Source organism: Streptomyces sp. Y2F8-2 (assembly GCF_014905555.1).
GTDB classification, from domain to species: Bacteria; Actinomycetota; Actinomycetes; order Streptomycetales; family Streptomycetaceae; genus Streptomyces; species Streptomyces cynarae.
The window spans coordinates 113,885-228,508 of sequence record NZ_BNGS01000004.1; the positions used below are offsets into that span (position 1 = coordinate 113,885).

97 protein-coding genes and 4 pseudogenes (2 of these 101 only partly in view) are annotated in these 114,624 nt (G+C 71.6%); 51 read left to right on the top strand and 50 right to left on the bottom strand.

Annotated elements, in window-relative coordinates; translation table 11 throughout:
- The 9 genes and pseudogenes from SY2F82_RS14905 to SY2F82_RS14945 all read right to left on the bottom strand — a co-directional run.
- Positions 1–182, bottom strand: the 5' portion of a protein-coding gene (locus SY2F82_RS14905; RefSeq protein WP_200419548.1) for an alpha/beta fold hydrolase. 643 nt of this gene lie to the left of the window's left edge; only the first 182 of its 825 coding nucleotides appear in the window; its start codon is at positions 180–182; its stop codon lies beyond the left edge, outside the window.
- A 281-nt stretch (positions 183–463) separates the two neighbouring features.
- Positions 464–927: pseudogene (locus SY2F82_RS14910) on the bottom strand (alpha/beta fold hydrolase); the annotation flags it as partial.
- Positions 928–1,054: 127 nt separating this feature from the next.
- Complete coding sequence (locus tag SY2F82_RS14915) at positions 1,055–2,038, bottom strand: cyclase family protein (protein ID WP_200419549.1); 984 nt, start codon at positions 2,036–2,038, stop codon at positions 1,055–1,057.
- A 235-nt stretch (positions 2,039–2,273) separates the two neighbouring features.
- Entirely contained in the window at positions 2,274–5,288 is a 3,015-nt protein-coding gene (locus tag SY2F82_RS14920; protein WP_200419550.1) for a hypothetical protein, read from the bottom strand.
- 382 nt (positions 5,289–5,670) lie between these two features.
- The gene (locus SY2F82_RS14925; RefSeq protein WP_200419551.1) at positions 5,671–5,940 is read right to left on the bottom strand and encodes a hypothetical protein; all 270 of its coding nucleotides are present in this window, start codon (positions 5,938–5,940) and stop codon (positions 5,671–5,673) included.
- A gap of 104 nt (positions 5,941–6,044) precedes the next feature.
- Positions 6,045–6,341, bottom strand: a complete 297-nt coding sequence (locus tag SY2F82_RS14930) for a hypothetical protein (protein WP_200419552.1) — start codon at positions 6,339–6,341, stop codon at positions 6,045–6,047.
- Positions 6,342–6,350: 9 nt separating this feature from the next.
- Positions 6,351–7,394: an ABC transporter permease gene (locus SY2F82_RS14935; protein WP_200419553.1), complete on the bottom strand. Its 1,044-nt coding sequence runs from the start codon at positions 7,392–7,394 to the stop codon at positions 6,351–6,353.
- A 2-nt stretch (positions 7,395–7,396) separates the two neighbouring features.
- Entirely contained in the window at positions 7,397–8,992 is a 1,596-nt protein-coding gene (locus tag SY2F82_RS14940; protein ID WP_200419554.1) for a sugar ABC transporter ATP-binding protein, read from the bottom strand.
- A 131-nt stretch (positions 8,993–9,123) separates the two neighbouring features.
- The gene (locus SY2F82_RS14945; protein WP_200419555.1) at positions 9,124–10,176 is read right to left on the bottom strand and encodes a sugar ABC transporter substrate-binding protein; all 1,053 of its coding nucleotides are present in this window, start codon (positions 10,174–10,176) and stop codon (positions 9,124–9,126) included.
- A gap of 869 nt (positions 10,177–11,045) precedes the next feature.
- Here SY2F82_RS14945 and SY2F82_RS14950 point away from each other — a divergent pair.
- The 4 genes from SY2F82_RS14950 to SY2F82_RS14965 are packed head-to-tail and all read left to right on the top strand — an operon-like array spanning position 11,046 to position 15,023.
- Entirely contained in the window at positions 11,046–11,897 is an 852-nt protein-coding gene (locus tag SY2F82_RS14950) for a fumarylacetoacetate hydrolase family protein (RefSeq protein ID WP_200419556.1), read from the top strand.
- An 11-nt stretch (positions 11,898–11,908) separates the two neighbouring features.
- Positions 11,909–13,246, top strand: a complete 1,338-nt coding sequence (locus SY2F82_RS14955) for an L-fuconate dehydratase (protein ID WP_200419557.1) — start codon at positions 11,909–11,911, stop codon at positions 13,244–13,246.
- Complete coding sequence (locus tag SY2F82_RS14960) at positions 13,243–14,016, top strand: SDR family NAD(P)-dependent oxidoreductase (RefSeq protein WP_200419558.1); 774 nt, start codon at positions 13,243–13,245, stop codon at positions 14,014–14,016. The genes SY2F82_RS14955 and SY2F82_RS14960 overlap by 4 nt, the downstream gene beginning before the upstream one ends.
- The gene (locus SY2F82_RS14965) at positions 14,013–15,023 is read left to right on the top strand and encodes an aldo/keto reductase (RefSeq protein ID WP_200419559.1); all 1,011 of its coding nucleotides are present in this window, start codon (positions 14,013–14,015) and stop codon (positions 15,021–15,023) included. Before SY2F82_RS14960 ends, SY2F82_RS14965 begins: the two co-directional genes overlap by 4 nt.
- Before the next feature lie 65 nt (positions 15,024–15,088).
- Here SY2F82_RS14965 and SY2F82_RS14970 read toward each other — a convergent pair.
- The 5 genes and pseudogenes from SY2F82_RS14970 to SY2F82_RS14990 form a co-directional block, all read right to left on the bottom strand.
- Positions 15,089–15,669 (bottom strand): annotated as a pseudogene (locus tag SY2F82_RS14970) (B3/4 domain-containing protein); the annotation flags it as partial.
- Between the two features lie 86 nt (positions 15,670–15,755).
- Positions 15,756–16,754 carry a Gfo/Idh/MocA family protein gene (locus tag SY2F82_RS14975; RefSeq protein ID WP_200419560.1) on the bottom strand — a complete coding sequence of 333 codons (999 nt, stop codon included), beginning with the start codon at positions 16,752–16,754 and terminating at the stop codon, positions 15,756–15,758.
- A gap of 3 nt (positions 16,755–16,757) precedes the next feature.
- On the bottom strand, positions 16,758–17,777 hold the full coding sequence (locus SY2F82_RS14980) for a Gfo/Idh/MocA family oxidoreductase (protein ID WP_200419561.1): 1,020 nt from the start codon (positions 17,775–17,777) through the stop codon (positions 16,758–16,760).
- Positions 17,778–17,839: 62 nt separating this feature from the next.
- Positions 17,840–18,598 (bottom strand): SDR family oxidoreductase, encoded by a 759-nt coding sequence (locus tag SY2F82_RS14985; protein WP_200419562.1) that lies wholly within the window; start codon positions 18,596–18,598, stop codon positions 17,840–17,842.
- A gap of 11 nt (positions 18,599–18,609) precedes the next feature.
- Positions 18,610–19,773, bottom strand: coding sequence for a phytanoyl-CoA dioxygenase family protein (locus SY2F82_RS14990; protein WP_200419563.1), 1,164 nt, complete (start codon positions 19,771–19,773; stop codon positions 18,610–18,612).
- A gap of 131 nt (positions 19,774–19,904) precedes the next feature.
- Here SY2F82_RS14990 and SY2F82_RS14995 point away from each other — a divergent pair, with 131 nt between their 5' ends.
- Together SY2F82_RS14995 and SY2F82_RS15000 are read left to right on the top strand one after the other, a co-directional pair.
- Positions 19,905–20,942 carry a LacI family DNA-binding transcriptional regulator gene (locus SY2F82_RS14995; protein WP_200419564.1) on the top strand — a complete coding sequence of 346 codons (1,038 nt, stop codon included), beginning with the start codon at positions 19,905–19,907 and terminating at the stop codon, positions 20,940–20,942.
- A 162-nt stretch (positions 20,943–21,104) separates the two neighbouring features.
- On the top strand, positions 21,105–21,533 hold the full coding sequence (locus SY2F82_RS15000) for a hypothetical protein (RefSeq protein WP_200419565.1): 429 nt from the start codon (positions 21,105–21,107) through the stop codon (positions 21,531–21,533).
- A 111-nt stretch (positions 21,534–21,644) separates the two neighbouring features.
- Here SY2F82_RS15000 and SY2F82_RS15005 read toward each other — a convergent pair whose 3' ends face one another.
- Positions 21,645–24,110 (bottom strand): XRE family transcriptional regulator, encoded by a 2,466-nt coding sequence (locus SY2F82_RS15005; RefSeq protein WP_236041469.1) that lies wholly within the window; start codon positions 24,108–24,110, stop codon positions 21,645–21,647.
- Between the two features lie 181 nt (positions 24,111–24,291).
- Between SY2F82_RS15005 and SY2F82_RS15010 the strand changes: the two genes are divergently transcribed.
- From SY2F82_RS15010 to SY2F82_RS15040, 7 genes are all read left to right on the top strand, one after another.
- Positions 24,292–24,747: a carboxymuconolactone decarboxylase family protein gene (locus tag SY2F82_RS15010; protein ID WP_200419567.1), complete on the top strand. Its 456-nt coding sequence runs from the start codon at positions 24,292–24,294 to the stop codon at positions 24,745–24,747.
- Between the two features lie 176 nt (positions 24,748–24,923).
- The gene (locus tag SY2F82_RS15015; RefSeq protein ID WP_236041565.1) at positions 24,924–25,319 is read left to right on the top strand and encodes an iron chaperone; all 396 of its coding nucleotides are present in this window, start codon (positions 24,924–24,926) and stop codon (positions 25,317–25,319) included.
- Between the two features lie 61 nt (positions 25,320–25,380).
- Positions 25,381–26,268, top strand: coding sequence for an oxygenase MpaB family protein (locus tag SY2F82_RS15020; RefSeq protein WP_200419568.1), 888 nt, complete (start codon positions 25,381–25,383; stop codon positions 26,266–26,268).
- A 58-nt stretch (positions 26,269–26,326) separates the two neighbouring features.
- Positions 26,327–27,937 (top strand): NAD(P)/FAD-dependent oxidoreductase, encoded by a 1,611-nt coding sequence (locus SY2F82_RS15025; RefSeq protein ID WP_200419569.1) that lies wholly within the window; start codon positions 26,327–26,329, stop codon positions 27,935–27,937.
- A gap of 162 nt (positions 27,938–28,099) precedes the next feature.
- Positions 28,100–29,209, top strand: a complete 1,110-nt coding sequence (locus tag SY2F82_RS15030) for a nitronate monooxygenase (protein ID WP_200419570.1) — start codon at positions 28,100–28,102, stop codon at positions 29,207–29,209.
- Positions 29,206–30,756: an acyl-CoA synthetase gene (locus SY2F82_RS15035; RefSeq protein WP_200419571.1), complete on the top strand. Its 1,551-nt coding sequence runs from the start codon at positions 29,206–29,208 to the stop codon at positions 30,754–30,756. Before SY2F82_RS15030 ends, SY2F82_RS15035 begins: the two co-directional genes overlap by 4 nt.
- A gap of 67 nt (positions 30,757–30,823) precedes the next feature.
- Positions 30,824–32,320, top strand: a complete 1,497-nt coding sequence (locus SY2F82_RS15040) for an acyl-CoA synthetase (RefSeq protein ID WP_200419572.1) — start codon at positions 30,824–30,826, stop codon at positions 32,318–32,320.
- Between the two features lie 6 nt (positions 32,321–32,326).
- Here SY2F82_RS15040 and paaK read toward each other — a convergent pair whose 3' ends face one another.
- Entirely contained in the window at positions 32,327–33,622 is a 1,296-nt protein-coding gene (gene paaK, locus SY2F82_RS15045) for a phenylacetate--CoA ligase PaaK (RefSeq protein ID WP_200419573.1), read from the bottom strand.
- A 158-nt stretch (positions 33,623–33,780) separates the two neighbouring features.
- Between paaK and SY2F82_RS15050 the strand changes: the two genes are divergently transcribed.
- Entirely contained in the window at positions 33,781–34,617 is an 837-nt protein-coding gene (locus tag SY2F82_RS15050; RefSeq protein ID WP_200419574.1) for an alpha/beta fold hydrolase, read from the top strand.
- A 36-nt stretch (positions 34,618–34,653) separates the two neighbouring features.
- Here SY2F82_RS15050 and SY2F82_RS15055 read toward each other — a convergent pair whose 3' ends face one another.
- From SY2F82_RS15055 to SY2F82_RS15085, 7 genes are all read right to left on the bottom strand, one after another.
- Positions 34,654–35,247: an ATP/GTP-binding protein gene (locus SY2F82_RS15055; protein WP_200419575.1), complete on the bottom strand. Its 594-nt coding sequence runs from the start codon at positions 35,245–35,247 to the stop codon at positions 34,654–34,656.
- A complete protein-coding gene (locus SY2F82_RS15060) occupies positions 35,228–35,602 on the bottom strand; it encodes a DUF742 domain-containing protein (RefSeq protein ID WP_200419576.1) in 375 nt (124 codons plus the stop codon). The genes SY2F82_RS15055 and SY2F82_RS15060 overlap by 20 nt, the downstream gene beginning before the upstream one ends.
- Positions 35,595–36,026, bottom strand: coding sequence for a roadblock/LC7 domain-containing protein (locus tag SY2F82_RS15065; RefSeq protein WP_200419577.1), 432 nt, complete (start codon positions 36,024–36,026; stop codon positions 35,595–35,597). Before SY2F82_RS15065 ends, SY2F82_RS15060 begins: the two co-directional genes overlap by 8 nt.
- Before the next feature lie 14 nt (positions 36,027–36,040).
- On the bottom strand, positions 36,041–38,863 hold the full coding sequence (locus SY2F82_RS15070; RefSeq protein ID WP_200419578.1) for a nitrate- and nitrite sensing domain-containing protein: 2,823 nt from the start codon (positions 38,861–38,863) through the stop codon (positions 36,041–36,043).
- A gap of 239 nt (positions 38,864–39,102) precedes the next feature.
- Positions 39,103–40,287 carry an NAD(P)/FAD-dependent oxidoreductase gene (locus SY2F82_RS15075; RefSeq protein ID WP_200419579.1) on the bottom strand — a complete coding sequence of 395 codons (1,185 nt, stop codon included), beginning with the start codon at positions 40,285–40,287 and terminating at the stop codon, positions 39,103–39,105.
- A 67-nt stretch (positions 40,288–40,354) separates the two neighbouring features.
- Positions 40,355–41,893: an amino acid adenylation domain-containing protein gene (locus SY2F82_RS15080; RefSeq protein ID WP_200419580.1), complete on the bottom strand. Its 1,539-nt coding sequence runs from the start codon at positions 41,891–41,893 to the stop codon at positions 40,355–40,357.
- Complete coding sequence (locus SY2F82_RS15085; protein ID WP_200419581.1) at positions 41,890–43,863, bottom strand: beta-ketoacyl synthase N-terminal-like domain-containing protein; 1,974 nt, start codon at positions 43,861–43,863, stop codon at positions 41,890–41,892. Before SY2F82_RS15085 ends, SY2F82_RS15080 begins: the two co-directional genes overlap by 4 nt.
- An 844-nt stretch (positions 43,864–44,707) precedes the next feature.
- Here SY2F82_RS15085 and SY2F82_RS15090 point away from each other — a divergent pair.
- Positions 44,708–45,736, top strand: a complete 1,029-nt coding sequence (locus SY2F82_RS15090) for a GAF domain-containing protein (RefSeq protein WP_200419582.1) — start codon at positions 44,708–44,710, stop codon at positions 45,734–45,736.
- Positions 45,737–45,874: 138 nt separating this feature from the next.
- Here the strand turns inward: SY2F82_RS15090 and SY2F82_RS15095 are convergent, their stop codons facing one another.
- Positions 45,875–47,506: an acyl-CoA synthetase gene (locus tag SY2F82_RS15095; RefSeq protein ID WP_200419583.1), complete on the bottom strand. Its 1,632-nt coding sequence runs from the start codon at positions 47,504–47,506 to the stop codon at positions 45,875–45,877.
- 186 nt (positions 47,507–47,692) lie between these two features.
- Between SY2F82_RS15095 and SY2F82_RS15100 the strand changes: the two genes are divergently transcribed.
- The 8 genes from SY2F82_RS15100 (at position 47,693) to SY2F82_RS15135 (ending at position 54,143) form a co-directional block, all read left to right on the top strand.
- Positions 47,693–48,493, top strand: coding sequence for a crotonase/enoyl-CoA hydratase family protein (locus tag SY2F82_RS15100; protein ID WP_200419584.1), 801 nt, complete (start codon positions 47,693–47,695; stop codon positions 48,491–48,493).
- A 22-nt stretch (positions 48,494–48,515) separates the two neighbouring features.
- Positions 48,516–49,457 (top strand): Zn-ribbon domain-containing OB-fold protein, encoded by a 942-nt coding sequence (locus tag SY2F82_RS15105; protein WP_200419585.1) that lies wholly within the window; start codon positions 48,516–48,518, stop codon positions 49,455–49,457.
- On the top strand, positions 49,454–50,503 hold the full coding sequence (locus SY2F82_RS15110) for a thiolase domain-containing protein (protein WP_200419586.1): 1,050 nt from the start codon (positions 49,454–49,456) through the stop codon (positions 50,501–50,503). The genes SY2F82_RS15105 and SY2F82_RS15110 overlap by 4 nt, the downstream gene beginning before the upstream one ends.
- Positions 50,500–51,666 (top strand): thiolase domain-containing protein, encoded by a 1,167-nt coding sequence (locus tag SY2F82_RS15115; RefSeq protein ID WP_200419587.1) that lies wholly within the window; start codon positions 50,500–50,502, stop codon positions 51,664–51,666. Before SY2F82_RS15110 ends, SY2F82_RS15115 begins: the two co-directional genes overlap by 4 nt.
- 118 nt (positions 51,667–51,784) lie before the next feature.
- The gene (locus tag SY2F82_RS15120; protein ID WP_200419588.1) at positions 51,785–52,027 is read left to right on the top strand and encodes a DUF397 domain-containing protein; all 243 of its coding nucleotides are present in this window, start codon (positions 51,785–51,787) and stop codon (positions 52,025–52,027) included.
- Positions 52,028–52,163: 136 nt separating this feature from the next.
- The gene (locus SY2F82_RS15125) at positions 52,164–53,072 is read left to right on the top strand and encodes a universal stress protein (RefSeq protein WP_200419589.1); all 909 of its coding nucleotides are present in this window, start codon (positions 52,164–52,166) and stop codon (positions 53,070–53,072) included.
- A gap of 63 nt (positions 53,073–53,135) precedes the next feature.
- Positions 53,136–53,540 (top strand): nuclear transport factor 2 family protein, encoded by a 405-nt coding sequence (locus SY2F82_RS15130; protein ID WP_200419590.1) that lies wholly within the window; start codon positions 53,136–53,138, stop codon positions 53,538–53,540.
- A 105-nt stretch (positions 53,541–53,645) separates the two neighbouring features.
- Positions 53,646–54,143 carry a hypothetical protein gene (locus SY2F82_RS15135; RefSeq protein WP_200419591.1) on the top strand — a complete coding sequence of 166 codons (498 nt, stop codon included), beginning with the start codon at positions 53,646–53,648 and terminating at the stop codon, positions 54,141–54,143.
- A 62-nt stretch (positions 54,144–54,205) separates the two neighbouring features.
- Here SY2F82_RS15135 and SY2F82_RS15140 read toward each other — a convergent pair whose 3' ends face one another.
- Together SY2F82_RS15140 and SY2F82_RS15145 are read right to left on the bottom strand one after the other, a co-directional pair.
- Positions 54,206–56,182 (bottom strand): N-acetylmuramoyl-L-alanine amidase, encoded by a 1,977-nt coding sequence (locus SY2F82_RS15140; RefSeq protein WP_200419592.1) that lies wholly within the window; start codon positions 56,180–56,182, stop codon positions 54,206–54,208.
- 285 nt (positions 56,183–56,467) lie between these two features.
- Positions 56,468–57,607, bottom strand: a complete 1,140-nt coding sequence (locus SY2F82_RS15145) for an aminoglycoside phosphotransferase family protein (RefSeq protein WP_200419593.1) — start codon at positions 57,605–57,607, stop codon at positions 56,468–56,470.
- Positions 57,608–57,841: 234 nt separating this feature from the next.
- Between SY2F82_RS15145 and SY2F82_RS15150 the strand changes: the two genes are divergently transcribed.
- Entirely contained in the window at positions 57,842–59,341 is a 1,500-nt protein-coding gene (locus tag SY2F82_RS15150; protein ID WP_200419594.1) for a hypothetical protein, read from the top strand.
- 60 nt (positions 59,342–59,401) lie between these two features.
- Here the strand turns inward: SY2F82_RS15150 and SY2F82_RS15155 are convergent, their stop codons facing one another.
- From SY2F82_RS15155 to SY2F82_RS15165, 3 genes are all read right to left on the bottom strand, one after another.
- Positions 59,402–60,796 carry a PP2C family protein-serine/threonine phosphatase gene (locus SY2F82_RS15155; protein ID WP_200419595.1) on the bottom strand — a complete coding sequence of 465 codons (1,395 nt, stop codon included), beginning with the start codon at positions 60,794–60,796 and terminating at the stop codon, positions 59,402–59,404.
- A 278-nt stretch (positions 60,797–61,074) separates the two neighbouring features.
- Complete coding sequence (locus tag SY2F82_RS15160) at positions 61,075–62,100, bottom strand: Gfo/Idh/MocA family protein (RefSeq protein ID WP_200419596.1); 1,026 nt, start codon at positions 62,098–62,100, stop codon at positions 61,075–61,077.
- 90 nt (positions 62,101–62,190) lie between these two features.
- On the bottom strand, positions 62,191–63,288 hold the full coding sequence (locus tag SY2F82_RS15165; protein ID WP_200419597.1) for a chemotaxis protein: 1,098 nt from the start codon (positions 63,286–63,288) through the stop codon (positions 62,191–62,193).
- 397 nt (positions 63,289–63,685) lie between these two features.
- On the opposite strand from SY2F82_RS15165, the gene asnB reads away from it, so the two are divergent.
- The 4 genes from asnB (at position 63,686) to SY2F82_RS15185 (ending at position 68,579) form a co-directional block, all read left to right on the top strand.
- Positions 63,686–65,527: an asparagine synthase (glutamine-hydrolyzing) gene (asnB, locus tag SY2F82_RS15170; RefSeq protein ID WP_200419598.1), complete on the top strand. Its 1,842-nt coding sequence runs from the start codon at positions 63,686–63,688 to the stop codon at positions 65,525–65,527.
- A gap of 216 nt (positions 65,528–65,743) precedes the next feature.
- A complete protein-coding gene (locus SY2F82_RS15175; RefSeq protein ID WP_200419599.1) occupies positions 65,744–66,376 on the top strand; it encodes a chaplin in 633 nt (210 codons plus the stop codon).
- A gap of 465 nt (positions 66,377–66,841) precedes the next feature.
- Positions 66,842–67,696 (top strand): GNAT family N-acetyltransferase, encoded by an 855-nt coding sequence (locus SY2F82_RS15180; protein WP_200419600.1) that lies wholly within the window; start codon positions 66,842–66,844, stop codon positions 67,694–67,696.
- 106 nt (positions 67,697–67,802) lie between these two features.
- Positions 67,803–68,579 carry a GNAT family N-acetyltransferase gene (locus SY2F82_RS15185; protein WP_200419601.1) on the top strand — a complete coding sequence of 259 codons (777 nt, stop codon included), beginning with the start codon at positions 67,803–67,805 and terminating at the stop codon, positions 68,577–68,579.
- Between the two features lie 703 nt (positions 68,580–69,282).
- Here SY2F82_RS15185 and SY2F82_RS15190 read toward each other — a convergent pair.
- Positions 69,283–69,549 (bottom strand): GlsB/YeaQ/YmgE family stress response membrane protein, encoded by a 267-nt coding sequence (locus SY2F82_RS15190; RefSeq protein ID WP_200419602.1) that lies wholly within the window; start codon positions 69,547–69,549, stop codon positions 69,283–69,285.
- Positions 69,550–69,830: 281 nt separating this feature from the next.
- Here SY2F82_RS15190 and SY2F82_RS15195 point away from each other — a divergent pair, with 281 nt between their 5' ends.
- Positions 69,831–71,291: a hydrolase gene (locus SY2F82_RS15195; protein WP_200419603.1), complete on the top strand. Its 1,461-nt coding sequence runs from the start codon at positions 69,831–69,833 to the stop codon at positions 71,289–71,291.
- A 76-nt stretch (positions 71,292–71,367) separates the two neighbouring features.
- Here the strand turns inward: SY2F82_RS15195 and SY2F82_RS15200 are convergent.
- A pseudogene (locus tag SY2F82_RS15200) lies at positions 71,368–72,057 on the bottom strand (ROK family protein); the annotation flags it as partial.
- Here SY2F82_RS15200 and SY2F82_RS15205 point away from each other — a divergent pair.
- A pseudogene (locus SY2F82_RS15205) lies at positions 72,052–72,354 on the top strand (amino acid permease); the annotation flags it as partial. The pseudogenes SY2F82_RS15200 and SY2F82_RS15205 sit on opposite strands and share 6 nt — an antisense overlap.
- A gap of 132 nt (positions 72,355–72,486) precedes the next feature.
- Here the strand turns inward: SY2F82_RS15205 and SY2F82_RS15210 are convergent.
- The 5 genes from SY2F82_RS15210 to SY2F82_RS15230 form a co-directional block, all read right to left on the bottom strand.
- A complete protein-coding gene (locus SY2F82_RS15210; RefSeq protein WP_200419604.1) occupies positions 72,487–73,017 on the bottom strand; it encodes a hypothetical protein in 531 nt (176 codons plus the stop codon).
- A 6-nt stretch (positions 73,018–73,023) separates the two neighbouring features.
- A complete protein-coding gene (locus SY2F82_RS15215; RefSeq protein ID WP_200419605.1) occupies positions 73,024–74,244 on the bottom strand; it encodes an aminoglycoside phosphotransferase family protein in 1,221 nt (406 codons plus the stop codon).
- Positions 74,245–74,340: 96 nt separating this feature from the next.
- The gene (locus tag SY2F82_RS15220; protein WP_200419606.1) at positions 74,341–74,781 is read right to left on the bottom strand and encodes an SPW repeat protein; all 441 of its coding nucleotides are present in this window, start codon (positions 74,779–74,781) and stop codon (positions 74,341–74,343) included.
- A gap of 125 nt (positions 74,782–74,906) precedes the next feature.
- A complete protein-coding gene (locus SY2F82_RS15225) occupies positions 74,907–76,283 on the bottom strand; it encodes a deoxyribodipyrimidine photo-lyase (RefSeq protein WP_200419607.1) in 1,377 nt (458 codons plus the stop codon).
- A 58-nt stretch (positions 76,284–76,341) separates the two neighbouring features.
- Positions 76,342–77,871, bottom strand: coding sequence for an SDR family oxidoreductase (locus tag SY2F82_RS15230; protein WP_200419608.1), 1,530 nt, complete (start codon positions 77,869–77,871; stop codon positions 76,342–76,344).
- Between the two features lie 150 nt (positions 77,872–78,021).
- On the opposite strand from SY2F82_RS15230, the gene SY2F82_RS15235 reads away from it, so the two are divergent.
- Positions 78,022–78,222, top strand: a complete 201-nt coding sequence (locus tag SY2F82_RS15235; RefSeq protein WP_200420057.1) for a hypothetical protein — start codon at positions 78,022–78,024, stop codon at positions 78,220–78,222.
- Between the two features lie 9 nt (positions 78,223–78,231).
- Here the strand turns inward: SY2F82_RS15235 and SY2F82_RS15240 are convergent, their stop codons facing one another.
- Positions 78,232–79,242 carry a LysR family transcriptional regulator gene (locus tag SY2F82_RS15240; protein ID WP_200419609.1) on the bottom strand — a complete coding sequence of 337 codons (1,011 nt, stop codon included), beginning with the start codon at positions 79,240–79,242 and terminating at the stop codon, positions 78,232–78,234.
- 143 nt (positions 79,243–79,385) lie between these two features.
- Between SY2F82_RS15240 and SY2F82_RS39875 the strand changes: the two genes are divergently transcribed.
- The 6 genes from SY2F82_RS39875 to SY2F82_RS15265 all read left to right on the top strand — a co-directional run bounded on the left by SY2F82_RS39875 (position 79,386) and on the right by SY2F82_RS15265 (position 85,010).
- The gene (locus tag SY2F82_RS39875; RefSeq protein ID WP_353962852.1) at positions 79,386–79,463 is read left to right on the top strand and encodes a putative leader peptide; all 78 of its coding nucleotides are present in this window, start codon (positions 79,386–79,388) and stop codon (positions 79,461–79,463) included.
- A 180-nt stretch (positions 79,464–79,643) separates the two neighbouring features.
- Positions 79,644–80,765, top strand: a complete 1,122-nt coding sequence (gene sfnG / locus SY2F82_RS15245; RefSeq protein WP_200419610.1) for a dimethylsulfone monooxygenase SfnG — start codon at positions 79,644–79,646, stop codon at positions 80,763–80,765.
- A 48-nt stretch (positions 80,766–80,813) separates the two neighbouring features.
- Complete coding sequence (locus SY2F82_RS15250) at positions 80,814–82,031, top strand: acyl-CoA dehydrogenase family protein (protein ID WP_200419611.1); 1,218 nt, start codon at positions 80,814–80,816, stop codon at positions 82,029–82,031.
- A gap of 71 nt (positions 82,032–82,102) precedes the next feature.
- Positions 82,103–82,657: an NADPH-dependent FMN reductase gene (gene ssuE / locus SY2F82_RS15255; RefSeq protein ID WP_200419612.1), complete on the top strand. Its 555-nt coding sequence runs from the start codon at positions 82,103–82,105 to the stop codon at positions 82,655–82,657.
- Entirely contained in the window at positions 82,654–83,841 is a 1,188-nt protein-coding gene (locus SY2F82_RS15260; RefSeq protein WP_200419613.1) for an SfnB family sulfur acquisition oxidoreductase, read from the top strand. The genes ssuE and SY2F82_RS15260 overlap by 4 nt, the downstream gene beginning before the upstream one ends.
- A gap of 26 nt (positions 83,842–83,867) precedes the next feature.
- Positions 83,868–85,010: an LLM class flavin-dependent oxidoreductase gene (locus SY2F82_RS15265; protein ID WP_200419614.1), complete on the top strand. Its 1,143-nt coding sequence runs from the start codon at positions 83,868–83,870 to the stop codon at positions 85,008–85,010.
- Here the strand turns inward: SY2F82_RS15265 and SY2F82_RS15270 are convergent.
- Positions 84,987–86,045, bottom strand: a complete 1,059-nt coding sequence (locus SY2F82_RS15270; protein ID WP_200419615.1) for an acyl-CoA dehydrogenase family protein — start codon at positions 86,043–86,045, stop codon at positions 84,987–84,989. The genes SY2F82_RS15265 and SY2F82_RS15270 overlap by 24 nt on opposite strands.
- 179 nt (positions 86,046–86,224) lie before the next feature.
- Here SY2F82_RS15270 and SY2F82_RS15275 point away from each other — a divergent pair, with 179 nt between their 5' ends.
- Positions 86,225–87,589, top strand: coding sequence for an RICIN domain-containing protein (locus SY2F82_RS15275; protein ID WP_200419616.1), 1,365 nt, complete (start codon positions 86,225–86,227; stop codon positions 87,587–87,589).
- Between the two features lie 42 nt (positions 87,590–87,631).
- Entirely contained in the window at positions 87,632–88,537 is a 906-nt protein-coding gene (locus SY2F82_RS15280; RefSeq protein ID WP_200419617.1) for an oxidoreductase, read from the top strand.
- Positions 88,538–88,585: 48 nt separating this feature from the next.
- Here SY2F82_RS15280 and SY2F82_RS15285 read toward each other — a convergent pair whose 3' ends face one another.
- Positions 88,586–89,266 (bottom strand): phosphatase PAP2 family protein, encoded by a 681-nt coding sequence (locus SY2F82_RS15285; RefSeq protein ID WP_200419618.1) that lies wholly within the window; start codon positions 89,264–89,266, stop codon positions 88,586–88,588.
- Between the two features lie 176 nt (positions 89,267–89,442).
- Between SY2F82_RS15285 and SY2F82_RS15290 the strand changes: the two genes are divergently transcribed.
- The 4 genes from SY2F82_RS15290 to SY2F82_RS15305 all read left to right on the top strand — a co-directional run bounded on the left by SY2F82_RS15290 (position 89,443) and on the right by SY2F82_RS15305 (position 92,419).
- The gene (locus tag SY2F82_RS15290) at positions 89,443–89,814 is read left to right on the top strand and encodes a BlaI/MecI/CopY family transcriptional regulator (protein WP_200419619.1); all 372 of its coding nucleotides are present in this window, start codon (positions 89,443–89,445) and stop codon (positions 89,812–89,814) included.
- Complete coding sequence (locus SY2F82_RS15295) at positions 89,811–90,740, top strand: M48 family metalloprotease (protein ID WP_236041472.1); 930 nt, start codon at positions 89,811–89,813, stop codon at positions 90,738–90,740. Before SY2F82_RS15290 ends, SY2F82_RS15295 begins: the two co-directional genes overlap by 4 nt.
- Before the next feature lie 142 nt (positions 90,741–90,882).
- Complete coding sequence (locus tag SY2F82_RS15300; RefSeq protein ID WP_200419620.1) at positions 90,883–91,275, top strand: VOC family protein; 393 nt, start codon at positions 90,883–90,885, stop codon at positions 91,273–91,275.
- A 73-nt stretch (positions 91,276–91,348) separates the two neighbouring features.
- On the top strand, positions 91,349–92,419 hold the full coding sequence (locus tag SY2F82_RS15305; protein ID WP_200419621.1) for an adenosine deaminase: 1,071 nt from the start codon (positions 91,349–91,351) through the stop codon (positions 92,417–92,419).
- On the opposite strand, the gene SY2F82_RS15310 is transcribed toward SY2F82_RS15305, so the two are convergent.
- Complete coding sequence (locus SY2F82_RS15310) at positions 92,401–92,916, bottom strand: DUF664 domain-containing protein (protein ID WP_200419622.1); 516 nt, start codon at positions 92,914–92,916, stop codon at positions 92,401–92,403. The genes SY2F82_RS15305 and SY2F82_RS15310 overlap by 19 nt on opposite strands.
- 58 nt (positions 92,917–92,974) lie before the next feature.
- The gene (locus SY2F82_RS15315) at positions 92,975–93,874 is read right to left on the bottom strand and encodes a LysR family transcriptional regulator (RefSeq protein WP_200419623.1); all 900 of its coding nucleotides are present in this window, start codon (positions 93,872–93,874) and stop codon (positions 92,975–92,977) included.
- Between the two features lie 126 nt (positions 93,875–94,000).
- On the opposite strand from SY2F82_RS15315, the gene mgrA reads away from it, so the two are divergent.
- Positions 94,001–94,990, top strand: coding sequence for an L-glyceraldehyde 3-phosphate reductase (gene mgrA, locus SY2F82_RS15320; RefSeq protein ID WP_200419624.1), 990 nt, complete (start codon positions 94,001–94,003; stop codon positions 94,988–94,990).
- A 459-nt stretch (positions 94,991–95,449) separates the two neighbouring features.
- Positions 95,450–97,981: an ATP-dependent Clp protease ATP-binding subunit gene (locus tag SY2F82_RS15325; RefSeq protein ID WP_374707163.1), complete on the top strand. Its 2,532-nt coding sequence runs from the start codon at positions 95,450–95,452 to the stop codon at positions 97,979–97,981.
- 10 nt (positions 97,982–97,991) lie between these two features.
- Here the strand turns inward: SY2F82_RS15325 and SY2F82_RS15330 are convergent, their stop codons facing one another.
- The gene (locus SY2F82_RS15330) at positions 97,992–98,381 is read right to left on the bottom strand and encodes a nuclear transport factor 2 family protein (RefSeq protein ID WP_200419625.1); all 390 of its coding nucleotides are present in this window, start codon (positions 98,379–98,381) and stop codon (positions 97,992–97,994) included.
- Positions 98,382–98,751: 370 nt separating this feature from the next.
- On the opposite strand from SY2F82_RS15330, the gene SY2F82_RS15335 reads away from it, so the two are divergent.
- Entirely contained in the window at positions 98,752–99,162 is a 411-nt protein-coding gene (locus tag SY2F82_RS15335; protein WP_200419626.1) for a hypothetical protein, read from the top strand.
- 19 nt (positions 99,163–99,181) lie between these two features.
- Here the strand turns inward: SY2F82_RS15335 and SY2F82_RS15340 are convergent, their stop codons facing one another.
- Positions 99,182–100,468 carry a streptophobe family protein gene (locus SY2F82_RS15340; protein WP_200419627.1) on the bottom strand — a complete coding sequence of 429 codons (1,287 nt, stop codon included), beginning with the start codon at positions 100,466–100,468 and terminating at the stop codon, positions 99,182–99,184.
- A gap of 221 nt (positions 100,469–100,689) precedes the next feature.
- Between SY2F82_RS15340 and SY2F82_RS15345 the strand changes: the two genes are divergently transcribed.
- Positions 100,690–101,121: a helix-turn-helix domain-containing protein gene (locus SY2F82_RS15345; RefSeq protein WP_200419628.1), complete on the top strand. Its 432-nt coding sequence runs from the start codon at positions 100,690–100,692 to the stop codon at positions 101,119–101,121.
- A 64-nt stretch (positions 101,122–101,185) separates the two neighbouring features.
- On the opposite strand, the gene SY2F82_RS15350 is transcribed toward SY2F82_RS15345, so the two are convergent.
- From SY2F82_RS15350 to SY2F82_RS15360, 3 genes are all read right to left on the bottom strand, one after another.
- A complete protein-coding gene (locus tag SY2F82_RS15350) occupies positions 101,186–101,788 on the bottom strand; it encodes a ClpP family protease (protein WP_200419629.1) in 603 nt (200 codons plus the stop codon).
- A gap of 1 nt (position 101,789) precedes the next feature.
- On the bottom strand, positions 101,790–102,428 hold the full coding sequence (locus SY2F82_RS15355) for an ATP-dependent Clp protease proteolytic subunit (RefSeq protein WP_200419630.1): 639 nt from the start codon (positions 102,426–102,428) through the stop codon (positions 101,790–101,792).
- A gap of 112 nt (positions 102,429–102,540) precedes the next feature.
- Entirely contained in the window at positions 102,541–103,740 is a 1,200-nt protein-coding gene (locus tag SY2F82_RS15360) for an epoxide hydrolase family protein (protein WP_200419631.1), read from the bottom strand.
- Between the two features lie 121 nt (positions 103,741–103,861).
- Here SY2F82_RS15360 and SY2F82_RS15365 point away from each other — a divergent pair, with 121 nt between their 5' ends.
- Entirely contained in the window at positions 103,862–104,344 is a 483-nt protein-coding gene (locus SY2F82_RS15365) for a VOC family protein (RefSeq protein ID WP_200419632.1), read from the top strand.
- Positions 104,345–104,436: 92 nt separating this feature from the next.
- Positions 104,437–104,967, top strand: a complete 531-nt coding sequence (locus SY2F82_RS15370) for an SRPBCC family protein (RefSeq protein WP_200419633.1) — start codon at positions 104,437–104,439, stop codon at positions 104,965–104,967.
- A gap of 4 nt (positions 104,968–104,971) precedes the next feature.
- On the opposite strand, the gene SY2F82_RS15375 is transcribed toward SY2F82_RS15370, so the two are convergent.
- The 4 genes from SY2F82_RS15375 to SY2F82_RS15390 form a co-directional block, all read right to left on the bottom strand.
- On the bottom strand, positions 104,972–107,788 hold the full coding sequence (locus SY2F82_RS15375; RefSeq protein ID WP_200419634.1) for an NHLP bacteriocin export ABC transporter permease/ATPase subunit: 2,817 nt from the start codon (positions 107,786–107,788) through the stop codon (positions 104,972–104,974).
- Positions 107,789–107,790: 2 nt separating this feature from the next.
- Positions 107,791–110,025: an NHLP family bacteriocin export ABC transporter peptidase/permease/ATPase subunit gene (locus SY2F82_RS15380; RefSeq protein WP_200419635.1), complete on the bottom strand. Its 2,235-nt coding sequence runs from the start codon at positions 110,023–110,025 to the stop codon at positions 107,791–107,793.
- Positions 110,022–110,828: an HlyD family efflux transporter periplasmic adaptor subunit gene (locus SY2F82_RS15385; RefSeq protein ID WP_200419636.1), complete on the bottom strand. Its 807-nt coding sequence runs from the start codon at positions 110,826–110,828 to the stop codon at positions 110,022–110,024. The genes SY2F82_RS15380 and SY2F82_RS15385 overlap by 4 nt, the downstream gene beginning before the upstream one ends.
- Before the next feature lie 92 nt (positions 110,829–110,920).
- Entirely contained in the window at positions 110,921–111,136 is a 216-nt protein-coding gene (locus tag SY2F82_RS15390; RefSeq protein ID WP_200419637.1) for a type A2 lantipeptide, read from the bottom strand.
- Between the two features lie 663 nt (positions 111,137–111,799).
- Here SY2F82_RS15390 and SY2F82_RS15395 point away from each other — a divergent pair.
- The gene (locus SY2F82_RS15395) at positions 111,800–113,230 is read left to right on the top strand and encodes a S1 family peptidase (protein WP_200419638.1); all 1,431 of its coding nucleotides are present in this window, start codon (positions 111,800–111,802) and stop codon (positions 113,228–113,230) included.
- A gap of 277 nt (positions 113,231–113,507) precedes the next feature.
- Positions 113,508–114,624, top strand: the 5' portion of a protein-coding gene (locus SY2F82_RS15400; protein WP_200419639.1) for a SpoIIE family protein phosphatase. 1,337 nt of this gene lie beyond the right edge of the window; 1,117 of the gene's 2,454 nt are visible here — the first part of the coding sequence; its start codon is at positions 113,508–113,510; its stop codon lies beyond the right edge, outside the window.

Genomic DNA, 114,624 nt, shown 5'->3' on the forward strand with positions numbered 1-114,624 from the left:
TGCTGGAGCCGCTGCACGACCCCGTTCCAGCTGGAGGCGTCGGCGAAGGCGCCGTGGACGAGCACGATGGTGGGCTTCGCCCGGCCTGGATCACCGCTCGGAGGACCGGCCTGCGCCGTTTCGACTGTCAGTGCGGAGGTGATACCCGATACGGCCAGAAGAGCCGCAGCCCATCGGGCCATGTGTATGGTACGGAGTGACTCGCGGGATATTCGCATGCCGGTCCTTCGGTGCGGGGACGCCGGACGACGCCCGGGATTCCATATTCGATGGCACCTGACGGTTTGTCCCGGTGCAGGGGCCATTCGAGTGAACTCAGAATCTCGTGGCATCACTGCCGCGGACTGTGGCGGACAAGGATTATTCGCCGAATTCCCGGGATGTCGTCGGCGTCAAGGCCGCTTCATCCCGGTGGTTTCAATTTCCCGGTCTGGCCAACGGAGATGAAGTCGAGTGGAATATTGTCCGCGGTCAGGGCCGCCGCGATCTGCTCGAAAACTTCCTGGGGCACGCCCTGGCGTGTTTCCGGGGTCTTGAGGAGGTACGGCGTCGCTCCGGAGATGATCGCGGCCCGTCGCACCGGCCGGACCCGAAGGTGCCCAGATAGCGGGCGACTTCGCCGGAGCCCATGGAGTGTCCGGCAAGATCGACGTCCCACAGGTCCAGGGCGGTCAGAAGCTTGTCCAGGTCGGCGCCGAAGGTGTCGTAGTCGCAGCCGGTGGCGGGCCGGCTCGAGCGGCCGAAACCACGCCGGTCGTAGGTGACGACCCGGCGCCCGGCCGCCAGCAGGGCGCGTTCCTGGCGCTCCCAGGCCCGGCCGCTGAGCGGGAAGCCGTGGATCAGTACGACGGGCCTGCCCGACCCGTGGTCTTCGTAATACAGCTCGATCGGTGCAGAGTCTCCTGGCCCGACGGTCACGAAAGGCATGAACGCACCTCGAAATCGCTGTGGTGAATTAATTCTTCGTCTGCCGGATAACCCGTGCCCGAAATTGTGACTGGGCGACCTGACCCTGATGACGCCGACCCGGAAGGCCGGAAGGTGCGGCCGCCCATCACAGCACCGCCACCGGGTTGACCGGCGAGCCGGTGCCGCCCGGGACGTTCAGGGGCGCCACGACGGTCATGAACGTGTAGCGGCCAGCTGCGGCGCAGGCCGCGGAGAGCGCCTCCAAATCGAGGTTGTCCAGCAGCGGCACGCCCATGGCCGTGATGGCGAGTGCGTGGACGGGGGAGGACACGCCCTCGACGGGAGAGGGACGCACGTCGCTGTCCCCGTCACCGCCCAACACTGCGATGCCGCGCTCGGCGAGCAACGGCATGGCGTCCACGTGGAACCCGGCGCTGGCGTCGTCGGGATTCCAGGCGCCGAGTTCCCGGCGGCGACGGAAGTGACCGGAGCGCAGGAGGACGGCGTCGCCCCCGCCGATGGTCACGCCCAGGGCCTGCTCGGCCGCCAGGACGTCGTCGGCGTGCACGGCCGTGCCGGGCTCCAGCCAGTCGCGGCCCAGCACGGCGGGCATGTCGATCAGGACACCCCTGGTCACCAGTGGGCCGAGGGCGTCGACCGCACCGAACCGGGCCCCCTTGGAATCGACGCACTCGCGCGCGTCGTGCCCGTCGTAGAGCTGCCGGCGGTAGGCGATGTGGGACAGCGCGTCCAGGTGACTGATGCCCTTGCCGTGGTAGTCGGCGGCGATGAAGTCCTTGTGGCAGGTGGGCTCCGGTGGCTCGACGTCGCCCAGGTCGGTCATGTGGTGGAGGGCGGGCTTGCCGTTGTCGGGGCCGGGGACCGTGTTCCACGGCAGGGCCATCGGGACGACGGTCCCGGTGCGGACCAGGGCGGACGCCTGCCGCACGTGGTCCGGGGTGACCCGGTTCCAGGCGCCGCGATCGGCCGGGGTCCAGCGGCCCCAGGTGCGCAGCCGGTCGAAGAGGGCGTCGAACTCCGTACGGCTCACGGCGGGGCCGTTGTCGGGGCGGGGAGACGTACTTCCTGCGCTGCCTGAGGACGGGGGGCCAGGCGGGATGGTGCTCATGGGCAGATCAGCGCTCCAGGGATCGGACCGGCGCGGGCGAACAGGGGCGCGCTACGTCGGGAGGCCGTAGCGCCGGCGACGGGGGCGGCCACGGCGTTGTGGCCGCAGAACAAGAGAGTGCCCTGTCACCGAGGCGATGTTCGCGCGGGAGCCGAAAGGGCACCGCAGCGGCGGCGGGCCGTCCGTGCCGGTGGCCGGCACGGACGGCCCGGTGCGGCCGGTGGCCGCCGCTTGGTCACCGCACGCCGAACCGGTCGATCACCAGATAGGTGCCTCCCGTCTTGGTCAGGGTGAGGGTGTGCCGTCCGAGCGGCAGGCCGCTGACGGAGTACACGGTCTGCTGGGCCTGGCGGCTCGTGGAGGACGCGTTGACGCTGCTCTGGGAGGCTCCGTCGAGGGAGACCGCGATGGTGCCCTCGTCGGAGTTGGTCTCGGTGACGAGGCTGATCCCGGTGCCGGTGAAGGTGACGGTGACCGAGTCGCCGTTGGCCGTGGTGGCGTGGACGTCGTCCTGGTAGTCGCCGAAGCCGCGGTTGGCGTAGTAGCGCCAGGAGGCACCGGTGTAGGTGATGGAGGAGTTGGTGTCGTTGTGGACGCCGGTGACCTCGAAGCCGTCCAGGGTGGCCCAGCTGCCGCTGCGCTTGACGAACTGGATCGTGTGGCTGCCCGCGCTCAGTCCGCTGGTGCTGTAGATGACCGCCTGGGCCTGGCGGGTGGTGGCGCTGGTGTCGAACAGGCCTTTGGAGGTGCCGTCGACGAAGATCTCGACCTGTCCCTGGTCGGTGTTCTTCTCGCCGATGACCGAGACACCAGTGCCGGTGAACGTCAGCGAGGCGGTGTCGCCGTTGGTCTGCGTGGCGTGTACGGCGTCCTCGTAGTCGCCCACTCCGCGGTTGCCGTTCGCCGTCCAGCTGCCGGTGTAGGAGATCGCGGTGTCGTCGTCGTCGCTCCAGCCGGTCAGCGGCTCATGGGCGGCGTCGGGGCCGGCGGCGGCGATGATGTCCTGGGCCGCGGAGGGCCAGGCGCCGCCGGAGACGATCGTGGCCTGGTTGAAGGTGATGTTGGTGCCGCTGTTCTTGTAGTTGGTGCTGTCGGAGTAGTTGTCATGGATGTTGATGTCGTGGATGGTCGGCGTCCACATGCCGATCCAGTAGAGGGGGTTGATGCGGATGACGTTGTCGTGGGTGTTCCAGTACGAGCTCCCCTCGTCCTGGTACAGCATGACGTTGGTGTGGTTGCCGACCTCGACGAGGTTTCCCGCGAGCACGGAGGTGGTGGAGCCGTCCCCGTTGCCCTGGCCGCCGTTGGTGTAGATGGGGCCGCCGTCGTGGAGGACGTTCATCACGTCGTGCACGTGGTTGTTCAGGATCTTGTTGCCGCCGGCGTAGATGGTGCCGTGCTGGCAGGTGCGCAGGCCCTGGGCGGCCTGCATGGAGCACGGTGAGGCGTAGCCCCAGCCCCAGCCGACCGACATGCCGGAGTAGGGGGTGTGGCCGATGTCGTTGTGCGAGATGGTCAGGTTGCGGGTGTAGCCCGCCCAGATGCCGACCGCGTCGGAGTAGTCCTGGCCGACGTCCGAGATCCAGTTCTGGGAGACGGTGTCGCCCGTGGTCATGCGGCTGGTGTCGGTGAGGTAGTAGTCGTCCACCTCGCCGACGGAGACGCCGCCGCCGGAGGTGTCGTGGATGAAGTTCCCGGTGATCGTGGAGTCCTGGGTGCCGTCGGCAAGGTCGATGCCGGTGCCGCCGGTGTGCGTGATCTCGTCGCCGGTGAAGGTGATGTCCGAGCCGCGGTGGACCTGGACGGCGGCGGGGATGCGGATGGGGGCGTTGGAGTGGCCGGGGTCCCACAGCACGCCGGCCTGGTTGTCGATGTAGCCGGCCGTGGAGGGCAGCGTCCAGGTGGTGTAGGCGAAGGTCAGGCCCTGGAAGGTGATGTCGTGCGCGGGCGTGATCGCGTCCGGCACCACGGTGAAGCCGTCGAGGACCAGGTACGTCCCGCCGGTCTTGACCAGCTTGATGGTGTGCCGGCCCTTGGCGAGGCCGCTGACGGAGGCGACGACCTGCTGGGCGAGCCGGGAGGAGCCGGAGGCGGACACGCTCTGGACCTTGGCGCCGTCGACGTAGACGTCGATGCCGCCCTCGTCGCTGTTGGTCTCCGACAGCACGTCGATCCCGGTACCGGTGAAGGTGTAGCTCACCGAGTCGCCGTTGGCGGTGGTGGCGTGCACGTCGTTGTAGAGGTCACCCATGGAACGCCCACTGGAGTGGCTCCAGGAGCCGGTGTACGTGATGGCCGGGTCCGTGTCGTTGACTGGGGCGAGGTGGCCGGGCGTGCCGCTGACGTTCAGCAGTGTCTCGGTGGTGGGCAGTTCCACGTCGGCGGTGCTGAGGTCCTCACCGCTGCGCGGCTTGTAGTACAGGAACCCCGCAGAGCTGTCGAGGTAGAACTCGCCCGGAGCGTCGAGCAGCTGGTAGGCGTTCTCCACGTAGCTGATGCCAGTCAGCTTCGGCAGCCCGGCGCCGTTGAAGGGGAAGCCCCGGTTGGGCACCGAGGTGTTGTTGTTCGCAAAGCAGGTCGGGTCGACGTTGAGGCTGGAACCGCCGCCACTGGGCGCGGTGATGCTCGCCAGCGGGCAGCGCATCTGCTTCCAGGCGGTGTTGTCCACGATCTCCACGGACGAGGCGTTGGTGAACGACGTGTAGGAGGAGTCGCTGGTGGTGAAGCTGGACCCGGAGAGGGTCAAACCCGAGGGGTTCAGCGGACCGCGTGCGCGCTGGGCCCGCACTCCGTCGACGAACAGCTGCCGGCTCTGCGTACCGGCGGGCACGGCGGCGCGGTAGATGTCCTTCGTACTGTCGAAGAGGGAGAACCCGCTGACCTTGGTCGCCCCGTTGAGGACGGGCTTCTCGCCCGGGTAGGCGACGTAGACCACCTTGAAGCCGTTCTGCCCGGAGTCGGACGCACCTAGGCTGAGCGCCTGGGACAGGCGGTAGGTACCGCCGCGCAGATAGACGTCGATGTCGGCGGCCATGCCGGGGGCCAGGCCCGCCACTTTGCTCTTGACGCCGTCCAGACTGCACGGCGAGCTCAACGAGCAGGTGCTGCCGGACCCGGAGGGCGACGCGTACAGCACGGTCGGGGTGGCGGCGTACGCCGGGCTGGGCATGGCGATCGCGGCGCATACGAGCGCCGCCAGTGTGCCGAGCACACCGGGCAGGCCGGCCGCTCTGGGACGGAACAGCGACATTGATGCTCCTTCGAGGACGCAGGAGGACACCCGGATATGCGGGCGCCGCCGTCCACCAAGGCGGCGACCGCCTGCCACCCGAGCCCGCAATTTCCTGCGGGAGGGATCAAAGGAGATCCGATGTCACTTGGGTTTCACATTGATGAGTGGGGCAAAACAGTGCAATAAGGGGGTTTGGCCGTATGAGACATCGGATCTATGGCCTGGGGGGAGGCTACGGCGATGACGCACCATGGGCAAGAGAGAGGAAGCGGCAAGTCGAGTCCTTGCCCGATGTGTTGACGGGAGGCGTGACGGTCTCCTCCGCCATGTGCGGCAGGGGAAGCGCCTCGACCCGAAGGCGGAGACCAGGCCGGCGGCCTGCTCGCGGGCCGACTCGTCGTCACCGCCCCACAGTGTGTGGCGACTGGGTGGTGAACGCCCTGACGACGCTCGTGCGCGGTGTCCCGGCCTCGGCGGTGTCCTCGGCGCGGCAGAGGTGCCGCGACGGCGAGGGCGTCGAACAAGGAGTCGGCGAGGTCCGGACGTCGACGACGAACCTGCTGCACGACCGTGGCCTCTGGCGGTCGGCTGTGAGCTGCCGGGCCGCGTCGAACGGCACGACCGGGAAGACGCGTTCGACCGTGGCCACCGCCGCGTCGGTGGTTGACATGCTGCGACTTCCGGTGGCCCGGGCATTCAGCTCGTCGGCAGTGATGACCTGTCACCGCCCGGTCGGCGTGGAGGGGGGCGGCGGGAGTGAGGCGGACGCGGCGGTCAGCCGGTGAGGGGTTCCGCAGGTGCCTCGATCAGGCCGGCCGCCAGCCACTGCTCGACGGCGGTGATGTGAACCGCCGCGGTGGAAGCGGGAAGCAGAGCGTCGCGTGCCCGGAGTGCGCCGAGGATCTGGTCGTGGTCACGGTGCGCGTTGTCCACCGCACGTCGCGCCCGGCTGCCCCGGACGATGCGTACCCGCTGGGTGCGGGTGGACAGCACGCGCAGCAGCATGGACAGCACCGAGATGTGCGCGCGCCGCTCCGCCACTGGCGCCGAGACCCGGGCGGAGCGGCGCACGGGCCGCCGCTACTCCTGCTTCTCGCCGGAGGCGAAGCGCGAAATGATCAGCGCGACGATGATGATGGCGCCGTTGAGGAACTGGTTCCACAGAGGCGGTACGCCCGCCAGCGTCATGACGTTGACGACGAGCTGGAGGGTCAGGACACCCGTGAGGGCGCCGAACACGGACCCCTTGCCGCCGTTGAGGCTCACTCCGCCGATGACGGTCGCGGCGAAGACCTGGAAGATCCAGCCGCTGCCCTGCGTCGCCGAGATGGAGCCGTAGTGCCCGCTGTAGAGGATGCCGGCGAAGGCGGCCAGCAGGCTGCCGAGGATGAGGACGACCCACACGATCCGGTCGACGCGGATGCCGGCGGTGCGTGCCGCCTCCGGGTTGCCGCCGATCGCGTACAGCGCCCGTCCGTGCCGCAGCCAGGCCAGTGCGCTGCCTCCCGCCGCGAACAGCACCGCGCAGATCCAGATGGCGGCGGGCACGCCGAGCCAGGACGCGCTGCCCAGGTAGGTGAACGAGGACGGCAGGTCCACGATCGACTGGCCCTGGGAGAGGGCGACCTGGAGGCCGCGCAGCATGGTCAGCCCGCCCAGGGTGACGATGAACCCGTTGAGCCGCAGCTTGAGAATGAGGAATCCGTTCAGGGCGCCGATCGCCACTCCGACCAGCAGGCAGAGCGGGACCGCCATCCACTCGGGGAAGAGCCCGAGCCCGTTGAACCGCCCACCGTGGGTGGGCAGGACCAGCCATACGGCGATCACCGGGGCCACGCCGATGGTGGACTCCAGGGACAGGTCCATCCGCCCGCAGATGAGGATGAGGGCGGCGGCGAGGACGAGCAGACTGAGTTCGGTGGACTGCTGCGCCACACCGATGAGGTTGTCGGCGGTGAGGAAGGCCGGCGAGACGATGAAACCGATCAGACCCAGCACGAGGATGGCCGGGACCAGGGACAGTTCACGGAAGCGGCCGAGGTCCAGCCGGCGTCGTCCGGTGTCCGCTGCGGCCGGCTCCGTCGTGCTGGGTGCGGGCTCCGTGACATCTGTGGTGGCGGACATGTCTACCTTCCGTGCTCGTCGGTGCCGGACGCCGTGGCCGCGGCGGTCGGGGTGGTGGTGTCGGCGACGCCCTCGACGGCGGCGACCACTTGGTCGTCCGTCCAGCCGCGCTCGAACTCGGCGACCACCCGTCCGTGGAACATGACCACGACCCGGTCGCAGGCCCTGAGGTCGTCGAGTTCGTCGGAGACGATCAGGGCTGCCTTGCCCTCGTCGGCCGCCCGCCGGATCCTGCCGAGCAGGAACTCCTTGGACTTGACGTCCACACCGTTGGTGGGGCGGATGGCCACCAGCACGTGCGGGTCGGTGGCCAGGGCGCGGGCGACCACGACCTTCTGCTGGTTGCCGCCGGACAGCGCGGAGACCGGGGTGGCGGCCGCCGGGGTCTTGATGTCGAGGTCCCGGATCATGCGCCGTGCGAAGGCCCTGGTACGGGCGGGCAGGACGACGCCGAACGGGCCGAGTTGGTCGGTGACGGTGAGCGTCGCGTTCTCCGCCACGCTGCGGCCGTTGACCAGGCCCTGCAGATGCCGGTCCTCGGGGACGAAACCCACTCCCGCGGTCAGGGCGGACGGCACGCTGCCGGTGCGTACGCTCCTGCTGCCGATCGAGATCCTCCCGGCCTTGGCACGGTGCAGACCTGCGACGGCCTCACCCACCTGCACATTGCCGCTGGCCGTCGCCCCCGCGAGCCCGACCACCTCACCGGAGCGCACCGAGAGGGACACGTCCTCGCAGGCGCCGGGCAGGGTCAGACCGTCGATGCACAGCAGCTCCGCCCCGTCGGTCGGTGCAGCCGGGGACGCGCTCGCGGGGGCGGTGGCTGCGGACGCGGGCTCGCCTGTCATGGCCTCCACGAGGGAGCGGTGACCGAGTTCGGCCACGGGTGCGGTGAGGATGTGGCGGGCGTCGCGGTAGACCGTGACGGTCGTGCAGAGGTCGTACACCTCCTGCAGGTGGTGCGAGATGAAGAGGAAGGCGACGCCCTGTCCCTGTAGGTCCCTCAGCTTGTCGAAGAGGCGGCCGATGCCGCGGGCGTCGAGCTTGGCGGTGGGCTCGTCCAGGATGATGAAACGGGCGCCGAAGGACAGGGCGCGGGCGATCTCCACGAACTGCCGCTGTTCGACGGTCAGGTCCCTCGCTCGCGCGGCGGGGTCGACGGCCACGCCGTACTCGGCGAGGAGTTCCTCGGCACGCTGTCTGAGCTGCTTCCAGCGGATGGGGCGCACCGCGCCGGGACTCTGCCGGTTCAGGAAGAGGTTCTCGGCGACGGTCAGCTCACCGATGACGGTGGACCGCTGGTAGACGCAGGCGACCCGGGACCGCCAGGCGTCGATGTCGCCGAAGGCGGGCGCCGGCTCGCCGGAGAAACGCAGTGAACCGGTGTCGGGCTGCTGGAGGCCGGTGAGGATCGACACGAGCGTCGACTTGCCCGCGCCGTTGCGTCCCACCAGGGCGTGTGACTCGCCCTCGGCGATGCTGATGCGGGCGTCGCGCAGCGCGACGGTGGCACCGAACCGTTTGCCGATGCCTGTCGCCTCGGCGACCGGGGCCCGGGATACGGGACCGGCCGCCGGGGTGGTGGCGGTGTCCGCCATGGTGGATACCGTCCTTCGCAGTACGGATTCTGGGGGCCGAGGAGGCGGGGGTGAACCCGGGGCCGTGGTGCTGGGGCGCTGCCGGGGGAGTGGGGCGCCAGTCCCCCCGCAGCTGTGGGTGGTGACGCAGGTCACTGGGAGACGTTGTTACCCCACAGGGACTTGTCGTCCACGTTCTTCTTGGTCACCAGCGGGGCGGGGAGCTGGTCCTCCAGACCGTTCGGGAGCTTGATGATGGTGGAGTCGTGGTCGGTCGGACCCGGCTTGAAGGTCTTGCCCTCCGCTGCGGCCTCGGCGTAGTACAGCGCGTACTTGGCGTAGAGATCGGCGGGCTGGGAGATCGTCGCGTCGATCTGGCCCTTGCGGATCGCGTCGAACTCCTGCGGGATGCCGTCGTTGGAGACGATGGTGATGTGGCCCTTCTGGCCCGCCGGCTTGAGCAGGCCCTTCTGCTGCAGCAGGGCCAGGGTCGGCTGCAGGAAGACACCGCCCGCCTGCATGTAGATGCCGTTCAGGTCGGGGTTCTGGGCGAGCAGGCTTTGCAGCTTTGCCGAGGCCACGTCGCCCTTCCAGTCAGTGGGCAGTTCGAAGACCTTGATCTTCGGGAACTTCTCCTTCATGCACGCGGCGAACGCCTCCGAGCGGTCGCGGCCGTTGATGGAGTCCAGGGCTCCCTCGAACTCGGCCACCTTGCCTTCGCCGCCGAGCTGCTTGCCGAGGAACTCGCAGGCCTTGGTGCCGTACGCCCGGTTGTCCGCACGGACGACCATGTACACGTCACCCTTGTCCGGTCTGGTGTCGACGCTGATCACCGGGATCTTCGCGGTCGACAGTTCCTTGAGGGTGGAGGCGATGGCGCCGGTGTCCTGCGGAGCCATGACGATGGCCTTGGCTCCGGTGTTGCGGAACACCTGCACGTTGGCGACAAGGTGCGTGACGTCGTTCTGCGAGTCGCTCATCGGCAGGGCGTTGATGCCCTCGGTGCGGACGTCCTTCTTGAGGTACTGCGCGTAGGAGTTCCAGAAGTCGGAGTCCGCGCGGGGCACGTCGATGCCGATGGCCGGCTTGTCGCTGCCCGAGCCGACTGAGTCGGCGCTCCCGCGGTTGCATGCGGTGGCGAGGGCCAGTACCGCGAGCACAGCGGTGGCGGCGGTGGCGGTCGAGCGAGTGCGGGTGAGCTTCATGGCCGTGTTGTCTCCTTTGGCGGGGCGGAGGACCGCGGGGCGACGATGAGAGGGAGGCGAACTCGCCCGCAGACCGGGGACGGGCGAGGCCGCGGGCCGGGCAGACGTGGGCCCGGCACAAGGCGGTGCGGACCGCGCCCGTGGGGACGGACGTGAGGGACAGCCGGTGCCGAGAAACGGAGGGCCAGCGGTCGTACTTGTCCGACCGCACGGACCCCTGGAACGCTGGGCCATACCTCCGATGTCTCTCGGACGCCGAGGACGTTACGACCGCGTTGCCGACGTTGACAAGAGTCCGCCACAACTGAATTGCGCCGCATTGACGGCGCGAGCCTCCGCAGCCCCGTTCGAACGAGTCGGCAGCCGGCCGCGTCCCTTCCCGACCTGCAGCTTTGCCCGGTCGGTCGACCGGGCCGCGGCGAGCGATTCAGTCTCACGATTCGGCAACGACCGCTGCGGCCGGTCAGCCGCGGCGTCGGCGGAACGGCGTGCCGAGGCTCCCGGGGCCCCTCCGGCTCATGTCGGGTATGCCCGACCGTGGTTACCGCCATCGGGGCTTGCCGTGCGCGGCCCTGCCCCACTCATCGGAGGAAGCATCCACGGGCCGTCCCGACTTCGGTTTCGGTGTCGGCCTGAGGCCGTACAAATGGCGGCGCACTACAGACGGCACGGGAAGACATCCTAGGTATCCGTTGTCAGGCGGCTCCCGGTGCGTCTACAGTCGCGATGCCGCCATACATCGGATGACTCGGTCGAGTATTCGCTGAGGCTCTCCGCAGGGCTCCGTTTCAGGGCACAGCTGGCGGCACGGCCTGTACGAGCGGCCGTCACCTCCATCCGAAAAACCGCGCACGGCAAGGGAACCGCCAGTGAAACTGCTACGAGTCGGCGCCCCCGGCGAAGAACGGCCCGCTGTCCGCACCGACGACGGCCGGCTGCTGGACCTGTCCTCCGTGACCCCCGACATCGACGGTGCGTTCCTCGCCTCGGACGGCGTCGACCGTGTCCGCACGGCGATCGCGGCAGGACGTCTTCCCGCGCTGGAGGCGGACGGCCCGCGGATCGGACCGCCCGTCGCGCGCCCCGGCAAGATCGTCTGCGTCGGTCTCAACTACCGGGACCACGCCGCCGAGACGGGCGCGGCGATTCCCGTACGGCCGGTGGTGTTCATGAAGGACCCGGGCACCGTCGTCGGCCCCTACGACGAGGTGCTCGTCCCCCGTGGCTCGGTGAAGACCGACTGGGAGGTCGAGCTGGCGGTCGTCATCGGCCGACGGGCACGCTACCTGGACGGCCCTCAGGCCGCGCGGGACGTGATCGCCGGGTACGCGATCAGTCATGACGTCTCCGAGCGGGAGTTCCAGCTGGAGTACTCCCCGCAGTGGGACCTCGGCAAGTCCTGCGAGACCTTCAACCCGCTCGGCCCGTGGCTGGTCACCGCGGACGAGGTCGGAGACCCGCAGAGCCTCGGACTGCACCTGAGCGTCAACGGCGTGAAGCGGCAGAGCGGGCACACCAGCGACATGATCTTCCCGGTCGACCACATCGTGGCGTACCTGAGCCAGTACATGGTGCTGGAGCCGGGCGACGTGATCAACACGGGTACGCCCGCAGGTGTGGCCCTCGGTCTGCCCGGCACGCCCTACCTCCGCCCCGGCGACACCGTCGAACTCTCCGTCGACAGGCTCGGCAGCCAGCGCCAGACCTTCGGCCAAGCATGAAAGGCACCCCCTTGACTGCCAACTCAGCCCGGATCACCGCGGTCGACACGTACGACGTCCGCTTCCCCACCTCGCGGGAACTGGACGGTTCCGACGCGATGAACCCGGACCCCGACTACTCCGCTGCCTACATCGTGCTGCGCACCGACGCGCCCGACGGACTCGAGGGCCACGGCTTCACCTTCACCATCGGACGTGGCAACGACGTGCAGGTCGCCGCGATCGGAGCCCTGCGGCCCCACATCGTGGGCCGCTCCGTGGCGGAGCTCTGTGCCGACCCCGGCTCGCTCAGCCGCGACCTGATCGGCGACAGCCAGCTGCGCTGGCTCGGCCCCGAGAAGGGGGTGATGCACATGGCGATCGGTGCCGTGGTCAACGCCGTGTGGGACCTGGCCGCCAAGCGGGCCGGGCAGCCGCTGTGGCGGCTGCTCGCCCACGCCGAACCTGAGTGGCTGGTCTCCCAGGTCGACTTCCGGTACATCGCCGACGCCCTCACTCCCGAGGACGCTCTCGCTCTTCTGCGCGGAGGCCGGGCGGGGCTCGCCGAGCGTGAGGCGACGCTCCTCGAGCGCGGCTACCCGGGTTACACCACCTCACCGGGCTGGCTCGGTTACTCCGACGACAAGCTCACCCGACTGGCCAAGCAGGCCGTCGCCGACGGGTTCACCCAGATCAAACTGAAGGTCGGCGCCGACCTCCAGGACGACATCCGGAGGCTGCGCATCGCTCGTGCCGCCGTCGGCGACGACATCCGCATCGCCGTCGACGCCAACCAGCGGTGGAACGTGGACGAGGCGATCGAGTGGACCAACGCGCTCGCCGAGTTCGGGCCCTACTGGATCGAGGAGCCCACCAGCCCCGACGACGTCCTCGGACACGCGACCGTACGCCAGGCGGTGGCCCCCGTGAAGGTCGCCACCGGCGAGCACGTGCAGAACCGCATCGTGTTCAAGCAGCTCCTCCAGGCCGGCGCCATCGACGTGCTGCAGATCGACGCCGCCCGCGTCGGCGGAGTCAACGAGAACCTGGCGATCCTGCTGCTCGCCGCGAAATTCGGGGTGCCGGTGTGCCCGCACGCCGGCGGGGTGGGATTGTGCGAGCTGGTCCAACACCTGTCGATGTTCGACTACCTGGTCCTGTCCGGCACCACCGAGAACCGGGTCGTCGAGTACGTCGACCACCTCCACCAGCACTTCACCGCGCCCGTGGTGATGCGCGACGGCCACTACACCGCCCCACTCGCCCCAGGCTTCTCCGCCACCATGCGGGAGGAGTCCATCGCCGCTTACCACTTCCCGGACGGGACTTTCTGGGTCGCCGACCGTGCCCGGATGGAAGGTGTCTCATGACCGATCTGTCAGGGCTCAGGGCCCTCGTCACCGGCGGCGCGTCCGGCATCGGGCTGGCCACGGCCCGCGCGTTCGCGGCGCACGGCGCCGCGGTGGCCGTACTCGACCTCGAACCGTCCCAGGTGCCCGAACCCCTGCACGCCCTCAAGGCCGACGTCCGGGACGACACCTCGGTACACCACGCCGTGCAGGAAGCGGCCGAGCGGCTCGGCGGTCTGGACATCCTCGTCAACAACGCGGGCATCGGCGCCGTCGGCACGGTCGAGGACAACCCCGACGAACAGTGGCAGCTCGTCCTGGACGTCAACGTCCTCGGCATGGTCCGCACGACCCGCGCCGCCCTGCCGCATCTGCGGCGCGCTGCCACTGCCCGTCCGGGCACTGCGGCCGTCGTCAACACCGGCTCGATCGCCGCCACCGCCGGTCTTCCCCAGCGCGCCCTGTACTCCGCCAGCAAGGGCGCCGTCCTGTCGCTGACCCTCGCCATGGCCGCCGACCACGTCCGCGAGGGCATCCGCGTCAACTGCGTCAACCCGGGCACCGCCGACACCCCCTGGGTGACCCGGCTCCTGGAGGCCGCCGACGACCCCGACGCCGAACGCGCCGCCCTCAACGCACGCCAGCCGATGGGCCGCCTGGTCACCGCGGAGGAGATCGCAGCGGCCGTGGTCTACCTGGCTTCTCCCGCCGCCGCCTCCGTGACCGGTACCGTCCTCGCCGTCGACGGTGGCATGCAGGGGCTCAGGCTCCGCCCGGCGGCCGGCTCATGAGGACGGCGACACTGGGCGGCACCGGTGTCCGGGTCACCGAGCTGGCGTTCGGGGCCGCGGGCATCGGCAACCTCTACCGCCCGGTCGCCGACGAGGCGGCCTTCGCCGCGGTGAACGCCGCCTGGGACGCGGGCATCCGCACCTTCGACACAGCGCCCCACTACGGGCTCGGGCTGTCCGAGCGCCGTCTGGGCGCCGCGCTGCGCGGCCGCCCCCGGGACGCGTACACCGTGTCCACGAAGGTCGGGCGGCTGCTGCGACCGAACCCGCAGGGTGGTCGCGGCGACGACCTCGCGCACGGTTTCGCCGTACCCGACACCCACCAGCGGGTCTGGGACTTCAGCGCGGACGGGGTACTGCGCTCCCTGGAAGCGAGCCTGGACCGCCTCGGCCTGGACCGCGTCGACATCGCGCTGCTGCACGATCCCGACGACCACGCCGAGCAGGCCCTCACCGAGGCCTATCCGGCGCTGGAGCGGCTGCGTGACGAAGGCGTCGTCAAGGCCATCGGCATCGGAACGAACCAGTGCGCGCTGCCCGCCCGCTTCCTGCGTGAGACCGACATCGACGTGGTCCTGCTCGCCGGCCGCTACACCCTGCTCGAGCAGCAGGCGCTCGCCGAGGTACTGCCCGAGGCCGCCGCCAGTGGCCGGAGCCTGATCATCGGCGGCGTGTTCAACTCCGGGCTGCTGACCGACCCGAAGCCCGGGGCGACGTACGACTACACACCCGCCCCGCGCCCGGTCCTGGACCGAGCCCTGCACCTGAAGAGCGTCACCGAACGCCACGGTGTCCCGCTGCGCACCGCCGCCCTGCACTTCCCTTTCGGCCACTTGGCGGTCGCGAGCGTCCTGACCGGGGCACGCTCCGCCGAGGAGGTGCGCGACACCGTGGAGCAGCTGCGGCACCCGGTCCCGGCCGCGGTGTGGGACGAGCTGCGCGCCGAGGGCCTGCTGGCCCACGGCACGCCGACTCCCATCGCCCTGCCGCCGGAGGAGTCGCCATGAGGGTCGCCAGGAGCAGCCCGGCCGCCGCCGTCAGGCGGACCGCGGGATTGGCGCGTCGGGAGGTCTCAGGTGGTGGCCTGGGGTTGTGCCGGGCTGAGATGGGACACGGCGGTCTGTTCGGCGTGCGGGGCGAGGAGGCCCTGAAATTCGTCGGCTGCGACCTTGAGGAGATCGCCGTCCCGGTCGGCGTGGAGGGTTTCCAGGACGAAGGCGACGTGGGTGGAGTCCTCGGTGACGCGGGTGCGGTGGGCGTCGCGGTGGTTCCAATGGCGGGTCAGGACGCCGGTGGTGTCCGTTTAGATGATCTCGCCGGGTTGGAGTGCTCGACGGTGTCGGGTTCGCCGAGCGGGGTGAAGGACTCGGTGCCGTTCGCGTGGCGGATGTCGACGTCACCGGTGACGTGGTCGAGGTCGAAGGCGCCTGCGGGCAGGCCGTGCCGGACGGAGACGGCGTTGTAGGAGTCGACGGCCGGGTTGATGCGCGGCAGGCTCCCCTTCTTCACGAGGCGGCGGCCGAGGGCGTCGACGCTGGGGCGGACGCGGCGCGGGTTGGTGCCGAAGGAGCGGTAGGCGGTGTGCCACGCCTCGATGCGCGGGTCGGTCTCGTCGGCGGGCCGCCAGGTGCCGTCGGCGAGCTGCTGCTCCACGCTCCCCGCGCAGCTCAGGACCGCGGCGAGGTGTACGCCCCGGCCACCGGTTGGCGACTACCGGTCCCGGTCACAGGCCGGGCGCGTCAGCTGCGTGGCCGGGGCGTGAACCCGGCCTTCTCGTAGGCGGTGTCGATGAGCCGCATCGTCGACAGCGCGTCGTCCGCGTCCAGAGGCAGCGGCTGCCCGCCCCGCACCCGGGCCGCGAACGCCTCGAGCTGGTAGGTGTACGAGGACCTGCGTCCCAGCTCCTCCGTCCGTTCGCCGCTGCCCGTGCGCACCACGACCCGGTCGTCCTGGTGCGGCAGCACGAAGTCGAGCGCCGTGGCCTCACCCCGGGTGCCGACCAGCCGGCACGTCGCCTGCCAGGTGCCGTGCACCATGGAACACCGCGCGGTCCCGGTCGCGCCGCCGGGGAAGGCCAGCTCCGCATCCAGCCAGGCGTCCACGCCCGGAGCCTGCGGCCGTTCCCCACCGCGCGCCGAGACCACCTCGGGGGCGCCGCCGGCCCACGGGGCGAGCATCCGCTGGGCGTGCAGGGCGTAGCAGCCCAGGTCCATCACGGCGCCGCCGGCCAGCGCGAGTGACCAGCGCACGTCGTCGTCCGGTGGCGGGGGCATGACCACCACCGTCTCCACATGCCGCAGTTCGCCCAGTTCACCGGAGGCGAGCAGTTCGTGCAGCCGCCGGGTGACCGGGTGGAAGAGGTAGTGGAAGCCCTCCATGAACACCGTGCCCGCCAACGCCGCCGCGTCGCGCACCTCGGCAGCCTCCTCGGCGTTGCTCGCGGACGGCTTCTCGGTCAGCACATGCTTGCCCGCCTTCAGCGCCGCCAGGTTCCAGGGGCCGTGCAGGCCGTTGGCGAGCGGGTTGTAGACGACGTCGACCTCCGGGTCGGCGACGAGATCGGCGTACGAGCCGACGACCCGCTCCACGCCGTGGGCGTCGGCGAACGCCTGCGCCCGGTCCCGGTCACGCGCGGCCACCGCGACCAGACGGTGGCCGCCCGCGCGGGCCGGAGCCACGAGCGCCATGTCGGTGATGCGGGCCGCACCCAGCAGGCCGATCCTCAGCGGTTCGCTCATGCCTCACTTCACCTCGTCCATGCCCTGGCGCACCTCGTCCATCCGCACCGGTCGGTGCTCCGCCAGCGACAGTGTGCAGGCCTCGGCGACCCAGCTCGCCTCGATGGCGTCGGCCACCGTACACGGTGAGGGCCTGCGGCCCGCCACCATCTCGGTGAACGCGGCGAGTTCGGCGCGGTAGGCGTCCGCGAAGCGGTCCATGAAGAAGTGGTGCGGGGCACCGGCCGGGAAGGTGGCGCCCGGTTCCACGGACCGCAGTGGCAGCTTGTCCTCCAGGCCCACGGCGATGCTGTCCTTCATGCCGTGCAGCTCCAGACGTACGTCGTAACCGCGCGCGTTGTGCCTGGAGTTGGAGATCACGGCGAGGGTGCCGTCGTCCAGGGTGAGGATCGCGGAGGTGGTGTCGACGTCGCCCGCGGCCGCGATGTACGCGGCACCGCGGTTGCCGCCGGCCGCGTACACCTCGGTGACCTCCCGCCCGGTCACCCAGCGCACGATGTCGAAGTCGTGCACCGAGCAGTCGCGGAAGATGCCCCCGGAGACCGCGATGTACGCCTCCGGCGGCGGCGCCGGGTCCAGGGTGGTGGAGCGCACGGTGTGCAGCGCGCCGAGTTCACCGGCGAGGACCGCCTCGCGCGCGGCGACACAGCCCGCGTCGAAGCGCCGGTTGTACCCGATCTGGACCTCGACGCCGCTGTCCCGCACCGCGCGCAGCACGGTCAGGCTCTCCTCGACGGTCTTCGCCACCGGCTTCTCGCAGAAGACGGGGATGCCCGCCCCGACGGCGGCGAGGATCAGCGCCGGGTGGGCGTCCGTGGCGGCGGCGATCACGACGCCGTCGACCCCGGAGGCGAAGAGCGCCTCGGGAGAGTCGACCGCCCTCGCCCCGAAACGCTCCGCCGCCGACGCGGTGGCCGCGGCCACGGGATCGGTGACCACCAGGGAGTCCACCGTGTCCAGTGCGGCGAGGGTGGCGGCGTGGAAGGCGCCGATCCGGCCGAGGCCCAGGATGCCGATACGCATGGGAAGTTGCTCCAATGACCGAGCTGCGAGAGCTGACGGGGCTGAGGGGTGAGGGGGAGGATTCAGTCAAGTCCGCCGAAGACGATCTGGTCCCAGTCGATCACCGAACCGGTCACCACGCCGCTGCGGTCGGAGAGCAGGAAGACGACGAAGTCGGCGATCTCGTCGACCTGACCGAGCTTGCCCATCGGCACGGCCTCGGCCGCCTTCTCACGCCAGTCGTCCCCGGCGCCGTGGAAGGCCCGCTGGATCGCGTCCTCGCCCTCGGTGTCCGTCCAGCCGATGTTCAGTCCGTTGATCCGGACGCGGTCCCAGCGATGCGCGTGCGCGGCGTTGCGGGTGAGCCCCACCAGACCGGCCTTGGCGGCGACGTACGGGGCGAGGAACGGCTGCCCGCCGTGGGCCGAGGAAGTGATGATGTTGACGATGGTGCCGGGCGCGCCGCGGTCCACCATGTTCCGCACGGCCGCCTGCATCGCGAAGAACGGCGCCCGCAGATTGATCGCGACGTGCGCGTCGAAGAGTTCCGGCGTGGTGTCCAGCAGCGAACCGCGTGAGGTCAGCCCGGCCGCGTTCACCAGGCAGTCGATCCTGCCGCACAGGTCCACGACCTGTTCCACGCTGCCGCGCGCCTTCGCCGGATCCGCGAGGTCCGCCCGTACGAAGACCGCGCCGGTCTCCTTCGCGAACGCCTCGCCGGCGTCGGCCCTGCGCCCGGTGAAGACCACGCGCGCCCCCTCACGCAGGGCCGCCCGGACGACACCGGCGCCGACACCCTGGCTCCCGCCGTTGACGAGGACGACCTTGTCCTGAAGCAGCATGTGATTTCCTGTCAGATCCGGCGGCGCCCGGCGGCCGCCCGCAGTTCCTGCCCCAGCCGCTCCGGGCTCCAGCCCTCGGCCACGGCCCGCCACACCGTGTCTGCCTGCGAGGGCGGTGCCAGCCCGTCGACCGGCGGGTCCAGGTCCAGATCGGTCGGGAAGGGATAGCCCTCGGCGCAGGCGGCGACCACCCGGCGCAGCCAGCCCTCGTCGGCGCCCTCTGCCTTGCGCCTCAGCAGCACCGGATACACCGCGTTCGACACCGCCTCGCGGTCCACGGTCTCCATGGCGCGGCCGAAGGCCGAGGAGATCTGCAACAGGTTCGCCATCCGCCGGATGTCCGCGGATCTGTTGTGCCCGGCGGCGTGGAAGAGCGCGGGGTTGAAGAAGACCGCGTCCCCCTTCTGCAGGGGCAGTTGGACGTGGTGCTCCTCGAAGTACGCGATGAACTCAGGCCGCCGCCAGGCCAGATAGCCGGGCTCGTACTTCTGCGAGTGCGGCAGGTACAGCGTGGGTCCCGACTCCACGGGCATGTCGCAGTGCGCCACCGCGCCCTGCAGGGTCAGCACGGGGGAGAGCCGGTGGACGTGGGCCGGGTAGCGGGCCGCCTGCTCCTGGCGCAGGAATCCGAGGTGGTAGTCGCGGTGCACGCTCTGCGCCGTGCCGCCCGGGTTGACCTGGTTGATCTGCGAGGTGATCTGGTAGCCGGGGCCGAGCCAGGCCCCGGCGATCAGCGCCAGCATGTCGTTGCCGTAGTAGTCGGCGAACGTCACCGGATCGTGCGCGGCCATCTTGTCCAGCGCGCTCCACACCCGGTCGTTGGCGCCTGGCTTGGCGAAGTGGTCACCGCGGGCGGTGCCGGCCGCGCGCTCCCGCTCGATCAACGCGGTGAAGACGGCGCTCGCACGGTCCACCACATCGAGGTCGGGGAACGCGCGCTTGAGCACCACGATCCCGGGCCCGGCCAGCAGGGCCCGCACCCACTCCGTCCGTACCTGCTCCGGCCCGGCGGCCCGCAGCCGGTCGCTGTCGTACACGAGGACGTTCTGCTCGACCCCGTCGGCGAGCGGGTATTCGGCCGGATCGGTGCGCTCGTCGACCAGGGAACGGAAGGCGTCGAGGTCGCAGTCCTCCTCGCGCAGCCAGATCCCGGGTCCCGCGGTGGTGAGAGACATCGCGGAGTCCTTTCGCCGTGCCGTCGTTTCCGCCAGTCTTGTGAACCCGGACCCCTCAATCAACAATCAGGAGACCATCAAAAAACCATCATCACAGGCCGTCCATCCTCCTCCACTTCCGGGAAGCAGCCATGGGACACCCGTACACGATCCGCGAGATAGCCCGTCAGGCCGGACTGAGCCAGGCCACCGTGGACCGTGTCCTCAACCATCGGGGCGGAGTGCGGGAGAGCACGGCACGTGAGGTGCACCAGGCGATCAGGGACCTGGACCGGCAACGGACGCAGGTCCGCATCGGCGGCCGCACCTTCATGATCGACATAGTGATGCAGACCCCGGCCCGGTTCTCCACCGCGGTGCGTGACGCCCTGGAGGCCGAACTGCCCTCCCTGCACCCGGCGGTCGTCCGCTCCCGCTTCCACTTCCGCGAGACCTGCCCGCCCGCGGAGCTCGTCCGCGTCCTCGACCGGATCGCCAGGCGCGGCACCCAGGGCGTGATCCTCAAAGCCCCGGACCTGCCCGAGATCGCCGACGCCGTCGGCCGGCTGGTGGCGGCCGGGATCCCCGTGGTCACCCTGGTGACGGACCTGCCGGGCAGTGCACGCCTCGCCTATGTCGGCATCGACAACCGCGCCGCCGGAGCCACCGCCGCGTACCTCCTCGACCAGTGGCTGAGGGACCGCCCGGGCCATGTGCTGGTCACCATCAGCCGGGGCTTCTTCCGCGGCGAGGAGGAACGCGAGATGGGCTTCCGCGGCGCGCTGCGGATGACCAGCCCCTACCGCACCGTGGTCGAGGTCACCGACAGCGACGGCCTGGACGCCACCCAGCGCGACCTGGTCCTGGCCGCGCTGGAACAGGACCCGGACATCAACGCCGTCTACTCCATCGGCGGCGGCAACGCGGCGACCGTGGAGGCCTTCGCGACACTCGGCCGAGCCCCGGCCGTCTTCATCGCGCACGACCTCGACCAGGACAACACGCGCCTGCTGCGGGAACGCCGTATCTCCGCCGTCCTCCACCACGACCTGCGCCAGGACATGCGCCACGCCTGCCAGACGGTCATGCGGGCGCACGGCGCGCTCCCCGAGGAAGGGCCCCGTCCACCCTCGCCGATCCAGGTGGTCACGCCGTTCAACCTGCCGCCCGGGGCGGTGGCGGAGGGGTGATCGGGCGAGCGGACCTCAGAACTGGCATCCGGCACCATAATCCTCAAAGATCACGTAACATCCAGATCGGAAATCGATCAACTGTCGTAGTCACCCGCCCAGTTGGAGAAGTTCTCCACGCCTCGACCAAGGGTGACCGCGCAAGGGGGAAGGAAGAAACCGATGAAGTCATCCGGTCTCCGGCGACGCCTCGCCGGAACGGCGGCCACCGCTGTCATGGTCGGTGCGGGCGTCCTGGCGGGCGCACCTTCGGCGGCGGCGAAGGCCAACCTGCTGGCCATCGACAAGGTGTCGTTCCACGCTCCGGGCCTGCAGGTGAAGGTCACCTACTCCTGCGACGCCGGCATCGACCACGAGCTCGTGGCCAACGCGACGGCGCTCGGCCGGGGCACCCACGACGAGTCGATCGCTGCGGGCACCATCAAGAAGGACAAGCTCGTCTGCGACTACGACAGCCACACCGCGCAGGTCACACTGCGCCCGGCCGCGGGTTCGCACTTCGCGAAGGGGGACAAGGTGCAGGTCGCCGTCTTCTACTTCGACACTGACGGGTTCAGCTACGCCCGCCAGGAGACGGTCGCCGTTCTCTGATGCGGCATTCGCCCCGGCAGGCGGCGTACGGGTCCCGGTGGATGAACTCGGCCCGTCGCCCGCCGGGGCGGTGCGCAGCGCCGAGCACGGTGGAGCTCCAAGCCGCGGGGCCTAGGGCCTCTCGTTCGGCTCCCGCAGGACGGCCTGCGCCGCCGCGCGGTGCTCGGCGGCCCCCGCCGGATCCGTCCGGTCGAGCACGGTCGCGATGCCTTCGTGGGCCAGCACTTCCTCGTACCGGTTTCCCAGCCTCGGGGCCAGCTCCAGCGCCTGCCGGTGCAGCCGCAGGGCCTCCTCGGTCCGTCCCGCGAGCCGGCAGGTCTCGGCATAGCCGTTGAGGAAATGGATCTTCCAGTGCTCCTCGAACAGCTCGTCGAGCAGCGCGAACGCCTCCCGGTGGCCGGCCAGTGCCTCCTCGTACCGGCCCATCTGCCGCAGCGCCACGCCCAGACAGTTCAGGCACCACGCCTGATTGTGCAGATGCCCGTCGTCGCGGGCCACGGCCAGCGCATGGCGCAGATGCTCCGCCGCCTCGTCGGGCTCCTCGCGGGCGATGGCCACGCCGAGCGTGATGCGGGCCGTCAGAGCGGGCGGCCACGCGGGGTCGGTGTGGGGGATGCCCAGCACCTCCCGGGCCCGCTGCGCCGCCTCCTCACGGTGCCCCAGCTGCAGCATCGCCCAGGCCTCCGACGCGGCCGCGTCGGCCGCGCCCGTCGGGCAGCCGGCCTGCTCGTACAACTTCCCCGCCAGCCGGAACAGTTCGAGTGGCTCCTCGACGTGGCCCGCGTCCCAGCTCAGACAACCACGGCGCATGGCCAGCTCGGCCTCCGCACGCGCGTCCCCCGCCTCGGACAACCGGAGTGCGGCCGCCTCGTACGCGGTGGTGGCCTCCGCCATCCGGCCCGCGTTGTAGCGCGCGAAGCCCAGATCGCTGTGCGCCTCGGCCAGTCGCAGCGGGTCGCCCAGGCGCTCGGCGGCGGCGAGCGAGCGCTCGAAGAGGACGTTGAGATGCGTCGTGCCGCAGCGCCGCGCGAAGTACGCCCGCAGGAAGCGCGGCAGCTCGCACACGTGCACGTCGGCCCCGACGGCGGCCGCCGTCTCGAAGGCCGCGACGAGGTTTCCGTACTCGGTGACGAACCAGGCGAAGGCCGCGTTCTTGTCCGGGAACCGTGGCAGCTCCGGCGGAGGCGGCCCCGCGGAGGCCGCCCGGCCGGGCGCGACGAACGGCATGGCGGCGTCGGCGGCGGCCGCCGCGTGCACGTAGTAGCCGAGCACCCGGCCCAATGCCCGCTCCCGCTCGGCCGCCGAGTCCTGTTCCGCCGCGGCCCGGCGCGCGTGCTGGTGCACCAGGTCGTGCAGCCGGTAGCGGCCCGCCGTCGGCTGCTGGACCAGGTGCGCGTCGAGCAGGTCCTCCAGCATCTCCCGGGCGTTGCGCAGCGGCACGTCCGCCAGGGCCGCCACCACGTACTCGTCGAAGGACTCCCCGGGCAGCAGGCCCAGCATCCGGAACAGGCGTGCCTGGGAACGGTTCAGCTGCCGTACCGACATGGCGAACGCCGCGCCGAACGCGGCGTCGAACTCGCTCACCCCCTGCGTCATCCGCTCGACGAGGACGCCCACGGTCCAGCCGGGCCGGTGCCGCAGCCGTGCCGCGGCCAGCCGCAGGGCCAGCGGCAGATGGCCGCACAGCCGCAGCACCTCGGCGGCGGACTCCGGATCGCGGGCCAGCCTGCCCTCGGGGCCCACGGGGTCGCCGCTGGCACGGGCCAGCAGCTCCGCGCTCTCCTGCGGGCTCAGCACGTCGAGCGAGACAGGGGGCACCTCGTCCAGGCCCAGGAGCCGGTTGCGGCTCGTGATCAGGGCGACGGAGGGGCCGGCGCCGGGCAGCAGCGGGCGGACCTGGTCGGCGTCGGCGGCGTTGTCGAGGACCACGACGACCCGTCGGCGGGCCAGTTCCGACCGCCAGCAGGCGGCCAGTTGCTCGATTCCCTCCTGCGGGACCTTCTCGGACGGGACGTCGAGCGCGCCGAGCAGCATCCGCAGCGCGGAGTCCGGGTCGAGCGGGGGCCGGCCCTCGGTGAACCCGTGCAGGTCCACATAGAGCTGGGCGTCCGGGAAGTCGGGGGCGAGCCGGTGCGCGGCGTGCACCGCCAGACAGGTCTTGCCGACGCCCGCCATGCCGTCGACGGAGACCACCCGATGGCTGTCCACCGCGGCGAGCACGGCGGCCAGCTGGGCCTTTCGTCCCGTGAAGTCGGGCACGTCGCGGGGCAGATCGTTCCGGGGCAGCGGCCGGACCTGGCGGCTGCTCCTCGGGGGCGCCGGCAAGGGGTTCGAGGTCCGTTCCCACAGAGGGCGCAGGGGGCGGGGGTCGCGCTTGACGAGGCGGCAGAGGGCGACCACCGCGGGCCAGGGCGGCACGGTCTGCCCGTTGAGGTAGCGCGACAGCGATGAGGAGCTGAGGCCGGTGTCCCGCGCGAGGGCCCTCACGCCCAGCCCGGACAGTTCCTGGAGGAGGCGCAGCCGGGCCGCCAGCTCCTCCTGTGGGTCGGCCTTCGCCGTCCGTGTTTGCGCGTCCACCCGTTCCCCCACTTCGCGTCCCACTCCGGCAGAAGTCTCCCGAGCCAAGTCGCGGCTGGTCAAGGTCGTTTCAGCTGTCCCACGGCGTCCCATCGCCGTGGCCGGAGCACGCCGGCCCGGCTGTCATGGAGTCACGCCCCGACGACAGCGGGGCACCGACCCGGAAGAGGAGAACACCGAGATGCAGTCCCGTATGCAGAACCCCGCCGTCGTCCTGTCCGGTGCGATGCAGCCCGTCCAGGAGATCCTCAAGGCCGTGCAGTCCGGTGGCGTGGACGGGCAGACGCTGGAGCTGGTGCATCTGCGGGTCAGCCAGATCAACGGCTGCAGCGCCTGCGTCGTCGGCGGCGCCAAGACGGCCCGCAAGGCCGGAGTCAGCGACGAGCGACTGGACGCGGTCGCCGCCTGGCGGGAGACCCCGTACTTCACCGAGGAGGAGCGGGCGGCGCTCGCGCTGGCCGAGGCCGCCACGCGGCTGGCCGACCGTCCCGACGCGGTGAGCGACGAGGTGTGGGACACGGCCGCCACCTACTTCGACGAGAAGCAGCTCGCGGCGATCGTCCTGATGATCGGCGTCACCAACCTGTTCAACCGGCTCAACGCCACGACCCGCCAGATCGCCGGCGCGTGGGGATGACGCCCGCCGCCACCGGCCAGGAGGAGCCGGCGAGCGATCTCGACAGCGATACTGCGTACACCCATGATCCGCACACCCGGAGGAGACCCGCTGTGAAGGACGCACAGAAGTCCGACAAGAGCACCGCCGCGACCGACACGACGTCCGAGGGCTTCACGGACGAGGAGCGAGCCGCGATGAAGGAGCGCGCCAAGGAGCTGAAGGCGTCCGCGCGCCGCGGGTCCAAGGCCGCCAAGGCGGCGGAGGACGAGGCCGCCGTGCTCGCGAAGATCGCCGAGATGCAGGAGTCGGACCGGGTCATGGCCGAACGGATCCACGCCGTCGTCAAGGAGAGCGCGCCGGAGCTCGCCCCGAAGCTCTGGTACGGGATGCCCGCGTACGCCCTGGACGGCAAGGTCGTCTGCTTCTTCCAGAGCGCGGAGAAGTTCAAGTCCCGCTATGCGACGTTCGGCTTCAGCGACAAGGCCAACCTCGACGACGGCACCATGTGGCCGGCTTCCTACGCCCTGAAGGAGCTGACCGCCGCCGACGAGGCGAGGATCGGGGCGCTCGTGAAGAAAGCGGTGAACTGAGGCCCGGGCCGTGCTGACACGTCAGCACGGCAGGTCCAGCCGCCCGTGCCGGTCGCTCTTGATGGAGCCCGGCAGGCGAGGTCACACTGGCCGGGTGGACGCGGATCCGGGGTTCTACGGGCCCTCCTCGGTGACCTGGCAGATGCACGCCGACCCCATGATGTGGGTCGCCGGCATCCGCGCGCTCTACCTCCAGGCCCTGCACCCGCCCACCGTGCGCGGCGTCGTGCAGAACTCGGACTTCCGCCGCGACGCCTGGGGTCGGCTGATGCGCACCGCCGACTTCGTCGGGACGACGACGTACGGCACCACCGAGGCCGCCGAGCGGCTGGCGGCGCGGGTGCGGAAGATCCACGCCATGCTCGGCGCCACGGACCCCGACACCGGTGAGCGGTACGGCGTCGACGAGCCCGAGTTGCTGCTGTGGGTGCACTGCGCCGAGATCGACTCCTACCTCCACGTCCTGCGCCGCTCGGGGTTCCGGCTCACCGAGGCAGAGGCCGACCGGTACGTCCGTGAGAACCGGGCCGCCGCCGCCCTCGTCGGACTCGACCCCGAGCAGGTCCCCGCGGACCAGGACGAGTTGGCCGCGTACTTCGAGAAGGTACGGCCCGAACTCGCTGCCGGGCCCGAGGCCCGTGAGGTGGACGACTTCCTGCGGCGCCCGCCGATCCACCCGCTGCTGGTCCCGGCGCGCGCCCTGCTGTGGCGGCGGGTGGCGAACCTGGCGTACGCCGCCCTGCCCCCGTACGCCCACGAACTCTACGGCCGCCCGGCCCCGGGCCCCGCGGCGGTCACCCGGCGGCTGCGCCTGACCGGCACCCTGCTGCGCCGGATCCCGGCACGCGTGCGCTGGCAACTGCCCCCGAAGCACGTTCTGCGCGCCATGGCCCGGCTCGGCCCCGGCGCACGGCCCGCACCGCGCAAGGTCGGCCGGCACGTCGGATGATCCGGCGCCGACCGGCCCGTCTCTGGCCGATCCGGATCTTCGCGTGCTACGAAGAAGCATGCCTGCACGCGAAGGACACGAGGGACACCAGAGGCACGAGCGATACGACGCCGTGATCGTCGGCGGCGGCCACAACGGCCTCGTGGCCGCCGCCTATCTGGCCCGGGCCGGGCGATCCGTGCTCGTACTGGAGCGGCTGGACCACACCGGCGGCGCCGCCGTGTCCACGCGCCCGTTCGCCGGGGTCGACGCACGGCTGTCGCGCTACTCCTACCTGGTCAGCCTGCTGCCCCGGAAGATCGTGCGGGACCTGGGACTGGACTTCCGCGTCCGGGCGCGCACCGTCTCGTCGTACACCCCCGTCGAGCGCAACGGGCGCCCCACCGGGCTGCTCGTCGGCGGTGGCGAGCGCCGCACCCGGGAGGCGTTCGCCCGCCTCACCGGCTCCGACCGCGAGTTCGAGGCATGGCAGCGGTTCTACGGCATGACCGGGCGGGTGGCCCAGCGGGTGTTCCCGACGCTCACCGAGCCGCTGCCCACCCGTGACGACCTGCGCCGCCGCATCGACGACGAGGAGGCATGGCGGGCCCTGTTCGAGGAGCCGATCGGCGCCGCGATCGAGGCCCGCTTCACCGACGACCTGGTCCGCGGAGTCGTCCTCACCGACGCGCTCATCGGCACCTTCGCCGACGCCCACGACACCTCGCTGAAGCAGAACCGCTGCTTCCTCTACCACGTCATCGGCGGCGGCACCGGCGCCTGGGACGTCCCCGTCGGCGGCATGGGCGCCCTCACCGACGCGCTCGCCGCGGCCGCGCGCGCCGCCGGTGCGGTCGTCGCCACCGGGAGCGAGGCGGTGCGCATCGACACCGACGGGCGCGCCGCCGAGGTCGTGTTCCGGAGCGCGGACGGGGAGGGCACCGTCTTCACCCGGCACGTCCTGGTGAACGCCTCCCCGCAGGAGCTGGCCCGGCTCACGGGCGACACCCCGCCGGCCCCGGCCGAGGGCGCCCAGCTGAAGGTGAACATGCTGCTCACGCGGCTGCCCGCGCTGCGGGACACCGGCGTCGACCCGCGCGAGGCGTTCTCCGGCACCTTCCACATCGCCGAGGGATACCGGCAACTGGCCACCGCCCACGCCCAGGCCGCCGCCGGTTCACTGCCCGCCGCGCCGCCGTCCGAGATCTACTGCCACTCGCTCACCGACCCCACCATCCTCGGCCCCGACCTGGTCGAGCGCGGCTACCAGACCCTCACCCTCTTCGGCCTGCACACCCCCGCCCGGCTCTTCGAGGAGGACAACGACGCCGTACGGGAGGAGCTGCTGAAGTCGACGCTGGCGCAGCTGGACGCCCACCTGGCCGAGCCGGTCGAGAACTGCCTGGCCACCGACGCGGACGGGCGTCCCTGCATCGAGGCCAGGTCCCCGCTCGACCTGGAGCGCGACCTGCGGCTGCCCGGTGGCAACATCTTCCACCGTGAACTGGCCTGGCCGTACGCCCAGGAAGGCACGGGCCGCTGGGGCGTGGAGACCCGGCACGCGAACGTCCTGCTGTGCGGCTCGGGCGCGGTGCGCGGCGGCGGGGTGAGCGGCGTGCCCGGGCACAACGCGGCGATGGCGGTGCTCGAAGACCTGGGGGAGCCGCTGCCGGACGGTGCCCGGACGTGACGGGATCCGGCCGGGGGCCGCGGTGATCCGACCGATCGATGGGTGATTCAACCGATCGGTCGGTGATCTGACCGATCGGTTGAAGAACAGCCGGCGCCTAAAATCTGATGGCTCGTCAGAAAACCTCTTCCGTCCTCTCGGGCGCTGCGGCATCCTGCGCCCATGCAGACGGAGCTGAGCAAGCAACTCGGGGCCGAGCACGCCCTCTTCGGGTTCACGCCGTTTCCCGCCGTCGCCGCGGCCATCAGCCGGGCCGGCGGTTTCGGCGTGCTCGGCGCGGTCCGCTACACCGCCCCCGACGACCTCAAGCGCGACCTCGACTGGGTCGACGCCCACGCCGACGGCCGCCCCTACGGACTGGACGTCGTCATGCCCGCCAAGAAGGTGGAGGGCGTGACGGAGGCCGATGTCGAGGCGATGATCCCGGAAGGACACCGGCAGTTCGTCAGGGACACCCTGGCCGAGTACGGGGTGCCCGAACTCGCCGAGGGCGACGCGTCCGGGTGGCGGATCACCGGCTGGATGGAACAGGTCGCCCGCAGCCAGCTCGACGTCGCGTTCGAGTACCCGATCAGGTTGCTGGCCAATGCTCTGGGCTCCCCGCCCGCCGACGTCGTCGAACGCGCCCACGCCCAGGGCGTTCTGGTCGCCGCGCTCGCCGGCAGCGCCCGGCACGCCCGCAAGCACCAGGAGGCGGGCCTCGACATCGTGGTCGCGCAGGGGTACGAGGCCGGTGGCCACACCGGCGAGATCGCCTCCATGGTGCTCACACCCGAAGTGGTCGACGCCGTCGCCCCGTTGCCCGTGCTGGCCGCCGGCGGCATCGGCAGCGGGCAGCAGGTCGCCGCCGCCCTGGCGCTCGGTGCGCAGGGCGTCTGGCTCGGCTCGATCTGGCTGACCACCACGGAGGCCGAACTCCCCTCGCCCGTCCTCGTCCGCAAGCTGCTGGCCGCCGGCTCGGGCGACACCGTCCGCTCCCGGGCGCTGACCGGCAAACCGGCCCGGCAGCTGCGTACCGCGTGGACCGACGTCTGGGACGACCCGGACGGCCCGGGCGCCCTTCCCATGCCGCTGCAGGGCCTGCTGGTGGCCGAGGCGATCACCCGCATCCAGAAGTACGAGGTGGACCCGCTGCTCGGCACGCCCGTCGGCCAGATCGTCGGCCGCATGACCAGCGAACGCAGCGTCCAGGCCGTCGTCGACGACCTCACCCGGGGCTTCGAGGAGGCCGTCGACCGCATCAACCGGATCGCCGGAAGGAGCCGGCAGTGAGCCAGTCCGCCAACGGTTTCTGGGCCCAGGCAGCGGCCGATCCCGAGCGCATCGTCCTCGTGGCCCCCGACGGGGAGGAGTGGACCGCCGGGCGGCTGCTCGCCGACGCCAACCGGCTGGTGCACGGGCTGCGCGCCGCGGGGCTGCGGACCGGTGACTCCTTCGCCGTCGTCCTGCCCAACGGTGTCGCGTTCCTCACCGCGTACCTGGCCGCCACCCAGGCCGGGCTCTACCTCGTCCCCGTCAACCACCACCTCGTCGGGCCGGAGATCGCCTGGATCGTCTCCGACTCCGGCGCCAAGGTGATCATCGCGCACGAGCGGTTCGCGGACGCGGCACGCGCCGCCGCCGACGAGGCCGGACTGCCGGCCACCCACCGGTACTCCGTCGGTGAGGCCGAGGGCTTCCGGGCGTACGCCGAACTCCTCGACGGGCAGCCCGAGTCGGCGCCAGGCGACCGCACCCTCGGCTGGGTCATGAACTACACCTCGGGCACCACGGGCCGCCCCCGCGGCATCCGCCGCCCACTGCCCGGAAAACCGCCCGAGGAGGCCTACCTCGGCGGTTTCCTCGGCATCTTCGGCATCAGGCCCTACGACGACAACGTCCACCTGGTCTGCTCCCCGCTCTACCACACGGCCGTGCTCCAGTTCGCGGGCGCCTCCCTGCACATCGGGCACCGGCTGGTGGTGATGGACAAGTGGACACCCGAGGAGATGCTCCGCCTCATCGACGTCCACTGGTGCACGCACACGCACATGGTGCCCACCCAGTTCCACCGCCTCCTCGCCCTGCCCGACGAGGTGAGGGCCCGCTACGACGTCTCGTCCATGCGGCACGCCATCCACGGCGCCGCCCCCTGCCCGGACCATGTGAAGCGGGCGATGATCGAGTGGTGGGGCATGTGCGTGGAGGAGTACTACGCGGCGAGCGAGGGAGGCGGCGCCTTCGCGACCGCCGAGGACTGGCTGAAGAAGCCCGGCACGGTCGGCAAGGCGTGGCCCATCAGCGAACTCGCGGTCTTCGACGACGACGGCAACCAGCTGACGCCCGGTGAACTCGGCACCGTCTACATGAAGATGAGCACCGGCGGCTTCTCTTACCACAGGGACGAGGCCAAGACGCGCAAGAACCGCATCGGCGACTTCTTCACCGTCGGCGACCTCGGCTACCTCGACGAGGACGGCTATCTGTTCCTGCGCGACCGCAAGATCGACCTGATCATCTCCGGCGGGGTCAACATCTACCCCGCCGAGATCGAGGCCGCGCTGCTCACCCACCCCGCAGTCGCCGACGCGGCCGCCTTCGGCATCCCGCACGACGACTGGGGCGAGGAGGTCAAGGCGGTCGTCGAACCCGCCCCCGGCCACGACCCCGGCCCGGCGCTCGCCACGGACATCCTCGACCACTGCGCACGGCGACTCGCCGGCTACAAGCGGCCCAGGAGCGTCGACTTCATCGCGACGATGCCCCGCGACCCCAACGGCAAGCTGTACAAACGACGGCTGCGGGAACCGTACTGGGAAGGCCGTACCCGCCCCGTGTGACGGCTGCTTGACCTGCCCCGCGTGCCCGGCGAGGATCGCGCCAGGGCCGGACACGAAGGAGCGGGACATGACGGCGGGACGAAGCGTCACGGTCGACGGCACGCTGCGGCGCAGCGCCCGGCGCACGCCGGCGAGGGTGGCGATCCGCTACGGCGACCGGTCGTGGACCTACGCGGAACTCGACGACGCCGTCTCGCGCGCCGCCCGCGTGCTGCGGGAGGCCGGGCTCGCCCCGGGCGACCGGGTCGGCGCCCTGGGCCACAACTCCGACGCCTACCTGATCGCCTTCCTGGCCTGCGCCCGCGCCGGACTGGTGCACGTACCGGTGAACCAGAACCTGACCGGCGAGGACCTGGCGTACATCGTCGACCAGTCCGGCTGTTCCCTCGTCCTCGCGGACCCCGACCTCGCCGGGAACCTCCCGCAGGGCGTACGGCGGCTGCCGCTGCGCGACGCGGACGACTCGCTGCTCGCGCGGCTGGCCGCGACCGAGCCGTACGACGGCGGGGAACCGCGCGCCGAGGACCTGGTGCAACTGCTGTACACATCCGGCACGACCGCGCTGCCCAAGGGCGCGATGATGACGCACCGCGCCCTGGTGCACGCGTACCTGAGCGCGATCACCGCCCTCGACCTGAGCGCGGGCGACCGGCCTGTGCACGCCCTGCCGCTCTACCACTCGGCGCAGATGCACGTCTTCCTGCTGCCCTACCTGGCCGTCGGCGCGGAGAACGTCGTCCTGGACGCGCCCGACGGCGACCGGCTCTTCGACCTCGTCGAGGCGGGCCGCGCCGACAGCCTGTTCGCGCCCCCGACGGTCTGGATCGGACTGGTGAACCGCCCCGACTTCACCACCCGCGACCTGAGCGGCCTGCGCAAGGCCTACTACGGCGCCTCGATCATGCCGGTGCCCGTCCTGGAGCGCCTCAAGGAGCGGCTGCCGAAGCTCGCGTTCTACAACTGCTTCGGGCAGAGCGAGATCGGCCCCCTCGCCATGGTCCTCGGGCCCTACGAGCACAAGGGACGCATGGACTCGTGCGGGCGTCCGGTGCTGTTCGTGGAGGCGAAGCTCGTCGACGAGTCCGGCAAGGACGTGCCCGACGGGGAACAGGGAGAGATCGTCTACCGGTCACCGCAGCTGTGCGAGGGCTACTGGGAGAAGCCGGAGGAGACCGCCGAGGCGTTCCGCGACGGCTGGTTCCACTCCGGGGACCTCGCCGTGCGGGATGCCGAAGGCTACTTCACCATCGTCGACCGGGTGAAGGACGTCATCAACTCCGGCGGGGTACTGGTCGCTTCACGGCAGGTCGAGGACGCCCTCTACACCCACGAGCGGGTCGCCGAGGCAGCGGTGATCGGGCTGCCCGACGAGCGGTGGATCGAGGCGGTCACCGCGGTTGTCGTACCGCGCGGCGAGGTGACCGAGGCCGAACTGATCGACCACGTGCGCGAGAAACTGCCGCACTTCAAGGCGCCCAAGCGGGTGCTGTTCGTGGACGAGCTGCCGCGCAACGCGAGCGGGAAGATCCTGAAGCGGGAGCTGCGCGACCGGTTCGGTCGCTGACGGGGGTCAGCGCGGCCGCAGGTCCACGATCCGCCTGATCTTGCCCACGGACCGCTCCAGGGACTCCGGTTCGACGATCTCGACCCCCACCGAGACACCGATCCCGTCCTTCACGGCCGCCGCGATGGCGAGCTCCGCCGCCTCACGCTGCTCCGGGGTGGCGCCGGGCCGGGCCTCGGCCCGCACGGTCAGCGCGTCGAGCCGGCCCTCGCGGGTCAGCCGGAGCTGGAAGTGCGGCGCCACGCCCGGGGTGCGCAGCACGATCTCCTCGATCTGCGTGGGGAAGAGGTTGACTCCGCGCAGGATGACCATGTCGTCGCTGCGCCCCGTGATCTTCTCGATGCGCCGGAAGACCCGCGCCGTGCCGGGCAGCAGCCGGGTCAGGTCCCGCGTCCGGTACCGGATCACGGGCATGGCCTCCTTGGTGAGGGAGGTGAAGACCAGCTCGCCCTCCTCGCCGTCCGGCAGCACCTCGCCGGTGATCGGATCGACGATCTCCGGGTAGAAGTGGTCCTCCCACACGTGCAGGCCGTCCTTGGTCTCGACGCACTCCTGCGCCACACCCGGGCCGACGACCTCCGACAGGCCGTAGATGTCCACCGCTTCGATCGCGAACCGCTCCTCGATCTCGCGTCGCATCTCCTCGGTCCACGGCTCGGCTCCGAAGATGCCGACGCGCAGCGAGGTGGTCCGCGGATCGACGCCCTGGCGCTCGAACTCGTCCAGCAGGGTGAGCATGTACGAGGGGGTGACCATGATGACGCCGGGCCGGAGGTCCTGGATCAGCTGCACCTGGCGGGCCGTCATGCCACCGGAGGCGGGGATCACCGTACAGCCGAGGCGTTCGGCGCCGTAGTGCGCCCCGAGGCCGCCGGTGAACAGGCCGTAGCCGTACGCCACATGCACCGTGTCACCGGGCCGGCCGCCCGCCGCGCGGATGGACCGGGCCACCATGTCGGCCCACATCGACAGGTCGTTGTCGGTGTACCCGACGACCGTGGGCCGCCCGGTGGTGCCGCTGGAGGCGTGGATGCGGCGGATCCGCTCCCTGGGGACGGCGAACATGCCGTACGGGTAGTGCTCTCGGAGGTCCGCCTTCACGGTGAACGGGAACCGGGCGAGATCCGCGAGCGTACGGCAGTCCTCCGGCCGCACCCCCGCCTTGTCGAAGGACTCCCGGTAGAAGGGCACGTGCTCGTAGGCATGTCGCAGCGAGGCCCGCAGCCGCTGCGACTGCAGGGCCCGCAGCGCCTGTGCGTCGAGCCGTTCCCCCGCGTCCAGCAGGCCCTGAGCGTCTGCCATGGGGACGCCTCCCTAGCGATCACAAGCAATCGTCACGAACCGGTCGACCGATCATTCGGTAGACACCGAGGATCAGTAATCCAGCCCGTCCGGCCGGAGGCAAGAGCCCGGCCGAAACTTTCTTGCGGCGAAGTCCGCCCCGCCCCAAGATCAGACACATGCCGACGTTTGACGCGTACGACGGGACCCGACTCGCCTACCACCTGCGGGGAGAGGGGGAAGCGCTCGTCGTGCTGCCCGGTGGACCGATGCGGGCCTCCGCGTACCTCGGGGACCTCGGCGGGCTCGACCACCGGCGGCGGCTGGTGCTGCTCGATCTGCGCGGGACCGGGCACTCGGCCGTGCCGGCGGACCCGGACACGTACCGCTGCGACCGGATGGTCGACGACGTGGAGGCGCTGCGCGAGCACCTCGGCCTGGAACGTATGGACATCCTCGCGCACTCGGCGGGCGGCAGCCTGGCCCTGCTCTACGCGGCCCGGTTCCCGGAGCGCGTCGCCCGCCTCGCCCTGATCACCGTCACACCCTGGGCGCTCGGGATGCCCGCCACGGCCGAGGACCGGCTCGATGCGGCACGGCTGCGCGAGGGCGAGCCCTGGTTCGAGGAAGCCTTCCCGGCGTTCGAGGCCTGGCTGAACGGAGACGGCGAGTTCGACCCGGTCTTCATACCCTTCTTCTACGGGCGGTGGGACGCTGCGGCGCAGGAGCACGTCGCGAACCGGGCGGGGCAGGCCAACGACGCGGCGGCCGACGTCTTCCTCTCCGACGCGGCCTTCGACCCGCCCGCCGCGCTGGCCGCGCTCGCCCGCCTCACCGCGCCCGTCCTCGTGTACGCGGGCGAACTCGACGGCGGTCCCCGCCCCGAACTGGCCCGCCGCGTCACCGAGTTCTTCCCATGCGCCGAGTTCACGGTCCAGCCGGGCGCCGGGCACTACCCGTGGCTGGACGACCCCGAGCACTTCGCCGTGAGGGTGGACGCCTTCTTCGCGGGCTGAGCGGGCGTGAGCGGGCCTGAGCGGGTGGCCCCGCCGTCAGCCGCCCAGGGGGGTCAGACGGGCCGCCGCCCGGGCCCGGGCCGCCTCCAGGACCGCCAGCAGAACCGCCTTGCTGGAGTTGCGGTCCCGGACGTCGCACAGGAGCACCGGTGTCGACGCGTCCAGGTCCAGCGCCGCCCGCACCTGCTCGGCCGTACAGTCCCGCCGCCCGTCGAAGCAGTTGACCCCTACGGCGAACGGGATCTCCCGCGCCTCGAAGAAGTCGATCGAGGCGAACGAGGCGTCCAGGCGGCGGGTGTCGGCGAGGACCACCGCCGCCAGCGCGCCCGTCGCCAGGTCGTCCCACATGAACCAGAACCGGTCCTGCCCGGGCGTGCCGAACAGGTACAGCACCAGCTCCGGCGCGATGGTGATCCGGCCGAAGTCCATGGCGACCGTCGTGGACGACTTGCCCTCCACCCCGGTCAGGTCGTCGACCCCGAGGCTCGCTTCGGTCATGCGCTCCTCGGTCTCCAGCGGGGGCACCTCGCTCACCGAGCCCACCATGGTGGTCTTGCCCACGCCGAAACCGCCCGCGATGAGGATCTTCAGCGCGGTGGGCATGACCGGCTCAGAGCTGACGGATACCATCCATCACCCTTTCGATGATTTCCACACTCGGCTGCTCGTCCTGCCCGGGCGGCGACTGGACGATGATGAGCGAGGCGTTGAGCAGATCCCCGCACAGGATCTTCACCACGCTCACCGGCAGGTCCAGATGCGCGGCGATCTCGGCGACCGCCACCGCGCGGTCCCGGCACAGCTCGAGGATCTGGACCGACTCCGGCTCCAGGTACTCGTACTCGAACTCAGCCTCGGACCGCGAGACGACCAGCGTGATCAGTGTGAACGTGTGCTGACTGTGGCGGGTGCGCCCGCCCGTGATGGCGTACGGCCGTAAATGACGCCCGGCCTCCGCACCGTCGAGCCACCGCGGTTCACGCATCCTGAATAAGACCGCCGGACGATGTCTGGACGCGAGGCGCGGCGCTCATGTACTGGCCGACCTGTTTGACGAGCGTGCCCATCTCGAAGGCCATCATCCCCACATCCACTTCCTCCGAGGCGATCGCGGCCAGCCGGGCACCCCTGCCCGCGGCCGTGACGAACAGGAACGCCCTCTCCATCTGGATGACCGTCTGCTGGACCTCCCCGCCGTGGAAGTGGCGCGCGGCGCCCCGGGCCAGGCTGTGCATGCCCGAGCCCACCGCCGACAGGTGCTCGGCGTCGTCGCGGCGAAGGTCCTTCGACTTGCCGATGAGGAGGCCGTCCCCGGACAGCACGATGGCACAGCGGATCTCCGGGATCCGGTCCACCAGGCCGTCGAGGAGCCAGTCCAGCTGCGGCCCGGGATGTACCTGCTCAGTCATTGCTCAACGTTCCCTCACAGTCGATGGGCACCGGGGTCCCCCGAATCCTGCGGCCGGCCCTCCGTGCCGGCCGGCCCGTCCGGATCGGACATCCGGGCCCGCTTCAGCCCCTGCTGAATGGCGATCATCGCGCGCGCCGACGCTTCCGGGGAGACGACGCCGTTGTCCTCTTCTCCCTCGGGCCGGCCCTGGGTTTGTGCTGCCTCCCTGCGCAACTGCTGCGCGAGGCTGGCTCCCCGGGTCCGCTGCGGCAGCACCGGGGGCGTCGTCAGCGGGCGCGCCGCATCGGGTGCGGACGCCTGCCCGGCGGGCGCGGTGCGCCCCGCGCCGGGCTCGCGTCCGGGCGGGGGCCCGGCTTGCGGCCGGTGCTGTCCCGATGGTGGCCCGGCTTGGGGCCGGTGCTGTCCCGGCGGGGGTCCGGCCTGCGACCGGTGCTGCTCCGGCGGTGGCCCGGCCTGCGGCCGGCCGTACCCGGCCGACTGCCCGGAGTACTGGACCGGCTGCCCCGGGTACTCGGCCGACGGCCCGGTGTACTCGGCGGACGGCCCGGTGTACTCGGCGGACGAGCCCGCGTACTCGGCCGACGGCCCCGCGTACCCGGGCCCGGACTCATAGGTCGCCCCCCGTGGGGCCGGGGCCGTCTGCTGGGGCGTGGCCCACCGGTCCGGCTCGGAAGGGGGTACCGGGTGTTCCGACACGGGCGGCAACAGACCTGCACCTCCGTACTCGGGAAAGCCGCTGTGGTCCGCGATGCGGGAGTGCGTGAGGACGTCCGCTCCCACGACCGCCGGCGCCGTCACGCTCCCGGTGGCTCCCACGGCTGCGCCCGCGAGCGCCCTGTCCTCGGCCCGGGGCTCGCTCTGGAGCACGTTGCCGGCCGCCGCGGCCGCCGACCTGAGCTGGTCGAGGACCGGCGACTGAAGATCCTCCAGCAGCTCCGAGGGCAGCAGGACGACGACGAGCGTGCCGCCGTAGACGGACTCGCGCAGCTCCACCTTGATCTTGTGCCGCTCGGCGAGCCGGGCGACCACGAAGTGGCCGAGACGCGGGTCCTCGCCCAGGGACGTCATGTCCAGCTTGGGCGGATGGGCGAGCAACTCGTTGGCGTACGCCATCTTGTCGGGCGGCATGCCGAGTCCGTGGTCCTCGACGTGGATGGCCAGCCCCTTGGCCACCTTGGTGGCACTCACGAACACCTGGGTGTCCGGCGGCGAGAAGCTCGTGCCGTTCTCGATCAGTTCGGCGAGCAGGTGCGTGACGTCCGCGACGGCCCGGCCCGCGAGGGCGACACGCCGCTCCGCGGGCAGGTTCTTCACCTTCACGCGCGTGTACTGCTCGGTCTCCGCGACCGCACTGCGCATCACGTCGGTGATAGAGACCGGCGCGGTCAACCGGCGGCTCGGCGGGGAACCGCTGAGGATCACCAGGTTCTCCGCATGCCGTCGCACGCGGGTCGCGAGGTGGTCGACCTTGAAGATGTCCTTCAGCAGGTCGGAGTCCTCGTGCTTGCGCTCCAGGTCGTCGAGGAGCGAGATCAGACGGTGGATCAGGATCTGGGTGCGCCGGATGAGCTGTGCGAAGACCTTCTCGGTGCCCTCGCGGCCCCTCGACTGACTCATCGCGGTGTCCGCGGCGACCCGGCCCAGCCGGTCGATGGCCCCGGCCAGCCGCTCCAGCTCGTCGCCGGTCTGGCGATCCTGCGGGCCGAGGACGGCGGGGTCCACGTGCTCGCCCCGCTCGATGCGGGCCAGCAACTGGGGCAGTGCACGGGACAGTTCCTCGGCCCGTGCCTCGAGTTCGGACACCCGGCCGAGTGTCGCGCGGCGGGCGCGGAGCGCCAGCATCGCGCCGCCGGCCAGTGCGGCCAGGGTGGCGGCGGTGCCCACGAGCATGCCCAGCAGCAGCTCGTCGGCCCGGTCCGAGGCGTCGTCCGCCAGCCCCCGCACGGAGTCCGCGCCCAGTGACTGCAGATCGCCCAGGACACCGCCGGCGGTGTCCGGCCATGTCGAGGCCTTCGAAGGCAGCGTCGTGCCCTGGGCGGACGCCACGGAGTCGCCGAGCGTGCCCAGCGTCGTCCACTGCGCGCCGTCGGTGATCTGCGCATAGCCGGCGGCTGCCCCGGCGGGCAGGTCACGGGCGGTCAGGCCCGCGCTGAACTCCCGCTGGAGCGCGAGGTACTCCGCGAACTGGGCCCGGGTCGTCGCCGGTATGCGCCCGGAGGGCAGGACACCGGACAGCAGGGCGTCCTGGCGGGAGAGCATCTCCGTGATCTGCACCAGGGAGGCCGTGGCCGTGCCGCCCGGCGCGAGGGACCCGTTGTCGCTGCGGACGGCAGCGGTCACCAGGGACACGCCCTGGGAGATGCTGTCGGTGAAGTACTGGAAGGCGTCGCCGGGGGACAGGGTGCGGGCGTCGATCGCCTGGCGGCGGCCGGAGAGCGCGGCCAGCGCGTCGTCGAGCGACTTCGCCCGGCGCCGCAGCGTCGAGGTGTCCAGGCCGGAGGAGCCGCGGTAGGCGGTGACGGCGGCGTCGGTCCGCTTCCGGGCGGCCTCGAGGTCGCCGCGCGCGGCGCCGGTGCGGCTCGCCTGCCAGACGGCGGTCAGACGGCGCTCGTTCTGCAGGGCGGAGAGCACCGCCTGGGCAGGCCGGGCGGCCGACGTGTCGTGGTCCGCGTCGGCCTGCAACTGGACGTGCTCGTCGACGAGACCGGCCGCCGTGTACCCCCACAGTCCGGTCAGGCAGACGGCGGGCACGACGAAGGGCAGGACGAACGAGAATCGGAGAGATCTGCGCGGGGCGGACCGATGACGCGTCCGCCGGTCGCGGGTGCCTGGCATCTGATTCCTCGTACGGCAGCGAAGCACTGGTTCGGTTGGGACGGTGCGAGTGCCGGAATGTGCCCGGCGCGGCGACTTGACCTCACCGTCATCGGAGTCGGCGATCAGGCTGAACCGTATCAGGATCATGGCGCAGCGTCAGCTTCCGCTTAGGGCAACTAACCGCTTCCATACGTGAGTTGCCAGGTGCGTCCACGGAATTGGCTGCTGTCACCGTCGGGGCGGACGTGGGGGACATATCACAGCAGAGCCAGAAGTTTAGGGGTGTAGAGGGCGCCCGCCGTCTCGATTCCGGCCACCATGTCGAAATAGATCGCGGTCAGTTCCGCATCCGTCTGTACGGCGCGCAGCAGGGACAGCCGCTGTTCGTGCGGTGTGAGTTGGGCCACCCCGAGAGTGGACTCGTAGCCCGGGGTGAGTACTTCGTCCCGTTCCTTGGCGAAATCCCGCAGAGCGGCGTCGAGTCCGGCCGGGTCGCCGCCGAGCCGGCCCACCAGCCAGCGGGCCAGGGCATCGGCCTGGAAGAAGGCGTCGCTGATCCCGCGCGCGGTGATGGAGTCCTTGTGGTGCCCCGCATCGCCCACCAGGACCCATCCGGGCCCGGCGGCCTGCCGGAAGAAGTTCCGCTGGTCACCGGTGCCGCGCAGCCGCTCCAGAGGCTCCTTGTCCGCGAGCCGCTCGTACAGGCCGGGCGCGGTGGTGCGGATCTGTTCCAGGTAGGCCCGCCGGGCGTCGGTGCGGACCTCCTCGAAGCGCGACTGCGGGAAGTAGGCGAGGACCAGCGTCGCCGCGTCGTTGGTGGCCACGGCCGCGACCCAGCTGCCCGGGCTCTCGTACAGCTCCAGGGTGGCCGGGACGTCCGCCCAGTACGTGTAGTAGGCGCAGGTCAGCCGGGGATCCTCCACTGTGTACGGCGCCTGCGCGAGCCGGGCTACGGTGGAACGCATGCCGTCCGCGCCGATCACGAGCTGCGCGCGTTCGGTGAAGGAGTGTTCCCCGGACATCCCTTCCACCCCCACGACCCGCCCGCTGGAGTCGCGCAGCAGTCCGGTCACCCGGCAGTGGTGGCGCACCTCGACGCCCGCCGCGGCCGCCGCCTCCACCAGGAGGGCGTCCAGGACGTGGCGGCGCGGCGCGAACGCCGCCCGCTGCCCTTCCACGCCCCGGGCGCACCCTTCGAGGCGGATGTCGGCGACCTCGTAGACCACGCGGTCCAGGGGCGGGCACCCCGAGGCGCGCAGCGAGTCCAGCAGCCCCCAGCGGGCGAGCGCCGCCACCCCGGGCTGATGGATGAGATGGGTTGAGAGGGTGTCCGTGCCGGAGGACGCCTTGTCGAGCAGGAGTACCCGGTACCCCGCGCGGGCGAGCAGCATGGCGGTGGGCGCACCGGCGCAGCGGGCGCCTACCACGATGGCGTCGTACATGTGGGTTGCCTCACAACAGACGTCGGGGGAGGGGGTGGTGTGGTGCCGTGACCCGGACGGGCGTCGTTCAGCGGGAGCGTCCGAGGTCGTCGAGCAGGGCCCGCCGGTCGATCTTGCCATTGGCGTTCAGCGGCAGTTGATCGAGGACGGCGATCCGGCGGGGCAGCATGTACGGCGGCAACCGCTCGGCCAGCGCGGCGAACAGCCCGTCGGACGTGCAGCCGTCGCCGCTCACCGCGGCATGCAGCTCCGGCTCGCCGTCGGGCGCGGCCACCGCCAGGACGACCGCGTCCCGTACCCGCGGCTGCTGCCGCACCATGGCCTCGATCTCCCCGAGTTCGATCCGGTGCCCGCGGATCTTCACCTGGTGGTCGGTGCGTCCGAGGTGGACCAGGTGCCCGTCGCGCATGGCGACCCGGTCCCCGGTGCGGTACCAGTGCCGGTCGGTGAGCGGCCCGTCGCCGCCGGGCCGTCCGTCCGGGTCCAGGAAGCGCCCGGCGTTGTTCGCCGGGTCGAGGTAGCCGGGGAACCGCAACGGCCCGCGCACGCACAGCTCTCCGCTGTCCGCGGGCCGGCCGTCCTCGTCGATCAGCAGCAGGTCGAGGACCGGATACCCGGCGCCGATCGGAGCGGTGCCGTTCGGGGTGTCGGGCCACTTCGCCGGGTCGTCCGGGAACCGGTACGCCGTGCAGGAGATGGTGAGTTCGGTCGGCCCGTACAACACCTCCAGACGGCTGCCGGGCGCGGCGGCCCGCCACTGACGGGCCGCGTCCAGGGTGAGCGGTTCGCCGCCGAAGACGCTCCACCGCAGGGTGGGCATGCTGCCGGGTTTCAGGGTGCCGAGGCGGGAGGCGAAGGAGATCAGCGACGGCACCGAGAACCAGTGGGTGAGGCGCAGTGAGTTGACGGTCTTCACCGGGGACAGCAGCTGGCTGCGGCGCGGTACCACGAGGGTGCCGCCGCCCGCCCACGCGACGAACAGATCGTGCACGGAGCCGTCGAAGGTCAGCTCGAAGGACTGTGACAGCCGGCTGCCGGGTGCGATGTCGTACCGCGGCGCGACCTGGGCGAGATAGGCCGCGATGTTGCGGTGCGGGATCGGTACGCCCTTGGGGGTGCCGGTCGACCCGGACGTGAAGATGATGTACGCGATGTCGTCGGGTCCGGTTGCGGGATACGGCAGTTCGGGCGCGGGCCCCTTCGACAGGGCCGCCAGCTCGTCGGGCCCCACGGTGAGGACGGGCACCCCCTGGTCGGTGCCCGCCCCGGCGGTGTCGGCCAGCACGACCTCCACCTCGGCGGCCTTCACGATCTCGGCCGTGCGGGCCGAGGGGTGCTCGGGGTTGAGGGGGACGACGGTCGCGCCGGCCCGCAGGATCGCGAGATACCCGGCGTACGCGGTCACCGTACGGCTCGCCAGCAGGCCCACGCGGCGCGGCGGGGTGCCGCCCGCCGTGAGGACCAGCCGGGCGGCCAGCCGCTCCGCCAGGTCGCGCAGGTGCGCATAGGTGAGCCGGTCCTCGTCCACCTCCAACGCGACGGCGTCCTCGCCGTAGGCGTCGGCGGAGTGGGCGAACCAGGCGTACGCGGTCTCCGGGTGGCTCATCGGGCGGCCGCCTCCAGCTCGCGCGTCCACCGGCGCAGTTCACCCACGGTGCGCAGCCTGCCGAACTCCTCGGGGTCGACCTCCTGGCTGGACCGCTTGGTCAGCTCGACGATGATCCGCAGCTTGGCCAGGGAGTCGATGCCGATGTCGGTGAGTGTGGACGTGTCGTCGAAGCCGGTGCGGGCGTGCTCGCGCAGCACCCAGGACGCCAGGTCGCCGCCGTCGTCGTCGTGCTCCTCGCCGGGCCAGTACCGCTTGGTCTGCCACGGGTATGTGGGCAGCGGGACGAAGTGGCCCGGGTCGCCGAACACCGCCTCCCAGTCCACGTCCTCGCCCCTCCGGTAGCGCTCGGCGACCGCCGACAGCGGTCTGCCGCCCAGCCCCGGGGAGCCGGTCAGCGCGGCCACCAGCTCCTCGTGGCTCGCCCCGACGACCGCGAGCCGGTGCTCGTGATGCTGTCGACGGGTGGCCGCGCTGTAGCAGATGTCCCGCACGGAGTACGCGGCCCCCGCTCCGCCGGGGGAGAGGTGGTCGGCGTACGACCGGGCGAGTGCCGCCAGGGCGGCGGAGCTGCGTGCGGAGAGCACCAGGACGTACGGCGTGGGGCGTGCGGCGCCTGTGGGCGCCGGGCCTCGCGTGGTGCGGGGCGCGGCGGGTGCTTCGTCGGGGGCGGGGCTGCGGATCACCACGTGGGCGTTGAGTGCCGAGGAGCCCTGCCCGGAGACGCCGGCGACGGCCGGCCGGCCCCTCTCGGGAAGGTCGACGAGCCCGGTCGGCACCACCAGGGGCAGCTCGTCCCAGGCCACCTCGGGGTTCGGCTTCGACAGGTGCAGGCTGGCGGGCACCTGCCCGTGTTCCAGGCAGAGCACCGCCTTGATCAGCCCGGCCAGGCCGCCGGCGGCCTCCGCATGCCCGATGTTCGTCTTGACCGAGCCGACGAGCAGCGGCCGGTCGGCCGGGCGCCCCTCGCCCAGGACCCGGCCCAGCGCGGTCAGTTCCAGGGGGTCGAACGAGGGCGAGCCGGAGCCGTGCGCCTCGACGTAGTCGACGTCCGCGGGGTCGATCCCGGCGTCCTCGTACGCCCAGCGCAGCACGTCGATCTGGCCCTGGAGCGAGGGGTTGAGCACCGAGTCGCTGGTGCGCCCGTCGTTGCCGACGGCGCTGCCCTGGATGACGGCGCGGATGCGGTCGCCGTCGGCCACGGCGTCCGCAAGGCGCTTGAGGACGACGACCGCCACGGCGTCGCTCGGCGCGTGGCCGTCGGCGCTCGCGTCACCGAACTTGCTGCGCCCGTCGGCGGCCATGGCGCCGGCCTGCGTCATCACCAGGCCCTCGTCCGGGCGGAGTTTGAGGTTCACACCCGCGGCCAGGGCCAGAGGGGTCTCCCGGGCGCGCAGGCTCTGCACGGCCTGGTGGACGGCGACCAGGGAGGAGGAGCAAGCGGTGTCCACGACGACACTGGGCCCGCGGAAGTCGAAGGTGTGGGAGACCCTGGCGGGCAGCAGTGACCGGAAGTTGTTCAACTGCGAGGCCGTGGCGCCGTCCGGGCCCTGGCGCAGCGCCGACTCCAGGTAGTCCGCACGGGCGTTGCCCACGAACACACCGGTCCGGCTGCCTGCCAGCAGGTCGGGCCGCTGCCCCGCGTCCTCCAGCGCCTCCCAGGCGGTCATCAGCAACAGCCGCTGCTGCGGGTCGAGTTCCACTGCTTCCGTGGCGGACATCCCGAAGAACTCGGCGTCGAAGTGGGCGATGCCGTCCACGTAGCCGGCGCGGCGGCTGGCTATGCGGCCGGGTCCGGGGACGGCGGAGTGGAGGGCGTCCACGTCATAACGTTCTGGAGGGGTCTCACTGGTGGCGTCCGTACCGTCCCTCAGGAGGGCCCAGAGCTCGTCGGCTCCCGATGCGCCGGGAAGCCGGCAGGCCACGCCGATCACCGCCACCGCCCGGGCGTCCGCGTCCGACCTGTTCATGAGGTTACTCCTTCGATGTTCGCCACTGTCCGTAGGAGATGGCGCAGTTGACCTTGCCGCACGGCCTTCTGGTCGCTGACGCGGCATCACGGCATTACCTAGGCGGCGCGGTGGACGCAACATGGCGTCCGTCACGCCGCCCCACCGCCAGGCCCCCGTCTCCGGGCGGAAGGGACGGTCCGCTCAGGAGTCCGGTACGCCGTCGTACCGGGCTCGTCCGTCGGACAGCAGAGCTTCTCGAGCAGGTTGGCGCCCCCTGGGGCCTGTCGTCGGACAGACCCTCACCGGGGCGGGACAGCGGGATGTCAGGAACGGCATGGATCTTGGCGGGAAACCGCGCATGGCGCCCTGGCCGAAACGGCGCTGTCGCTCTCTTTGGTGACGGGCGGTCCGCAGCTCGAACCGTTCTTGCCCCACGCTGCCGTGCCCTCTCTCGCAGGTGCATCGCACGAACCCATTACACACGGGCCGCACCAGCGGCGACATGTCCCGTCCGTCACAGCCCACGGGAATCCGAACCAAAGTTCGATCATCGCGTGGAAGTTCGGATGAAATGCGCCGACGTCGAAAACCAGCCCGCCGCACGATTGTCGTACGCCGGATCGTTTCCGCTCGATGGACGCTCAAGGAATGGCGGGAAGTTATCGTCGCAGGTTGAAACCTGGAAATATTTGGACAGAATCCCGGTTTGGGCATCTGTGTGCCCCCGCGCGGGCGCGGTGGTCGCGGCGGCGGTCCGATCAAGTCCCGTGGGTCCGCGAAGCGTTGTGCGTGAGTCAAGTGACACGGAAATCAGCGGGTGGGGCGATCCGCGGAAGCCGGGATTCTGCTTTCATCTGATCCCATGGATCCCCTCTCTCCTGACCAGGCCCGGCTCGCGGGTGAACAACGGAAGCTAAGACTGCAGGTTCTCGGCCTCAACACCGTCGAGGCAGAAGCCACGTTCGACCGTGTCGCGAGGCTGGCGGCCAGCTTCACCCAGTCACCTCTGGCCATGGTCAACTTCATCAACGACGAGCGGCAGATGTTCCGCGGCATGTACGTGCCCACCGCGTCGCCCGACGACAAGGTGAACCCCGACGGCGGTGGGATCGCCTTCGACCTGAGCAACCTCTCCCGGGAGGCCCCCGGCGACTACGGCTTCTGCCCCCATGTGGTCGCCCAGGGGTCCCAACTGGCCCTGGACGACGTCTTCGACTACCCCCGCTTCAAGGGCAACCCCCTGGTCAACGACCTGGGCGTGCGCTCCTACCTCGGCACTCCGCTGCGCGACAACACGGGCATGATCCTGGGCACCGTGTGCGTCGCCGACTTCAAGCCCCGCGCCTGGGACCGCGGCCTGCGCGAGGGCATGCAGGAACTGAGCCAGACGCTGCTGTCCGACTTCAAACTGCGGGACAGCCTGCTGGCCCAGCAGCAGGAGCTGTTCGCCGTCTTCGACGGCGCACCCTTCCCCATCATGCTCACCGAGGGCCCCAACCACCTGCTGCGCTACGCCAACGGCAAGCAGGGCGCCGCCTTCGGCATGGTTCCCCAGTTCAGCCCCGGCCGGATGGTGCTGCCCGGCCTGGAGGCCATAGGCGTCTTCAACGCGATGGACGACGCCTACCGCACCGGGCAGGCCACCACGCTGTCCCAGGTCTCCCTCACCACGTACGACGATCCACGGCCGCAGGAGTTCACCTTCCTGTGCACACCGGTGCGTACGTCGCCCGGGGCGCCGATCAGCGGTGTCCTGACGGTGGCCATGCAGAGCACCGGACAGAGCTACCCGGGCTCCGAGCAGCAGGCCTTCGCGGCCAACGTCCAGGAGCGCTTCGAGCGGCTCGGCGCGATGCCGGACCACCGGGAGAGCGCCGGTTACCGCACCTGACAACCCTCTGCGCCGATCGACCAGGGCTCGGGTTCCTGAACTGCCCGAGCCCTGACGGCCGCGGCCCCGCGACATCGGTCCCGAACCACAGTCCCGGCGAGGGGCCCGATGAGAAGGAGGTGAGACGCCCCGCCCCCGTCACCGGTGCGCGGAGCGGTCCGCCGCCACCGCCACCTCCCTGGCCCAGCGGTAGTCCGCCTTGCCGCTCGGCGAGCGCCGGACGACCTCCGTGACGACCAGCTGGCGCGGGATCTTGTAGCCCGCGAGCCGTGTCCGGCAGTGGGCCTGGATGTCCTCGAGGGAGGGACGTGCCGCGCCCCGGCGTACCTGCACCACCGCGGCCACGTGGTTGCCCCACGTCGCGTCCGGGACCCCGGCCACCAGGGCGTCGTACACGTCCGGATGCGACTTGAGCGCCTGTTCGACCTCCTCCGGGTACACCTTCTCGCCGCCGGTGTTGATGCACTGCGAGCCGCGTCCCAGGACGGTGACGACGCCCTCCTCGTCGACCGTCGCCATGTCGCCGAGCAGCACCCAGCGCTCGCCGTCCTTCTCGAAGAACGTCTCCGCGGTTTTCCCCGGGTCGTTGTAGTACCCGAGCGGTACGTGGCCGCGCTGCGCGATGCGGCCGACCTCACCGGCCGGCACCGGCTCGTGGGTGACCGGGTCCACCACCCGCGTACGGGAGTTGACCCGGATGCGGAAGCCCCGGTCCGGGCCGGAGTCGGCGGTCGCGGTGCCGTTGAAACCGGACTCCGAGGACCCGAAGTTGTTCAGCAGCAGGGCGTTCGGGACGAGCGCCTGGAACTGCGCGCGCACGGTCTCCGACATGATGGCCCCGGACGACGACACGCTGAACAGGGACGAGCAGTCGGTGCCCTTCATCGGCCCGCTCAACGCGTCGATCAGCGGCCGCAGCATCGCGTCGCCCACCAGCGACACGCTGGTGACCTTCTCCTTCTCGATCGTCCGCAGCACTTCCTCCGGCACGAACTTGCGGTGCAGTACCACCCGCTGGCCGAAGTGGAAGCCGATGAACGCCGTGAGGGTGGACGTGCCGTGCATCAGCGGGGGAGTGGGGAAGAACGTGATGCCGTAGCCGCCGGCCGCGACCCGCTCGGCCAGCTCCTCCGGCTTGCCGACCGGCTCGCCGGTCGGGGCGCCGCCGCCCAGGCCGGAGAAGAACAGGTCCTCCTGCCGCCACATCACGCCCTTCGGCATGCCGGTCGTGCCACCGGTGTAGATGATGAACTGGTCGTCGCCCGAGCGGGCCGGGAAGCCCCGCTCGGGCGACCCGGCGGCCTCGGCGCCGGCGAAGTCCACCGCGGGCAGCGCGGCCGACCCCGGCGCGGGCGTTCCCACCCGCACCAGGTGCCGCAGCTTCTCCACCCCGGGCAGCGCCGCCGCGACCCGGTCGGTGAACTCCGCGTCGAAGACCAGCGCCACCAGGTCCGCGTCTCGGTAGAGGTACAGCAACTCCTCTTCCACGTACCGGTAGTTGACATTGACCGGCACGATCCGGGCCTTGAGGCAGCCCAGCACCGTCTGCAGGTACTCGACGCCGTTGTACAGATGCAGCCCCAGGTGTTCCCCCGGACGTATCCCCGCGTCCAGCAGATGGTGCCCGATGCGGTTGGCCGCCCGGTCCAGCTCCGCGTAGGTGAGACGGCGCTCCGCACCCGTGCCCGGGTGGTCGACGTACACCAGCGCCTCGCGGTCCGCGGCCACGTCGACGACCGACTCGAACAGGTCGGCAAGGTTGTACTCCACCGTTCCTCCTGAGCTCGGTCCCGCACGGCGAAAGGGACGCATCCGACGGTTCGCCGGTCATCAGAGCAAAGCCCGGCGCAACTGTGAAGAGTCCTGGGCCAAGAAATCTGACTGACTGTCAGAAAACTCTTGTCCTTGTTCCACCCCTCCTGCAACCTGTTCTCGTTCTGCAGACGGGAGGAAGCGATGGGTGGGACCGAACACCTCACCGTGCAGCGCGAAGGCGCCACACTGGTGCTCACGCTCAACAGGCCCGAGGCCAGGAACGCGCTCTCGTTGCCGATGCTGGTGGGGCTCTACGACGGGTGGGTCGAGGCAGACGCGGACGACACCGTCCGCTCGATCGTGCTCACCGGCGCCGACGGCTCCTTCTGCGCGGGGATGGATCTCAAGGCCCTGGCCGGAAAGGGCATGGAAGGGCGGCGATACCGCGAGCGGCTCGACGCCGACCCCGATCTGCACTGGAAGGCGATGCTGCGCCACCACCGCCCCCGCAAGCCGGTGATCGCCGCCGTCGAGGGGCCCTGCGTGGCGGGCGGCACCGAGATCCTCCAGGGCACCGACATCCGCGTGGCGGCCGAGTCCGCGACCTTCGGCCTGTTCGAGGTCCGGCGCGGACTGTTCCCGATCGGCGGCTCCACGGTCCGCCTCCAGCGGCAGATCCCGCGCACCCACGCCCTGGAGATGCTGCTCACCGGGCGCCCCTACTCCGCGCACGAGGCCGCCGCCATCGGACTCGTCGGCCATGTCGTGCCCGACGGCACCGCCCTCACCGAGGCACTGGAGATCGCCGAACGGATCAACGGCTGCGGGCCGCTGGCGGTCGAGGCCGTCAAGGCGTCCGTGTACGAGACCGCAGAGATGACGGAGACCGAGGGGCTCGCCGCCGAACTGGGGCGCGGCTGGCCCGTCTTCGACACCGCGGACGCCAGGGAAGGCGCCCGCGCCTTCGCGGAGAAACGCCCACCCGTCTACAAGCGCGCCTGACCCACCGAAGGAGTCCGTAAGGATGCCCGGAGTCCTCAAAGCCCCTCTCGTCGTCGAGTTCCCCTTCACCCGCTCCCTCGGCCCCGTCCAGAGCGCCTTCCTCACCGGCCTGCGCGAACGCGTCGTCCTCGGGGTGAGGACCCGCGACGGCCGCACCCTCGTCCCGCCCGTCGAGTACGACCCCGTCACCGCCGAGGAGATCCGCGACCTCGTCGAGGTCGCCCCCACCGGCACGGTCACCACCTGGGCGTGGAACCACGAGCCCCGCCGCGGTCAGCCCCTGTCCAGCCCCTTCGCCTGGGTGCTGGTGAAGCTCGACGGCGCCGACACCGCCCTGCTGCACGCCCTCGACGCCCCCGGCCCCGAAGCCGTCCGCACCGGCCTGCGGGTCCGCATCCGCTGGGCCGAGGAGCGCTCCGGCGCGATCACGGACATCGCCTGCTTCGAGCCGTACGACGGCGAACCGGCCCGACCGGGGCGCCACGACGGCGAGTTCGAGGACGCGATCACCGGCATCGTCGCCCCGGCTCGCCTCGACTACACCTACTCGCCGGGCCGCGCCCAGTGCGCCTACATAGGCGCCCTCGCCGCACGACGCACCGTCGGAGAGCGCTGCCCGAAGTGCCGCAAGGTGTACGTACCGCCGCGCGGCGCCTGCCCCACCTGTGGTGTCGCCACACACGAACAGGTCGAAGTGGGTCCCCGCGGCACGGTCACCACCTTCTGCATCGTCAACATCAAGGCGAAGAACCTCGACATCGAAGTGCCGTACGTCTACGCGCACATCGCTCTGGACGGCGCCGATCTCGCGCTGCACGGCCGGATCGGCGGCATCCCCTACGACCAGGTCCGCATGGGACTGCGGGTCGAGCCGGTGTGGACCGAGGGGGCGCGCTACCCCGACCACTACCGGCCCACCGGTGAACCCGACGCCGACTACGACTCGTACAAGGAGCTGCTGTGACCCGCGAGATCGCCGTCGTCGCCTTCGCCCAGACCGCCCACCGGCGCACCAGCGAGGAGCTCTCCGAGGTGGAGATGCTCATGCCGGTCCTGCACGAGGTGCTGGAGCGGACCGGCCTGAAGACCGCCGACATCGGCTTCACCTGCTCCGGTTCCAGCGACTACCTCGCCGGCCGCGCCTTCTCCTTCACCCTCGCCCTGGACGGAGTGGGCGCCTGGCCGCCGATCTCCGAGTCGCACGTCGAGATGGACGGCGCCTGGGCGCTGTACGAGGCGTGGACGAAGCTGCTCACCGGCGACGCCGACACCGCGCTCGTCTACTCCTACGGCAAGTCCTCACCCGGCTCCGTACGGGACGTGCTCACCCGGCAGCTCGACCCCTACTACGTCGCCCCCCTGTGGCCCGACTCCGTGGCCCTGGCCGCCCTCCAGGCACAGGCGCTCATCGACGCCGGGGAGACCGACGAGCCGGCCCTGGCCGCCGTTGCCGCCCGCAACCGCGCGGCCGCGAGCAGCAACTCGCGTGCCCAACTCCGAGGTTCCATGCTCCAGGGTGACTACCTCGTACGGCCGTTGCGCACCGGTGACTGCCCGCCGATCGGTGACGGAGCCGCCGCAGTGATCCTCGCGACGGGGGAGCGGGCCCGGGAGCTGTGCGCACGGCCCGCCTGGATCCGGGGCATCGACCACCGTGTCGAGGCGCACGGGCTCGGCGTGCGCGACCTGACGGACTCGCCGTCCACGCGACTCGCCGCCGAGAAGGCCGGCGCCTTCGAACGGGCCGTGGACACCGCCGAGTTGCACGCCCCGTTCACCTCCCAGGAGGTCATCCTGCGCAAGGCGCTGCGCCTCGACGACAGCGTCACGGTCAACCCCTCGGGCGGCGCCCTCGCCGCCCACCCGATCATGGCCGCCGGGCTCATCCGCGTCGGCGAGGCCGCCGCCCGCATCCACCGCGGCGAGTCCGACCGCGCCCTGGCCCACGCCACCTCCGGACCGTGTCTGCAACAGAACCTGGTCGCCGTACTCGAAGGGGATCCCCGATGAGCAAGGAACCCGTGGCAGTCATAGGGATCGGCCAGACCAGGCACGTGGCGGCGCGCCAGGACGTGTCGATCGCGGGGCTGGTGAGGGAGGCCGCCGGACGTGCCCTGGACGACGCCGGGTTGACGTGGACGGACGTCGAGGCCGTCGTCATCGGGAAGGCGCCCGACTTCTTCGAGGGCGTGATGATGCCGGAGCTCTACCTCGCCGACGCCCTCGGCGCCGTGGGCAAGCCCATGCTGCGGGTGCACACGGCCGGTTCGGTCGGCGGCTCCACCGCGCTCGTCGCCGCCAACCTGGTCGCGGCCCGTGTCCACCGCACCGTCCTGACGCTGGCCTTCGAGAAGCAGTCCGAGTCCAACGCCATGTGGGGCCTGTCGCTCCCGATCCCCTTCCAGCAGCCGTTGCTGGCCGGCGCGGGCGGCTTCTTCGCGCCGCACGTACGGGCGTACATGCGGCGCAGCGGCGCCCCCGACACCATCGGCTCGCTGGTCGCGTACAAGGACCGGCGCAACGCGCTCAAGAACCCGTACGCGCATCTGCACGAGCACGACATCACGCTGGAGAAGGTGCAGTCCTCACCCATGCTGTGGGACCCCATCCGCTACTCCGAGACCTGCCCCTCCTCCGACGGCGCCTGCGCGATGGTGCTCACCGACCGTGCGGGGGCGGCCCGTTCGCCCCGGCCGCCCGCCTGGATGCTCGGCGGCGCCATGCGCAGCGAGCCGACCCTCTTCGCGGGCAAGGACTTCGTCTCACCCCGGGCCGGAAAGGACTGCGCCGCCGACGTCTACCGGCAGGCCGGGATCTCCGACCCGCGCCGGGACATCGACGCGGCCGAGATCTACGTGCCGTTCTCCTGGTACGAACCGATGTGGCTGGAGAACCTCGGCTTCGCCGACGAGGGCGAGGGCTGGAAGCTCACCGAAGCCGGCGTGACCGAACTCGACGGAGACCTCCCCGTCAACATGTCGGGCGGGGTGCTGTCCACCAACCCCATCGGCGCATCCGGCATGATCCGCTTCGCGGAGGCGGCGCTCCAGGTGCGCGGGCAGGCCGGGGAACACCAGGTGGACGGGGCCCGCCGGGTGCTCGGGCACGCCTATGGCGGGGGGGCGCAGTTCTTCTCCATGTGGCTGGTCGGCGACCGGCCGCCGAGTTCCTGAACGCATCCCCCTCCGACCGGCCGCCGAGTTCCTGAACGCATCCCCCTCACGTGCCCTGTCGGCCGTGCGATGCGATCGCTAGGCTGGCCGCGGACGACGAACCGGGAGGAGCACGGACGTGGCCGAGAGCACCATCCAGCAGCACCCGCCGACGGGCTGGGACAAGCCGGAGCTGGACCTCAGCACCGCCGAGTGGCAGTCCAGCAGCCGAGGGCTCGGGGATGTCCAGATCGCCTTCGTGGAGGGCTTCATCGCGATGCGCAACAGCGGCCGCCCCGAGAGCCCTTCCCTGATCTTCACCCCCGCGGAGTGGGGCGCTTTCGTGTCGGGAGCACGGGAGGGGGAGTTCGACCTCACCTGAGTCCTCGCCCGCCGAGGCCTTCCCCGCTGCCGGATCTCCGGACACGCGGCCGGTGAACCCGCCCCCGGGCCGCCCTCTGCGTCAGGCTGAGTTCTGAGAGCTCCGAACACAGCCGCGTCCCGGAGGCGAGGATTCCATGAGTACCGAGCCGGTCATCGCGGCCGTCGACGGATCGGACGACAGTCTGCGCGCCCTGGACTGGGCACTGACCGCCGCACGGCTGCGCGCGGCACCGCTGCGCGTGGTCCATGTGCGGCAGTACGGGCCCTGGGCACAGCCCGGCGCCCTGGTCGCCGGACCCCCGGCGCCGGCCGAGGACCCGGTGCTCGAGGAGGTCAGGGCGCGTCTGGACGACAGAACCGACCGTCCGGTCACCGATTACCTGGTGGTGGACGGCTTCCCGGCTGCGGTCCTGCCGGAACTCGGAGCCGACGCCCAGCTGATGGTGCTGGGCTCGCGGGGCCGCGGCGGCTTCGCCGCCCTGTTGCTGGGCTCCACGAGCCTGGCCGCCGCACGCGACAGCGCCTGCCCGGTGGTCGTGGTGCCGCGCCCGGGCCGTGAGGTGCACGAAGGGCCGCCCGTCGCGCCCGGTCGGCGTGTGGTCGTCGGTCTGCACGTCGACAGCCCCGCCGAGGCCGCCCTCGCCTTCGCGTTCGCCGAGGCGGCCCGCCGCGACGCCCGGCTGCACGTGATCGCCACCCACCCCTGGCCGCCGTTGGAGATCTGGCCGGCGCCCGGCGAACTCATGCCTCCGGCCGTCGACGAGGACGCCGTCGAGGACGAGGTCCGGACCCTGGCCGCGGGCCTCCTGGGCCCCCAGCACGCACAACACCCGGATGTGCCGGCCGACCTCTCCACGCCCCCCGGCGACGCGGCGGGCCACCTCGTCGCGGCGTCCTGGGGCGCCGAACTGGTCGTGGTGGGCCGCCACCGCCGCCGCCTCCTCGCTCCCGCCCGCATGCTCGGTTCGGTGACCCAGGCGGTCCTGCTGCACGCGGCGTGCCCCGTCGCGGTGATCCCACCCGACGTGGAACCGACCGGATGAACGGGGCGAACACACCGCGACCGACCCGGCCCGGTGGCATGATCATGCCGGAGGTGGAAGGCCATGGCACTGAACGCCGACGACCGGACGGCCGTCACCGAGCTGCTCTCCCTGCACGGGCACCTGTTCGACGCCGGTGAGCTGGACCGGCTCGACCAACTGTTCACCGACGACGTCGTCTACGACGTCACCGACTTCGGCCAGGAGCCGCTGGCCGGCATCGCCGCCATCCGCGAGGCGTCCCTCGCCCTCGGCGCGGCGAACCCGGTCGCGCACCACATCACCAACGTCGTCCTCACCGAGATCACCCCCGGGCAGGTGCGCGCCCTGTCCAAGGGTCTCGGTGTCCACGCGGACGGTACCTGCGGAAGCGTGACCTACGACGACACGGTCGTACGCGGCCGGGACGGTTGGCGGATCAGCCGGCGCCGGGTGATCGCGCGGCGCGTCCCGCTCGGCGGAGCGTGATCGGCTCAAACGCGGCGCGCATGATCGGCTCACGCTCGGCGGAGCGTCATCGGGCCTCGCCAGGGGACGGGCCCGGTTTCGCGGTCGGGCACGTACCATGGCGGCATGTCCTTCCTCCGCCGCCGCAGTGCCACCCCCGCCGGGCCCGACTTCGACGTACTGGCCATGGACCCGGGTGACTGGCCGGGCAATCTCGGTGCCGGTCTGCTGCCCGCGCCCGACGGGAGCTGCCAGGGCGTCTTCCTGCGCTACGACCTCTTCGGCGGTCGCGGCCCCGCGATGATCATCGGTAATCTGCCGGAGGGCTCCCCGGCCCGCGACGTCGCCGAGGGCGAGGTCCCCTTCGAGGTGGCCCAGCTGCTGCTCGCGCTGGAGAACGACGAGGAGGTCACCGTCGTCGGCAGCGAGGACATCCCGGTGATGCAGGGTGACAACCTCCTCATCGTGCGCCGCCTGAAGCTCTCCGAGAGCCGGATCTCCTGCGTCCAGTTCGACCGCAGCGACGGCGTCCTGGTGACCATCGCCGCCTGGGACCGCCCCATCACCGACGACCTGTACGCGCTGCTGAAGCCCCTGCCCGCGGAGCTGTTCCAGCAGGGCTGACAGACACGCCCGAAGGCACTTCAGGGCCGGGACCACCCGTGGTCCCGGCCCTTCCTCTCGTCCTACGACGCCGACGGCACCACCCGCACGTCCGCCGCCCGGACGAACGCCACTCGGTGGCCGAACTGGATCTCGTAGTACAGGTCCTCACCGGCCACCACCCGGTGCGAGTCCGTGGTGAAGGTGGTCGCGTAGTAGTACTCGCCCGGCACCACGCCGCCGATCGCATACCGCTGGCCCGCCGGCAGCCGGTACGGCAGCGCCGAGACCGACTGCACGGGTACCCCCTCCGGGTACGCCTCCTTCTCGGGGTAGGCGCGGCCGTACACGGGGATGTCCGTGAGACCTTCCCTGGGCGTCACCACGAATCCGGACGCGTTCACCGCCGTGGGCCGCTTCTTCGGGTTCCTGAACCACGCCTTCTGGCCCAGGTACCAGATCGCCGTCCAGTCCCCGTCCCGGTCCGCGACCGCGTACCGCTGGCCCGTGGAGGCTCGCGAGCCGACGTCGTTCACGTCGATCGTCGAGTCGCCGCCCTTGGGGTGCAGGCCGATGTCCTTGATCAGCGGCGCGGACTCGTCAGGAGCGCTGTACAGCCGGACCTCGCTGGAGCCGTGCGCCGCGCAGGGCTCGCCCGCGGTGGCGCAGCCCGTGTACGGCGGCTGGTTCGCCGCGTAGTCCGGCAGGATCGTCACCAGCCCGCCCTTCGGCCCGGCCGTGGCGTGGAACGGCCTGCCCAGCAGCTCGAAGTAGTGCCGCCAGTCCCAGTACGGGCCCGGGTCCGTGTGCATCCCCGGGATGTACGACGACGTCGGGCCCGGAACGTTGTCATGGCCGAGGATGTGCTGACGGTCCAGCGGGATGCCGTACTTCCCGGCGAGGTACCTCACCAGCCGCGCCGACGAGCGGTACATCGCCTCCGTGTACCAGGCGTCCGGCGAGGCGAGGAACCCCTCGTGCTCGATGCCGACCGACGCGGCGTTGACGTACCAGTTGCCCGCGTGCCAGGCCACGTCCTTCGCCTTCACGTGCTGGGCGATCAGTCCGTCCGTGGAGCGCACGGTGTAGTTCCACGACACATAGGCCGGGTCCTGGATCAGCTTGAGGACGCCGTCCCACTGGCCTTCCGTGTCGTGGATGACGATGTACCTGATCCGTTGCGAGGCCGGCCGGTCCGCCAGGTCGTGGTTGCCGTAGTCGTTGTCGCCGAACTGCGCGTACGGTGCCGGGATCCACTCGCAGGACACGCTCCTCGGGCACTCGGTCCCGTCCGCGTCGGCCGCGCGCAGCCCGGCGCGCCCCAACTGTGCGGTGTCGGGCGCGAGGCCCGGCTCCGCGGCGAGCCGAACGCTCTCACCGGTGTCCGTGATGCGCTGCTCGCCCTCGCGCAGCACCGTGAAGACGTCGTTCGCGTACGCGGCCGCCGTGGCGGTGTCGTCCGCGCCGGAGAACTCCGCCACCGCCCCGTACCAGTCGGCCGGGTCGGCGCTCAGCGGCTCGCCGAGGTGTTGCTGCGCGGCGGCGAGCAGGGCGGCCCCGCCCGCGATGTTCGCCGCCGGGTCGGTGCGCAGCCGCTCGGCCGGCAGGCCGGTGAGCGTGGCGGCCCGGGCCAGCGTCTTCAGCCGGGCCGGCACCTGCGCGTCGGCCGGCACCTGCGTGGTGGGCAGCGGCAGGGGACGGGCCTCGTCGCCGCGGGCGTCGTCCGCGCCCTCGCTGTGGTGCGCCGCCTCGGTGGCGATCGCGGTGCGGGCGTCCGTGAGATGCATGGGGCCGTAACCGCCCGCGACGCTCGGCGCGCCGCCGTGTGTGTCCCAGCGGGACTGGAGGTAGGAGACGCCGAGCAGCACGCTCCCCGGTACGTGGTACTGGGCGGACGCGGCGGCGAACGCGCTCTGCAGGCCGGCGGGGGTGTCCTGCCCGGTGGGCGGGGCGGCGCCCAGCAGCGGCAGCAGCAGTGCCGCCGAGGCGACGGCGCCCGCGGTCCTGGAGGTGCGTCTGTGCCCGGCGGGGGCATGGGGGTCGGTGGCGGATCCTCGCAATGCAGCCTCCTGGGACGGTCGGGCGCTCTGGGGCGTGCGGGGGCCGAACGTCCGTCAGTGGTACTCGGTGACCGACGATCCGTCAATCATGCCCGTGCATCAGCGAATTCCCACGTCAGCAGCGGTTGCCGGGAGTTTCGCGGCGGCGGTGACAGGGCCTGCGGGGCGTCACTGGCGTGGACCAATGAGCCGACCGCAGGGCCGCCGAAGGTCCCTGGCCGGCCGGACACGACGAAGGTCCGCGGTGCGCCACTTTCGTGAGCGCTCCGCGGACCTACGTCCCCGTCAGCGAGTGCCGACCGCCGCTCGTACGGCCCGCCGGGCCATCTGGCAGTCGTCGTGCAGCCGCCGCAGCAGCAGCCGCTGCTCCTCGCCGGACGGCGCAGCGCCGGGGTGGGCCACTCCCGGTGCCGCCGGGGTCGTGTCGTGCATCGAACGCTGCACGGCCGTCTCATACGTGCGGATCTCGCGGGTCAGGACGAGCATCAGGTTCACCAGGAAGGCGTCGCGCGACGCCGGTCCCGCCGACTGTGCGATCTGGCTGATCTGACGCCGCGCCACCGGGGCGTCGCCGAGGACGGCCCACAGCGTCGCCAGGTCGTACCCGGGCAGGTACCAGCCCGAGTGCTCCCAGTCCAGCAGCACCGGGCCCGCCGGCGAGAGCAGGACGTTCGACAGCAGGGCGTCGCCGTGGCAGAACTGGCCCATGCCCTGCCGGCCCGCCGCGTGGGCGATGCCGTGCAGCAGCTTCTGCAGATCGCCCATGTCCCGGTCCGTGAGCAGCCCCAGATCGTGGAAGCGCGAGATCCGCTCCGCGTAGTCCAGCGGGGCGCCGAACGTGCCCGCCGGGGGACGCCACGCGTTCAGCCGGCAGATCGCGCCCAGTGCCGCCCGGATGTCCGCGCGCGGCGGCGCCTCCACCGGATGCCGCTGCAGCGCGGCCACCCGGCCGGGCATCCGCTCGATGACCAGGGTGCAGTTGTCAGGGTCCGCCGCGATCAGTCGAGGCGCCCGGACCGGAGGGCGGTGCCGGACGAACGACCGGTATGCCGCTATCTCGTGCCTGAAGCGCTCGGACCAGATGGGGGAGTGGTCGAGTAAACACTTGGCCACGGCCGTACTGCGCCCCGTGGTGCCGACGAGGAGCACGGAGCGCCCGCTTCGGCGCAGTACCTGCACCGGTGTGAACTCCGGGCAGATGCGGTGCACCGAGGCGATCGCCGTGCGCAGTTGCGCGCCCTGGGGGCCTGACAAGTCGATTCTCCCGCTGAGCGGCTGGGTGCCGACGCCCGGGACGCGCCGCGTCATGCCGGCACCGAGCACGGGGGCCGCCGGTCGCGCGGGCTCGAGGTAGGGGCCGCCGGCGCCCGGGCGGGGGCGCAGCGGCCGGGGCGGGGCGGACACGGAGGACGATGCTGCGTACATAGGTGAGACAGATCCCTTCGTGTGCCTGCGAATTCCGCGCCCGCCCGGCCCGGCCGCCGCCGGCGCACCCTGGGGAATGTCCCTGCGGCGACCGGGTCGGGGTGGCGCGTTCCTACCTGACACCCGATGGGCCGTGGCACACCATCTGGCGCACCCTGGCGAACCCTGGCGAATAGTCCCGCTGCAACTGACAGCGGGCTACTGTCAACTCAGCCGAGAACCTGGGGGCTTGATGTGAGCGGACAACCCAACACCCGCCTGGCGGACCTGTTCGGCCTGACCGGCTGGTCCAAGGGTGAACTCGCGAGGATGGTCAACCGGAAGGCGGCGGCCATGGGCCACCCCCAGCTGGCGACCGACACCTCCCGGGTGCGGCGTTGGATCGACACGGGAGAGATCCCGCGCGATCCCGTGCCGCGGGTGCTGGCGGCGCTGTTCACCGAGCGACTCGGCCGTGTCGTGACCATCGAGGACCTCGGTCTGGTCCGGCACGGGCGCACGGGGAGACGGCGTGACGAAGGGAGTGCGAAGCACCCCGACGGAGTGCCATGGGCGCCCGAGCGGACGGCTGCGGTCCTCACCGAATTCACGGGAATGGACCTCATGCTCAACCGACGCGGCTTGGTGGGCGCGGGTGCCGCGCTCGCCGCAGGATCCGCACTCAGCAGCGCCATGCACGACTGGCTGCGCACCGATCCGGCCCTGGCGGCCGACGCCCCCCGCTACGACGACCCCCTGCACGCCGACCCCGCCGGGTTCGACCGTTACGAGGCCGCCCCCATCGGGTCGCAGGAGGTCGAGGAACTGGAGCGCTCGGTGGAGGTGTTCCGGGCCTGGGACGCGGCCCGCGGCGGCGGCCTCCAGCGCAAGGCGGTCGTGGGACAGCTCAACGAGGTGGGAGGCATGCTCGCCTACCGCCACCCCGACCATCTGCAGCGCCGCCTGTGGGGCGTCGCCGCCAACCTCGCCGTTCTCGCGGGCTGGATGTCGCACGACATCGGCCTGGAGCCCACGGCGCAGAAGTACTTCGTCATCGCCGCGCACGCGGCCCGCGAGGGCGGCGACCGGCCCCGCGCCGGGGAGGCGCTCTCCCGCGCCGCCCGGCAGATGGTGCACCTCGGCCGTCCCGACGACGCCCTGGACCTGATGCAGCTCGCCAGGTCGGGCTCCGGCGACGAGGTGCTGCCGCGCACCAAGGCCATGCTCTGCACCATCGAGGCCTGGGCGCAGGCGTCGATGGGCAAGGGACAGGCCATGCGGCGCACCCTCGGCGAGGCGGAGGACCTGTTCGTCTCCGACAAGGGGGACGTTCCCCCGCCGAGCTGGATGCAGATGTTCGACGAGGCGGACCTGCACGGCATGCAGGCCCTGGCCTACCGCACCCTCGCCGAACACGAGCCCGGCGCGGCCCTCATCGCGCAACGCCACGCCAAGGAGGCGCTGGAGCTGCGTGGAACCGGCCGGGACCGGTCGAAGATCTTCGACCACATCTCCATGGCGTCCGCCTGCTTCATCGCCGACGACCCCGAACAGGCCGACCGCTACGCCCGCCTGGCCCTGACGTCCATGGGGGCGAACTCCTCCCAGCGCACCTGGGACCGGTTGCGTGAGATGTACCGGCTCACCGCGCAGTACTCGAGCTATCCGAGGATCCAGGACCTGCGTGAGGAGATCGAACAGGCCCTTCCGAAGGGCGTGTCCAAGCCGAGAGGCGGCAACCGGGCGCAGGCATAGCGGGCCGGTGGGTCCGTGTCGGCAACAGGGCGGAGCCGTCCTGCCCCGTCTCCCTGACAGTCAGGAGACCACCCTGGCGACGAGCACGCACGCGTCGTCCTCGCGCCCGCTCTCGCCGAACTCCTCCACGACAGTGCGTACACAGTCCTGGGCCGTGCGGTCCGCGCGGAGGCGCGGAGCCAGGTCGAGCAGCCTCTGCACGGCCTCCGTGCCGGTGTGCCGCGGGACCAGCCCGTCGGTGTGCAGGAGCAGCAGGTCGCCTTCCCGAAGCGTCTCCTCGGCCTGCCCGTAGGCGGCTTGGGGCCTCGCCCCGAGCAGGACGCCCTCGGGTCCGGCCAGCACGCGCCCCGTCCCGTCGCGGAACAGCAACGGGGCGGGGTGCCCTGCCTGCGCCCAGCTCAGGCTGCGCGTGGCGGGCCGATAGCGGCAGCACACCGCGCTGCCCAGGGCCGGCTGGTCGGAGGCGTCCAGGAGCTGGTTGAGCCAGCCCAGGAGTCGGCCTGGCGCGGTGCCGGCCATGGCCATGCCCCGGAGGGCACCGATCAGGGTCGCCATGCCGGAGGCCACGGCCATACCGTGTCCGGTGAGGTCGCCGGCGCCGAGCAGCGTGTCCCCGTCGGGCAGGTCGAACGCGTCGTACCAGTGGCCGCCGATCGGCGCGCTCGCGGACGCGGGAAGATGGCGGGCGGCCAGGTCCAGGGCGCCGGTGCCCTGTCGGGGGAGCCGTAGCGAGCCGCGCCGCGGCGGGAGCACGGCCTCCTGGAGCTCGGCCGCGAGCCGGTGTTCGGTCCGGGCCTGGTGGCGCTGCATCGCGTCGCCGGTCTCGCGTACCGTCCGTTGGCTGCGGCGCAGTTCGCTCACGTCCCGCAGCACGGCCCACATCGAGGCGGTGCTGCCGTCGACGTCGAGCACCGGCTCGCCCATCATGTGCACCGTGCGGACCTCGCCGTCGGGGCGACGGATCCGGAACTCCCCGTCGATGGGCTTGCCGTCGACCAGGCAGTCCGTCACCATCGCCGTCAGCAGCGGCCGGTCCTCGTCGTGCACCAGCGAGGGCAGTTCGTCGAGGGTGAGCGCGGGGGACGAGGGTTCGCGGCCGAGGATCTGGTACAGCTCGCCCGACCAACTCGCCTCGTCGGTCAGCAGGTTCCACTCCGCGCTGCCGACCCGGCTGAGCAGGGAGCCGACGGGCGGGGCGGGAGGACCGGCGGGCACGGGTGGCGGGCCGTCGCGCAGCTGCTCCAAGTGGGCGTCGAGGTCGTTGAGTTGGTGCAGTGCGAGGTCGCACAGCGCCCGCTGCCACCGGCCCTCGGGGTCCGTGCCGTCCTCGGGTGCCTCGCGCCGTACGGCGTCCACATCGCCGCGCAGCCGCCGGGTCTGCGAGATGAGCGCGTCGACCGAGTCGCGGCCGGGTGGCGGTGGGGCGGGGCGGTCCGCGGAGAGATGGGGTGGCATGACGCGCTCCGATGCGGGGACGGTTCGACCAGGTCCGGCGGAAGGACCGTTACGACTGTGGCACAGCCGACGACGGGGCGTAAGGGATTTGGCAACACCCGATACGGTGGTGCTTCTGGCATATGCCAAAGGCTTGCGGAAGAAGTGGTCGGAGCCGGTGACGGGCCGGTCCGGCCGGGCAAGTCGTAGGGAGGGTACGCCACTTGACGTTCCCGGTACAGACGTCAGATCGTGCACGTGTACGGGTGATGAATGCGTGTACGGGTCCGCTGCGGCGGTCAGCGGTCATCGCCCCCGTACAGCTCGGGGCGCGGTGCCAGGGCGACCGCCTCCCGGGCGCCGCTCGCCTGCGCCCGCACGCCCGCCTCGGCGACCACGGAGGCCGCATAGCCGTCCCACGCCGAGGGCCCGGTGACCCGCCCCTGCCGGGTGGCGTCGACCCAGGCCTGTACCTCGCGGTCGTAGGCGTCGGCGAACCGGACGAGATAGTCCTGCGCGACCTCCTCACGCGCGCCGTCCGCGGTCGTGACGACCATGGAGTGACCGTCGCCGATGCGGGCGCTGCCGCCCTCGCAGACGGCCTCGCAGCGCACCTGGTAACCGAAGCCGCTGTTGACGAAGATCTCCACATCGACGAGGGCGCCCCCCGACGTCTCGAACAGCACGAACTGAGGGTCGAGCAGGCCGTGTGGAGCGTTCGAGGACGGCCCGGGGCGCAGCACGGTCACCGCGGTCGGCTCCTGGCCCAGCAGCCAGCGGGCGGCGTCGATCTCGTGCGAGACGGAGCTGTTGATCAGCATGGCGGTGGTGAAACCGGGAGGTGAGGAGACGTTGCGGTGCGTGCAGTGCAACATCAGCGCCCTCCCCAGTCGGCCGCTGTCCAGCAGCGACTTCAGCCGCAGGTACTCTGCGTCGTAGCGGCGCATGAACCCCACCTGCGTGAGGCGCCGCCCGAGCCGGGACTCCGCCTCCACCACGCGCAGCGCCCCGGCCGCGTCCGGCACCAGCGGCTTCTCACACAACACCGGCAGCCTGCGCGCGAAGGCCGCGAGCAGCGCCTCCTCGTGGGCCGGGCCCGGCGAGGCGATCAGCACGGCCTGGACGCCGGGCGCGTCCAGCGCGGCCTCGGGGTCGGCGTGCACCGATACGCCTTCGACACCGGCCGTGGCCTCCTCGGCACGGTCCGTCTCGGGATCCGCCACGGCCACCACCCTCGCGCCGCTCACCACGCGGTCCAGCCGGCGTATGTGGTCGGCGCCCATGTGCCCCGCACCCAGTACCGCCACGCCCAGCAGATCGCCCATGTGCTCCCGCCCTCCCTCTCCGCGGACCGTTCCCGGCAGGGTAGACCGCGGAGAGGACGGCCTCGGCAGAAGCCTCGGCAGGTGAGCGGCTCAGTAGCGGAGCACCCCGGCGATCCCCTGTGCGTCGCCCAGGGCGCCGTCGGGGACGAAGCGGACGTCGGCACCGGTGTCCAGGCAGCGCTCCACGATCTCGTCCACGATGTCCTCGCGGGCGTCCAGGTCGCCGCTCTCGGCCGGCACCAGATGGTCGCCGCCGTCGGCGCGGACCGTGACGCGGTAGTTCTCCTCCACCGCCAGGAGCCGGACGCGTCCGTCGGAGGCGTTCTGCCAGACCTCGTCGACGCCGGCGGCGAACGCCTTGCGACCGCGGGCCGACTCCAGCTCCCGGCTGACCGTCTCGACGGTCCTGTGCTCCTCGGCGGCGATCACCGGCTGGACGGCCTGCCACACGGCGTCGGGGGTGCCGTGGGTGAGTCCGCCGTGGCGGACGTGGACCGCGTCCCTGGTGACGGTGCCGAGCTCGTCCAGAACGGACAGCGTGGCCTGCTCGCCGGCGACGTAGAGGGGGCGCGGATACCGGCGCATGATCCTGCTCATGGCGCTGTCGGCGTCGCGCAGGAAGCGGCGGGTCGTCTCGTCGCGGGACGTGCTCGGCATGTCGCCGATCTGCATCTGGCGCTCGGCGTCGAAGTTCTCCCGGCTCCGGGTCAGCGGGAAGCCGCCGGTGCGTTCCTCCGCGACGTGGCCGGCACCGCCGTTCCACAGCGCCACCCGGTCGGCCGAGACGGTGAGCACCCAGAACGGCCGCTCGGCGACCTGCGCGGCCACCAGGTTGCGGGTCAGGAAGGTGTCCGAGAGCACCACGCGCTCGGGCACCGTGCGGGCCAGCGACCACACCTGGTGTTCGCCCGGTGCGGCGAAGATGACCAGGCCGTCCTCGGCGTGTCCGAGGTCGACCTCGGCGAGCGCCCGGTCGAGCTGGTCCGCGACGTCGATACGGCGTTCCCTGGGGACCGCCGGATCGGCTTCGAGTTGCTTCTTGGCGTCGGCCAGCGCGTTGCGCAGCCGTACCCGGTCCTCCGCGTGCTCGGTCGCGCGGCGGTGCGTGGGCGTCAGCACCGACACCGCGGGGTAGGGCCGTGGCCGGCGCAGTTCCGCGAGAGTCGTGGGACTGAGGGCATGCTCCATATCAGCACCTTAGGACCGATTCGCTTGTCGGGCATTCGGGGCAATTGGGTTCAAAGTGATTACTGTGGCATTCGGCTGCGCGGTGGCGCCGTCCCGTGCGCCGGCGGCCCCCCCGAGAGGAGCCGGAACGTTGGGAAACTCTTTGCCTGTGGCCGAGACCTGACGGCCGCGCCCCTGGATGAAGCTCATCGGTGCGTACACGAGACGTAAAACCCGGCCGAAACAGCGGGGACAGCAAGCCCGGTCGGGTGGCGGACGCGTTGACCGCGTGTGGCGGCATGACACACGCTCGACATATAACTGCTTAATGCAACTGGTTTGTCGGGGTCACGCTCGATGCTGGCGAAGCCGCAGGTGAACGCGGTGTCCCCGGCGATGGGACGCGGGAGGCACCAACATGTGCGGCATCACCGGGTGGGTTTCCTACGACCGCGATCTGCGGACCGAGACCGCGACACTGGAGGCGATGACGCGGACCATGGCCTGCCGGGGTCCCGACGACAGCGGCACCTGGATCGGCGGTGCCGCCGCCCTCGGCCACCGCAGGCTCGCGATCATCGACCTGCCCGGCGGACGCCAGCCGATGACCGCCGAGACCCCGGAGGGCACCGTCGCGCTCGTGTACTCGGGGGAGACCTACAACTTCACCGAGCTGCGCCGTGAACTGACCGCCCTGGGCCACCGCTTCACCACCGACTCGGACACCGAGGTCGTTCTGCGCGCCTACCTCGAGTGGGGCGACGCGCTCGCCGAGCGTCTCAACGGCATGTACGCCTTCGCCGTCTGGGACGGCCGCCGCGACACACTCGTGATGATCCGCGACCGCATGGGCATCAAGCCCTTCTACTACCACCCGACCTCCGACGGCGTCCTCTTCGGCTCGGAACCCAAGGCGATCCTCGCCAACCCGCTGGCCCCCGCCCGCGTCCGCCTCGACGGACTGCGGGAGCTGTTCACCCTGGTCAAGACGCCCGGACACGCCGTCTGGGACGGCATGCGCGAGGTGGAGCCCGGCACCGTCGTCACCGTCGACCGGCAGGGCGTACACCGGCGCGTCTACTGGCGGTTGGAGACCCGGCCGCACACCGACGACCGCAACACCACCATCGCCACCGTCCGCGCGCTGCTCGAGGACATCGTGCGCCGCCAGCTCGTCGCCGACGTACCGCGCTGCACCCTGCTGTCGGGCGGCCTCGACTCCTCCGCGATGACCGCGCTCGCCGCTCGGCAACTGGCCGTGCACGGCGAGAAGGTGCGCAGCTTCGCCGTGGACTTCGTCGGACAGGCCGACCACTTCGTCGCCGACGAACTGCGCGCCACCCCCGACGCGCCGTTCGTGCACGACGTGGCCCGCGCCTGTGCCACCGACCACCAGGACATCGTGCTCGACGCCCAGGCCCTCGCCGACCTCGACGTACGCGCCAAGGTCATCCGTGCCCGCGACCTGCCGATGGGTCTGGGCGACATGGACACCTCGCTCTACCTGCTGTTCCAGGCGGTCCGCGAGCAGTCCACCGTCGCGCTGTCCGGTGAGTCCGCCGACGAGGTCTTCGGCGGCTACCAGCAGTTCTTCGACGAGGAGGCACGCCGCGCCGACACCTTCCCCTGGCTGGTCCGCTACGGCCGGGACTGGGGCGAGGACGCCGACGTCCTGCGCCCCGACCTCACCGAGACCCTGGACCTCAAGGCGTTCATCGCCGACGGTTACCGCACGGCCGTCGCGGACATCGCGCGCCTGGAGGGTGAGAGCGACTTCGAGTACCGGATGCGGCAGATCTGCCACCTGCACCTGACCCGCTTCGTACGGGTCCTGCTCGACCGCAAGGACCGTACGAGCATGGCGGTCGGCCTGGAGGTGCGGGTGCCGTTCTGCGACCACCGGCTCGTCGAGTACGTCTACAACACGCCCTGGGCGCTGAAGTCCTTCGACGGACGCGAGAAGAGCCTGCTGCGGGAGGCGGCCGCGGACCTGATCCCGAAGTCCGTGTACGACAGGGTCAAGAGCCCCTACCCCTCCACCCAGGACCCCAAGTACGCCCTCGCCCTCCAGGAACACGCGAAGGACCTCCTCGCCCGCCCCTCCCACCCCGTGTTCGACCTGGTCGACCGCGAACGGTTGCGCCGGGCCGCCCACCGCGACACCCCGCAGATCACCCAGGCCTCGCGCCACGGCCTGGAACGGGCCCTGGACCTGGCCCTCTGGCTGGACCTCTACACCCCGGAGCTCTCCCTGACCTGAGCCCTGCTCGGTCGGCGGCTCCGGGCCGCACGAGCTGCCGTTCGGCGGCAGACCCCCGTGAGCATGGTGCCGCCGTCCGCGACGGCCTTCCCGTCGGTTCGACAACCGTGCCACTCGATGGGGTGAAAGGCAGATAAGCCATAACTCGGATGGTTCGTCTGCGTTTTATGGGGTGCGGGCGAGTGCTCGCGACCATGTCTGGAAGGCAGGGAACCTATGAATCGGGTTACCCGGAATGGTTTGATCGCCGTGGCCGCCGCCTCGGGGGCGATGGCCGTGGCGCTGCCGGCGCACGCGGACTCCGCGGCGGACGGTACGGCGGCGGGTTCGCCCGGGCTGATCTCCGGCAGCACCCTCCAGGTCCCGGTGCACGTGCCGGTCAATGTGTGCGGCAACACCGTGGACGTCGTGGGGCTGCTGAACCCTGCGGCGGGAAACGCCTGCGAGAACCGGGGCGCGGGCCGCTCCGGCGGCGGGCAGGGGGCGGTGTCCGGGGGCGGTGCCACCGCGCACACCGGCGGAAAGGGTTCCTCGGGCGTCCTCGCCGGCAACGGCCTGCAACTCCCGGTCGACATCCCCGTGAACGTCACCGGCAACTCGGTCAGCGTCGCCGGGGCCGGCAACGCGTCGGTGGGCAACACCTCCACGAACACCTCGAGCACGGCCCGTCCCGCCGTACCGCCGAAGGCGCACACCCCCGTACGGACGGCGCCCCCGGTGCAGCAGGCCCAGGTCACCCTCGCCCACACGGGCGCGGACGTGACCCTGCCCGCGCTCGCGGGAAGCGGGGCCCTGCTGCTCGGCGGGACGCTGCTGTACCGGCGCTTCCGGTCGTCAGCGACCCGCTAGCGCCCCCACGGGCAGCGTTCGCCCCGTCGCGAAGGCCGGCCAGGAGCACGCACCGGACTCCGCTCCTTGACGGGCGAACTCTGCCTGCCGGGTCACCAGCCGACCCGACACATCAGCGGAACGCCCCGCCGCACCGACCGGCGGCGGGGCCTTCGGCACCCTCGGTGCCAATGCGGTGCGACGGCGGCCGGGTCGCCCCGAAGAACGGCGTACCGCACGCCCTCGCGCCACCGTCCGCCATGGAACACGAGGCTGCGGTGGACGCCCCGCACGGGTGAACCCGGACCTGAAGGCCTTGCCCGCCTTCCCGACGTCAGGTCTCAACAACCGCCCACGCCAGGGAAATTGGCCGTGGCAGAAGTCGGCGGGCCCACGCTGGTGCACCTCCCCCGCATCGGGAAAGATGCTGGCGACGCGGCCGGTCCCTCCGCCGCGCCCGACCCCCCCATGGAAGGGAGCGCGACGATGAGCTCTGCGGGTCCCGATGACCTGGTCGTCACCCGGGCCACGCTCGACGACTGGCCGGTGATCAGCGGCTGGGCCGCGGACGAGGGCTGGAACCCCGGTCTGTCCGACGGCGCCGCCTTCTTCGCCCAGGACCCCGAGGGCTTCTTCATCGGCCGGCTCGACGGCGAGCCCGTCTCGGCGGTCTCCGTCGTCACCTACGGCACCGACTACGCCTTCCTGGGCTGCTACCTCGTACGGCCGGACCTGCGCGGTCGCGGCCTGGGACTGACCACCTGGAAGACGGGGCTGGCCCACGCCGGCGACCGTACGGTCGGCCTCGACGGCGTGGTCGCCCAGCAGGACAACTACCGCCGTTCCGGCTTCGAACCGGCCCACCGCACCGTGCGGTTCACCGGAACCGTCCCCGCCGGGGAGCCCGTGTCCGGAGTGCGCCCGGCCGAGAAGGCCGACTTCGACGCCATCGCGGCGTACGACAGCGCCTGCTGCCCCGCCGACCGCCCCGGCTTCCTGAAGCACTGGCTCACCACCCCCGGCCACCGGGTCTTCGTCCGTCCCGGTGACGGCCGCCTCACCGGTTACGCGGTGATCCGGCCCGCCCGCGACGGGCTGCGCATCGGCCCCCTGTTCGCCGACGGCGCCGAGGACGCCGACGCCCTTTTCGCCGCGCTGGCCGCCGAAGCCGCGGGACGAGAGATCGCCGTCGACGTCCCCGAACCGAATACGGCGGCCGTCACCCTCGCCGAACGCGCGGGCCTCACCCCGTCGTTCGAAACAGCGCGCATGTACACGGGACCGGTCAGGTCCTTCGCCGAGGAGCGTGTGTACGGGGTGACCACCCTGGAGCTCGGCTAGTTCGCCGCTCCCACGTCGGTGGACGCGTCGGCGCTCAGGGGGCCGAACGCCCCATGGTCACGATGTATTACGGTTCCAGCACCTGCCCCGGACGCTGGAGTGAGCCATGGATCGCGCTGCCGTACTGGCCCTGTACGACCGGGACATGCGGCAGGGCGCGCGGCCCGACGAGCCCGGTGCCCGCGTCGAGCGGGACACGGCGGTGGTCCGCCGGACCGGCCCGCCGCACGGCTGGAACGGAGTCGTCTGGTCGGACCTGGACGAGACCACGGCGGACACGGCGATCGCCGAGCAGATCGCGTACTTCACCGGGCTCGGCCGCGAGTTCGAATGGAAGCTGTACGGGCACGACCTCCCGGTGGATCTCGGCGAGCGGCTGCGGGCGGCGGGGTTCACCCCCGAGCCCGAGGAGACACTGATGGTCGCGGAAGCGGCCGACCTGACCCTCGACGTCGAGGTGCCCGACGGCATTCGGATCGTGCCGGTCACCGGTCCGGCGGGCGTCGACCTCGTGACGGACGTCCACGAGAAGGCCTTCGGCACGGACGGCACCCGGCTGCGTCACCGGCTTCTCGCCGGGCTCGCCGGTGACCGGGACGACGTCGTCGCCGTGGTGGCCCTCGCGGGCGACGAACCGGTGAGCTCGGCCCGTCTGGAACTGGTCCCCGGCACCCGCTTCGCGGGACTGTGGGGCGGCGGCACCGTCCCCCACTGGCGCGGCCGAGGCCTCTACCGTGCCCTGGTCGCCCACCGCGCCAAGGTCGCGGCCTCCCGCGGCTACCGCTACATCCAGGTCGACGCGACCGACCAGAGCCGTCCGATCCTGACCCGCCTCGGCTTCGAACCCCTGACCACCACGACGCCCTACGTATACAAGCCCTGACCGTCGTGGGGAGCCGTTGACGGGGCGCACCCTCAGTCCAGACCGAACGCGTCCGCCAGAGCCTCCGTCGCGCTGTGGGCAGGGCTCCCGGCGTCCCCATGGCCTGGATCTGCCCGGCGACCTCATGGCCCACGGCCTCGTGCAGATGCGCCCAGGCCGGCACGCCCCGGTCGGGGCGGTCCCCTCGCTCCCCTCCGGGGCGTGCTCCCGGGCCCACCCGGCCACCGCCGTGTCCTTGGCCGCCCAGGCCGCCGTCTGAGCCAGGGGCCGCAACGCCGCCGAGGGCCCGGCGTCGGTGAAGCAGGCAGGAGCGGCCCGAGCACCGTACGGGCGCTGTGCCGAGTGTCGGGTGGGGCGGCGCAGCCCGGCACCGGGGTGCCCTCGATCAGCAGACAGCGGGGCGGCTGCGTGATCGCCCGGTCGCGGACGGCCGCCGCGAGGGCGCGCAGGCGGGCCCGCGGCGCGGTGCAGTCCGCCAGTGCGGCGCCAGTGCGGCGCCAGTGCGCCGCCAGTGCGCCCGCCGCGGCCGCGACCGACGCTTGGCCGGCGACCCGGCCACCCGGCGACCCGGCGACCCGGCGACCCGGTGATCACGCGTAACGGGGCCGATCGGGCGTGACATCAGCCCGATCGGCCCCGTTGGTGATACGGCTCGGCGTCCAGGGGTGCGTATCCCGGGACGAACCGTTCGGCGATGGACCGTTCAGCGATGAGCTGTCTTCGCCCGGTCCAGCGCCGCGATGCCGAGTGCCGCCAGAGCGATCTGGATGAGCCACTCGATCCAGTCCACTCCCTTGGTGTCGGCCACGCCGACCGCGGCGGCGATCCCGGCGCCTATGAAAGCTGCCACGATGCCGACGACGATCGTCCACAGGATGCCGATGTGCTGGCGTCCGGGGACGACGAGCCGCCCCAGGACGCCGATGATGAGCCCGATGACGATGGCACTGATGATGCCCGAGATCTCCATCTCCGCCCCTCTTTGTGAAGCGTCTGTCGTACGACATGTGCCCGCTCTGCGTGGCAACACTCCTGTTCGCTTCAATCGCGGGTCAATGGAGAGTCAATCCTCGGCCTGTCGGGAGGGTGTTCTCATGACCGGGCCCCGTCCTGCCATGTACCGTTCAACAGTCCGTCGCACGGGCGGCGTATGAAGGAACTCTACGCGCGCAGACCCGCGACGGAGATCTACGCGCGCAGACTGGCACCCGCAACCGCTCCTCTCCCCAACTCCCCATGGAGGTTCGCCGGATGCTCGGACTCACCAGGCCCCGCCACAGACTCACCACGGTCCTCACCGTGTGCGGCCTGCTCGCCACGGGGGCCGCCGTCCAGGCCACCACGGCCGCGACCGAGGCCCACGCGGCCACTCCGCACCGCGTACTGTTCGACAACGCGCACGCGGAGACCGCCGGCAACGCCGACTGGATCATCTCCACCAGCCAGCCCGACCCGCTCGGCCAGGACTCCACGCCGTCCGCCGAGACGGACTGGACCGGAGCCCTCTCCTCCTGGGGCGTCGCCCTGCAGAAGACCGGCAATTACAGCCTCAAGACACTGCCGTCGGGCTCCAGCCTCAGCTACGGCGGTTCCTCCTCGCTGGACCTGAAGAACTTCGACACCCTCGTCCTGCCCGAACCGAACACCCTCTTCACCTCCGCCGAGAAGACGGCGATCATGAACTTCGTCAAGAACGGCGGCGGACTGTTCATGATCTCCGACCACACCGGCGCCGACCGCAACAACGACGGCAACGACGCGGTCGAGATCCTCAACGACCTGATGACCAACAACAGCGTCGACTCGACCGACCCGTTCGGCTTCTCCATCGACTCGCTGAACATCACCTCCGGCTACCCGGCCGCGATCAGCGACAGCACCGACCCGGTGCTGCACGGCTCCTTCGGCACCGTCACCAAGAGCCTCATCGCCAACGGGACCACCGCCACGCTCAAGCCGTCCGACAACTCCTCCGTCAAGGGCCTGCTCTACCGCAGCGGCTACTCGGGCAACACCGGCGCCTTCTTCCTGACGTCCTCCTTCGGCAGCGGCCGGGTCGCCTTCTGGGGCGACAGCTCACCCATCGACGACGGCACCGGCCAGTCCGGCAACACGCTGTACGACGGCTGGAACGACTCCGGCGCCACCAACGCCGCCCTGGCCCTGAACGCCACCGAATGGCTCTCCGGAGCGAGCGGCAGCAGCGGCGGCGGAACCGGCGGCGGAGGCTCGACCTCCTGCACCGCCGCCCAGCTCCTCGGCAACAACGGCTTCGAGTCCGGCAGCACCACCTGGACCACCAGCAGTGGCGTCATCACCAACTCCAGCAGCGAGTCGCCCCGTACGGGCTCGTACTACGCCTGGCTGGACGGCTACGGCTCCGCGCACACCGACACCCTCTCCCAGACGGTGACCGTCCCGTCCGCCTGCACCTCCGCCACCTTGAGCTTCTACCTGCACATCGACACGGCGGAGACCACCACGAGCACGGCGTACGACACGCTCAAGGTCCAGCTCCTGAACAGTTCCGGCACGGTCCTGAGCACCCTGGCGACGTACTCCAACCTCAACGCCGCCGGCGGTTACACCCAGCGCAGCTTCAACCTGGCGGGCTACGCCGGACAGACCGTCACCCTCAAGTTCACCGGCACCGAGGGCTCCAGCCTGCAGACGTCGTTCGTCCTCGACGACACGGCGCTCAACGTGAGCTGAGCCGCACGAGGGTGGGCCTCTCGCCAAGGGCCCACCCCCTTACTGCGGCGGGATGCCGCCGGCCGTCGGGAGCCGGTCAGGAGGTGGTGGACCTGCGCTCGAACACCACGTCCCGGGCCGTGCCGAGCGCCGTCGCCAGCGCGCCGAGCAGCACCGCGTCCTCGCCCAGCCCGCTCGGGGCGATCCTCGGGCGCAGCGGAGTGAGGGTGCGCAGCGTCTCCCGCACGGGACGCAACAGCAGGTCGACGCTGTGGCCCACACCGCCGCCCAGGACCACCAGGTCGGGGTCGAGCACCGCGGCGGCCGCGGCGACCGTGTGGGCGATCCGCTCGCCCTCCAGCCGCACGGCCTCGGCCGCGGCGGGATGACCCTGCCGGGCCGCGTCGAACACCGACTTCGCCGTGAGCTGCCCCGTCATGCCGAACGCCCGCGCGGACTCGACGACGGCGATGCCCGACACCGCGTCCTCCAGCCTCTGGGGCTTCTGCCGTCCTGGCCACGGCAGGAACCCGATCTCCCCGGCTCCGCCGTGCGCGCCCGTGAACAGCCGTCCCTCGCTGACGACCCCCATGCCCAGCCCGGTCCCGATGAGGATGTACGCGAACAGGCGGCTGCCCGCGCCGACCCCGTACGTGTACTCGCCGAGGGCGGCCAGGTCGGCGTCGTTGTGCACCTCCAGCGGCAGGCCCAGCTCCTCGCGCATCCAGCCGAAGAGCCCGGCCCGACCCGAGCCCGGCAGGTGCATCGCGTACCGCACCCGCTGGCGCAGATCGTGGCCGTGACCGTGCTGCGCAAGCGGCAGCCGACACTGCCCCGGCCGTACCGGATGTGGCTGTACCCGGTGCCGGGCGTCGTCGCGCTCGTCGGCTGGCTGGTGATCCACGGCTACGCGGACAAGAACTCCCCGGGCCGCCACCCCATCGAGTGGTCCCTGGCCTGGCTGGCGCTCGGCTGCGTGGCGTTCGTGGTGGGGGCCCGGCTGGAGAAGGTCTGGCCGTTCGGCCCGAAGGAGATCAGGGAGGAGTACGTCAGGACGGCGGAGGCGGAACCGGCGGGCACGTGAGAGCGGGACGGGGTGGAACCACGTCCCCCTGGGGAGTGGTCACCCTCGGTGGCCTGATCCCCGGATGGGGATTCCCCCGATGGCAGGATCCCCCCGGTCGCAGTCGCAGGTCACCTCTACTCGGCGGCGGAGTCACACCCACCCGGTGGCGGCCAGCACCTCTCGCGCGATGTCGACGACGTCACGCCCGTCGGTCGCCACCCGAACGGTGCCGACGGGCGCCCGCGCGTCCAGCAGCCGCGCCTTGTACGTGCTGGCGCGCAGCTCCTGCTCCAGCTCCGACCCGAGTTCACGGCCCTTCAGCCGGAGGGCGATCGTGTCGTCGGTCGCGGTCAGCAACACACGGACGAGCCGGGCCTGCGGGCCCATCGCCCGCCGGAACATGCCCGTGGACTCGTCGAGCACGCTGACCGTGTTCGTGTAGACGAGCCGCCGACAGCCGAGCGAGGTGTAGTTCCGCCACACGGCGGTGAGGTTGCGTTCGGTGATCTCGGCGCGGTGGGGATCACCGTCCGGCGCCGGGTGCACCTGTCCCATGAAGTCGCCGTCGATCACGGCGTGGGCGACTTCGGCGGCCCGCAGCCGTGCCGATACCTCCCAGCCGACCGTCGTCTTGCCGACACCGGCACGTCCACCGATGAGCAGCGCTTCCGCGTGATCCATCGCCCTTCAGTCCCCCGCTCCCGTGAGGAACGGGCTCGGGTGGCGCACGGCGCGCACCGCCCTGCGGATCACCGTCACCGGATCACCCTCGTGGTAGGGCCGCTCCGAGGCCTCGATACCGTCGAGGTACTCCTGATAGCGGATGGCGTGCATGAGATGGGCGAGCGGCTCGGCGAGACGGAGGGCACGGGACGGGGCGCTTCCCGGCACGTGCGCCGCCCAGGCGGCTGCCCAGGCCCGGGCCGCCGCAGGCCGGGCCGCCTCGGGGAGGTAGTCGATGGCGCGCAGGCCGTCCACCACCGGGTTGCCCCAGTAGGCGTCCGCGAAGTCCAGAACGACCGGACGGCCGCCGTCGCTGCGCCAGTTGCCCGGATGGAAGTCGCCGTGCACCACCGTGTCGGGCAGACCGCAGTCCTCCAGCTGCCGCCGGCGGGCCGCCAAGTCCCGCACGGCCTGCCTCTCCTCACCGTCCAGCTCCGCCCCGAGCGGCCCGTCGAGCAGCGCCTGCCCCCGGGCCGCGAGCACCGGGACGCGCCAGTCCCGGAGCACGGCGGGGCGGCTGCGCGCGAGCGCGGCCTGGGCCGCCACGAACCGTTGCATCACCGCCGTCACCGTGTCGGCGGACGCCCCCCAGCAGTCCCTGCCGGGTACGTGCTCCATCAGCATCCGCCGCTCGCCCCGGCCGACGACCGTCGGCGTCAGCCCCGCGTCCACCCGCGCGAACACGTCGGCGACGGCCGCCTCGTCGGCGGCGAAGCGCGGTGTCGCCTTGAGCCAGACGGGTCCGGACGCGGTGGGCAGCCGGAACAGTCCCGCCAGATTCCAGGTCCGCCGCTGCTCGACGCGGCCGGTGACGGGGCGTCCCGCCGTCTGGAGCGTACGGATGCCCCAGTCGAGCAGTTCCCGCAGTCCGTCCACACACGCCCACGGCATTCGGAGTGTCGCGTCCCCCGCCAACAGCCCCTCCGGAGCGGCCCGTTGACCGAGCAGCCCGGGCGCCGGGCGCTCCCACGCCTCCACGTGGTAGGTCGCGTGACCGTCCCGTCCGCCTTCGCCGCCGTCCACCGTCAGCAGCCGCAGCACCGTCACCGGGACCCCGAGCACCTCCTCCAGCCGCCCGACGACCTGCTCGACCTCCGACCACCAGGGAACGTCCACGGGAAACGGTCCGGTGACACCGAGGACGTCCTCGCCGGACGTCACCCACGCACTGACGGTTCGACTCATCGCGCCAGTGTGCGGCTCGATGGGGGACCCGGGCGAACGGTTATTCCGCCGGCCATGAGGCCGGTCCGCGGTTGCGGACCGGCCGACGGGTTCCCGTTACGGGCGAGGTGGGCTCTTCGCCGCCGCGCCCGCGCAGAGGACACCCAGCACCACGGCGAGTGCGCCGATGACGATGCTGTTGACCACGACTCCGGTGTCCGGGCCGCTGCCGACGATCCACGGCGAGATGATCATCCATGTGCCCATCGCGCACATGGCCCAGCTCAGGCCGTACATCCTCTCCGGCATGATGGTGAATCCGAGGGCCAGCAGGCCGAACGCGATCCCCATGATGAGGTTGTGCGGTACAAGCGGCGGCTGGCTGGTCGTGTAGTGGAGTATCCACGGGGATGCGGCGCAGTACAGACCGAGCAGGAACACCGGTCCGTCCACGAGCGCCACATCGCGACCACCGAGCATGCGGGCGTAGCGGGTCCGCATCTCTGAGACATCGGGGTGGGTCGCCATGTCCCCTCTGCTGTGTGAGACGTCAGCCATGACTGGTCTCTCCTTCGACTGTGCACGGCCTGACCGCATCCGGGGTGAAATGCGGGGGAGAGCCGCGTACGCTCGTTGTGCTCTTATCTTTTCTTTATGTGTAAGGCTCGGGTGGTATGGGCATTTCAGCCCAGTCCTCGGGCTCGTCTGAAGCGGGCCAGGCCGTCGGACAGGTCGACGACCGGATCCGGGTAGGCGCCGCACGCGGCCCGTTCCCGGCCCCTCAGTCGCCATGGCTCATGCACCGCGGGCCCCTCGACCCCGGCGAGTTCGGGCACCCAGCGGCGCACGTACGCGCCGTCCGGGTCGTGCCGCCTGGCCTGGACGACGGGGTTCAGGACCCGGTTGGGCCGGGTGTCGGTGCCCGTCCCGGCCACCCACTGCCAGTTCAGCTGGTTGTTGGCGACGTCGCCGTCGACCAGCAGCCGCAGGAAGTGGCGCGCTCCGACGCGCCAGTCCACGTACAGGGTCTTGGTGAGGAAGCTCGCGGCCAGCAGCCGGGCCCGGCCCGGCATCCACCCCTCGTGCCGCAGCTGTCGCATCGCCGCGTCGATCGCCGGGTAACCCGTACGGCCCTCCCGCCACGCCTCGACGTCCGCGCGCGCCGCGCTCTCGGACCGCCAGCGGTCCCCTCGCGTGCGGTAGTCGGCGGTGGCCGCGTCCGGCCGCGCGGCGAGCACCTGACGGTGGAAGTCCCGCCACGCCATCTGCCGTACGAAGGCCTCGGCGCCCGGGCCGCCCGCCTGCCGCACCCGGTGGACGACCTCGACGGGGGAGAGGGTGCCGAAGTGCAGATGCGGTGACAGACGGGACGTGGCGTCGCCCGCCAGGTCGTCCTGCCGGTCCCCGTAAGCGGCGAGGCCGCTGCGCAGCCACGCCGTGAGCCGCTTCCTGCCCTCCGTCTCACCACCGGCGGGCAGCCCTTCCGAGACCGCCGTACTACCTTCGCGTACGGGCAGTTCCTCCGATCCGGCGGTGTCCGGCACCCGCACGGCACGCGGCGCGCCCGACGTGTCGCGCAGCCGCTGCCCGGACCACCGCCGGAAGTACGGGGTGAAGACGGCGAAGTGGTCGGAGGCGACCGGGGTCACCGTTCCCGGTGGCACGACCGTGTTGACGGTGTCGTGCACCCACAGCCGGCACCCCTGGGCCTCCAACTCCCGCCGCAGCCGCGCCTCGCGTCGCTGCGCGTAGGCGCTGACGTCCGCCGCCAGGTGAACGTCGGCCGCGTCCACCTCGGTGACCACCCGGCACACCTCGTCGACCACGTCCCCGGACCGGACGACGAGCCGCCCGCCCCGGGCGCGCAGCCCCGCGTCGAGGTCGTGCAGGCAGTCGGCGAGGAACGCCAGCCGGTTGGGAACGGCGAATCCGGCGGCCGCCACTCCCCGGTCGCGCACGAAGAGCGGCACCACCTGTCCGGGGCGGGTCAGGGCCGCCCGCAGCGGCGGGTGGTCGTGCAGACGCAGGTCGGAGGTGAACAGGACGACCGAGACGTGCATGACGTGAACTCCGGGGGAGAGAGGGCCGGCCGCGGTCCGCTCCCCGTCGGCGCGGACATCACGGGGTGGGCCGGGGCTCGGCCGGACCGGTGCGCGGCGCCCTGGCGGCGGCCCGCGCGATGTTGCGCGCCATGCCTCCGAACACGAAGGCGTGGAAAGGGGAGACCCCCCACCAGTAGGCGTGACCGAGCAGCCCGTGCGGATGGAACAGGGCCCGCTGGCGATACCGGGTCCGCCCGTTCTCGTCCTGTTCGGCGTACAGCTCCAGCCAGGCGAGGCCCGGCAGCCGCATCTCGGCCCGCAGGCGCAGCAGATGCCCGGGTTGGATCTCCTCCACCCGCCAGAAGTCCAGCGAGTCCCCGACCCGCAACCGGTGCGCGTCGCGTCGCCCCCGGCGCAGCCCGACGCCTCCGGCCAGCCGGTCGAGCCAGCCCCGTGCCGCCCAGGCCAAAGGGAAGGAATACCAGCCGTTCTCGCCGCCGATGCCCTCGACGACTCGCCACAGGGCCTCGCGCGAGGCGTCGACGACGAGTTCGCGCCGGTCCGTGTAGAGGCTGCCGCCCGCCCAGTCGGGATCGGTCGGCAGCGGGTCGCTCGGCGCCCCGGGCGGCGAGGCTGACGACCAGCGGGTGGTGACCTGGGCGTCGCGCACGCGCTGCAGGGCCAGCCGGACCGCCTCGTCGAAACCGATCGGACCTGACGCGGGGACGGGAACGTACCGCTCGATGTCGCGGTCGCGGCAGACGACCTCATGGCGCAGCGACTCGGTGAGCGGCCGTGCGATCGACGGGGGAACGGGAGTCACCAGGCCGATCCAGAGACTCGACAGGCGCGGGGTGAGGACCGGGATGGAGACGATGCCCCGGCGCGGAAGGCCGGCGACAGCCGCGTACCTGACCATCATGTCCCGGTACGTCAGCACCTCCGGCCCTCCGATGTCGAAGGCGCGGCTGACGTCGTACGGCATCGTCGCGCTGCCGACCAGGAACCGCAGCACGTCCCGCACCGCGATCGGCTGGATCCGGGTGCGGACCCAGCGCGGGGTGACCATGACGGGCAGGCGCTCGGTGAGATAGCGCAGCATCTCGAAGGAGGCCGAGCCCGAGCCGATGATGACGGCGGCCCGCAGCACCGTGGTCGGAACGCCGGAGCCCAGCAGGATGCGGCCGACCTCGGCGCGCGACCGCAGATGCGGGGACAGCTCACGCTCGGGCACGTCCGCCGGGGTGAGGCCGCCCAGATAGACGATGCGCCGCACACCCGCGGCACGGGCCTGTTCCCCGAAGATCCGCGCGGCCGTGCGGTCCGTCTCCTCGAAGTCGCGGCCCGTGCCCAGGGCGTGCACCAGGTAGTACGCGACGTCCATGCCGCGCAGTGCGTCGGCGACGGACCGGGCCTGCGTGACGTCTCCGGCCACCACCTCGACCTCGGCCGCCCACGGGTGGCCGCTCACCTTCTGCGGGGAACGGGCCAGGCAGCGCACCTGGTGCCCCGCGGCCAGCAGTTCCGGGACGAGCCGGCCGCCGATGTATCCCGTGGCGCCGGTCACCAGGCAGCGCAGCCCCGGCCCGGCAGGGCCTCCGTTCATCCGCCTGGCTCCCTCGCGTCGAAGTCGTCTCAGCGATCACTTCCACAGAACGAGTGCTTCCGGACACGGCGAAGGGATGTTTTCCGCGAGCAAGACATATCGGCGCCCCCGCCGGGCAGGCGTTATGCAGGAAGTTGTCGGTTCGAGTCGATGATCGATGCTGGAGGTGTCGACCCCATGGGCGCGAAGGTGCTGGAGCGGTTCCCTGCTGGAGCTCCGCGCGGATCGTGGCCGGCGGAGGAGTACGCGGCGCAGCGTCGAGCCGAGGGCAAGCCCGCCAAGGTGGTCATGGACCTGAAGTCGGACGCGTTCCTCGTGGTGGTCCCGGGCAGGGACCGCGACGAGAACTGAGCGGACGCGTCACCCGGGGCGGGACACCCCCGAAGCCGGCGACGCCGCAAGGCCCGGTGACGGACCGCTGCCGGTCGGCATCCCGTCCCGGGCCTGCACCGGCGCGGCTTCCGGAGCAGGCCCCAGTTCCCGCCCCTTGCGGACGAACGCCTCGTACAGCTCCTGAGCGGCCCTCGGCACGGACTCCGCCCGGCGCCGCCGCAGCATCAGCAGCACTCGGGTGGTGGTGTCGTCGGCGAGCGGCCGGCAGGTGATCAGGCCCCGGCGTTCCAGTGGATCCCCGATCACACTGAAGTCGGGCAGCACCGTCGCGCCGAGCCCCTGCGCCACCATCAGCTTGCCCAGCTCCGCGCCGTCCGTCGAGTAGGAGAAGGACGAAGCCCGTTCCCCGAGGAGCCGGTGCACGTACCGGTGCATCACGTAGCCGGAGCGCATGGCGATGAACGGCTCGGTCAGCAGGTCCGCGACCGGAACGGCCGGCAGGGCCGCCAGTGGGTTGTCCGGGCGCAGGCACACCACCGGCCGCCCTCGGAGCAGTTCCAGGCTGTCGAAACCGGCCGGCATGTCGTCGCCGTCGAGGTGGTTCACCAGACCCAGGTCGAAGCCGCCCTCCAGCAGGCCCCGGTGGATGTCGGTCTGCTGTGCGGCGACCACCTCCACCTGCGTCAGCGGATGCCTGGCGTGGAACTCCCGCATCACCGGGATGAGCAGCGGCACGGTCGCCGCGTTCACCGTGCCGAGTCGCACTGTCCGGCTGATGCGGTGCTGCTCGCCCGCCGCTGTCCGCAACCGGTCCACCGCGTCCAGCACATTGACGATGTGCGGCAGCAGTTCCCGTCCCTCGGCGCTCATCGTGGCACCGGACCGCTTGCGCTCCAGCAGGTCGACGCCGAGTTCGCGCTCCAGATTCCGCACCGTCTCGCTCAACGCGGGCTGCGACAGGCGCAGTTCCTCGGCCGCCCGGCGCAGCGAACCCAATCGGACCACGGCCGTGATGTATTCGAGCTGTTCCGTTCGCATCGCCGCAGAATGCGGGTTCCACCGGAAGTCGTTCAAGGGTTTCCCTGTCACACCTTCGTGAAATTCAATGGTCCGCGATGCGAGAACGGTCGGGTTTTCCTTGACTGCCCCATCCGGCTGCTGCCACGATCGACGGCATGACGATGCGACTGGACCTCACGCGGCGGCGCCACGTCGATCTGGCGCGCGTCTCCAGCGCCTCCTGTTGCCCCGCGGCCTGATCCGCCTCCGGATCCGCCGCGCCCGTTTCCTCCCGCACCGCACCTGCCCGACGGGCCGAGGTGCGCGGTGCTTTTCCCTCAGGGCCTGAATTCGGGGCACTGCCATGCCGTGAATTCGGGGTTCCCGCCCATTCCGCGGACCATCCGCGACACCGCGACCATCCGCAACAGGAGTTCCGCATGCCCGCAGCGCCCGTGAAATTCGCCTATTGGGTCCCCAACGTCAGCGGGGGACTCGTCACCAGCACGATCGAGCAGCGCACCGACTGGGGTTACGACTACAACCGCGAACTCGCGGTCCTGGCCGAGAACAACGGCTTCGAGTACGCGCTCAGCCAGGTGCGCTACATGGCCAGCTACGGCGCCGAGTACCAGCACGAGTCGACCAGTTTCAGCCTCGCCCTGCTGCTCGCCACCCAGCGGCTGAAGGTCATCGCCGCCGTCCACCCCGGCCTGTGGCACCCGGGCGTTCTCGCGAAGCTCGGCGCCACCGCAGACCACCTCTCGGGCGGACGGTTCGCCGTGAACGTCGTCTCCGGCTGGTTCAAGGGCGAGTTCACCGCGCTCGGCGAGCCCTGGCTGGAGCACGACGAACGCTACCGCCGCTCCGAGGAGTTCATCACCGCCCTGCGAAAGATCTGGACCGAGGACCACGCCGAACTCGCCGGCGACTTCTACCGGTTGCGCGACTTCTCCCTCAAGCCCAAGCCCCTCAACACCCCCGAGCGCCGGCACCCGGAGATCTTCCAGGGCGGCAACTCCACCGCCGCCCGGCAGATGGCCGGCCGGGTCTCCGACTGGTACTTCTCCAACGGCAGGGACTTCGACGGGGTCGTCGAGCAGATCGGCGACGTGCGGGCTGCCGCCGCTCAAGTGGGCCGGGGGGCACCGAAGTTCGGGCTGAACGGCTTCCTCATCGCCCGCGACACCGAGGCCGAGGCACACAGCACCCTGCGCGAGATCGTCGCCAAGGCCGACACCGAGGCCGTCGAGGGTTTCGGCGCCGCGGTGAAGCAGGCCGGGCAGTCCACCGCCGACGGCAAGGGCATGTGGCAGGACTCCGCCTTCGAGGACCTGGTCCAGTACAACGACGGCTTCCGAACAGGCCTCATCGGCACTCCGGAACAGATCGCCGAGCGCATCGTCGCCTACAAGAAGCTCGGCGTGGACCTCTTCCTGCTCGGATTCCTGCACTACCACGAGGAGGTCGAGTACTTCGGCAAGCGCGTGCTGCCCCTCGTGCGCGAACTCGAGGCCGAACTGCCCGAGAGCGATTCCGCCTCCGTGACCGTCCGAGCCTGACCGCCCCCCGTCCTCCGCACCGCACGGCAAGAAAGAGGTCACCGCAGCATGAGCACCGCCACACCCACCGACTGGACCACCCGCCCCGCCCCGACCACCGCCCAGGAGTGGATCGCCCGCGCCGCCGAGGTCGCCGCCGTCCTCGCCACCGACGCCGCCGAACGCGACCGCGCCGGCGCCACCCCCTACGCCGAGGTCCGCCTGCTGAAGGACTCCGGCCTGGTAACCCTGCTCGGCCCCACCGAGCACGGTGGCGCGGGCCAGGACTGGCCCACCGCCTACCGTGTCGTCCGCGAGGTCGCCAAGGCCGACGGCTCCATCGGCCAGCTCCTCGGCTACCACTACCTGTGGTTCTGGGCCGCCCGTCTGGTCGGCACCCGCGAGCAGTGGGAGCACGTCGAGGCCGAGGCCGGCCGCAACCGCTGGTTCTTCGGCGGCGCCGTCAACCCCCGCGACAAGGACGTGGTCGTCACCGAGGACGGCGACGACCTCGTCTTCACGGGTCGCAAGTCCTTCTCCACCGGCAGCAAGGTCTCCGACGTCACCGTCCTTGAGGGCGTCCTGGAGGGCACCGACCAGCACGTCTTCGCGATCGTGCCCTCCGCCAGCGAGGGTCTGACCTTCCACGACGACTGGGACAACATCGGCCAGCGGCTCACCGAGAGCGGCAGCGTCACCCTGGACGGGGTGCGCACGCCGTGGTCCTCTGCGGCCGGTTACGTGGACAAGGAGTTCCGGCCGCGCGTCTACAACACGCTCAACGTCCCCACCATCCAGCTCGTGTTCGTCAACTTCTACCTCGGCATCGCTGCCGGCGCGCTGGAGACGGCCGCCACCTACACCCGCACCAAGGCGCGGTCCTGGCTGCACGGCGGCCACGGACGCGCGGTCGACGAGCCGCACGTCATCGACACCTACGGCGACCTCACCGCGAAGCTCTGGGCGGTCGAGGCGCTCGCCGACGCCGTCGCCGCCGAGGGTCAGAAGCTGCACGACGACCCCGACGCCGTCACCGAACAGGCCCGCGGCGAGTTCGAGGTGCGGGTGGCGGCGGTCAAGGCGCGCGCCACCGACGTCGCGCTGGAGATCTCCAGCCGCATCTTCGAGGTCACCGGTGCCCGGTCCACGTCCGCCGCCGAGGGCCTGGACCGCTTCTGGCGCAACGTCCGTACACACACGCTGCACGACCCGGTCGCCTACAAGCGGCGCGAGGTCGGCCGTTGGGTCCTCGAAGGCGAACTGCCCGAGCCCACCTGGTACTCCTGACCGCTCGACCGACGGGGCGCCTCCCGCACGGCGGCGCCCCCTCTCGACAAAGCCTCCCGAAAGAGGACTCCATGGCCACCGTCCTGTCCGTCTCCGGCAGCCCCTCCGTCTCCTCGCGCACCAACCGCCTGCTGCGCCATCTGGACCAGCGCCTGACCGCGCAGGGCCACGAGGTGGTCCCGCTCGACGTGCGTACCGTCCCCGCCGAGGCCCTGCTCGGCGCTGACTTCCGCCACCCCGCCATCGTCGAGGCGACCGAGCTGTTCGCCCGCGCCGACGGAGTCGTCGTCGGCACCCCCGTCTACAAGGCCTCCTACTCCGGTGTCCTCAAGGCACTGCTCGACCTGCTCCCGCAGTACGCGCTCACCGGCAAGACCGTGCTGCCCCTGGCCACCGGCGGCAGCACCGCCCATGTCCTGGCCATCGACTACGCCCTCCGGCCCGTCCTCAACTCCATGGGGGCAGCCCATATCGTCCAGGGCTGGTTCACCCTCGACAAGGACATCACCGTCCAGGAGGACGGCTCCCTCGTCATCGCGCCGGCCGCCACCGAGGCGCTCCTGCAGGTGGTCGACCAGTTCTCGGCGGCCCTCGGGCACACCCCTGTCCTGGCGGCGGCGGGATGACCACCGCCCATGTGATCGCCGACGACTCCGAGGCCCTCGTCGTGGCAGCCGCCCTGGCCGACGACTTCCGGGCCGGGGCGTCCCGGCGCGACGCCGACCGCACTCTGCCGCGTGAGGAGCTGGACAGGCTCTCCACGTCCGGGCTGCTGGCCGTCACCGTGCCCGCCGAGCACGGTGGCGCCGACGTCACCACGGGGACCCTCGCGGAGATCTTCCGGCTGCTCGCCACGGCCGACGGCAGCCTCGCCCAGATCCCGCAGAGCCACTTCGCCTACGTCAACGTGATCCGCCGCCAGGGGACACCGCAGCAGCAGAAGTTCTTCTTCGCCGAGCTGCTCGCCGGCCGCCGCTTCGGCAACGCCCAGTCGGAGGCGGGTACGAAGCACGTCCAGGACATCCGCACCCGTCTGGAGCCCCTGCCCGACGGCTCGTACCTCCTGAACGGCGTCAAGCACTACTCCACCGGCGCCCTGTTCGCCGACTGGATCCCCGTGCTGGCCCGAGACGACAACGGCAACCTGCAGGTCGCCTTCGTACCGAGCGACGCCCCCGGGCTGACGGTGATCGACGACTGGGACGGCATGGGCCAGCGCACCACCGCCAGCGGCACCGTCCGCCTGGTGGGCGTGCCGGTGCCCGCCGACCGGGTCTTCCCGCACCACCTCACCTTCGAGGGGCCCCAACTCCACGGCGCAGTCGCACAGTTGCTGCACGCGGCCATCGACGCGGGCATCGCGGCCGGCGCCCTGGCCGAGGCCGCGGAGTTCGTACGGGCCAAGAGCCGCCCCTGGTTCGAGAGCGGGGTCGACACCGCCGCGGAGGACCCGCTGCTGATCCAGCGGTTCGGCGAACTCGCCCTCCAGGTGCGCACCGCCGAGGCACTGCTGCGTGAGGCGGCCCGCGCGGTGGACACGGCCCGCGCCGGCCTCACCGACGACTCGGCGGCCGAGGCGTCGATCGCCGTGGCCGCCGCGAAGGTACGGGCCGCCCAGGCCGCCGTGGAGGTGGCGGGAGCCCTGTTCGAGGTGTCCGGCACCCGCTCGGCGGTGAACTCGCTCAACCTGCACCGGCACTGGCGCGACGCCCGCACCCACACGCTGCACGACCCGGCCCGCTGGAAGATCCAGCACATCGGCCGCTATGTGCTGAACGGCACGAGGCCGCCCCGCCACGGCCTCCTCTGACAGACACTCACGGAACGGAGACCTTCGTGTCCCTCACTTTCCACTGGTTCCTGCCCACCAACGGCGACAGCCGCCATGTGGTCGGCGGCGGCCACGGCACCCCGGCGACCGCCTCCGGGCGGGACCGGCCGCCGACGGTCGCCTACCTCACCCAGATCGCCCGCGCCGCCGAGGACCTCGGCTTCGTCGGAGCGCTCACCCCGACCGGTGCCTGGTGCGAGGACGCGTGGCTGACCACCGCGATGGTCAGCCAGAACACCGAGCGCCTGAAGTTCCTCGTGGCCTTCCGCCCCGGGTTCGTCTCGCCGACCCTCGCCGCGCAGATGGCCTCCACCTTCCAGCGGCAGACGGGCGGACGGCTCCTCCTCAACGTCGTCACCGGCGGCGAGAGCCACGAGCAGCGCGCCTACGGCGACTTCCTGGACAAGGACGCGCGGTACCGGCGTACCGGTGAATTCCTCGAGATTGTACGGGAGTTGTGGGAAGGCAAGACCGTCGACCTGCACGGCGAGCACCTCCAGGTCGAGGACGCCAAGCTGGCCCGGGTCCCCGACCCGGTCCCCGAGGTGTACTTCGGCGGGTCGTCGCCCGTCGCGGGGGAGATCGCGGCCCGGCACGTCGACGTCTACCTCACGTGGGGAGAGCCGCCGGCCCAGGTCGCCGAGAAGGTCGCGTGGATCAGGTCGCTCGCCGCGAAGGAGGGCCGGACCCTGCGGTTCGGCATCCGGCTGCACGTGATCACGCGCGACACCGCCGAGCAGGCGTGGGCCGAGGCCGACCGGCTGCTCGACGGTTTCGACCCCGAGACCGTGGCGTCCGTCCAGGCCGGGCTCGCCCGCAGCGAGTCCGAGGGACAGCGGCGGATGCTCGCGCTGCACGGCGGAGGCAGGGACGGCCTGGAGATCCACCCCAACCTGTGGGCGGGGATCGGACTGGTGCGCGGCGGCGCCGGCACGGCACTGGTCGGCAGCCACCAGGAGGTCGCCGACCGGATCAGGGAGTACGCGGCGCTGGGCATCGAGGAGTTCGTGCTGTCCGGCTATCCGCATCTGGAGGAGGCGTACTGGTTCGGGGAGGGGGTGCTGCCGAGGCTGGCGGCGGAAGGGCTGTGGCGGCATCCGTCCGGGGCGCGGGACGCCCTCGCGTCACAGGTCCCCTTCGCGAGCTGAACCGAGGGCCGCCAGGTGGTCGAGGTGCGCTCGGCGCGACTGGGCCGTCTGGCCCTGCACCAGCAGGAACATCCCCTCGCGGGCGAGCCGTTGGGCCGTGCTCGTCAGCATCATCGCGCGGCCCCCGCCGGCCACCACCGCCGCCGTGGTGGCCACGCGCAGCACCTCGTACGCCTGCGTCCTGAGCGCCAGCCGCTCCTGAAGGCGTTCGTGCGGGGCCGCCTGGTCGGCCAGCGCGTACGCCCGGCCCCTCAGCTCGCCGAGCCGGGCCCCCAGGGGCGCTGCGGTGTCGTCGTCCAGCAGGCCGAGCGCCGCCCGAGCCACACCGAACACCGCCGGTGAGGTGTTCACCGTCTTCGGCCGGTCGGCGGCCGCCCACCGCTCGTACGGCGTCCGCAGCGCCACCGCGTCCTCCGGCAGCCACAGCCCGTCCAGTTCCAGCGTGACCGTGCGGGCCGCGGTGAGCGCCGCCAGCCGCAGCGGCGCCGACGCCCGCAGCCCCGGCTGGTCGCGGGCCTCGGTGAAGGCGAACAGCGCCTCGCCGGCGTCGGTCACCCCGGCGAGCAGCATCACGTCGTTCAGGCCCCAACCGGTGTACCAGGGCACGGTCCCGTCGAACCTCCACCCGTCCCGCTCCCGCCTGACCCGCACCGGCATGCGCGGATACGACCGCAGATGGGCGTACGCCACCCCCGACAGCAGCTCCCCGCGCGCCAGCGGGCCGAGCAGGCGCTCCCGCACGGGCAGTTCGCTCTGCGCCAGCGTCAGCACCGGAGTGTGGTGCTGGGTCTGCACGAACCACGTCGAGCAGCACGCCCCCGCCAGGATCTCGGCGGTCTCCCGAGCCACCGCGGCGGGCGCGCCCGAGCCGCCGTACTCCACCGGGGCGCTCACCCCGAGCAACCCCGACCGCTTGACGGCCTCGATGTGGCTCACGGGCACGCCCTCCTGGTCGACACGCTCCGCCTGCGGTGCCAGGACGTCGGCGGCGAGCTGTCGGGCACGGGCGACGAGAGGGTGAGCTGTGGTGGCCATGAGGACGATTGTCCGATGCGCAGGAGTCGGGACGACGCAGGACGCCGCGCAGCGCCGCCGAGTCACGCGGTCACATGGCTGCGGATTTCACCACATGGACGTCGCCCCTCCTGACGTCCGGTCGGCTGGCGTGGTGTCATGCACCTGACCATCCTGATCCTCGACCGAAGGGTCACCTCATGCGAACCCCCCACGCCCTGCTCGCCGCGGCCACCGTGCTGGCCGCCGCGACCGTGGCCTCTCCGTCCCACGCGGCCGCCGCGCTCCCCGCCGCCGGCGCCTACTACGTCCAGAGCGTCACGACCGGGCTCGACGCGGCCGACCACGGGGGAGCCGTCGAACAGCACAATCCCAAGGGCAACGAGGACCACCAGCAGTGGAACCTCAGAGCGAGCGGATCCTCGTACCTCCTGGAAAGCGCCGACACGGCGGGCAGCTGCCTCGGCCGCTCGGGCGACCAGGCCCGCACCGTCGCCTGCGCGAGCGCCGACGCGGCCTGGGACATCACCCAGGCCGGAGGCGACCAGTACACACTCAAGGCGCCCGGAACCGACCGCTACCTGACCGTGGCCGCCAAGGCCTCCGGTGCCAACTACCCCGCCCAGCTCGCCATCGGCTCCGCGAGCGGCCTCGCCTCCTGGTACCTCACCCCGGTCACCTCGCCCACCAGCCCCATGCCGTCCGCCGACCGGCGCACCCTCGACCAGGTCACCTTCCTCACCGCGCACAACGCCTACGCCAACGGCGTCGACGGCGGCTTCGCCCCGCCCTTCGTCAACCTCGTACCCAACCAGGCGCGCGGGATCAACCAGCAACTCGCCGACGGCGTGCGCGGCTTCATGCTGGACATCCATCAGACCCCCGACGGTGCGATCCTCTGCCACAACAGCTGCACCCTGGTCAGCAGTCCGGTCGCCCTGTGGGTGGACGTCCAGCGGATGGTGGACTTCCTCAAGGCCCACCCCGATCAGTTCATCACCGTCTTCCTCGAGGACTACGTCGACCCGGGCGTCCTGCGCGGCGAACTGGCCCGTGTGAGCGGCCTGTCCGACGTCCTCTACCGACCCGACCAGACGGGGGTGAAGCAGAACGGCTGGCCGAAGATGGCCGATCTGATCGCCGCGAACCACCGACTGCTGATCTTCACCGACCACAGCCGCTCCGCCGACGAGGCGGCCGGGCTCACCCGTGACAGCTTCGGTGTGATGTACCAGAAGGACTGGACCGTCGAGAACTACTGGTCCATGGGCTCGGGCATCGGCTCCTCCGACTGGTCCTGCCACAGCCGCTGGTACGACGCGAACACGAACATTCCGCTGACCCGCACCGAACCGGGCTTCCGCCCGCTGTTCGTCATGAACCACTTCCGCGACGCGACGATCTCGTCCACGGCGCGCACGGACAACACCAAACTCACCGACCGCGCCCAGCGGTTCTGCCAGCCGGCCGCCCGCAAGAAGCCCAACTACCTGGCCGTGGACCGCTACGACCTCGGAGACCCGGCCTCCTCCGTCAGCACCCTGAACACGTATACGTATCCCTAAAGGGCGTGCGCCGGAGCCCCGGAGTATGTGCATGATCCACCCATGACCTCACAGACGATCACCGCGGACGCCGCGGGCACCTGGAAACTCGGCGACCTGCCCGTCCACCGCATCGGCTTCGGCGCGATGCGGCTGACGGGCAGCGCCGCCTTCCACCTCGGGACGCCGAGCGACCGCGAGCAGTCGATCGCCGTGCTGCGCAGGGCGATCGAACTCGGTGTCAACCACATCGACACGGCCGCCTTCTACTTCTCGTCGCTGCGCTCCGCGAACGAGATCATCAACAGCGCGCTGGCGCCGTATGCGGACGACCTGGTGATCGTCGCGAAGGTCGGCCCCTACCGGGACTACTCGGGGGAGTGGGGCACCTCCGCCCGGCCAGACCAGCTGCGAGGCCATGTCGAGGAGAACCTGCGGCAGTTGGGCCGTGACCACCTGGACGTGGTCAACCTCCGCCGCATGCGGCAGGAATCCATCGCCGAGCACTTCGGCGCGCTCGCCGAACTGCGCGAGGCCGGGCTGATCCGGCACCTCGGCATATCCAACGTCAGGACCCGCCACCTCGCCGAGGCGCAGGCGATCGCGCCCGTGGTGTGCGTACAGAACCAGTACGGGCTCCACCGGCCCGATCCGGAAGCGGACGAACTGCTGCGGATATGCGGCGAACAGGGCATCGCCTTCGTGCCGTTCTTCGCCATCGCGGGCAAGGGCGCCGAACAGGGGCCGTCCGGTGACGAGGCGGACGAGGTCGACGCGATCGCACGGGCCCACGGCGCCACCCCCGCCCAGGTCCGCCTGGCGTGGACGCTCCAGCAGGGCCCGCACGTCCTGGCCATCCCGGGCACCGGCAACCCCGACCACCTGGTGGAGAACGTGGCGGCGGGCGCGCTGCGCCTGACCGCTGAGGAGATGGCCCGTCTGGACGCGCTGCACCGCCAGGGCGAGTGAGAGTCCGTGTCGCATCCCCGGCCGGGATGTGACACGGACTCCGAGCCTTCAGGGTGTCGGGGACCGCACCGGCTCCATGGCGTCGGCGAACGTCCGCGGAGCCAGCCGGGCGGCGGCGTACGCGCACAGGCTCAGCCAGCACAGGGCGAGCAGCCAGCCGCCCAGGACGTCGGAGAACCAGTGCACCCCCAGATACACACGGGTCAGGCCGACCGAGACGCCCCAGGTGAGCACGAGGGCCACGAGGCCGGCTCTGCCGCGCGGGGCACGGACGAGGATCGCGAGCGCCAGCAGCCCTGCGGTGAGCGCGGCCGTCGTCGTATGGCCCGAGGGGAACGACCAGCCCGAGGCGTGCGTGACCCAGTCCGTGCGCTCCGGGCGCGGGCGCGTGGCCAGCGTCATCACCCCGTACCGCACGGTCTGGCCGACGGCCAGACAGGCGACGCAGGCAGCGGCGGCGAGAACGCCTTTGCGCGCCGTGCGGCCCATCACGACACCTGCCGCGGTGGCCAGGAGGTAGGGAACGAATCCGGTCCCCGTGTACGTCACCGCGCGTGCCGCGGCCACCGCGACAGGCGGACGGTGGCCGAGCGACCAGCGCAGCAGGTCCGTGTCGCCGAACAGCGGGGCGCCGCCGCGCCCGGTCACGGTCAGCGCCAGCAGCACGAACGCCGCCAGGGCGCCGAGCGCCGTGGAACCGGCGAGGTCGGCCGTGTCCGCCCGCCTCACGACCGCGGCCCCGGTGCTGGGGCCGGGTACGGCGGTGCGGTGCGCGGTACGGCGCCCATGGGGGTGAGCCCCTTTCATAATGGACGTGCGGATCCGGCCCGGCCGGACCCGCGAAGACTACACTTCTGTAGACGGTCTACAGGAATGTAGACGAAAACCGGGGTGAGGAAGATTCCATGGCCGAAGCGAAGGACGAGCGCCGCCCGGCGGGCGAGCTGGAAGCGAGCGTCATGGCCGCACTGTGGGCCGCGGACGCCCCCCGGACCCCGGGCCAGGTGCAGCAGAGCCTCGGCGCCGGCCTCGCCCGTACGACGGTCACGACGATCCTGTCCCGGCTGCACGAGAAGGGCATCGTCGACCGCCGCCGCCAGGGCCGCGGCTACGCCTACTTCCCCGTCCAGGACGCCCACGGGCTCACCGCCCGGCGCATGCACACCGAACTCGACCGGGACAGCGACCGGCACACCGTGCTGGCCCGCTTCGTCGCCCAGCTCAGCGAAGACGACGAGCGCGTCCTGCGGGACCTGCTGGAATCCGGTGAGCAGTGACCTTCCTGCTGCTCCTCCCGCTCGCGCTGCCGTTCGTGATGCCCCCGCTGGCGCGGCGCGCCCTCGAGCGGCTCGCACCCCAGGCCGCGCTGTGGGTGGTGACCTGCTGCACGGTCGTCCTCGCATGCTGCTCCCTGACCGCGCTCGGCGCCTTCGTGCTCACCGGGCTGCTGGAACTGCCGCTGTTCGCCGCGCTCGGTGACCTGGTCCGCCCGCTGCGGGCCGGCTCGGACCTGTTCGTCGTGCCGGCGGCGGCGTTCTCGGTCGGTGGGCTCGCCGTGTGCCTGTGGACCCTGTGCCGTACCGTGCTGCGGCAGGCCCGGGCGTTCCGCGCCGCCACCAGCGAGGCCGACCGCCGCACCCCCGCGGGCGACCTGTGCGTGATCGACTCCCCACGCCCGGACGCGTACGCGCTGCCCGGGCGACCGCACCGCATCGTCGTCACCACCGGGATGCTGCGCAGTCTCAGCCCCGACGAGCGCGAGGCGCTCTTCGCGCATGAGCGGGCCCACAACGCGGCCGGGCACCACTACTTCCTCGCGGTCGCCGAACTGGCCGCCCTGTGCCACCCCGGGCTGCGGTCCGTGGCGCCGGTCATCCGGCTCGCGGTCGAGCGCGCCGCCGATGAGGCCGCCGCGGTCGTGGTCGGCGACCGGCGACTGACCGCCCGGGCGATCGGCCGCGCCGCCCTCGCCACCCGCACCGCGCCCGACGAACGGCCCGCCTTCCTGCCCGCCGCGACCGCCGGGCCCGTGCCCCAACGGGTCGCCGCCCTCCTGACCGCCCCGCGCACCCCGCACCGGACTGCCCGCTCGATCGCCGCCCTCCTCGTCGCCTGCGCCGCCGTGTCCGCCTGTGCCTCGGCGACCGGCGTCATCGGCTTCCACCACGAGGTCGAGGTCGCCCAGGGCGAAGAGGCGCACTGAAACCGCACCGCCACTGAGTCCGACCGGGGGTGGCGCAGCCCACACCGGAGCGCTCGACGGTATGCCGTACGCTACGTGTTACGTATAACTCCCTGCTCCCGCGCCGCACGCCGCACGCCGCACGCCGCACCCGGAAGGCCCCATGACACGCATCGCCCTGGTCACCCTCGTCGTCGACGACTACGACACCGCGATCCGCTTCTACACCGACGCCCTGGGGTTCCGGCTCGTGGCCGACGAGCCGAGGGGCGACGGGTCCCGGTGGGTCGTGGTGGAGCCCGGTGCCGACGGCCATGGCACGGGTCTGCTGCTCGCCCGGGCCAAGGACGAGGCGCAGCGCGGCCGGGTCGGTGACCAGACCGGCGGGCGTGTGGGCTTCTTCCTGCACACCGACGACTTCGCCCGCGACCACGCCCGGATGACCGCCGCGGGCGTCACCTTCCTTGAGGAGCCGCGGCACGAGCCGTACGGCACGGTCGCCGTCTTCCAGGACCTGTACGGCAACCGCTGGGACCTCCTTCAGCCCGCCGAGTAGTCCCCCTGGCTGATCCCCCGAAGAGCAACCCGCCGCGTCCCCTGAAGAACAACCCGTCGAGGAACCACCGCACATGACCGCCCCGCGCATCGACACCGACACCCTCCGCCGCCTGCCCAAGGCCGTCCTGCACGACCACCTCGACGGCGGCCTGCGCCCCGCCACCGTCGTCGAGCTCGCGCGGGAGGTCGGCCACACCCTGCCCACCACCGACCCCGGCGAACTGGCCGCCTGGTACTACGACGCCGCCAACTCCGGCGATCTGGTGCGCTACATAGCCACCTTCGAGCACACCCTCGCCGTGATGCAGACCCGCGAGGGCCTGCTGCGCACCGCCGAGGAGTACGTGCTCGACCTCGCCGAGGACGGCGTCGTCTACGGCGAGGTGCGCTACGCCCCCGAGCTGATGGTCCACGGCGGGCTGACCCTGAACGAGGTCGTCGAGACCGTCCAGGAGGGGCTCGCCGCCGGCATGGCGAAGGCGGCGGCCGCCGGTACCCCGGTGCGCGTCGGCACGCTGCTGTGCGGCATGCGCATGTTCGACCGGACCCGCGAGATCGCGGACCTGGCCGTCGCCTACCGTGACGCCGGTGTCCTCGGCTTCGACATCGCCGGCGCCGAGGACGGCTTCCCGCCCGCCGACCACCTGGCCGCCTTCGAGCACCTGCGCAGCGAGAGCGTCCCCTTCACCATCCACGCGGGCGAGGCGCACGGCCTGCCCAGCATCCACCAGGCCCTCCAGGTCTGCGGCGCCCAGCGCATCGGCCACGGAGTCCGCATCACCGAGGACATCGTGGACGGAAAGCTCGGCCGCCTGGCCGGCTGGGTGCGCGACCGCCGTGTCGCCCTGGAGATGTGCCCGACCTCCAACCTCCAGACCGGCGCCGCCACCTCGATCGCCGAGCACCCCATCACCGCCCTGAAGGACCTCGGTTTCCGGGTCACCCTCAACACCGACAACCGTCTGGTCTCCGGCACGACGATGACCCGGGAGATGTCCCTGCTGGTCGAGGAGGCGGGCTGGACCCTAGAGGACCTGCGCACCGTCACGGTGAACGCGGTCAAGAGCGCGTTCATCCCGTTCGACGAGCGCAGCGCCCTCATCCGGGACGTGGTCCTGCCCGGTTACGAGGCCGCGCTCTGAAGCAGTCCCCGTACGTAGGCGGCCTGTCCGGCGTGCTGCAGATCGTCGGACAGGACGCTCACCAGGCGAACGCCGAGACTGACCGGCGGGTCCCAGCGTTCGTCGACGATGCGCTCGAGGTCCTTGGCGGCCAGACCCCGCAGGGCCTGAACGGTCTGCTCGTGCACGGCGTCGTAGTACCCGGTCAGCAGGTCACCGGAGTCCACCCGGACCTTGGCGACCTTCGCGGGGCTGTGCCCGTACCCGGTGTCGTGGCGCGGCAGATCGAGGCCGAAACGCTTCTCCCAGCCCTGCGACAGCCACACCTGGTCGAGGTCGAAGGCGTCGGCGACATGGTCGTCCTGGACGCGGGTGAGGTGCCAGACGAGCCAGGCGACGGAGTTCGTGTCGGCGGTGGGCCGGGCGTTGAGGTCGTCCGGATCCAGGCCGTCGACGGCGGCGTGGACTTCTTCCCGGATGCGGCCGTAGCCGTCGATGAGGATGTCCTTGGCATGCATGGCTCCACCATCGCGCATCGCCGCCCGTCATGCGTCCGGATCCCGGCTCCCCTCCGCGTCACGGCGGTGGCGACGCCAGGCCCTCGACGTCGAGCAGGGTGATCAACGCCCGGGCCGCCGGTCCGGTGGCCCGCTCGGATGGCAGCAGGGCGACGGTCTCGTACTCCGGCCCGGCCGCGGTCTTGAGGGGGAGCGCGGTCAGCGACGGGCGCTTGTGCCGGAAGTGCCGGGGTACGACCGCGATGCCCAGGTTCTCGTCGACCAGGTCGAGGAGGCTGTGCACGTCGTTGACCTCCAGCGCCACCGTGCGCCGTACGCCCGCCGCGGAGAACGCCGCGTCGGTGGTGCGCCGCGGCCCCCAGTCCGGGTGGAAGTCCACGAAGACCTCCCCGCCCAGGTCTTCGGGCGTGAGCACCGCTCCGCGCGACGCCAGGCGGTGGTCCGGATGGCACAGCACCGTCATCGACTCGCTGGTCAGCGACATGGACCGCAACTGGTCGGTGTCCGCCTGCGTGCGGTAGGCGAAGGCCAGGTCCAGCCGCCCGGCGGCGACCTCCTCGGCCAGCGCGCCCGAACCCGCCTGCCGCAGCCGGATCTCCACATCCGGGTGGCGCCGCCGGAACGCCGCGAGCAGCCCGGCCACATGCACTCCCGGGATGCACTGCTCGGTGCCGAGCGCCAGCGTGCCGCGCAGGACGCCCTGCACCGCGGCCACCGCCTCGTGAGCCGCCCGGACCTGTGCCAGGATCCGCTCGGCCTCGCCGAGCAGGGCGCGCCCGGCCTCGGTCAGGGTCACCCGACGGGTGGTGCGGACGAACAGCGGGGCCCGCAGTTCCCGCTCCAGCGCCCGGATCGACGCCGACAGGCCCGACTGGGAGACCATGAGGCGTTCCGCCGCCCGGGTGAAGTGCTGGTCCTCGGCGACCGCGACGAAGTGCTGGAGGTGGCGCAGTTCCATGATTGAGAAGCGTAGCCGCTGAATTCCATCGCATTCTTCTGTTGGACCACTGCCCGCAGGCAGGGCGAGAGTGGTGACCGGTTCCCCGGAACCTCTCACCCGTGCGCCAACCCCTCTGGAGTCGCGTTGTACACCGCCCATCCCGACCGCTACGAGGCCATGCCCTACCGCCGCACCGGACGCAGCGGCCTGCAGCTGCCCGCGCTGTCGCTCGGCCTGTGGCACAACTTCGGCCCGGACCGCCCGGTCGCCACCCAACGCGCCATCCTGCGCCGCGCCTTCGATCTCGGTGTCACACACTTCGACCTGGCCAACAACTACGGCCCGCCGCCCGGCGCCGCCGAGTCCGCCCTCGGCGAGGCGCTGAAGGCGGACTTCGCGCCGTACCGCGACGAGCTGGTCATCTCCACCAAGGCCGGCTATCTGATGTGGCCCGGGCCGTACGGCGAGTGGGGCTCGCGCAAGTACCTGCTGTCGTCGCTCGACCAGAGCCTGAAGCGGATGGGCCTGGACTACGTCGACATCTTCTACTCGCACCGCCCGGACCCCGACACTCCGCTGGAGGAGACGATGGGCGCCCTGCACTCGGCGGTCCAGCAGGGCAAGGCGCTGTACGTCGGCGTCTCCAACTACTCCCCGGAGCAGACCCGCGAGGCCGCCCGCATCCTCGGCGAGCTGGGCACCCCGCTGCTGATCCACCAGCCGCGCTACTCGATGCTGGACCGCCGTCCCGAGGACGGGCTGCTGGACACCCTGGACGAACTCCAGGTCGGTTCCATCGCCTACTCGCCGCTGGAGCAGGGCCTGCTCACCGCCCGCTACCTCGACGGCATCCCGGAGGACTCGCGCGCGGCGAGCGACAGCCCGTTCCTCAACTCCGACGCGGTCACCGAGGAGCTGGTGGGCAGGCTGCGCGGCCTCGACGACATCGCCAAGTCCCGCGGCCAGTCCCTGGCCCAGATGGCCCTGGCCTGGGTGCTGCGCGGCGGTCGGGTCACCTCCGCCCTGGTCGGCGCGAGCAGCCCGCAGCAGTTGGAGGACAGTGTGGCGGCGATCGGCAACCTGGACTTCGATGCCGAGGAGCTGGCGCGGATCGACGCGCTCGTCCAGCAGTGAGGTGACCACCGGGGTCCGACGACAACGCCACGCCGCTGGGGGTGCCCCCACGCCGTTCAGGCAGTGGGGGAGTGCGGACCAGGCCCCGCGAGCCCGGCATGAACCGAACGAGCGGCCGTAGGCGTCCGGCGGCAGGTGGCCTGCCGCCACGCCATGCGGGCGTCGGGCGATCAAGCCGTGGGGCGTTCGCCCGGCTTCCGGAGGCGGGCGGCCGCCTCCGGCCGAGCGCGTACCGAGGACGCGGGGGCGCGAGCGACCCGCCCGGCTGCCTCCTCTCCTCGGTCACCAGCGGCCGCTGAGCGTCGGCCCCGAGTACCCTCGCATCCCGTTCCCCACCGCCCGGCTCCGCGGCAGGCCCTGCGGTTGAGGGGCCGTTCCGCGTGTCCGAGACTGGGCAGGTACGGGCATTCGACTACGGCGGGCGACGCGGCCGTGTCGGCCGCGGACGGGTGGTCCATCGTGACGATCTCACCCTTCGGGTCAGGAGACCCGTTCTCCGAACTGTTCAACCGCTTCTTCGGCATGAGTCCGGCGACCTCACCGCCGGCCGTCCAACGTGTCCCCATCGGACGTCTCCTCAGCGACTCCGCGCACGAGTTGCTCGCCACCGCCGGGACACGGGCGGCCGAGGACGGGGCCGATCTCGACACCGTCCACCTGCTGTGGGCCGCGACCCAGGTACCGGCCGCGCGCCAGGTGCTGGAGCAGGCGGGCGCCGATCCCGGCAAGCTCGCCGACGACCTGCGGGAATCCCTGCCCTCCGGGACCGGCACCGGTGAGCCCGCGCTGACGCCGGCGGCCAAACGCGCCCTGCTCGCAGCACATGCCCGCTCCCAGGCGGCCGGCGCCTCCTACATCGGCCCCGAGCACATCCTCGCCGCGATCCTTGACGATCCGCGCTCCCCGCTGGCCCGGACCCTCAGGACCGAGGGAGCCACCCCGGGCGCGCTCGGCGGCGCGCCCCGGCAGTCGCGGGAGACGGGCGGGCACCCCGACACGCCGACGCTCGACGAGTACGGGCGCGACCTCACCGACGAGGCACGCGCCGGACAGCTCGACCCGGTGGTCGGGCGGGCGGCCGAGATCGAGCAGACCATCGAGGTACTCTCCCGCCGTACGAAGAACAACCCGGTGCTGATCGGCGACCCCGGCGTCGGCAAGACCGCCATCGTCGAGGGGCTGGCCCAGCGCATCGTCGCCGGGGAGGTCCCCAAGGCGCTGAAGGACCGCCGCGTGGTCGCCCTCGACCTCGCCGGGCTGGTGGCCGGGTCCCAGTACCGGGGCCAGTTCGAGGAGCGGCTGAAGAAGGTCATCGACGAGGTCACCCGGGCCGAGAAGGGCGTCGTCCTCTTCATCGACGAACTGCACACGGTGGTCGGCGCGGGCGGTACCGGCGAAGGATCCATGGACGCGGGCAACATCCTCAAGCCCGCCCTCGCCCGCGGCGACCTCAGCGTCGTGGGCGCCACCACCATCGGCGAGTACCGCAAGCACATCGAGAAGGACGCCGCGCTGGAGCGCCGCTTCCAGCCCGTCATGGTGCCGGAACCCACCGTCGAGGAGACGATCGAGATCCTGCGCGGACTGCGCGACGCCTACGAGGCCCATCACCAGGTCCGCTACACCGACGAGGCGCTGGACGCCGCGGCCGCCCTCTCCGACCGTTACATCAGCGACCGCTTCCTGCCCGACAAGGCCATCGACCTCATGGACCAGGCCGGAGCCCGGGTCGGACTGCGCAGCGTGGGGGAGTCCGCGGAGGCGGCGGGTCTCGAGGACCGTCTCTCCCGGCTGCGCAGGGAGAAGGACGAGGCCGTCAGCACGGAGGACTTCGAGCGCGCGAGCCGACTCAAGCGCGAGATCACGGAGTTGGAGGGACGGCTCGCCTCGGTCGGCGAGGGCGGAGCACCCACGCCGAGCGTCACCCCCGACGACATCGCCGAAGTCCTCTCCGCCCGCACCGGCATTCCGGTCTCCCAGCTCACCGAGACCGAACGCGACCGGCTGATGAAGCTGGAGGAGGTCCTGCACGAGCGGGTCGTCGGCCAGGACGACGCGGTCACCGCCGTGGCCCAGGCCGTGCGCCGCGGCCGGGCCGGCATGGGCGACCCGAACCGGCCCACCGGCAGCTTCCTCTTCCTCGGCCCCACCGGCGTCGGCAAGACGGAACTCGCCAAGGCGCTCGCGGAACTGCTCTTCGGCGACCCGGACCGCATGATCCGCTTCGACATGAGCGAGTTCCAGGAGAAGCACACCGTCTCCCGGCTCATCGGCTCCCCGCCCGGCTACGTCGGCTATGAGGAAGCCGGCCAGCTCACCGAGGCGGTGCGCCGCAAGCCGTACAGCGTCGTGCTGTTCGACGAGGTGGAGAAGGCCCACCGCGACGTGTTCAACCTGCTGCTGCAGGTCCTGGACGACGGGCGGCTCACCGACGCGCAGGGGCGCACGGTGGACTTCCGCAACACCGTGGTCATCATGACCAGCAACATCGCCTCCAAGCACATCCTCGACCACCACGGCGACATCGACGAGATCAGGGACGACCTGACGGCCGAGCTCCAGGCGCACTTCCGCCCGGAGTTCCTCAACCGGATCGACGAGGTCATCGTCTTCCACGCCCTGGGGCGCCGGGACCTGGTGCGCATCGTCGACCTGCTGCTGGAGGGCAGCCGGCGCCGGCTGCACGCCCAGCAGATCGGCCTGGAGGTCACCGAGACGGCCAAGGAGTGGCTGGCGAACCGCGGCTACCAGCCGGAGTACGGGGCCCGGCCGTTGCGCCGCACCATCCAGACCGAACTCGACAACCGGCTGTCGAACATGCTGCTCGACGGCACGCTCAACCCGGGCGACACCGTCGTCGTCGACGTCGTGGACGGTGACCTGAGCCTGAGCCTCAAGGCGGAGGCGGCGCCCCAGGAGCAGGGAACGCCGGGCGGCAGCCCGGAGGACACCGAGGAGGAGCCTCCGAGCTGGCCCGGACCCATTTCCTAGTCCCGCGGCCCTAGTCGGCCGCGCCCTCGGGGACGCGGTCCAGGAACCCGTGCACGCTGCCGATGCGACCCTCGCCGTCCAGGGTGATCACGTCGGAGCCGGCGACGGGTGCCGAACCGTCCGCGTCGCTCACCAGCTCCCAGGAGAAGCGGGCGAGGTCGTGGTGCCCGTCGACCGCACCCGTGAGCCGGAAGGAGAACCCCGGGAACTGTGCGTGCGCACCCGCGATCACCGCCGCGATCTGCTCGTGCCCGCTGACGTCGGCCAGGGGGTCGGTGTAGGTTCCGTCCGCGGCCCAGGCGGCGGCGACCGCCTTCGCCAGCGCCTGGGCGTCCCGGGTGTTCCACGCCTCGAAGTAGCGGGCGACGGCGGACTCGTAGCGGTTGGTCTCTGCGGTCATGGCGATCGGCCTCCATCGGGGTCACATGCGCTGGTCAGGAGCCGGCTCCCGGGGTGTTGTGCCTGCCGGGAGCCGACACCGCAACCATGCCCGGACACGCGTGGGGGCGTCGATTACCTCCGGGGTAAGCGCGGGCACGCCCGGGTGGAGGTGGCTCGTTTGCGCCAGAAGCGGCCGTGAATATGCCAGGAGACTGGCTGAAATCGCATGGTGACAGAGGGTCAGGAGTGGCGATACTCGAAGGAGCGGGTGACCCGGGTCACGATAGAAAGCGCTACCGCGCGAACAGCGGGACGCCCATGTGCACAGCGAGCGAACGCAAGGCACCACGGGCCGATACGGCACCGAGCACCGCACGGGGGGAGCGATCGTGCACGACGAGTTCCTGTGCCATGTCACGGCATACGGCATCTGCGGAGGGCAAAGGGTCGGCGTCCCCCTCGGCACCTACCGCGCCCCGACCCTGGCCCTCGCCCTGTGGTGGATGCGCGACCGTGCCTCCTGGATCGCCGAACGGCTGGACCCGGACCCCGGCAACCCGCTCTTCCCGCCGAACTCCATCGCCCCCGTCGCCCACACGGTCCCGGACGTGCCGGCCGTCCTGCGGGCCTGGTGCAAGGACGTCGGGCAGCAGGAGAGCGTGGCCGAGGAGCTGGCGGCAGGACGGCTGGTCCGTGTCGCCGTCAGTGACGACACCACCGAGTACGAACTGCTCGCCGAGTCCGTGGACGCGCTGCGGATGCAACGGTTCGTGCCCGCGCTGTCCACCCCGGTGGCCTGACCGAGGGCCGTGCGCCGCGTCAGTGAACCTCGTCCCGTCGCCGCACCCTCCGGGCGAGCAGCCCGCCCGCGAACCCGGTCGCAAGTCCCCACACCAGGGCGAGCCCCAGCGCGGTCCCCGGCCGGGGTCTCAGGAACAGCACGCCGGAGAGCCCTCCGCCGAGGTCGCCGACCCCGATGAGCGACAGACCGTAGTGCGCCGAGACCCGGCACAGCAGGCAGACGGCGAGAACCGCCGCCATCAGCGCGACCGCCATGTGCACGGCGTGCCGCCACGGCCGCGTCCACGCCGGCGAGCGCGCCGCCAGCACGAACCCGGCGGCGATCAGCAGCACGGCGTCCACGGCCACGAGCCACCACGCCCTGCCGTCGTACCGGGCGAGCGTACGAAGGTTCAGCGTCGAGAGGTCCGGAGTCCGCAGCACCTGGTCGAGCACATGCGGCATGGGCAGCACGAACGGCCCGTCCACCCGGCCGTGCCAGGTGGCGCCCATGCCGAGGGTGAGCACCGGCCACACCAGGTTGGGCAGGCCGAGCAGGACCAGCGCGAACGTCTCGGCGGGGTGCCCGCGGGTCGCCGCCACCACCAGTGCGACCACGGCGCCCAGGGCGACGCAGGCGAGCAGCAGGGCCACCATGGCGCAGGCGGCGGGCCGCACCGACTCCTGCAAGCGCGACAGCCGGGCCGGCAGCGGCGCACCTCGTGACACCAGCAGGGCCAGGACGAGCACGCCTGCCAGCCAGAGCAGACCGAACAGGACGGTCGGCCACAGGTCCGTGGCGAAGCCGATCCTCGGGGAGATTCCGAACAGGCTGCCGATGTCTCCGATCGTTCCGGTGCCGAGCGGGACCGCGAAGGTCTGGCGGGCCACCAGGGCCAGGCCGACGAGCGCGACCAGCCACAGCACGGCGATCCGCCCTGCCCAGACCGCCAGTTCACGCCCGCCGGCGACGGCCCGGTGCCGCAGCGGGCGCAGGAATCCCGCGGCGATCACCAGCGCCCCGGACAGCGTCACCGACAGCGGCATCACCGTCAGCCCCGCCCGTGTGCCGGCCAGTGCACCGGCGTCGCCCGCCAGCCTCACACTGCCGCCGACAGCCACGACGACCACGGCCACGACCACACGGGGGAACCCGCCCTCCGGGATGTCGCTGCCGCCCGCGCCCCACAGCCCCAGCGCGGCGAGCCCGCCCATGACGACCAGCCCGGCCAGCACCGTGACGCCGGCCCGCACCCAGCCGTGCGGTGCGAGTGCCGGGCCGCCGGTGCGGGTGGCGGCCCGGCCAGGCGGGCTCGTGACGCTCACACTGCCACGCTAGGCAGCCCCACGGCGCCCCGCACGCCACGCCACCTCCTTCGCGAGCGCGTCGATTTCCCCCGCGAGCGCATCGACGGCCGGATCGGTCGACGGCCGGGCCACGGCACCCGTCAACTGCCGCCGCCGGCCCGGCCGCACGGCCGCGCGGCTTCACCCAGGGCAGAACGTCGCTCCCTTCCCGTGGCGCCCCGGATCCCTAGGCTGAAGGGGTGAGCACTCATGCGCCGAACGAAGCCCGCGTCATTCCCCTGCGCCCGCAGACCGCGCCGCCCGGCTCCGGTGCGGCGACCCGCACCCCGCAGCGACCGGCGGGGACCCCGCAGCCGCCCGCGCCCAAGGAGCCCTTGTGGCGCGACCTCGTCGGTGATGTGCTGCGGCGCGAGCGGCTCGCCCAGGAGCGCACCTTGAAGGACGTCGCGGAGGCGGCCCGGATCTCGATGCCGTACCTGTCCGAACTGGAGCGGGGCCGCAAGGAGGCCTCCTCCGAGGTTCTCGCGGCCGCCGCCCAGGCCCTCGGGCTCGGCCTCGCCGACCTGCTCTCGCTCGCCCAGGACGAGTTGGCCCGGTACGCCCGGAGCCGGGTGGGCCGGGGCCGCAGGTCGCCGACCGCGCAGAACGACGGCCTCTGCCTCGCCGCCTGACCGAACCGACGGCCGACGGCCGGTACAGGGGCGGGTGCCCCCGCCGTACCGGCCGCGCCGGGGGTCAGACGAACGCCAGCCGTCGGCTCAGCACCTCGTCCGCGAGCCCGTAGGCGACGGCCTCCTCGGCGGTGAACACCTTGTCGCGGTCCATGTCCGCGCGCAGCGTCGCCACGTCGTGGTGTGTGTGACGGGACAGCACCTCCTCCACTTGTGAGCGGATGCGGACCATCTCCTTGGCTGCGAGGCTGAGGTCGGAGACCGTGCCCTGCCGTCCGCCGCTGGCCGGCTGGCCGAGGAGCACCCGCGCGTGCTGCAGCACGAACCGCCGACCGGGATCGCCGCCGGCCAGCAGCACCGCCGCCGTGGAGGCCGCCTGGCCGACGCAGAAGGTGGAGATCGGGGACTGCACGAACGTCATCGTGTCGTAGATCGCCATCAGGGAAGTGAACGATCCGCCGGGCGAGTTGAGGTAGATCGAGATCTCGTGCTCTGGATTCGACGACTCCAGATGCAGGAGTTGCGCGATGACCACATTGGCGACCCCGTCGTCGATCTCGGTGCCCAGGAAGATGATCCGCTCGTTCAGCAGCCGGCTGAAGACGTCGTAGGACCGCTCGCCCTGCGCGGTCCGCTCGATGACGTACGGAACCGTGTACGACCCCATGTCACAACCCCATCCGCCGGCGCGACGAGGCCGGGCGGACGTCGGTGAGCGACTCCACCACCCGGTCCACCATCCCGTACTCCCTGGCCTGTTCAGCCGTGAACCAGCGGTCCCGGTCACCGTCCCGAGCGATCGTCTCCTCGCTCTGCCCGGTGTGCTCGGCGGTGATCCGCTCGATGGCCTTCTTGGTGAACTGAAGGTTCTCCGCCTGGATCTCGATGTCCGCGGTGGTGCCGCCGATGCCTGCCGACGGCTGGTGCATCATGATCCGCGCGTTCGGCAGCGCGAACCGCTTGCCCCGCGTCCCCACGGTGAGCAGGAACTGGCCCATGCTCGCGGCGAACCCCATCACCAGCGTCGAGACGTCGTTCGGGACGAGCCGCATGGTGTCGTAGATCGCCAGCCCCGCGGTGACCGACCCGCCGGGGCTGTTGATGTAGAGGCCGATGTCGGTGCGCGGGTCCTCCGCCGACAGCAGGAGCAGCTGCGCGCACACCCGGTTGGCCGACACCTCGTCGACCTGGGTGCCGAGGAAGACGATCCGCTGGGCGAGCAGCTGCGCGGCGAGGTGGTCGTCGAAGCGGCTGGGCGGTGTGTCGCCCTCCTCCGCCCGCGGCGAGAGCGTGGTGAGTGGAGTCATCGGGTCTCCTCATCGGTGGCGTGGATACCGTCGACTCCACTCTTGACCTCGCGAGATCCCCGGATGCGGTTTCTCTGCCCGCCGCAGATTCGCCACGGGCAGAGGCCACGGCTCAGCCCTTCTCGCGCAGCTGCCGGAAGAACGCCCGCACGTCCTCCACCAGCAGGTCCGGCTCCTCCATGGCCGCGAAGTGCCCGCCTCGGTCGAACTCCGTCCAGCGCACGAGGTTCTCCGTCCGCTCCGCCCTGTGGCGCAGCGGAATCTGGATCTCGGCGGGGAAGACCGCCAGCGCGGTCGGCGCGGTCGACGGTTCGGCCGGCGCGGCGGCCCGGCCCGTGGTGTGCGCCCGCTCGTAGTAGATCCGGGACGACGAACCGGCGGTCCCGGTCAGCCAGTACAGCGACACGTTGGTCAGCAGCAGATCCCGGTCGACGGCCTCCTCGGGCAGCTCCTCGGAGTCCGTCCACTCGCGGAACTTCTCCACGACCCAGGCGAGTTGGCCGACGGGCGAGTCGGTGAGCGCGTACGCCAGCGTCTGTGGCCGGGTGGAGTGCAGCATCGCGTAGCCCGCGCCCTCGCGCTGCCACTCGGACCAGCGCCGCCAGGAGGTGAGCGTGCGCTCCCGCTCCTCGGAGCTGAGCGCGGCCAGCTCCTCGGGGGCCGGCTCGGTCAGCTGCTGGGCGCCGGGCAGCAGGTTCAGGTGGATGCCGATCACCCGCTCCGGGTGGGCGCGGCCCAGCTCGCGGGAGATGCCCGCGCCCCAGTCGCCGCCCTGGGCGCCGAAGCGCGGGTAGCCGAGCCGGTCCATCAGCTCCACCCACGCGTCGGCGACCCGGCCCGCCTCCCAGCCGGTGTCCCGGGTCGGTCCGGACAGACCGAACCCCGGAATGCTCGGCACCACCACATGGAACGCGTCGGCGGGATCGCCTCCGTGGGCGGCCGGATCGGTGAGCGGCCCGACCGCGTCGAGGAACTCCACGATCGACCCCGGCCAGCCGTGCGTGATGATCAGCGGGGTGGCATCCGGCTCCGGCGAGCGCACATGGGCGAAGTGGACGTGTGCGCCGTCGATCTCCGTGGTGAACTGCGGCCACGCGTTCAGCCGCGCCTCGGCGGCCCGCCAGTCGTAGTCATGGCGCCAGTACCGCACGAGCTCCTTCAGATAGCCGAGGGGCACCCCGTACGCCCACCCCACGCCGGACAGCTCGTCCGGCCAGCGGGTGCGGTCGAGCCGGTCATGGAGATCATCGAGGTCGCTCTGGGGGATCGCGAGACGGAAGGGCCGGATACTCTCGGCGGGGGATGACGTCATGCGGCGATGCTAGTGACGGGCACCGAGACCGCCACACGGATCAATCCGCGGTCCGGCCGATGAGTTCCGGGGCGAGGATCGGTCTGCACAGGTGACCGCTTCCACACTCCAGGAGGTACACATGGCCACCGAGGGATTCACCACCTGTCTCTGGTTCGACGGCCAGGCCGAGGACGCCGCGCACTACTATGTGTCGATCTTTAAGAACTCCAGCATCGGGCAGGTCGGCCGGTACACCGAGGCCGGCCCCGGCCCCGCCGGTTCCGTGATCGCCGTCGACTTCACGGCCAACGGCCACAAGTTCGTCGCGCTGAACGGCGGACCCCAGTTCACGTTCAACGAGGCGATCTCCTTCCAGATCTACTGCGAGAACCAGGAGGAGATCGACTACTACTGGACCAAGCTCACCGAGGGCGGCGGTCAGCCGGGCCCCTGCGGCTGGCTCAAGGACAAGTACGGCGTGTCCTGGCAGGTCATCCCCGACGGGCTCCTCGACATGGTCGGCGACCCGGACCAGGAGAAGGCGGCCCGCACCACGCGCGCGATGCTGTCGATGGGCAAGCTCGACATCGCCGCCCTGGAGAAGGCGTACGCGGGCGAGTAGCGACCGCGGGGCGACGGCGGCCCTCCCGCGACGGGGTGAGCCGGCCGCCGCGTTCGTTGCGGCGCGCCCACAACAGGAAGGACTGATTCACCATGGCCGCCGACCTCACCGGTACCTACCTCACCCTCGACGACGGCCGCCCCGCCGTCCGCTTCAGCCGTGTCCACGACCATCCGATCGAGCAGGTCTGGCGGTTCGTCACCGATCCGGACCAACTCGCCGCATGGTTCCCCTCCCGCGCCGAGTTCGACCTGCGCCCCGGCGGAACCGTCCGGTTCAGCGGGGACCCGAACATGCCCGAGTCCACCGGCACCGTCCTCGCGGTCGACGCGCCCAGGCACCTCTCCTTCGCGTGGGGCGGTGACGAGCTCCGCTTCGACCTGGAGGAACCGGGCGACGGGCGCACCCGGTTCACCCTGACCAACGTCCTGGGCGAGCGGAACGCCGCCGCCCGCAACGGCGCCGGCTGGGAGGTCTGCCTGGCCGCCCTGGACGCGAAGTCCCGCGGTGGGCGCTCCGAGGGGCCGCATTCCGGGCCCACCGCCCCCTGGAAGGAGTACTACGAGGCCTACGTCGAGGCCGGGGTCCCCTCGGGCGCGCCCATCCCCGGCGCCGACGCCTGACCCCTCACGCCATCTGTCGCCGCACCAGCTCGTGCAGCCGACCGGTGGTGTCGGCGAGGAGCAGGCCGGGCGGGCCCTGCTGGGCGATCCTGCCGTCCTCCATCACGATGACCCGGTCGGCGTCCAGCACCGTGGACAGGCGGTGGGCGATCACGATCCGGGTGGCGTTCAGGGCGCGTGTGGACTCGATGACCTTGCGCTGCGTCTCGTTGTCCAGCGCGCTCGTCGCCTCGTCGAAGAACAGGATGCGGGGCCGGCGGATCAACGCCTGAGCGATCATGAGCCGCTGCCGCTGGCCGCCCGAGATCGCGCCGCTGCCCTGGACGATGGTGTGCAGCCCCATCGGCATCCGCTGGATGTCCTCGGCGAGGCCCGCCATCTCGGCCGCCGCCATCGCCTCCTCGGGGGTGTACGGCTCGGTGCCGCAGATGACGTCCAGGATGGACCCGTTCATCGGCTGCGCGTGCTGGAGCACCACCCCGCACTGGCGGCGCACCGCCGACTGGTCGAGCGCCGCGAGGTCCTGGCCGTCGTAGAGCACACTGCCGGACACCGGCTTGTCGAAGCCGATCAGCAGACGCAGCAGCGTCGACTTCCCGCAGCCGCTCGGGCCCACGATCGCCACGAACTCGCCCGGTTTCACCTCGAAGGAGACGTCGTCGAGGACCAGGGGACCGTCGTCGGCGTACCGGAACGACAGCCTGCGCGCCTCGATCGCCCCGGACAGGACCCCCGGCCGGGTGCTCGCCGTGCGCACCTCGGGGGTCGCGTCCAGGACCGGCCTGATCTCCTCGAACAGCGGCAGCGCGGCCACCGCCGACACGAACGCGCCGGTCAGCTGGGTGACCGAGGTGAGCAGCATGGTCATGGAGGTGTTGAAGGTGAGGAAGTCGGCGGCCGAGAGCGCACCCTTCGCCGGCCCCGCAAGGAGCATGAACAGCAGCAGGGAGCACAGCGGCAGGTACACCGCGCCCAGCACCGTGGTGAGGTTCTTGATCCGGCCGACCTTCTGCTGGAGTTCGCGGCTGCGTGCGAACTCCCGCGCCCAGGCGGCGTAGGCGTAGTTCTCGGCCGCCGCCACCCGCAGCTTGGGCAGGCCGCGCAGGGTCTGGAACGCCTGGTTGTTCAGCTTGTTGCTGAGCTGCACCAGCCGCCGCTGCCAGCGCACCTGCCACAACCCCAGCCCGAGGAAGACGGCGGCGATGACGACGAGCATGCCGATGGCGGCCATGGCCATGGGCACGCTGTACCACAGCAGCAGCCCCAGGTTCATCGCGCCGACCGTCACCGACTGGGCCACCGTGGGACCTACTCCGGCGAGCAGCCGCCGGATGGCGCTGACCCCCATCGCGGCGCTCGCCAGCTCGCCCGTGGACCGCTCGGCGAAGAACTTCGTCGGCAGCCTCAGCAGCCGGTCCCAGACCGCCGGCTGGAGGGTCGCCTCGATCCGCCCCTCGAGGCGCAGGATGGTCAGGTTCTCCAGCAGCATGAAGGCGGCCGCCACCACGCCGGTGACCATGAGGGCGAGGCAGACCTGGACGATCAGCCCTTCCTGCGCCTTCGGCACGTACTCCCCGAGCACCTTGCCGGTGGCGATCGGCACCAGTGCGCCGATCGCGACGGTGACCAGTCCGCTGATGAGCAGGTTGACCAGATCGCCGCTCATGCCGCGCATGCTGAACCGCAGCAGCCCGAGCGGACCGAGCCGCTGGTCGGGCAGTGGACGGTAGAACATCACGGCCCGCGGGGCGAACTCCGCCGCGTTCGCCTTCTCGATCGGTGTCTCGCGTCCCGACGACGGGTGCACGGCGACATAGCCGCCGCGCCGCCACAGCAGCGCCACCGGCGCGCCCGACAGGGCCCGGTGACCCACCAGCGGGCCGACGTTCTCACGCCACCAGCGCCCGTCGAGCCGCACCGCCCGGGTACGCACGCGTGAGGCGACGGCGATGCGCTCCACCGGGTCCAGGCGGTCGCTCTCGGCGCCGCTCCGCGTGGGTTCGGCGAGGGTGATGCCGGCCGCGTCGGCCACCAGTCTGCAGGCCGCGTAGGTCGCGTCGGCGTCGGCGGCCGTGGTGCGCCGTTCCGAGGACTTCCCGATGGACGCCAGCAACGTCCGGTCGGCCTGGGCGCGGACCGCCTCGCCGGCTTTGATACCGGCCGCGGTACGGGTCTCGTGGGTGCGCTCCAGCTGCTCGATCCACCGGTCAAGGGTGGCGAGGAGGCGGTACTGCTGGTCGACCATGCCCTGCCAGACCGCCGGGTCCATCAGCAGGTCGGCAGCGGCCTCCGCCCCGTACAGGGAGCCGTACTGGACGCTGCCCGGCGGCACCTGCATCCAGAAGACGTCGTCGTCGGTGATCTCGGCGGCCCGCTCGGTGGCCATCGGCGCCTGGAACAGGATGGACAGACTGCGGCCGACGCCCAGGGCGAGGGCGTACTCCAGCGGACTCGTCGTCGGCGGCACGTACTGCGGGTTGCCGTACTCGTCGTACGACCAGGTCTGGGTGTCGGCCTGCTGGTAGAGCTCGCGCAGCTGGATGCGGCGCACCACGCAGTCGCGGACCGGCCGGGCGACCAGGGTGTGCTGGGGTCCAGCGACCGGGCCGAGCAGCAGCGAGCCCGGCTCGAGACGACCCAGGTGGTGCCAGTGGCCCTGTACCGCCGCATCGACGGCGAACAGGTCCAGCGCGCCGGACGCCACGAGCCACAGCACCTGCGGCCCCTCCAGGTCGAGCCGGCTCAGGCCCGAGCAGTCGATGGGGGCGCCCATCGCGCCCAGAGCGCCCAGGACGACGTCGCCCTCGTGCACCGCCGTCATCCTCACCGCTCCCTGACCAGCTCGGCGTACGCCCCGCCGGCCGCCACCAGGGCGTCGTGCCGCCCGCGTTCCACGATCGTGCCGTGCTGGAGCACCACGATCTCGTCACTGTCGCGCACCGTGCTCAGCCGGTGCGCGATCACCACGCAGGCGCAGCCGCGCTTGCGCAGGTTGTCGATCACGGTCTGCTCGGTCTCCGCGTCCAGCGCGCTGGTCACCTCGTCGAGCACCAGGATGCTGGGGTCGCGCACCAACGCCCTCGCGATCTCGAGGCGTTGGCGCTGCCCGCCGGAGAAGTTCCGCCCGTCCTGCTCCACCCGGCTGTGAACACCGCCCGGTCGGCGCATCACCACGTCGTACAGGGCCGCGTCCCGCAGGGCGGCGACCACCGCGTCGTCCGGGATCGACGGATCCCACAGGGCCACGTTGTCGCGGACCGTGCCCTCGAAGAGGAAGATCTCCTGGTCGACGAAGGAGACCGAGGCGGCGAGCGCGCCGCGCGGAATGTCCTCCAGACGCCGTCCGTCGATACGGATCTCGCCCTCCCAGGGCGCGTACAGCCCGGCGATCAGCCGGGACACCGTGGACTTGCCGCTGCCCGAGCCACCGACCAGTGCCACCTGCTGGCCGGGGCCCACCGTCAGGCTGAAGCCGCTCAGCAGCGGCTTGTCGAGCGGGCTGTAGCCGAAGGTGATGTTCTCCAGTTCCACATGGCCGTGCAGCCGGCGCGTCGACGCCCCGCCGCCGGAGCGGCCGTAGAGCGGGTCGGTCTGGAAGCTCTCCACGTCCTTCAGACGGGCCACGTCCGCGGCGAAGTCCTGGATGCGGCCCGCGACCCCGTTCAGGCGCGTCAGCGGCGCGGTGAACCGGGTCACCAGGGCCTGGAAGGCGACCAGCAGACCCACCGAGATGTGCCCCTCCACCGCCCGCAGGCCACCGATCCACAGGATCAGCGCACTGTTGAGCGTGGCGAGCGTCGGCGCGACCACACCCAGCCAGGCGCTCGGCACACCGAGCCGCTGCTGCTCCTCCAGGGTCGTGGCGTGCTGGCCCGCCCACTTGCGGAAGTAGCCGTCCTCGCCGCCGGTCGCCTTCATCGTCTCGATCAACTGAAGGCCGGTGTAGGCGGTGTTGGTCAGCCGTGCCGTGTCAGCGCGCAGCTTCGCGGTACGGGTCGCCCGCAGCCGTACGACGATTCGCATCGCCACCACGTTCAGCAGGGCCACCCCGATGCCGACGAACGTCAGCTGCGGGTCGTAGGTGTACAGCAGCACCGCGTACAGCACCACGACGATCGCGTCGACGCCTGCCGCCGCGAGGTCGCGGGCCAGGGTCTCGGCGACCGCGTCGTTGGACTGCAGCCGCTGCACCAGGTCGGCGGGGCTGCGCTGGGCGAAGAACGTCACGGGAAGCCGCAGCAGATGCCGCAGGAAACGGGCGCTGGAGAGCGTGGAGGAGATGATCCGGCCGCGCAACAGGTTCGCCTGCTGCAACCAGGTCAGCACCACCGTCAGCAGCACACAGGCGGCCATCGAGGCGAACAGCACGCCCAGCAGCGAGGTCTGCCGGCCGATCAGGAACATGTCGATGTACGTGCGGCTCAGCGCGGGCAGCGCCGCACCGACCACCACCAGGAGCAGGCTCGCCAGGACCGCGGCGGGCAGGGTGCCCGCCGTGCCGCGCAGCCGGGCCGGCATCGCACCCAGGATGCCCGGCCTGCGGCCGCCCCGGGTGAAGCCCTCGCCGGGCTCCATCACCAGGACGACCCCGGTGAAGCTCGTGTCGAAGTCCTCCATCGGCACGAAACGGCGGCCCTTGCCGGGGTCGTTGACGTACACGCCCCGGCGACCGAAACGGCGCCCCATGCCGTCGTAGACGACGTAGTGGTTGAACTCCCAGAACAGGATCGCGGGCGCGTTCACCTCGGCGAGCGCGGCCGTGTCCATCTGCATGCCCTTGGCCGTCAGGCCGTAGCTGCGGGCCGCCTTGAGGAGGTTGCTGGCGCGTGAGCCGTCCCGGGAGACACCGCAGGCGATGCGCAGCTCCTCCAGCGGGACGTGCCGGCCGTAGTGGCCGAGCACCATCGCCAGGGAGGCGGCGCCGCACTCGACGGCCTCCATCTGCAGCACGGTGGGGGTGCGGACCGTCTTGCGCCGGGACTTGGGCACGGCCCGCTTCGGCGGGGCGGCGCGGCGCCTGCCCCGTACCGGAGGCAGGGTGTCCTGGGGAGCGGTCACGGCAGGAGCCAATCGACGGGACGCTGATCGGCCATGCGGATGGAACCCGTGGCCAGGGTCATGGAGGAGAGGGGGAAGGGCGGCCCGTCCGCGGACGACCACTCGTAGCCGCTCTTCGTGTCGGGCGACGTGTCGAGCCGTACCAGCACGGCCACCGGGCGGCCCTTCCTGGTGAACTGCTCGCCCAGCTGGTCGTCCCCGAGGAACGCGGCGATCTGCTGGGCCGACTGGGCCATGCGGTCGACGGACCTCACATGGCCGTGCAGCACGCCGTACTGCTGGGCCGGCACCGACTGAACGGTGAGGTCGACGGCGGCGTTCGCGGGAATGGACGCGGCGGTCTCGGCGGGCACGTACACCGTCGCGTACAGCGGGTCGGAGGCGTGCTCGACCTTCTCCACCGCGGCGACGTTCGCCCCGGTGCGGATGATCTGGCCGATCGTGGCGGCGAGTTCGGTGATACGGCCCGCGGCGACCGTGCGGACCACCGACTCGCCCTGCTCGGTACGGACCTTGATCACGGGCGTGTTCGCGGGCAGCCGCTGGCCCTGCTCGGCGAGGATCGCGGTGACCTGTCCGGCCACCGGGCTCTGCAGGAGGTAACTGCCCTCCGCGTGTGTGAGGACGGCGGGCGCGCTGACCGTGGAGGCCACCGAGCCCGTGACGGCCCACACCGACGCGGCGGCCATGGCGACCACCGTCACGGTCAGGACCAGCCAGCCCTGGGGGCGGGCGAAGCGCACCGGGAGATCGAGCTCCTCGGGCGACTGCAGCTTGGCGAGGGCCTGCTGGCGGAACTGCACGGAACTTCCCTCACCTACTCCAGAAGAATCACGGCATCCGAGAGTCCCGGAACCGGGGAGCGGTTCCGGGACTCAGCGGTACAGGGGTGCGATCAGAGACCGGCGACCAGGTTCGTGACCGGGGCGGTGTTCAGGCCGGTGACACCCTCGACGGTGCCGACGGCCGTGCCGACCAGGCCGGAAACCGGGGCGATGCCGTCCACCAGGCCGGTCGCGGTGCCCACGGCGTTGATCTGCAGGCCACCGGACACGGCGTCGAGCTCGGCGTCCGAGATCTCGGCGGTCTCAACCTGGGGGGTGGAGTTCATGATGGAACTTCCCTTCGTATGGATATTCACAAGGGGGAGCGGCCCCTTCTGGGGACAGACGGTCGGCCGCGGTCCGCGAGCGCCGGGCAGCCCGTTGCCGGGACCCCTGGGGTGGCCCCCGCGGTGCAACGGATCAAAGCACGGCGGCGCGTGGCGATTCCAATCAACCACCGCTCTCACCTGGGCAATTGACGTTGCGAAGCGCTGATCCGTGCAGGCGTGCGCACGACTTGGCGCCGACTTCTTCACATGCTGCGCGGCATCGTCGCGCACGGCCTCTTGCCGCCCCGACAAGGAATGGGACAGTCCGGGTTCAATGACACGGCACCCGGTGCGGGCCTGTGCAGATCCGTCGTGCACGGTGACCCGCTTGCGCATTCGATGTGCAGATTCCCTGAAGCCAGGATTCGGCCCGGCGTGGCCAACCCAGGGTTACCGACCGGTAGCTCGCTGTGTCCACAATCGCCGGACGAGTCGATTTCTCTGCCCGGCCACGCTCGACAGGTGCCTTTGCCACCTATTTCACGCTTTCGCATACGCCAACTCAGCCAGTCGCAAAGTCCGTTGAACACCCCACCCGACACGCGCGTATCAACTGGCATCCAGGCGCCCCAGTCAGCTGTCGGACGGCGGCAACGGACCCCGTCCTCAGGAGGTCGAGAGTTGAGTCACAAACGCATACCCAAGCGCAAGGCCGCGATCGCGGTTGGAAGCGTGGCGGCGCTCGGAGCTGCGGCCCTTCTGCTGCCCAACGCCAACGCGTCCCAGACGGACCCGGCGTCGGGCGACACGCCGAAGACGTTCAAGGCGGCCGGTGTCTCCCTCGTCGCCAAGCAGCTCGCATCGCAGTTGGGTGACGCCTTCGCGGGCTCCTACTACAACGCGGAGAAGCAGCAGGTCGTCGTCAATGTGGTCGGTGACGACAGCAAAGTCGTCGACGCCGTCAGAAAGGCGGGCGCCGTCCCCCACCAGGTGCACAACAGCACCGCCACGCTCCAGGCCGCCGCCAAGACGCTGCGCACCAAGGCGACGATCCCCGGCACCGCGTGGTCCGTCGACCCCAAGACCAACGAGATCCGGGTCAGCGCCGACAGCACGGTCACCGGCTCCAGGTGGAACACGCTTGAGTCGACGGTCAAGAGCCTCGGCTCGGGGGTGGCGACCCTCAAGAAGTCGTCGGGCACCTTCAAGACCTTCGTGTCGGGCGGCGACGCCATCTTCGCGCAGGCGAACGGCGGCGGCGTCCGTTGCTCCCTCGGCTTCAACGTCACCGCGGGCGACGGCAGCCCGGCCTTCCTGACGGCCGGTCACTGCGGAGTCGCGGCGAAGCAGTGGTCCGACTCCCAGAACGGCCGGCCGATCGCCACCGTCGACCAGGCCACCTTCCCGGGCAACGGCGACTTCTCCCTCGTCAGGTACGACGACCCGAACACCCAGGCCCCGAGCGAGGTCAACGTCGGCAACGGGCAGACGGTCCAGATCACCCAGGCCGCGGACGCGGTGGTGGGCCAGCAGGTCTTCCGGATGGGCAGCACCACCGGGCTGCACGACGGGACGGTCACCGGGCTCGACGCCACCGTCAACTTCCAGAGCGAGACCGACCCGGGCGGCGTCGACACCGTCACCGGGCTCATCCAGACGAACGTCTGCGCCGAGGCCGGTGACAGCGGAGGCTCGCTGTTCACCCAGGACGGCAGCGCGATCGGCCTGACCTCGGGCGGCAGCGGCGACTGCACCGCCGGCGGCGAGACCTTCTTCCAGCCGGTGACCACGGCGCTGCAGGCGACCGGCGCGACGCTCGGCGCGGGCGGCGCGGGCGGCGCCGGCGACCAGAGCGGTGCCGGTGCGGGCGCAGGCGACCAGTCGGCGAGCCCGGGTGGCCAGCAGGGTGCCGGTGACCAGAGTGGTGCCGGCGCCGGCGCCGGTGACCAGAGCGGTGCGGGTGCTGCCGGCGCCGGTGACCAGAGCGGCGCCGGTCAGCAGTCGGCGAGCCCCGGTGATCAGTCGGGTGGGGCCGCCGACCAGTCCGGCAACGCCGGCGACCGGTCGGGCAGCGGCGTGGGCGACGGCTCCGGACTGGTGTCGAGCCACTGACCGGGAAGCACCAGCGGTTCCCCCGGTCGGTGGAACGGTCCGGCCCTCCGGCGGGAGGGCCGGACCGCTCCGTTTCCAGGCCCCCGGCTCCGTTTCCAGGCCGCCGGATCCGATTTCCAGCCCCCCGGCGGCGCTGCCCGCGCGGTCCGTGGGCGGCCCGTCACCCTGCGCAGTGGGCGCGCCGTTCCCCGCGCCCGCTCCGCCGCGCACCCGCGAGCCGCCGGTCCGTGCGCTCACAGGGGCTGCGCGAGCGCCCGGGACGCGCTCTAATTGCAGAGTGGGCAGTGAGGGCACTGCGGGACGCAGAACGAGAACGCTGCGCGCGGAACTTGCCCTCAAGACGCTCGCGGCGGACCTCGACCCGCGCGAGCGCCTGCGACGCGTGCTCGAGCAAGTGCTCGTCTTCACCGGAGCCACCCTCGCCGTCGTCTACAGCCCGGAGGACGGCGGCGACCAGCTGACCCTCACCGAGTCGGCCGGTGTGCCGCGCGCGCTGTACGGGCTGCGTGACGTCTACTCCCTCTCCGGCTCAGGCCCTGCCGCCGAGGTGCACCGCTCCGGGCAGGCCCGCTGGCTCACCCCCGAGGACATCGGTCGCTGCGCCGACGCGCGCCGGATGCCCGCCGGAGACTTCTCCCTGGCCGTCCTGCCGCTGCGCGGCGGGGGATGCCTGGCCGCCGTCAGCGACGGCCCGGACGGCTTCGACACCGACGACCGCGCGTGTCTGGAGCTCTTCGCCGAGGCCGTCACCTGCCCGCCTCCGGGCGCGGCCGACACCGGTGGGCTGCCCGGCAGCTCCTTCACGCTCGACATGGACAGCGGCCGGGTGCAGGTCGACGACGAGATGCTGGGGCTGTTCGGCATCGACACCGGCGAGTTCGACGGCCGTGTGGAGACCCTGCTCGCCCGGACCGTTCCGGAGGACCTGCCCTCCGTGATGTCCGTCGTAGAGGCCGACCACATGTCCATCGGCGACCGCGAACTGGAGTTCCGCATCCTCCAGCCCTCCGGCGAGCCGAGGTGGCTGCGGCTGCGCGGACGCCTGCAGCCCGCCGGGGAGGGACACCCGGTCCGGCTCGTCGGCACGGTCACCGACGCGTCCCAACTGCGCCCCGGCGTCAGCGACGTCACCCGTATCCAGCGGCTGGCTGCCGCCCTCGCCACCGCCGGCACCGTCCGAGACGTCAGCAGGGCCGTGGTCGCCGCCCTGCGGGGCCCTCTGCGGGCGGACCGCATCGCACTCGCCGAGCTGGAGTCCGACCGCCTCGTCGTCACCGTCCTGGACCCGCCCGAACCGGAGGCCTGGCCGGAGCTGTGGCGCACCGAGTGGCGCTCGGAGTGGCCGGACGCGCCCGTCCGCGCCATGCCGACCCTCGCCACGGCCCTCAGGGAAG

Excerpts from the sequence above, each read along its gene's own strand:
- SY2F82_RS15050 (WP_200419574.1), top strand. The coding sequence starts at position 33,781 with ATGCCGACGTTTGACGCGTACGACGGGACCCGACTCGCCTACCACCTG.
- SY2F82_RS15010 (WP_200419567.1), top strand. The coding sequence starts at position 24,292 with ATGCAGTCCCGTATGCAGAACCCCGCCGTCGTCCTGTCCGGTGCGATG.
- SY2F82_RS15375 (WP_200419634.1), bottom strand. The coding sequence starts at position 107,788 with ATGACGGCGGTGCACGAGGGCGACGTCGTCCTGGGCGCTCTGGGCGCG.
- SY2F82_RS15175 (WP_200419599.1), top strand. The coding sequence starts at position 65,744 with ATGAATCGGGTTACCCGGAATGGTTTGATCGCCGTGGCCGCCGCCTCG.
- SY2F82_RS14965 (WP_200419559.1), top strand. The coding sequence starts at position 14,013 with ATGAGGACGGCGACACTGGGCGGCACCGGTGTCCGGGTCACCGAGCTG.
- SY2F82_RS15135 (WP_200419591.1), top strand. The coding sequence starts at position 53,646 with ATGTCCTTCCTCCGCCGCCGCAGTGCCACCCCCGCCGGGCCCGACTTC.
- SY2F82_RS15020 (WP_200419568.1), top strand. The coding sequence starts at position 25,381 with ATGGAGCCCGGCAGGCGAGGTCACACTGGCCGGGTGGACGCGGATCCG.
- asnB (WP_200419598.1), top strand. The coding sequence starts at position 63,686 with ATGTGCGGCATCACCGGGTGGGTTTCCTACGACCGCGATCTGCGGACC.
- SY2F82_RS15065 (WP_200419577.1), bottom strand. The coding sequence starts at position 36,026 with ATGACTGAGCAGGTACATCCCGGGCCGCAGCTGGACTGGCTCCTCGAC.
- SY2F82_RS15225 (WP_200419607.1), bottom strand. The coding sequence starts at position 76,283 with ATGCACGTCTCGGTCGTCCTGTTCACCTCCGACCTGCGTCTGCACGAC.
- SY2F82_RS15220 (WP_200419606.1), bottom strand. The coding sequence starts at position 74,781 with ATGGCTGACGTCTCACACAGCAGAGGGGACATGGCGACCCACCCCGAT.
- SY2F82_RS15290 (WP_200419619.1), top strand. The coding sequence starts at position 89,443 with ATGGCCGAAGCGAAGGACGAGCGCCGCCCGGCGGGCGAGCTGGAAGCG.
- SY2F82_RS14920 (WP_200419550.1), bottom strand. The coding sequence starts at position 5,288 with ATGTCGCTGTTCCGTCCCAGAGCGGCCGGCCTGCCCGGTGTGCTCGGC.
- SY2F82_RS14915 (WP_200419549.1), bottom strand. The coding sequence starts at position 2,038 with ATGAGCACCATCCCGCCTGGCCCCCCGTCCTCAGGCAGCGCAGGAAGT.
- SY2F82_RS15070 (WP_200419578.1), bottom strand. The coding sequence starts at position 38,863 with ATGCCAGGCACCCGCGACCGGCGGACGCGTCATCGGTCCGCCCCGCGC.
- SY2F82_RS15165 (WP_200419597.1), bottom strand. The coding sequence starts at position 63,288 with ATGGAGCATGCCCTCAGTCCCACGACTCTCGCGGAACTGCGCCGGCCA.
- SY2F82_RS14975 (WP_200419560.1), bottom strand. The coding sequence starts at position 16,754 with ATGAGCGAACCGCTGAGGATCGGCCTGCTGGGTGCGGCCCGCATCACC.
- SY2F82_RS15330 (WP_200419625.1), bottom strand. The coding sequence starts at position 98,381 with ATGACCGCAGAGACCAACCGCTACGAGTCCGCCGTCGCCCGCTACTTC.
- paaK (WP_200419573.1), bottom strand. The coding sequence starts at position 33,622 with ATGGCAGACGCTCAGGGCCTGCTGGACGCGGGGGAACGGCTCGACGCA.
- SY2F82_RS15105 (WP_200419585.1), top strand. The coding sequence starts at position 48,516 with ATGCCCGGAGTCCTCAAAGCCCCTCTCGTCGTCGAGTTCCCCTTCACC.
- SY2F82_RS15060 (WP_200419576.1), bottom strand. The coding sequence starts at position 35,602 with ATGCGTGAACCGCGGTGGCTCGACGGTGCGGAGGCCGGGCGTCATTTA.
- SY2F82_RS15240 (WP_200419609.1), bottom strand. The coding sequence starts at position 79,242 with ATGCGAACGGAACAGCTCGAATACATCACGGCCGTGGTCCGATTGGGT.
- SY2F82_RS15025 (WP_200419569.1), top strand. The coding sequence starts at position 26,327 with ATGCCTGCACGCGAAGGACACGAGGGACACCAGAGGCACGAGCGATAC.
- SY2F82_RS15360 (WP_200419631.1), bottom strand. The coding sequence starts at position 103,740 with ATGACGTCATCCCCCGCCGAGAGTATCCGGCCCTTCCGTCTCGCGATC.
- SY2F82_RS15155 (WP_200419595.1), bottom strand. The coding sequence starts at position 60,796 with ATGCCACCCCATCTCTCCGCGGACCGCCCCGCCCCACCGCCACCCGGC.
- SY2F82_RS39875 (WP_353962852.1), top strand. The coding sequence starts at position 79,386 with ATGCGACTGGACCTCACGCGGCGGCGCCACGTCGATCTGGCGCGCGTC.
- SY2F82_RS14990 (WP_200419563.1), bottom strand. The coding sequence starts at position 19,773 with ATGTCTCTCACCACCGCGGGACCCGGGATCTGGCTGCGCGAGGAGGAC.
- SY2F82_RS15085 (WP_200419581.1), bottom strand. The coding sequence starts at position 43,863 with ATGAACAGGTCGGACGCGGACGCCCGGGCGGTGGCGGTGATCGGCGTG.
- SY2F82_RS15260 (WP_200419613.1), top strand. The coding sequence starts at position 82,654 with ATGACCACCGCCCATGTGATCGCCGACGACTCCGAGGCCCTCGTCGTG.
- SY2F82_RS15180 (WP_200419600.1), top strand. The coding sequence starts at position 66,842 with ATGAGCTCTGCGGGTCCCGATGACCTGGTCGTCACCCGGGCCACGCTC.
- SY2F82_RS15355 (WP_200419630.1), bottom strand. The coding sequence starts at position 102,428 with ATGACTCCACTCACCACGCTCTCGCCGCGGGCGGAGGAGGGCGACACA.
- SY2F82_RS14980 (WP_200419561.1), bottom strand. The coding sequence starts at position 17,777 with ATGCGTATCGGCATCCTGGGCCTCGGCCGGATCGGCGCCTTCCACGCC.
- SY2F82_RS15080 (WP_200419580.1), bottom strand. The coding sequence starts at position 41,893 with ATGAGCCACCCGGAGACCGCGTACGCCTGGTTCGCCCACTCCGCCGAC.
- SY2F82_RS14935 (WP_200419553.1), bottom strand. The coding sequence starts at position 7,394 with ATGTCCGCCACCACAGATGTCACGGAGCCCGCACCCAGCACGACGGAG.
- SY2F82_RS15315 (WP_200419623.1), bottom strand. The coding sequence starts at position 93,874 with ATGGAACTGCGCCACCTCCAGCACTTCGTCGCGGTCGCCGAGGACCAG.
- SY2F82_RS15190 (WP_200419602.1), bottom strand. The coding sequence starts at position 69,549 with ATGGAGATCTCGGGCATCATCAGTGCCATCGTCATCGGGCTCATCATC.
- SY2F82_RS15365 (WP_200419632.1), top strand. The coding sequence starts at position 103,862 with ATGGCCACCGAGGGATTCACCACCTGTCTCTGGTTCGACGGCCAGGCC.
- SY2F82_RS15370 (WP_200419633.1), top strand. The coding sequence starts at position 104,437 with ATGGCCGCCGACCTCACCGGTACCTACCTCACCCTCGACGACGGCCGC.
- SY2F82_RS14995 (WP_200419564.1), top strand. The coding sequence starts at position 19,905 with ATGGGACACCCGTACACGATCCGCGAGATAGCCCGTCAGGCCGGACTG.
- SY2F82_RS15280 (WP_200419617.1), top strand. The coding sequence starts at position 87,632 with ATGACCTCACAGACGATCACCGCGGACGCCGCGGGCACCTGGAAACTC.
- SY2F82_RS14960 (WP_200419558.1), top strand. The coding sequence starts at position 13,243 with ATGACCGATCTGTCAGGGCTCAGGGCCCTCGTCACCGGCGGCGCGTCC.
- SY2F82_RS15235 (WP_200420057.1), top strand. The coding sequence starts at position 78,022 with ATGATCGATGCTGGAGGTGTCGACCCCATGGGCGCGAAGGTGCTGGAG.
- SY2F82_RS15185 (WP_200419601.1), top strand. The coding sequence starts at position 67,803 with ATGGATCGCGCTGCCGTACTGGCCCTGTACGACCGGGACATGCGGCAG.
- SY2F82_RS15210 (WP_200419604.1), bottom strand. The coding sequence starts at position 73,017 with ATGGATCACGCGGAAGCGCTGCTCATCGGTGGACGTGCCGGTGTCGGC.
- SY2F82_RS15130 (WP_200419590.1), top strand. The coding sequence starts at position 53,136 with ATGGCACTGAACGCCGACGACCGGACGGCCGTCACCGAGCTGCTCTCC.
- SY2F82_RS15275 (WP_200419616.1), top strand. The coding sequence starts at position 86,225 with ATGCGAACCCCCCACGCCCTGCTCGCCGCGGCCACCGTGCTGGCCGCC.
- SY2F82_RS15390 (WP_200419637.1), bottom strand. The coding sequence starts at position 111,136 with ATGAACTCCACCCCCCAGGTTGAGACCGCCGAGATCTCGGACGCCGAG.
- SY2F82_RS15230 (WP_200419608.1), bottom strand. The coding sequence starts at position 77,871 with ATGAACGGAGGCCCTGCCGGGCCGGGGCTGCGCTGCCTGGTGACCGGC.
- SY2F82_RS15115 (WP_200419587.1), top strand. The coding sequence starts at position 50,500 with ATGAGCAAGGAACCCGTGGCAGTCATAGGGATCGGCCAGACCAGGCAC.
- SY2F82_RS15270 (WP_200419615.1), bottom strand. The coding sequence starts at position 86,045 with ATGGCCACCACAGCTCACCCTCTCGTCGCCCGTGCCCGACAGCTCGCC.
- SY2F82_RS14945 (WP_200419555.1), bottom strand. The coding sequence starts at position 10,176 with ATGAAGCTCACCCGCACTCGCTCGACCGCCACCGCCGCCACCGCTGTG.
- sfnG (WP_200419610.1), top strand. The coding sequence starts at position 79,644 with ATGCCCGCAGCGCCCGTGAAATTCGCCTATTGGGTCCCCAACGTCAGC.
- SY2F82_RS15040 (WP_200419572.1), top strand. The coding sequence starts at position 30,824 with ATGACGGCGGGACGAAGCGTCACGGTCGACGGCACGCTGCGGCGCAGC.
- SY2F82_RS15015 (WP_236041565.1), top strand. The coding sequence starts at position 24,924 with ATGAAGGAGCGCGCCAAGGAGCTGAAGGCGTCCGCGCGCCGCGGGTCC.
- SY2F82_RS14925 (WP_200419551.1), bottom strand. The coding sequence starts at position 5,940 with ATGTCAACCACCGACGCGGCGGTGGCCACGGTCGAACGCGTCTTCCCG.
- SY2F82_RS15030 (WP_200419570.1), top strand. The coding sequence starts at position 28,100 with ATGCAGACGGAGCTGAGCAAGCAACTCGGGGCCGAGCACGCCCTCTTC.
- SY2F82_RS15310 (WP_200419622.1), bottom strand. The coding sequence starts at position 92,916 with ATGCATGCCAAGGACATCCTCATCGACGGCTACGGCCGCATCCGGGAA.
- SY2F82_RS15250 (WP_200419611.1), top strand. The coding sequence starts at position 80,814 with ATGAGCACCGCCACACCCACCGACTGGACCACCCGCCCCGCCCCGACC.
- SY2F82_RS15305 (WP_200419621.1), top strand. The coding sequence starts at position 91,349 with ATGACCGCCCCGCGCATCGACACCGACACCCTCCGCCGCCTGCCCAAG.
- SY2F82_RS15090 (WP_200419582.1), top strand. The coding sequence starts at position 44,708 with ATGGATCCCCTCTCTCCTGACCAGGCCCGGCTCGCGGGTGAACAACGG.
- SY2F82_RS15100 (WP_200419584.1), top strand. The coding sequence starts at position 47,693 with ATGGGTGGGACCGAACACCTCACCGTGCAGCGCGAAGGCGCCACACTG.
- SY2F82_RS15000 (WP_200419565.1), top strand. The coding sequence starts at position 21,105 with ATGAAGTCATCCGGTCTCCGGCGACGCCTCGCCGGAACGGCGGCCACC.
- SY2F82_RS15195 (WP_200419603.1), top strand. The coding sequence starts at position 69,831 with ATGCTCGGACTCACCAGGCCCCGCCACAGACTCACCACGGTCCTCACC.
- SY2F82_RS14985 (WP_200419562.1), bottom strand. The coding sequence starts at position 18,598 with ATGCTGCTTCAGGACAAGGTCGTCCTCGTCAACGGCGGGAGCCAGGGT.
- SY2F82_RS15350 (WP_200419629.1), bottom strand. The coding sequence starts at position 101,788 with ATGGGGTCGTACACGGTTCCGTACGTCATCGAGCGGACCGCGCAGGGC.
- ssuE (WP_200419612.1), top strand. The coding sequence starts at position 82,103 with ATGGCCACCGTCCTGTCCGTCTCCGGCAGCCCCTCCGTCTCCTCGCGC.
- SY2F82_RS15160 (WP_200419596.1), bottom strand. The coding sequence starts at position 62,100 with ATGGGCGATCTGCTGGGCGTGGCGGTACTGGGTGCGGGGCACATGGGC.
- SY2F82_RS14940 (WP_200419554.1), bottom strand. The coding sequence starts at position 8,992 with ATGGCGGACACCGCCACCACCCCGGCGGCCGGTCCCGTATCCCGGGCC.
- SY2F82_RS15075 (WP_200419579.1), bottom strand. The coding sequence starts at position 40,287 with ATGTACGACGCCATCGTGGTAGGCGCCCGCTGCGCCGGTGCGCCCACC.
- SY2F82_RS15215 (WP_200419605.1), bottom strand. The coding sequence starts at position 74,244 with ATGAGTCGAACCGTCAGTGCGTGGGTGACGTCCGGCGAGGACGTCCTC.
- SY2F82_RS15300 (WP_200419620.1), top strand. The coding sequence starts at position 90,883 with ATGACACGCATCGCCCTGGTCACCCTCGTCGTCGACGACTACGACACC.
- SY2F82_RS15055 (WP_200419575.1), bottom strand. The coding sequence starts at position 35,247 with ATGGTATCCGTCAGCTCTGAGCCGGTCATGCCCACCGCGCTGAAGATC.
- SY2F82_RS15145 (WP_200419593.1), bottom strand. The coding sequence starts at position 57,607 with ATGTACGCAGCATCGTCCTCCGTGTCCGCCCCGCCCCGGCCGCTGCGC.
- SY2F82_RS15125 (WP_200419589.1), top strand. The coding sequence starts at position 52,164 with ATGAGTACCGAGCCGGTCATCGCGGCCGTCGACGGATCGGACGACAGT.